The 107,833-nt window shown below is 70.9% G+C and carries 100 protein-coding genes, 1 tRNA gene and 2 pseudogenes; 57 read left to right on the top strand and 46 right to left on the bottom strand.

The features are described 5' to 3' along the window. Positions 1 to 64 precede the first annotated feature (64 nt). A complete protein-coding gene (locus EST54_RS08675; protein WP_006603970.1) occupies positions 65 to 373 on the bottom strand; it encodes a hypothetical protein in 309 nt (102 codons plus the stop codon). Positions 374 to 672: 299 nt separating this feature from the next. After that, entirely contained in the window at positions 673 to 795 is a 123-nt protein-coding gene (locus EST54_RS35845) for a hypothetical protein (protein ID WP_275416122.1), read from the bottom strand. 226 nt (positions 796 to 1,021) lie between these two features. On the opposite strand from EST54_RS35845, the gene EST54_RS08670 reads away from it, so the two are divergent. Then, a complete protein-coding gene (locus tag EST54_RS08670; protein ID WP_129246690.1) occupies positions 1,022 to 2,026 on the top strand; it encodes a C40 family peptidase in 1,005 nt (334 codons plus the stop codon). Between the two features lie 205 nt (positions 2,027 to 2,231). Then, the gene (locus EST54_RS08665; protein WP_129246688.1) at positions 2,232 to 2,957 is read left to right on the top strand and encodes a phosphatase PAP2 family protein; all 726 of its coding nucleotides are present in this window, start codon (positions 2,232 to 2,234) and stop codon (positions 2,955 to 2,957) included. A 121-nt stretch (positions 2,958 to 3,078) separates the two neighbouring features. On the opposite strand, the gene EST54_RS08660 is transcribed toward EST54_RS08665, so the two are convergent. Both EST54_RS08660 and EST54_RS08655 read right to left on the bottom strand, forming a co-directional pair. Then, positions 3,079 to 4,683: an FAD-binding oxidoreductase gene (locus EST54_RS08660; protein WP_129246686.1), complete on the bottom strand. Its 1,605-nt coding sequence runs from the start codon at positions 4,681 to 4,683 to the stop codon at positions 3,079 to 3,081. 245 nt (positions 4,684 to 4,928) lie between these two features. After that, a complete protein-coding gene (locus EST54_RS08655; protein WP_129246684.1) occupies positions 4,929 to 5,108 on the bottom strand; it encodes a hypothetical protein in 180 nt (59 codons plus the stop codon). A 171-nt stretch (positions 5,109 to 5,279) separates the two neighbouring features. Here EST54_RS08655 and EST54_RS08650 point away from each other — a divergent pair, with 171 nt between their 5' ends. Both EST54_RS08650 and EST54_RS08645 read left to right on the top strand, forming a co-directional pair. Then, positions 5,280 to 6,146 carry a hypothetical protein gene (locus tag EST54_RS08650; RefSeq protein WP_129246682.1) on the top strand — a complete coding sequence of 289 codons (867 nt, stop codon included), beginning with the start codon at positions 5,280 to 5,282 and terminating at the stop codon, positions 6,144 to 6,146. Positions 6,147 to 6,286: 140 nt separating this feature from the next. Next, positions 6,287 to 6,484 carry a hypothetical protein gene (locus EST54_RS08645; protein WP_372448258.1) on the top strand — a complete coding sequence of 66 codons (198 nt, stop codon included), beginning with the start codon at positions 6,287 to 6,289 and terminating at the stop codon, positions 6,482 to 6,484. Between the two features lie 63 nt (positions 6,485 to 6,547). Here EST54_RS08645 and EST54_RS08640 read toward each other — a convergent pair whose 3' ends face one another. After that, positions 6,548 to 6,964, bottom strand: a complete 417-nt coding sequence (locus EST54_RS08640; protein WP_129246678.1) for a metal-sensitive transcriptional regulator — start codon at positions 6,962 to 6,964, stop codon at positions 6,548 to 6,550. A gap of 193 nt (positions 6,965 to 7,157) precedes the next feature. On the opposite strand from EST54_RS08640, the gene EST54_RS08635 reads away from it, so the two are divergent. Continuing rightward, positions 7,158 to 7,778 carry a DUF47 domain-containing protein gene (locus EST54_RS08635; protein ID WP_129246676.1) on the top strand — a complete coding sequence of 207 codons (621 nt, stop codon included), beginning with the start codon at positions 7,158 to 7,160 and terminating at the stop codon, positions 7,776 to 7,778. A 9-nt stretch (positions 7,779 to 7,787) separates the two neighbouring features. After that, positions 7,788 to 8,786, top strand: a complete 999-nt coding sequence (locus EST54_RS08630; protein ID WP_129246674.1) for an inorganic phosphate transporter — start codon at positions 7,788 to 7,790, stop codon at positions 8,784 to 8,786. A gap of 140 nt (positions 8,787 to 8,926) precedes the next feature. Here EST54_RS08630 and pstB read toward each other — a convergent pair whose 3' ends face one another. The 4 genes from pstB to pstS all read right to left on the bottom strand — a co-directional run bounded on the left by pstB (position 8,927) and on the right by pstS (position 13,054). Next, on the bottom strand, positions 8,927 to 9,703 hold the full coding sequence (gene pstB, locus EST54_RS08625; RefSeq protein WP_129246672.1) for a phosphate ABC transporter ATP-binding protein PstB: 777 nt from the start codon (positions 9,701 to 9,703) through the stop codon (positions 8,927 to 8,929). A 30-nt stretch (positions 9,704 to 9,733) separates the two neighbouring features. After that, positions 9,734 to 10,804, bottom strand: coding sequence for a phosphate ABC transporter permease PstA (pstA, locus tag EST54_RS08620; protein WP_372448257.1), 1,071 nt, complete (start codon positions 10,802 to 10,804; stop codon positions 9,734 to 9,736). 5 nt (positions 10,805 to 10,809) lie between these two features. Next, entirely contained in the window at positions 10,810 to 11,802 is a 993-nt protein-coding gene (pstC, locus tag EST54_RS08615) for a phosphate ABC transporter permease subunit PstC (RefSeq protein WP_129246668.1), read from the bottom strand. Positions 11,803 to 11,932: 130 nt separating this feature from the next. Further along, positions 11,933 to 13,054 carry a phosphate ABC transporter substrate-binding protein PstS gene (pstS, locus tag EST54_RS08610; protein ID WP_129246666.1) on the bottom strand — a complete coding sequence of 374 codons (1,122 nt, stop codon included), beginning with the start codon at positions 13,052 to 13,054 and terminating at the stop codon, positions 11,933 to 11,935. Between the two features lie 412 nt (positions 13,055 to 13,466). On the opposite strand from pstS, the gene EST54_RS08605 reads away from it, so the two are divergent. Together EST54_RS08605 and EST54_RS08600 are read left to right on the top strand one after the other, a co-directional pair. Beyond that, positions 13,467 to 14,561, top strand: coding sequence for a C40 family peptidase (locus EST54_RS08605; RefSeq protein ID WP_129246664.1), 1,095 nt, complete (start codon positions 13,467 to 13,469; stop codon positions 14,559 to 14,561). Between the two features lie 295 nt (positions 14,562 to 14,856). Next, a complete protein-coding gene (locus tag EST54_RS08600) occupies positions 14,857 to 16,287 on the top strand; it encodes a PP2C family protein-serine/threonine phosphatase (protein WP_129246662.1) in 1,431 nt (476 codons plus the stop codon). 138 nt (positions 16,288 to 16,425) lie between these two features. Here the strand turns inward: EST54_RS08600 and EST54_RS08595 are convergent, their stop codons facing one another. The 6 genes from EST54_RS08595 to EST54_RS08570 form a co-directional block, all read right to left on the bottom strand. Then, positions 16,426 to 16,770, bottom strand: a complete 345-nt coding sequence (locus tag EST54_RS08595; RefSeq protein WP_174857415.1) for a DUF2516 family protein — start codon at positions 16,768 to 16,770, stop codon at positions 16,426 to 16,428. 165 nt (positions 16,771 to 16,935) lie between these two features. After that, a complete protein-coding gene (locus tag EST54_RS08590) occupies positions 16,936 to 17,550 on the bottom strand; it encodes a hypothetical protein (protein WP_129246657.1) in 615 nt (204 codons plus the stop codon). A 33-nt stretch (positions 17,551 to 17,583) separates the two neighbouring features. After that, positions 17,584 to 18,030: a helix-turn-helix domain-containing protein gene (locus tag EST54_RS08585; RefSeq protein WP_129246655.1), complete on the bottom strand. Its 447-nt coding sequence runs from the start codon at positions 18,028 to 18,030 to the stop codon at positions 17,584 to 17,586. 93 nt (positions 18,031 to 18,123) lie between these two features. Next, complete coding sequence (locus tag EST54_RS08580; RefSeq protein WP_129246653.1) at positions 18,124 to 18,861, bottom strand: MerR family transcriptional regulator; 738 nt, start codon at positions 18,859 to 18,861, stop codon at positions 18,124 to 18,126. Between the two features lie 65 nt (positions 18,862 to 18,926). Next, positions 18,927 to 19,859, bottom strand: coding sequence for an alpha/beta fold hydrolase (locus EST54_RS08575; RefSeq protein WP_129246651.1), 933 nt, complete (start codon positions 19,857 to 19,859; stop codon positions 18,927 to 18,929). Positions 19,860 to 19,971: 112 nt separating this feature from the next. Then, the gene (locus EST54_RS08570; protein ID WP_129246649.1) at positions 19,972 to 20,901 is read right to left on the bottom strand and encodes a putative protein N(5)-glutamine methyltransferase; all 930 of its coding nucleotides are present in this window, start codon (positions 20,899 to 20,901) and stop codon (positions 19,972 to 19,974) included. A gap of 643 nt (positions 20,902 to 21,544) precedes the next feature. Here EST54_RS08570 and EST54_RS08565 point away from each other — a divergent pair. The 3 genes from EST54_RS08565 to EST54_RS08550 all read left to right on the top strand — a co-directional run bounded on the left by EST54_RS08565 (position 21,545) and on the right by EST54_RS08550 (position 23,695). Continuing rightward, positions 21,545 to 21,964, top strand: a complete 420-nt coding sequence (locus EST54_RS08565; protein ID WP_129246648.1) for a hypothetical protein — start codon at positions 21,545 to 21,547, stop codon at positions 21,962 to 21,964. Continuing rightward, the gene (locus tag EST54_RS08560) at positions 21,961 to 22,284 is read left to right on the top strand and encodes a winged helix-turn-helix domain-containing protein (protein WP_129246646.1); all 324 of its coding nucleotides are present in this window, start codon (positions 21,961 to 21,963) and stop codon (positions 22,282 to 22,284) included. The genes EST54_RS08565 and EST54_RS08560 overlap by 4 nt, the downstream gene beginning before the upstream one ends. Before the next feature lie 418 nt (positions 22,285 to 22,702). Further along, positions 22,703 to 23,695, top strand: a complete 993-nt coding sequence (locus EST54_RS08550; RefSeq protein ID WP_129246643.1) for an aldo/keto reductase — start codon at positions 22,703 to 22,705, stop codon at positions 23,693 to 23,695. A 242-nt stretch (positions 23,696 to 23,937) separates the two neighbouring features. Here EST54_RS08550 and EST54_RS08545 read toward each other — a convergent pair whose 3' ends face one another. Next, positions 23,938 to 24,528 (bottom strand): TetR/AcrR family transcriptional regulator, encoded by a 591-nt coding sequence (locus EST54_RS08545; protein ID WP_129246713.1) that lies wholly within the window; start codon positions 24,526 to 24,528, stop codon positions 23,938 to 23,940. A gap of 235 nt (positions 24,529 to 24,763) precedes the next feature. Between EST54_RS08545 and EST54_RS08540 the strand changes: the two genes are divergently transcribed. Beyond that, the gene (locus EST54_RS08540) at positions 24,764 to 25,174 is read left to right on the top strand and encodes a VOC family protein (protein WP_129246641.1); all 411 of its coding nucleotides are present in this window, start codon (positions 24,764 to 24,766) and stop codon (positions 25,172 to 25,174) included. 79 nt (positions 25,175 to 25,253) lie between these two features. Continuing rightward, entirely contained in the window at positions 25,254 to 26,138 is an 885-nt protein-coding gene (locus EST54_RS08535; protein WP_239013136.1) for a class I SAM-dependent methyltransferase, read from the top strand. A 431-nt stretch (positions 26,139 to 26,569) separates the two neighbouring features. Here EST54_RS08535 and EST54_RS08530 read toward each other — a convergent pair whose 3' ends face one another. The 4 genes from EST54_RS08530 to EST54_RS08515 all read right to left on the bottom strand — a co-directional run bounded on the left by EST54_RS08530 (position 26,570) and on the right by EST54_RS08515 (position 29,546). Then, the gene (locus EST54_RS08530) at positions 26,570 to 27,136 is read right to left on the bottom strand and encodes an NADPH-dependent FMN reductase (protein ID WP_129246639.1); all 567 of its coding nucleotides are present in this window, start codon (positions 27,134 to 27,136) and stop codon (positions 26,570 to 26,572) included. Between the two features lie 157 nt (positions 27,137 to 27,293). Beyond that, positions 27,294 to 27,725, bottom strand: coding sequence for an ankyrin repeat domain-containing protein (locus tag EST54_RS08525; RefSeq protein WP_129246637.1), 432 nt, complete (start codon positions 27,723 to 27,725; stop codon positions 27,294 to 27,296). A 207-nt stretch (positions 27,726 to 27,932) separates the two neighbouring features. Continuing rightward, on the bottom strand, positions 27,933 to 28,952 hold the full coding sequence (locus EST54_RS08520; RefSeq protein ID WP_129246635.1) for an asparaginase: 1,020 nt from the start codon (positions 28,950 to 28,952) through the stop codon (positions 27,933 to 27,935). 48 nt (positions 28,953 to 29,000) lie between these two features. Then, positions 29,001 to 29,546, bottom strand: coding sequence for an RsiG family protein (locus EST54_RS08515; RefSeq protein WP_129246633.1), 546 nt, complete (start codon positions 29,544 to 29,546; stop codon positions 29,001 to 29,003). Between the two features lie 376 nt (positions 29,547 to 29,922). Between EST54_RS08515 and dtd the strand changes: the two genes are divergently transcribed. Then, positions 29,923 to 30,348, top strand: a complete 426-nt coding sequence (gene dtd / locus EST54_RS08510) for a D-aminoacyl-tRNA deacylase (protein ID WP_129246631.1) — start codon at positions 29,923 to 29,925, stop codon at positions 30,346 to 30,348. A 78-nt stretch (positions 30,349 to 30,426) separates the two neighbouring features. Here dtd and ygfZ read toward each other — a convergent pair whose 3' ends face one another. From ygfZ to EST54_RS08495, 3 genes are all read right to left on the bottom strand, one after another. Then, positions 30,427 to 31,407 (bottom strand): CAF17-like 4Fe-4S cluster assembly/insertion protein YgfZ, encoded by a 981-nt coding sequence (gene ygfZ / locus EST54_RS08505; protein ID WP_129246629.1) that lies wholly within the window; start codon positions 31,405 to 31,407, stop codon positions 30,427 to 30,429. A 32-nt stretch (positions 31,408 to 31,439) separates the two neighbouring features. Next, positions 31,440 to 31,877, bottom strand: coding sequence for a Fur family transcriptional regulator (locus EST54_RS08500; protein WP_129246627.1), 438 nt, complete (start codon positions 31,875 to 31,877; stop codon positions 31,440 to 31,442). A 67-nt stretch (positions 31,878 to 31,944) separates the two neighbouring features. Next, positions 31,945 to 32,532, bottom strand: coding sequence for an FABP family protein (locus tag EST54_RS08495; RefSeq protein ID WP_129246625.1), 588 nt, complete (start codon positions 32,530 to 32,532; stop codon positions 31,945 to 31,947). A gap of 291 nt (positions 32,533 to 32,823) precedes the next feature. Here EST54_RS08495 and EST54_RS08490 point away from each other — a divergent pair, with 291 nt between their 5' ends. Then, positions 32,824 to 33,189 carry a DsrE family protein gene (locus EST54_RS08490; RefSeq protein WP_006603935.1) on the top strand — a complete coding sequence of 122 codons (366 nt, stop codon included), beginning with the start codon at positions 32,824 to 32,826 and terminating at the stop codon, positions 33,187 to 33,189. Positions 33,190 to 33,206: 17 nt separating this feature from the next. On the opposite strand, the gene EST54_RS08485 is transcribed toward EST54_RS08490, so the two are convergent. The 7 genes from EST54_RS08485 to EST54_RS35280 all read right to left on the bottom strand — a co-directional run bounded on the left by EST54_RS08485 (position 33,207) and on the right by EST54_RS35280 (position 38,002). Continuing rightward, positions 33,207 to 33,494 carry a DUF3099 domain-containing protein gene (locus EST54_RS08485; protein ID WP_078568648.1) on the bottom strand — a complete coding sequence of 96 codons (288 nt, stop codon included), beginning with the start codon at positions 33,492 to 33,494 and terminating at the stop codon, positions 33,207 to 33,209. Between the two features lie 178 nt (positions 33,495 to 33,672). Beyond that, positions 33,673 to 33,960: a DUF1416 domain-containing protein gene (locus EST54_RS08480; RefSeq protein WP_006603933.1), complete on the bottom strand. Its 288-nt coding sequence runs from the start codon at positions 33,958 to 33,960 to the stop codon at positions 33,673 to 33,675. A 40-nt stretch (positions 33,961 to 34,000) separates the two neighbouring features. Beyond that, positions 34,001 to 34,846 carry a sulfurtransferase gene (locus tag EST54_RS08475; protein WP_129246623.1) on the bottom strand — a complete coding sequence of 282 codons (846 nt, stop codon included), beginning with the start codon at positions 34,844 to 34,846 and terminating at the stop codon, positions 34,001 to 34,003. Positions 34,847 to 35,011: 165 nt separating this feature from the next. Then, positions 35,012 to 35,119 (bottom strand): putative leader peptide, encoded by a 108-nt coding sequence (locus EST54_RS36130; RefSeq protein WP_350252853.1) that lies wholly within the window; start codon positions 35,117 to 35,119, stop codon positions 35,012 to 35,014. A 315-nt stretch (positions 35,120 to 35,434) separates the two neighbouring features. Continuing rightward, on the bottom strand, positions 35,435 to 36,136 hold the full coding sequence (locus EST54_RS08465; RefSeq protein WP_167511504.1) for an LmeA family phospholipid-binding protein: 702 nt from the start codon (positions 36,134 to 36,136) through the stop codon (positions 35,435 to 35,437). A 248-nt stretch (positions 36,137 to 36,384) separates the two neighbouring features. Then, positions 36,385 to 37,746, bottom strand: coding sequence for a hypothetical protein (locus EST54_RS08460; RefSeq protein WP_129246621.1), 1,362 nt, complete (start codon positions 37,744 to 37,746; stop codon positions 36,385 to 36,387). Positions 37,747 to 37,756: 10 nt separating this feature from the next. Then, the gene (locus EST54_RS35280) at positions 37,757 to 38,002 is read right to left on the bottom strand and encodes a MoaD/ThiS family protein (protein WP_093484552.1); all 246 of its coding nucleotides are present in this window, start codon (positions 38,000 to 38,002) and stop codon (positions 37,757 to 37,759) included. A gap of 205 nt (positions 38,003 to 38,207) precedes the next feature. On the opposite strand from EST54_RS35280, the gene EST54_RS08450 reads away from it, so the two are divergent. Together EST54_RS08450 and EST54_RS08445 are read left to right on the top strand one after the other, a co-directional pair. Next, positions 38,208 to 39,941, top strand: a complete 1,734-nt coding sequence (locus EST54_RS08450; RefSeq protein ID WP_129246619.1) for an ABC transporter ATP-binding protein — start codon at positions 38,208 to 38,210, stop codon at positions 39,939 to 39,941. Positions 39,942 to 40,048: 107 nt separating this feature from the next. Then, positions 40,049 to 41,950 carry an ABC transporter ATP-binding protein gene (locus EST54_RS08445; protein WP_167511507.1) on the top strand — a complete coding sequence of 634 codons (1,902 nt, stop codon included), beginning with the start codon at positions 40,049 to 40,051 and terminating at the stop codon, positions 41,948 to 41,950. A 69-nt stretch (positions 41,951 to 42,019) separates the two neighbouring features. Here the strand turns inward: EST54_RS08445 and EST54_RS08440 are convergent, their stop codons facing one another. Further along, positions 42,020 to 42,883, bottom strand: a complete 864-nt coding sequence (locus tag EST54_RS08440; RefSeq protein ID WP_239013135.1) for an alpha/beta hydrolase family protein — start codon at positions 42,881 to 42,883, stop codon at positions 42,020 to 42,022. 247 nt (positions 42,884 to 43,130) lie between these two features. On the opposite strand from EST54_RS08440, the gene EST54_RS08435 reads away from it, so the two are divergent. From EST54_RS08435 to EST54_RS08415, 5 genes are all read left to right on the top strand, one after another. Then, positions 43,131 to 43,973, top strand: a complete 843-nt coding sequence (locus EST54_RS08435) for a response regulator transcription factor (RefSeq protein ID WP_129246613.1) — start codon at positions 43,131 to 43,133, stop codon at positions 43,971 to 43,973. Positions 43,974 to 43,997: 24 nt separating this feature from the next. Then, complete coding sequence (locus EST54_RS08430) at positions 43,998 to 45,023, top strand: LacI family DNA-binding transcriptional regulator (RefSeq protein ID WP_129246611.1); 1,026 nt, start codon at positions 43,998 to 44,000, stop codon at positions 45,021 to 45,023. A 112-nt stretch (positions 45,024 to 45,135) separates the two neighbouring features. Next, positions 45,136 to 46,206, top strand: a complete 1,071-nt coding sequence (locus EST54_RS08425; protein ID WP_129246610.1) for a S1C family serine protease — start codon at positions 45,136 to 45,138, stop codon at positions 46,204 to 46,206. A 139-nt stretch (positions 46,207 to 46,345) separates the two neighbouring features. Continuing rightward, entirely contained in the window at positions 46,346 to 47,080 is a 735-nt protein-coding gene (locus EST54_RS08420; RefSeq protein WP_129246608.1) for a response regulator transcription factor, read from the top strand. Beyond that, positions 47,077 to 48,576, top strand: a complete 1,500-nt coding sequence (locus tag EST54_RS08415) for a HAMP domain-containing sensor histidine kinase (RefSeq protein WP_129246606.1) — start codon at positions 47,077 to 47,079, stop codon at positions 48,574 to 48,576. Before EST54_RS08420 ends, EST54_RS08415 begins: the two co-directional genes overlap by 4 nt. A gap of 154 nt (positions 48,577 to 48,730) precedes the next feature. On the opposite strand, the gene EST54_RS08410 is transcribed toward EST54_RS08415, so the two are convergent. Continuing rightward, complete coding sequence (locus tag EST54_RS08410) at positions 48,731 to 49,507, bottom strand: alpha/beta fold hydrolase (protein WP_129246604.1); 777 nt, start codon at positions 49,505 to 49,507, stop codon at positions 48,731 to 48,733. A 111-nt stretch (positions 49,508 to 49,618) separates the two neighbouring features. Here EST54_RS08410 and EST54_RS08405 point away from each other — a divergent pair, with 111 nt between their 5' ends. Beyond that, entirely contained in the window at positions 49,619 to 50,446 is an 828-nt protein-coding gene (locus EST54_RS08405) for a helix-turn-helix domain-containing protein (protein WP_161989266.1), read from the top strand. A 119-nt stretch (positions 50,447 to 50,565) separates the two neighbouring features. Here EST54_RS08405 and EST54_RS08400 read toward each other — a convergent pair whose 3' ends face one another. Beyond that, positions 50,566 to 51,960, bottom strand: coding sequence for an LmeA family phospholipid-binding protein (locus EST54_RS08400; protein ID WP_129246600.1), 1,395 nt, complete (start codon positions 51,958 to 51,960; stop codon positions 50,566 to 50,568). 406 nt (positions 51,961 to 52,366) lie between these two features. Here EST54_RS08400 and EST54_RS08395 point away from each other — a divergent pair, with 406 nt between their 5' ends. From EST54_RS08395 to EST54_RS08385, 3 genes and pseudogenes are all read left to right on the top strand, one after another. Next, positions 52,367 to 53,260, top strand: a complete 894-nt coding sequence (locus tag EST54_RS08395) for an SDR family oxidoreductase (RefSeq protein ID WP_239013133.1) — start codon at positions 52,367 to 52,369, stop codon at positions 53,258 to 53,260. Between the two features lie 164 nt (positions 53,261 to 53,424). Beyond that, a pseudogene (locus EST54_RS08390) lies at positions 53,425 to 53,895 on the top strand (hypothetical protein); the annotation flags it as partial. Between the two features lie 235 nt (positions 53,896 to 54,130). Further along, positions 54,131 to 54,949: pseudogene (locus EST54_RS08385) on the top strand (class I SAM-dependent methyltransferase). A gap of 125 nt (positions 54,950 to 55,074) precedes the next feature. Here EST54_RS08385 and EST54_RS08380 read toward each other — a convergent pair. Beyond that, complete coding sequence (locus EST54_RS08380) at positions 55,075 to 56,886, bottom strand: bifunctional metallophosphatase/5'-nucleotidase (RefSeq protein ID WP_129246598.1); 1,812 nt, start codon at positions 56,884 to 56,886, stop codon at positions 55,075 to 55,077. Between the two features lie 174 nt (positions 56,887 to 57,060). On the opposite strand from EST54_RS08380, the gene mshD reads away from it, so the two are divergent. Continuing rightward, complete coding sequence (gene mshD, locus EST54_RS08375; protein ID WP_129246704.1) at positions 57,061 to 57,978, top strand: mycothiol synthase; 918 nt, start codon at positions 57,061 to 57,063, stop codon at positions 57,976 to 57,978. A gap of 115 nt (positions 57,979 to 58,093) precedes the next feature. Here the strand turns inward: mshD and EST54_RS08370 are convergent, their stop codons facing one another. Continuing rightward, on the bottom strand, positions 58,094 to 58,705 hold the full coding sequence (locus tag EST54_RS08370; protein WP_129246596.1) for a GNAT family N-acetyltransferase: 612 nt from the start codon (positions 58,703 to 58,705) through the stop codon (positions 58,094 to 58,096). 95 nt (positions 58,706 to 58,800) lie between these two features. Between EST54_RS08370 and EST54_RS08365 the strand changes: the two genes are divergently transcribed. The 5 genes from EST54_RS08365 (at position 58,801) to EST54_RS08345 (ending at position 65,877) form a co-directional block, all read left to right on the top strand. Beyond that, positions 58,801 to 59,901: an ATP-binding cassette domain-containing protein gene (locus EST54_RS08365; protein WP_129246594.1), complete on the top strand. Its 1,101-nt coding sequence runs from the start codon at positions 58,801 to 58,803 to the stop codon at positions 59,899 to 59,901. Next, entirely contained in the window at positions 59,898 to 60,944 is a 1,047-nt protein-coding gene (locus tag EST54_RS08360; protein ID WP_129246592.1) for an ABC transporter permease, read from the top strand. The genes EST54_RS08365 and EST54_RS08360 overlap by 4 nt, the downstream gene beginning before the upstream one ends. An 875-nt stretch (positions 60,945 to 61,819) precedes the next feature. Further along, on the top strand, positions 61,820 to 64,102 hold the full coding sequence (locus EST54_RS08355; protein WP_129246590.1) for an RNA degradosome polyphosphate kinase: 2,283 nt from the start codon (positions 61,820 to 61,822) through the stop codon (positions 64,100 to 64,102). Further along, positions 64,065 to 65,426, top strand: a complete 1,362-nt coding sequence (locus EST54_RS08350) for a CHAD domain-containing protein (protein WP_129246588.1) — start codon at positions 64,065 to 64,067, stop codon at positions 65,424 to 65,426. Before EST54_RS08355 ends, EST54_RS08350 begins: the two co-directional genes overlap by 38 nt. Before the next feature lie 22 nt (positions 65,427 to 65,448). Next, positions 65,449 to 65,877 carry an NUDIX hydrolase gene (locus EST54_RS08345; protein WP_129246587.1) on the top strand — a complete coding sequence of 143 codons (429 nt, stop codon included), beginning with the start codon at positions 65,449 to 65,451 and terminating at the stop codon, positions 65,875 to 65,877. Positions 65,878 to 65,922: 45 nt separating this feature from the next. Here EST54_RS08345 and EST54_RS08340 read toward each other — a convergent pair whose 3' ends face one another. Then, a complete protein-coding gene (locus EST54_RS08340) occupies positions 65,923 to 66,540 on the bottom strand; it encodes a TetR/AcrR family transcriptional regulator (RefSeq protein ID WP_129246585.1) in 618 nt (205 codons plus the stop codon). A 111-nt stretch (positions 66,541 to 66,651) separates the two neighbouring features. On the opposite strand from EST54_RS08340, the gene EST54_RS08335 reads away from it, so the two are divergent. After that, positions 66,652 to 67,941, top strand: a complete 1,290-nt coding sequence (locus EST54_RS08335; protein ID WP_129246583.1) for an alpha/beta fold hydrolase — start codon at positions 66,652 to 66,654, stop codon at positions 67,939 to 67,941. Positions 67,942 to 68,026: 85 nt separating this feature from the next. On the opposite strand, the gene EST54_RS08330 is transcribed toward EST54_RS08335, so the two are convergent. Together EST54_RS08330 and EST54_RS08325 are read right to left on the bottom strand one after the other, a co-directional pair. After that, positions 68,027 to 68,224: a DUF397 domain-containing protein gene (locus EST54_RS08330; RefSeq protein ID WP_129246581.1), complete on the bottom strand. Its 198-nt coding sequence runs from the start codon at positions 68,222 to 68,224 to the stop codon at positions 68,027 to 68,029. Then, entirely contained in the window at positions 68,221 to 69,057 is an 837-nt protein-coding gene (locus tag EST54_RS08325; protein ID WP_129246579.1) for a helix-turn-helix domain-containing protein, read from the bottom strand. The genes EST54_RS08330 and EST54_RS08325 overlap by 4 nt, the downstream gene beginning before the upstream one ends. Positions 69,058 to 69,586: 529 nt before the next feature. Between EST54_RS08325 and tgmA the strand changes: the two genes are divergently transcribed. The 9 genes from tgmA to EST54_RS08275 all read left to right on the top strand — a co-directional run bounded on the left by tgmA (position 69,587) and on the right by EST54_RS08275 (position 84,040). Continuing rightward, positions 69,587 to 69,850 carry a putative ATP-grasp-modified RiPP gene (gene tgmA / locus EST54_RS08320; protein WP_174857413.1) on the top strand — a complete coding sequence of 88 codons (264 nt, stop codon included), beginning with the start codon at positions 69,587 to 69,589 and terminating at the stop codon, positions 69,848 to 69,850. After that, positions 69,850 to 70,830 (top strand): ATP-grasp ribosomal peptide maturase, encoded by a 981-nt coding sequence (tgmB, locus tag EST54_RS08315; RefSeq protein WP_174857412.1) that lies wholly within the window; start codon positions 69,850 to 69,852, stop codon positions 70,828 to 70,830. The genes tgmA and tgmB overlap by 1 nt, the downstream gene beginning before the upstream one ends. Continuing rightward, positions 70,823 to 71,992 (top strand): ATP-grasp peptide maturase system methyltransferase, encoded by a 1,170-nt coding sequence (gene tgmC / locus EST54_RS08310; RefSeq protein WP_129246577.1) that lies wholly within the window; start codon positions 70,823 to 70,825, stop codon positions 71,990 to 71,992. Before tgmB ends, tgmC begins: the two co-directional genes overlap by 8 nt. Positions 71,993 to 72,092: 100 nt before the next feature. Then, entirely contained in the window at positions 72,093 to 72,419 is a 327-nt protein-coding gene (locus tag EST54_RS08305) for a histone-like nucleoid-structuring protein Lsr2 (protein WP_129246575.1), read from the top strand. 542 nt (positions 72,420 to 72,961) lie between these two features. Continuing rightward, positions 72,962 to 75,526 carry a DUF6603 domain-containing protein gene (locus EST54_RS35275; protein WP_129246573.1) on the top strand — a complete coding sequence of 855 codons (2,565 nt, stop codon included), beginning with the start codon at positions 72,962 to 72,964 and terminating at the stop codon, positions 75,524 to 75,526. Positions 75,527 to 75,711: 185 nt separating this feature from the next. Next, a complete protein-coding gene (locus EST54_RS08295; RefSeq protein ID WP_174857411.1) occupies positions 75,712 to 77,931 on the top strand; it encodes a hypothetical protein in 2,220 nt (739 codons plus the stop codon). Positions 77,932 to 77,972: 41 nt separating this feature from the next. Next, entirely contained in the window at positions 77,973 to 81,413 is a 3,441-nt protein-coding gene (locus tag EST54_RS35270; RefSeq protein WP_239013131.1) for a hypothetical protein, read from the top strand. Between the two features lie 80 nt (positions 81,414 to 81,493). After that, positions 81,494 to 83,122, top strand: a complete 1,629-nt coding sequence (locus tag EST54_RS08280; RefSeq protein WP_129246569.1) for a hypothetical protein — start codon at positions 81,494 to 81,496, stop codon at positions 83,120 to 83,122. A 27-nt stretch (positions 83,123 to 83,149) separates the two neighbouring features. Then, on the top strand, positions 83,150 to 84,040 hold the full coding sequence (locus EST54_RS08275) for a helix-turn-helix domain-containing protein (protein WP_129246567.1): 891 nt from the start codon (positions 83,150 to 83,152) through the stop codon (positions 84,038 to 84,040). Between the two features lie 31 nt (positions 84,041 to 84,071). Here EST54_RS08275 and EST54_RS08270 read toward each other — a convergent pair whose 3' ends face one another. Further along, positions 84,072 to 84,905: a class I SAM-dependent methyltransferase gene (locus tag EST54_RS08270; protein ID WP_129246565.1), complete on the bottom strand. Its 834-nt coding sequence runs from the start codon at positions 84,903 to 84,905 to the stop codon at positions 84,072 to 84,074. Between the two features lie 252 nt (positions 84,906 to 85,157). Between EST54_RS08270 and mshA the strand changes: the two genes are divergently transcribed. The 3 genes from mshA to EST54_RS34410 all read left to right on the top strand — a co-directional run bounded on the left by mshA (position 85,158) and on the right by EST54_RS34410 (position 88,270). Continuing rightward, positions 85,158 to 86,528: a D-inositol-3-phosphate glycosyltransferase gene (mshA, locus tag EST54_RS08265; protein ID WP_129246563.1), complete on the top strand. Its 1,371-nt coding sequence runs from the start codon at positions 85,158 to 85,160 to the stop codon at positions 86,526 to 86,528. Next, positions 86,521 to 87,024 carry a type III secretion system chaperone family protein gene (locus EST54_RS08260; RefSeq protein ID WP_129246561.1) on the top strand — a complete coding sequence of 168 codons (504 nt, stop codon included), beginning with the start codon at positions 86,521 to 86,523 and terminating at the stop codon, positions 87,022 to 87,024. Before mshA ends, EST54_RS08260 begins: the two co-directional genes overlap by 8 nt. Positions 87,025 to 87,973: 949 nt before the next feature. Further along, the gene (locus tag EST54_RS34410) at positions 87,974 to 88,270 is read left to right on the top strand and encodes a hypothetical protein (RefSeq protein ID WP_129246559.1); all 297 of its coding nucleotides are present in this window, start codon (positions 87,974 to 87,976) and stop codon (positions 88,268 to 88,270) included. Positions 88,271 to 88,359: 89 nt separating this feature from the next. On the opposite strand, the gene EST54_RS08250 is transcribed toward EST54_RS34410, so the two are convergent. Beyond that, positions 88,360 to 89,688: an MDR family MFS transporter gene (locus EST54_RS08250; RefSeq protein WP_129246557.1), complete on the bottom strand. Its 1,329-nt coding sequence runs from the start codon at positions 89,686 to 89,688 to the stop codon at positions 88,360 to 88,362. Between the two features lie 232 nt (positions 89,689 to 89,920). On the opposite strand from EST54_RS08250, the gene EST54_RS08245 reads away from it, so the two are divergent. Together EST54_RS08245 and EST54_RS08240 are read left to right on the top strand one after the other, a co-directional pair. Further along, a complete protein-coding gene (locus EST54_RS08245) occupies positions 89,921 to 90,682 on the top strand; it encodes a phosphoglyceromutase (protein WP_129246555.1) in 762 nt (253 codons plus the stop codon). A gap of 163 nt (positions 90,683 to 90,845) precedes the next feature. Beyond that, the gene (locus EST54_RS08240) at positions 90,846 to 91,094 is read left to right on the top strand and encodes an SCO4226 family nickel-binding protein (RefSeq protein ID WP_129246553.1); all 249 of its coding nucleotides are present in this window, start codon (positions 90,846 to 90,848) and stop codon (positions 91,092 to 91,094) included. A gap of 426 nt (positions 91,095 to 91,520) precedes the next feature. Here EST54_RS08240 and phoU read toward each other — a convergent pair whose 3' ends face one another. Next, positions 91,521 to 92,198: a phosphate signaling complex protein PhoU gene (gene phoU, locus EST54_RS08235; protein ID WP_129246551.1), complete on the bottom strand. Its 678-nt coding sequence runs from the start codon at positions 92,196 to 92,198 to the stop codon at positions 91,521 to 91,523. 529 nt (positions 92,199 to 92,727) lie between these two features. Between phoU and EST54_RS08230 the strand changes: the two genes are divergently transcribed. Both EST54_RS08230 and EST54_RS08225 read left to right on the top strand, forming a co-directional pair. Further along, complete coding sequence (locus EST54_RS08230) at positions 92,728 to 94,050, top strand: sensor histidine kinase (RefSeq protein WP_129246549.1); 1,323 nt, start codon at positions 92,728 to 92,730, stop codon at positions 94,048 to 94,050. Continuing rightward, on the top strand, positions 94,047 to 94,727 hold the full coding sequence (locus EST54_RS08225; protein WP_006603892.1) for a response regulator transcription factor: 681 nt from the start codon (positions 94,047 to 94,049) through the stop codon (positions 94,725 to 94,727). The genes EST54_RS08230 and EST54_RS08225 overlap by 4 nt, the downstream gene beginning before the upstream one ends. A 132-nt stretch (positions 94,728 to 94,859) precedes the next feature. Here EST54_RS08225 and EST54_RS08220 read toward each other — a convergent pair whose 3' ends face one another. After that, complete coding sequence (locus EST54_RS08220) at positions 94,860 to 95,480, bottom strand: copper chaperone PCu(A)C (RefSeq protein WP_129246546.1); 621 nt, start codon at positions 95,478 to 95,480, stop codon at positions 94,860 to 94,862. 804 nt (positions 95,481 to 96,284) lie between these two features. On the opposite strand from EST54_RS08220, the gene EST54_RS08210 reads away from it, so the two are divergent. From EST54_RS08210 to EST54_RS08180, 7 genes are all read left to right on the top strand, one after another. Then, the gene (locus tag EST54_RS08210; RefSeq protein WP_003953493.1) at positions 96,285 to 96,767 is read left to right on the top strand and encodes a CarD family transcriptional regulator; all 483 of its coding nucleotides are present in this window, start codon (positions 96,285 to 96,287) and stop codon (positions 96,765 to 96,767) included. A 419-nt stretch (positions 96,768 to 97,186) separates the two neighbouring features. Continuing rightward, positions 97,187 to 97,933, top strand: a complete 747-nt coding sequence (gene ispD, locus EST54_RS08205; protein ID WP_129246544.1) for a 2-C-methyl-D-erythritol 4-phosphate cytidylyltransferase — start codon at positions 97,187 to 97,189, stop codon at positions 97,931 to 97,933. Next, positions 97,926 to 98,453 carry a 2-C-methyl-D-erythritol 2,4-cyclodiphosphate synthase gene (ispF, locus tag EST54_RS08200; protein WP_129246694.1) on the top strand — a complete coding sequence of 176 codons (528 nt, stop codon included), beginning with the start codon at positions 97,926 to 97,928 and terminating at the stop codon, positions 98,451 to 98,453. Before ispD ends, ispF begins: the two co-directional genes overlap by 8 nt. Positions 98,454 to 98,617: 164 nt before the next feature. Further along, positions 98,618 to 99,022, top strand: a complete 405-nt coding sequence (locus EST54_RS08195) for a PPOX class F420-dependent oxidoreductase (RefSeq protein ID WP_129246542.1) — start codon at positions 98,618 to 98,620, stop codon at positions 99,020 to 99,022. A 122-nt stretch (positions 99,023 to 99,144) separates the two neighbouring features. Then, positions 99,145 to 100,536: a cysteine--tRNA ligase gene (gene cysS, locus EST54_RS08190; protein ID WP_129246540.1), complete on the top strand. Its 1,392-nt coding sequence runs from the start codon at positions 99,145 to 99,147 to the stop codon at positions 100,534 to 100,536. Positions 100,537 to 100,664: 128 nt separating this feature from the next. Then, positions 100,665 to 101,621 (top strand): 23S rRNA (guanosine(2251)-2'-O)-methyltransferase RlmB, encoded by a 957-nt coding sequence (gene rlmB / locus EST54_RS08185; RefSeq protein ID WP_129246538.1) that lies wholly within the window; start codon positions 100,665 to 100,667, stop codon positions 101,619 to 101,621. A 157-nt stretch (positions 101,622 to 101,778) separates the two neighbouring features. Continuing rightward, on the top strand, positions 101,779 to 103,422 hold the full coding sequence (locus EST54_RS08180) for a DoxX family protein (RefSeq protein WP_239013129.1): 1,644 nt from the start codon (positions 101,779 to 101,781) through the stop codon (positions 103,420 to 103,422). Positions 103,423 to 103,743: 321 nt separating this feature from the next. Here the strand turns inward: EST54_RS08180 and EST54_RS08175 are convergent, their stop codons facing one another. From EST54_RS08175 to EST54_RS08165, 3 genes are all read right to left on the bottom strand, one after another. Then, complete coding sequence (locus EST54_RS08175) at positions 103,744 to 104,472, bottom strand: nucleotidyltransferase family protein (RefSeq protein WP_129246536.1); 729 nt, start codon at positions 104,470 to 104,472, stop codon at positions 103,744 to 103,746. A 30-nt stretch (positions 104,473 to 104,502) separates the two neighbouring features. Next, positions 104,503 to 104,919 (bottom strand): hypothetical protein, encoded by a 417-nt coding sequence (locus tag EST54_RS08170; RefSeq protein ID WP_129246534.1) that lies wholly within the window; start codon positions 104,917 to 104,919, stop codon positions 104,503 to 104,505. 218 nt (positions 104,920 to 105,137) lie between these two features. Next, a complete protein-coding gene (locus EST54_RS08165) occupies positions 105,138 to 106,274 on the bottom strand; it encodes an ABC transporter ATP-binding protein (RefSeq protein ID WP_129246532.1) in 1,137 nt (378 codons plus the stop codon). Between the two features lie 177 nt (positions 106,275 to 106,451). Between EST54_RS08165 and EST54_RS08160 the strand changes: the two genes are divergently transcribed. Then, positions 106,452 to 106,525: transfer RNA gene (locus tag EST54_RS08160), tRNA-Thr, on the top strand. 195 nt (positions 106,526 to 106,720) lie between these two features. On the opposite strand, the gene EST54_RS08155 is transcribed toward EST54_RS08160, so the two are convergent. Beyond that, positions 106,721 to 107,548: a nuclease-related domain-containing protein gene (locus tag EST54_RS08155; protein WP_161989264.1), complete on the bottom strand. Its 828-nt coding sequence runs from the start codon at positions 107,546 to 107,548 to the stop codon at positions 106,721 to 106,723. Positions 107,549 to 107,833 lie beyond the last annotated feature (285 nt).

Raw genomic sequence — 107,833 nt, 5'->3', positions numbered from 1 at the left:
GGGGCGCATGGGGGGCGGCGCGGGGACGGGCGCGTGCCAGGGTGCGCCAGAGGGTGCTGCCCGGCTAGACCGCCATGCCGTAGACGATGGTGAACAGCGTCCCCAGGGAGCCGATGATGAAGACGCCGGTCAAGCCGGCCACGATCAGGCCCTTGCCCTGTTCGGCGCTGAAGGTGTCGCGCAGCGCGGTGGCGCCGATGCGCTGCTTGGCGGCACCCCAGATCGCGATGCCGAGGCACAGCAGGATCGCTACCGCCATGACCACTTCGATCATCACGCGGGCCTCGTTGCCCAGGCTTCCGAACGGCCCCCAGTCCGGGGCGATTCCGCCGATGATGGTGGTGATGTCGCCTTTTTCGGCCGCAATGAACATGTATGAACTCACCGCCCCTTGATGGGTAGTTGTGCGCCTGGCCGGCGCGGTACAGGTCAGCCTCCATCTTCGCTGACAAATGGGCCGTCAGCTGTCGACTTGGCGCCTTTCTTTGACGGATCCCGTGGGAGTGGCGTGTATGTGTGGGCGCACGCCGTCCATTGAACCGACTAGTCTCACTGTGTGTATCACGGGCGATAACCCTGAGCAATGATCATCGGAAGCGGCGGTGGCCGGTCCGGCGCGCCGCGGGGGCCCTGGTCCGTTCGGGTGGCGGACGCGGGCCCCGGATGCCGCGGCTACTTGGGTGCGTGCGACATGGCGAAGATCATGACGAACGCCACGAGGTGGATCGCGAACAGGAAATAGGCGACGCGCCACCACAGGTGACGGTTCAGCTGCTTCTGGTTGTTCGGGTCCACGGCTCTTGTCCTGTCTCGGGGCGCTCTGGTGCAGTGTCCCTCATCCGGCGGCGTTCCGGGCGCGTCCGTGAGCGGAATCGTGTCGCGGGTGACGTGCCCCCTGCCTCCCCTCGTGCCGCCCCCTGCGCCGTGTCGTGCACCGCCGTGCGGCAACTCACGCGGGCGGGCGCGCGGGTGCGGCCGGAAAAAGGCAGTGAACCGCGGCTGGATGAGGGAGGGTTGGGGGGTGCGGAAATTCTGGGTGGCCGGTGGGCTCGGGGCAGGGCTGATGCTCTGTCTGCTCGGGCTGCTTGTGATCGCTACGTACACGGTCGCGGCCGGGCTCGGCGGGGCCGGCGGGCGGGCCCTCGGGCTGGCGAAGGGCGCGGTGCCGGCCGCCTACCAGTCGCAGGTGCAGAAGTGGGGGACGCTCTGTTCGGCGATAAGTCCCGCGCTGCTGGCGGCGCAGCTCTACCAGGAGAGCGGATGGAACCCGAAGGCGCAGAGCGCGGCCGCCGCGCAGGGGCTGGCGCAGTTCATCCCGGGGACGTGGCAGACGCACGGCGTCGACGGCAACGGCGACGGCCGCAAGGACGTGTGGGACCCGCAGGACGCGATCGCGTCGGCGGCCTCGTACGACTGCGAGCTGGCGCGCTATGTGAAGGGCGCCCCGGGCGACGCCACGCGCAACATGCTCGCGGCGTACAACGCGGGTGCCTATCGGGTGATCCAGTACAACGGGGTGCCGCCGTACCGCGAGACCCAGAACTACGTGAAGACGATCACGACCCTGGCCAAGAGCTTCGAGGCGCAGACCGGCCCGGTGGCGCCGTCGCGGCAGGCCGCGGGGGCCATCTACTTCGCCCAGGAGAAGCTCGGTACGCGCTATCTGTGGGGCGGCACGGGAACGGCGGCCCAGGGGGGGCGGTTCGACTGCTCCGGGCTGACCCAGGCCGCGTACCACTCGGTGGGCATCGAGCTGCCACGGGTGGCGAACGACCAGTGGAACGCCGGACCGCATCCGAAGCGCGACGAGCTGCTCCCGGGCGACCTGGTGTTCTTCGCCAACAACCTGAACGACCCGCGGTCGATCCACCACGTGGGGATCTATGTGGGAGGCGGCTACATGATCAACGCGCCGTACACCGGGGCCGTGATCCGGTTCGACAAGATCGATTCGCCGGACTACATCGGTGCGACCCGCGTCACCTCGGATGGCGCAAAAGCGCTCCCCGGTACGAACGCTGCGTGAACATAGCGCCCTGAACTGCAGTGATGAATCAAGCTTCGATAACGTCCTGGTGATCATCCGGTAGAGAATGGAACGCCAGGGGCGGGCATCGCGTTTCCTTGGCGTGGGGACGTAGCAGAGCTCGCAGCAGCACCCGCTCGACGACCACGGGGGCAGGCAGCACACGAAGGCGCTCGCGCGCGCGAAAGATAAGGGGCCGCGGCAGATGGCTGGACTCGCACTCGAAGGGCCGAACCCCGACGTCGACGTGCTCGACGGCATCAACGGCCTGGCGAAGGATGCCCCCCACTGGGTCAACAAGGCGATGGAGTACATCGGTGAGTACGGCCTCATCGCCGCCCTCGCGGTGCTGTGCCTGGTCGCCTGGTGGTCCGCGCGCCGCAAGCCCGGTGCGCCGTCCGCCGTCGCGGGGCTGGTCTGGGCGCCGCTGGCCGCGGGCCTCGCGCTGCTGGCCAACATCCCGATCCGGGCGTTCGTCGAGCGGCCGCGGCCGTTCAAGGACCATGCCGGCCTGGAAGTGCTGATCCCCGGTAAGAGCGACTTCTCGTTCGTCAGCGATCACGCGACGCTCACCATGGCGGTCGGTGTCGGCCTGTTCGTCGCCCATCGCAAATACGGCCTGATCGGGATCGCGCTGGCGCTCGCCGAGGGCTTCTGCCGCGTCTACATGGGCGTGCACTACCCGACCGATGTGATCGGCGGTTTCGCCCTGGGCACCGCCGTCGCGCTGCTGCTCGCGCCGCTCGCGCAGGCGCTCCTGGTGCCGCTGATGACGGCGATCGGCAGGTCGAAGCTGGCGTGGCTGGTGCGGGCGCCGGGCGTCGAGGCCGCGGACGGGGACGGCGGTCCCGGCGAGGGCAGCCGGGTGGTGGCCGCCGGCTCGGGGATGGCGCCCGGCCACAAGGAGCGGGACAAGGATCTGGCGGCCTGACGACGGCCGCGGCCGGCGGAGCCTGCGGCCTGACGGCCCGTCGGCAGGGATGAGACCTGGCGGATGCGGACGGCCCGGACCCCTCGCGGGGGCCGGGCCGTCCGTGTGTCCGCCGGCGGTCTCAGAGCGCCTGCGGGAAGGTGCTGAACAGCCGCTGCGGGTCGTAGGTCCGCTTGACCTGCGTGAGCCGGGTGGTGGCGGCGCCGTAGTAGGCGGACTTCCAGTCGGTGAGGCCCGGGTCGGTGTAGTTCTGGTAGGCGGCGCCCGAGGAGTAGCGGCGCATCGCGTCGTGGAACGAATTCAGCCAGGCTGTCTGTTTGGTGGAGGAGCCATTGGCTCCCCACGACGTCAAGTACTGGGCGAGGAAGCGCGAGCCGCGGTGGACGAATGCGGTGTCGGTGCGGCCGACGCGGTTGATGGCGCCGCCCAGCGCCGTCATGGCCACGTTCCCGCCGACGCCGTTGCGGCCGCCGCGCTCGATCTGGTCCATCAGGGTGCGGATGCCGGCCGTCGACAGCGAGCGGTCGAAGAAGTGCGAGCGGGCGGCGTAGGTCTCCCGGCCCAGCTTGCCGGCGGCGGTGTGGCCGGGCAGCGAACCCGGCATGTGGCACTGTGCGGTGGACTTGGAGGAGCAGCCCGCGTACGACTCCATCGCGTCCAGGTAGCCGATCGGCGTGAGGTGGATGCTCGCGGCGGGGCCGGGACCGCCGGCCTGGTCGGCGAGCTTGTCGAGGGCGTTCTTCAGGTCGCCGTAGCTGCCCAGCGAGAAGGCCGCGACGGAGACGCCCGGGGTGCCGCCGGGGCGGGCGTCGAGATGGCAGGCGGACCATATCTCGTCGGCCTGCGTGGGGCCCCACTTCTGCCAGGACGCCACGACCTTCGCCGCCTTGGACCACGGCCAGGTCATGTAGGCCATCACCGAGCGGGGCGCCGGATGCGTACGGAAGCGGAGCTCGGTGACCACGCCGAAGTTGCCGTTGCCGGCGCCGCGCAGCGCCCAGAAGAGGTCGGCGTGTTGGTTCTTGTCGCAGTCGATGGTCTTGCCGTCGGCCGTGACGAGGGTGGCGCCGACGAGGCTGTCGCAGGTCAGGCCGTAGGCGCGGGAGGCCACGCCATGGCCGCCGCCGAGCGTGAGCCCGGATATGCCGACGGTGGGGCACGAGCCCCCGGGTATCGTCACGCCGTGCGCGCCCAGGCCCTCGTAGACGTCGATGAGCTTGGCGCCGGCGCCGATGCGGGTGATGCCGCCGGACGGTGCGCCGACCTTGGAGAGGGCGGAGACGTCGATGATGAGCTTGTTGGTGCCGCTGGACCAGCCCGCGTAGGAGTGGCCGCCGCTGCGGATGACGACCGGGGTCTCGTGCCGCCGGGCGAAGGAGAGGCACTCGGCGACGTCCGCCGGGTGCTTGACGTAGGCGATGGCCGACGGCTTCAGCGTGTCGTAGCGGGTGTTGTAGAGACGGCGGGCGGTCGCGTAGGCAGCGTCCGACGCCCGTATCAGCTTGCCGTCCAGGCTCTTGCCGAGCGCGGTCCAGGCGGCGTTGGAGGCCCGGCCGCCGGTGACGGCCGCATTGGCGTTTGCCGCACCCGTGCCGTTCGCGGCCCCCGTGACGGAAGCGGAGGAGGCCGCGCCCGCCGTGCCGGTCTTGGTGTCGCAGCCGGTGGCCAAGGCGACCGACGTGGCCGCCAGTCCGCCGCCGGCCTGCAGGAGTGTGCGCCGCTTCACTGGGATGGATCCCCCTCGATGTCGTACGGTCCTGCCCCGCCCGCCGAGGACCGGCAGAGATGCGGGGACTGTGCGGGGGAGACGGATCCGGGCGGTGCGGCGGCGCGCTGCCCCGCGTACCGCTGTGCCCGCTCCTGTCCTGCGCTGTCCGGTACAGGCCTGAAGTCCGTTACCGGCGCGGGGTTGTTGCCTCCCCTACTAGGCAGATGCCGTACGGGCGCGGGGGGTTCCCGGAACGGAGTTGCTCATTCCAGCGGGCCGTGCGGTGCGGTGCCCGCCTCGGCGTCGGCCACATGGCGCTCGGCGTCCGTACGCGCCTGTGAGCGGGCGCGACGGGCCGGCCCCCGCCAGCCACAGTCACAGCGGGCGCTGCAGAAGGACCCGCGTTCGGTGGTGGAGGTCGCATGGGGCGTTCGGTCGGGCACGCCGCCACGCTACGCCCCGTCCGCCGGTGCGTGACGAGCCCCCTTGACAGTCGTTGAACGGATCGGTCGGCGGAACGCCAGGTGCGGCGGTGGCGGAACGTCCGGCCCTCCCGAGCGGACCGGCCGGCCCAGGCCGTTCCCGAAGACAGCGGCCGAGGGGGCTCGTACGCGATGGTGGTGCAGGACAGGCGGGGCGGCGGCGCGGCCGTCGTGGCCCTGGCGTGCGGGACGGGGCTGGCGGTCGGGCTGCTGACGACGGGATGTTCCCCGGACGGTGCCGCGGCCGACGACCAGGAGCCGCCCGCCCGGGGCGCCGCCGCTGCCGCCGTGCAGGTCAGGGAGAGCGCCGACGCGCTGGTGCGGGCCCGCTCCGCCCAGGTCCGTACGTCCATGGAGACCGTCAGCGGCGGCACCCGCGTCGCCATCCGCGGCACCGGCGGCTACGACTTCGCCACCAGCACCGGCCGGCTGCGCGTCGTCCTGCCCGATCCGGCGGGCCGGGCCGACGGTGGCCATGAGCCGATCACCGAGATCCTCGCGCCCGGTGCGCTGTTCATGAAGAACCGCGGGGCCGGGGTGCCGGCCGACAAATGGGTACGGGTCGCCACCGCCTCGCTCGCCGACGGGAATCTGGTCACCGGCGGTGCGACCGATCCGCTGGCCGCCGCCGAACTCCTGCGTGGCGCACGGAATGTGACATATCAGGGCGAAGAGCGGCTGGACGGCGTCATGGTGCGGCACTATCGGGGAGTGACGGACATCCAGGCGGCCGCCCAGGTGGCGTCGCCGCGCAGTCGCTCCGCGCTGGTCGCCGCGGAGGAAGGATTCACCACCGACGAGGTGCCGTTCGACGTGTATCTGGACGGGGCCGGACGGCTGCGCAAGGTGCGCCAGTGGTTCCGCTTCGCCAACGGCGCGCCCCAGGGCGCGGCGGTGGTCTCCACCACGGAGCTGTCCGGCTTCGGCACCACGACCACGGTGCAGTTGCCGGACGAGCGCGACATCTATGCGGGGAAGATCGCTTCGGCCACGCCGTAGTGCGGTTGCGGCGACGGGCCATATGACGGGGGCGCATGCGGAATGGCGGAAATGGTCCATCCGTGCCATGCGCGGAGCGTGTGCCGCTCTTTACGCTGACGGTAACCACCGGAGGCGTGGGAAGGCGCTCGAAGGAGGAGGTGTTGTACGTGGCCGGACAGCGCCCTACGACGGTCCAGGACCACATCGCCCTCGTCGAGATCGACCTGACCGGTGAGTTGATGATCGCGGCCGCGGCCGCGAGCGAGGATCGGCTCAGCCCGGACCGTATCGACGAGGTGCTGGAAGTCGACGGGGAGAGCGGCGGGCGCGGGCGTCCGGTGCCCCCGGCGCCTTAGACCCTGCCCCATCAGACCCTGCCCCATCGGACAGGCCCCGGCCGCGCCCCAGAGCCGGCCGGCTCAGGTGCGCAGCATCCGCTCGATCGCCTTGGTCGCTTCCTGGACCTTGGCGTCGATGGCCTCGGGACCCTTGACGGCCGCGTCGGCGACGCAGTGCCGCAGATGTTCCTCCAGGAGCTGGAGGCCGAAGGACTGCAGGCCCTTGGTGCTCGCCGAGACCTGGGTGAGTATGTCGATGCAGTACACATCCTCTTCGAGCATCCGCTGCAGTCCGCGGATCTGCCCCTCGATCCTGCGCAGTCGCTTGATGTGTGCGTCCTTCTGCTGTGCGTAGCCGTGAGGTCCGCCTGCGGGAGAAGTCTCTGCGTTATCGGTCACGGTTTGAGCGTCGCCTCGGTGGTCGGAGTCCGGCTGCGGGGTGGCGCGGGCGGCGGTGGGTGCGGTGCCGCCGTTGGTGTCGGCGTCCATGGTCGTCATGGCCGTCTCCCCTGATATCTAGGCGTCCGTATACCCCTGGTGGGTATATGGTACCGAACTTTGCGGGCACGTGTGGTACCCCGTGCAGAGCATGCTGTTCGATGGGCGACACTGAAGGAATGCCGGTTAGCAGTGGCTGGATGATGCGCCTAGCATCAACCCGACCGAATCCGATGCACCCCGAGGATTTCACGTGCGCTTTCGTCTGACCCCCAGGGAGACGAGCTTCTATGACATGTTCGCCGCCTCCGCGGACAACATCGTCACGGGCTCCAAGCTCCTGATGGAACTGCTCGGGGCGGACGCCTCGGCCCGGGCAGAGATCGCCGAGCGGATGCGGGCGGCGGAGCATGCGGGAGATGACGCCACCCACGCGATCTTCCACCAGCTGAACTCCTCGTTCATCACGCCGTTCGACCGCGAGGACATCTACAACCTCGCCTCGTCGCTCGACGACATCATGGACTTCATGGAAGAGGCGGTCGACCTGGTCGTCCTCTACAAGGTCGAGGAGCTCCCCAAGGGCATCGACCAGCAGATCGAGGTGCTGGCGCGGGCGGCCGAGCTGACCGCCGAGGCGATGCCGAATCTGCGCACCATGTCGAACCTCACCGAGTACTGGATCGAGGTCAACCGCCTGGAGAACCAGGCCGACCAGATCCACCGCAAGCTGCTGGCACACCTCTTCAACGGCAAGTACGACGCCATCGAGGTGCTCAAGCTCAAGCAGATCGTGGACATCCTGGAAGAGGCGGCGGACGCGTTCGAGCACGTCGCCAACACGGTCGAGACCATCGCGGTCAAGGAGTCCTGAGCGCTTCCCATGGACACCTTCGCGCTCGTCGTGACCATTGCGGTCGCGCTCGGTTTCACGTACACCAACGGCTTCCATGACTCCGCCAACGCCATTGCGACCTCGGTCTCGACGCGGGCGCTGACCCCGCGGGCGGCGCTGGCGATGGCCGCCGTGATGAACCTCGCCGGCGCCTTCCTGGGCAGCGGGGTCGCCAAGACGGTCAGCGAGGGGCTGATCGCCACTCCCCACGGCAGCAAGGGGATGGGCATCCTCTTCGCCGCGCTGCTCGGTGCGGTGGTCTGGAACCTCGTCACCTGGTACTTCGGCCTGCCGTCGTCGTCCTCGCACGCCCTCTTCGGCGGCATGGTCGGTGCCGCGCTGGCCGGTGGCACCACCGTGATCTGGTCCGGGGTGGTCGAGAAGGTCGTCCTGCCGATGTTCATCTCGCCGGTCGTCGGCCTGGTGCTCGGCTATCTGGTGATGGTCCTGATCCTGTGGGTCTTCCGGAAGGCGAACCCGCACAAGGCCAAGCGCGGCTTCCGCATAGCCCAGACGGTGTCCGCGGCAGGCATGGCGCTCGGCCACGGTCTGCAGGACGCCCAGAAGACCATGGGTGTGGTCGTGATGGCCCTGGTCATCGCCGACGCGGAGGAGCCCAACGCGGCGATTCCGATATGGGTCAAGCTGGCCTGTGCGCTCACCCTCTCACTCGGTACGTACGCGGGCGGCTGGCGCATCATGCGCACCCTGGGCCGGCGGATCATCGAGCTGGACCCGCCGCAGGGCTTCGCCGCGGAGACCACGGCCGCCTCGGTCATGTACACCGCGTCGTTCATGTTCCAGGCCCCGATCTCCACGACCCATGTGATCACCTCCGCGATCATGGGTGTGGGCTCGACCAAGCGCCCGCGCGCGGTGCGCTGGGGCGTCGCCAAGAACATCGTGATGGGCTGGTTCATCACGATGCCGGCCGCGGCCCTGGTCGGGGCGTTCGCGTACTGGCTCGTGGCGCTGGCCTTCGGCTGACGGACCTGCTCGGACACAGCAATGGGCCCGCCCCCTGGAAGAGGGGCGGGCCCTTCGTCTTGCGGTGGCACCGCCATGCAGCACCGCAGGACGCTGGTGGGGGCGGCCCCGGCCGGTTGCGGCCGGGGCGCGCTCGCGGCTCAGCCGAAGCGGCCGGAGATGTAGTCCTCCGTGGCCTGGACCGACGGGTTGGAGAAGATCCGCTCGGTCTCGTCGATCTCGATCAGCTTGCCGGGCTGGCCGACCGCGGCGAGGTTGAAGAACGCGGTGCGGTCCGAGACGCGCGCGGCCTGCTGCATGTTGTGCGTCACGATGACGATCGTGAAGCGCTCCTTCAGCTCGCCGATCAGGTCCTCGATGGCGAGGGTGGAGATCGGGTCGAGCGCCGAGCACGGCTCGTCCATCAGCAGGACCTGGGGCTCGACCGCGATGGCGCGGGCGATGCACAGCCGCTGCTGCTGGCCGCCGGACAGCCCCGAACCGGGCTTGTTCAGCCGGTCCTTGACCTCGTTCCAGAGGTTGGCGCCCTTGAGGGACCGCTCGACGATGTCCTTGAGCTCGCTCTTCTTGTACGAGCCGTTCAGCCGCAGACCGGCCGCCACATTGTCGAAGATCGACATCGTGGGGAACGGGTTGGGGCGCTGGAAGACCATGCCGATGGTGCGGCGGACGGCGACCGGGTCGACCCCGGAGCCGTAGAGGTTCTCGTCGTCCAGCATCACCTTGCCCTCGACCCGGCCGCTGGGGGTGACCTCGTGCATCCGGTTCAGGGTGCGCAGGAAGGTCGACTTGCCGCAGCCGGACGGGCCGATGAAGGCCGTCACGGAGCGCGGCTCGACGGTCATCGAGATGTCGTCGATGGCCTTGTGGCTGCCGTAGTACGCGGAGAGGCCGCTGACGTCTATTCGCTTGGCCATGGAAATCACTGCTTCTTTCTGTGGACGCGGTCAGCGGCCGGTTTTGGGGGCCTTCCAGCGGGCGATGCCGCGGGCCACCAGGTTGAGAATCATGACGAACGCGATGAGGACCAGGGCTGCGGCCCAGGCGCGGTCGTAGGACGCGTCGGAACCCTGCTGCCACTGCTGGAACACGTAGAGCGGCAGCGACTGCTGGGCATCCTGGAAGGGGTTGTTGTTGATCGTCTTCGCCCCCCAGACCAGGAGCAGCACGGGCGCCGTCTCACCGGTGATACGGGCGATGGCGAGCATCACGCCGGTGGTGATACCGCCGATCGACGTCGGCAGCACGACCTTGAGGATGGTGCGCCACTTCGGCACGCCCAGGGCCAGGGACGCCTCGCGCAGCTCGTTCGGGACGAGCTTGAGCATCTCCTCGGTGGAGCGGACGACGACCGGCATCATCAGGATCGCCAGCGCCATCGCGCCGGCGAAGCCGGACGGGCCGAAGCCGAGGATCAGGATCCACACGGAGAGGATGAACAGGCCGGCCACGATCGAGGGGATGCCGGTCATCACGTCCACGAAGAAGGTGACCACCCGGGCGAGCTTGCCGCGGCCGTATTCGACGAGGTAGATCGCGGTGAGCAGACCGAGCGGCGCGGCGATCAGGGTGGCCAGGCCGACCTGCTCCAGGGTGCCGATGATCGCGTGGTAGATGCCGCCGCCGGGGAGTGCGTCCGGGGTGGTGCCCATCGAGTGGGACAGGAAGTAGCCGTCCAGCACCTTGGTGCCGCGGGCGACGGTCTCCCACAGCAGGGAGGCCAGCGGGACGACGGCGATCAGGAAGGCGAGCCAGACCAGGCTGGTGGCCAGCCGGTCCTTGGCCTGCCGGGCGCCCTCGACGCCCGCGGCCAGCGCGAACGTGCCCAGGACGAAGACCGCACCGGCGATCAGGGCGCACTGGACCGTGCTGTCCAGGCCGGCGGCCTGTCCGATGCCGTAGCCCGCGCCGGCCGCCACCAGGGCGAACACCGGCGGGGTCCAGCGCGGCAGCCGGGGCTGCTTGAGGGAGACGGGGAGCGGGCTGCCGCCGTCGGAGACCGCGCGGCGGTCGGTCATGAGACTCATGCTGCGGCTCCCGAGTACTCCTTGCGGCGGGCGATGATCAGGCGGGCCGCGCCGTTGACGAGCAGCGTGATCACGAAGAGGACGAGCCCGGAGGCGATCAACGCGTCCTGGCCGAACTGGTCGGCCTCGCTGAACTTGCTGGCGATGTTCTGGGCGAACGTGCCGCCGCCCGGGTCCAGCAGGCTGGTGTTGATGAGGAAGCTGGGCGAGAGGACCGTGGCGACGGCCATCGTCTCGCCGAGCGCGCGGCCCAGGCCGAGCATGGAGGCGCTGATGATTCCGGAGCGGCCGAAGGGGAGCACCGACATCCGGATGACTTCCCAGCGGGTGGCGCCGAGCGCCAGCGCGGCCTCCTCGTGCATCTTCGGGACCTGCAGGAAGACCTCACGGCTCACGCTGGTGACGATCGGCAGGATCATGATCGCGAGCAGGATGCCCACGGTGAACAGCGAACGGGCCGCCCCGCCGCTGTAGCTGAAGATGCCGGTCCAGCCGAGGTAGTCGTCGAGCCAGCTGTAGAGGCCGCTCAGATGCGGGACGAGGAACAGCGCGCCCCACAGGCCGTAGATGATGCTGGGCACCGCGGCGAGCAGGTCGATGACGTAGCCGAGCGGCGAGGACAGCTTGCGCGGCGCGTAGTGCGAGATGAACAGCGCGATGCCGACCGCGACCGGCACCGCGATCAGCATCGCGATCAGCGAGCTGACGAGGGTGCCGAAGGCGAGGACGGCGATGCCGAACTTCGGATCCGTCCCGGTGGCGTTCCAGTCCAGCGTGGTGAAGAAGTTGGCCTTGTCGCCGGAGATGGCGAGCACTGAGCGGTAGGTCAGGAAGACCGCGATGGCGGCCATGATCGCCAGCAGGGCGATACCGGAGCCCCGGGAGAGCCCGAGGAAGATCCGGTCGCCGGGGCGGACCGCTTTGCCGGAGACCGCGGAGCGGTCGTGTGGTGGCAAGGGCGGTATATCGGTCGTGGAGGAGGTATTCATGGATTCTCCGGTCTGCTGAGCCGGTGAGGGCTCTTGGCGCGGCGGTGCACCGGACGGGCGGCGGCCCAAAGGGGCCCTGGTGAGGGGCCCCTTGGGTGGTACGGCGGTCAACGGGCCGCCGCCCGGTGGGTCAGGAGAGCTTGGCGACGGTCGCGCGGACCTTGTCGGCGATCTCGGTGGGCAGCGGGGCGTAGCCGAGCGCCTTGAGCGAGGCCTGGCCGTCCTTGCTGGAGACGTAGGTCAGGAAGGACTTGGTGGCGGGCAGGGTCTCGGCCTTGTTGCCCTTGTCGCAGGCGATCTCGTACGTCACCAGGGTGATCGGGTAGGCGCCCTCGGCCTTGGTGGTGTAGTTGAGCTTCAGGGCCAGGTCGTCGCCCTTACCGACCTGCGTGGCCTCGGAGATGGCCTTCGAGGCGTTGTCGACGGTGGCGTCGACCGGCTCCTTGGCGCCGGTGTTCAGCTTGGCCGTGGGGATCTTGCCGGCCGTCGCGTACGACAGCTCGAAGTAGGAGATCGCGCCGCTGGTCTGCTTGACCTGCGAGGAGACGCCGGCCGAGCCCGAGGCCGCCTGGCCGCCGGTGCCTTCCCACTTCTTCGCCGGCTCGTGCTTCCAGTCACCCGGGGCGGCGCCCTTGAGGTACTTGGTGAAGTTGTCGGTGGTGCCCGAGTCGTCGGAGCGGTGGAACGCCTGGACCTTGAGGTCCGGGAGCTTGGCGCTCGGGTTCAGCTTCTTGATCGCCGGGTCGTTCCACTTGGTGATCTTCGAGTCGAAGATCTTCGCCAGGGTCGGGGCGTCCAGCACGAGGTTGTCGACGCCGGGGACGTTGTAGCCGACCGCGATCGGGCCGCCGACCATCGGCAGGTCGATGGCCTGGCCGCCCTTGCAGACCTTCTTGGACTTGGCGACCTCTTCGGGCTTGAGGGCCGAGTCGGAGCCCGCGAAGGCGGTCTGGCCCTGCAGGAAGGTGGTGACGCCGGCGCCGGAGCCGGTCGGCTGGTAGTTGATTTCGGTGCCCTTGCAGGCACCCGAGTACGCCTGCACCCAGACGTCCATGGCGTTCTTCTGCGCGGACGAGCCGGACGCCAGAAGCTTGCCCTTGCCGTCACACTTGATGTTCGACGTCTTGGCGGCGCCGGCGCTACCGCCGCCGGAGGTGTCGTCCGAGCCGCACGCGGTCAGGGCCAGAGCACCGGAGACGGCGAGAGCGCCAACGGCGAGGGCGCGAACCCGGTTCTTGCGCTGAAGCTTCACTGTCGAGAGTTCCTTCCTGGGGCGCGCCGCTTCGTCGGCGAGCGTTTTGGGTGGTGTGTGATGACTGCCGCGTTCACGGCGGAAGCCGGCCGCGCTGCGCTTGTGCCGTGGGGGACGCGCACTCGGTAAGGCTGAAATTAGGTAGATCAGGTAAAGCGGCCGATGGAGGAGAGTGAACGCACGGTGAACCTCGGCCATCGGCTGGGTGCGGGCCGATAAGTGCCGTTCGAGGGGTACGAAACGGCACGTCACCCTGTTGAATTACCGGCCGGTATGGCAGCATCCGCGCCTGAGACGGCGCGAATTGGTGCGGTACGACCGGAGGTGGCTGGTGGGGAGTCAGGGGGCGCGGCGGGACGTTCAGGGCGTGCAGGATATTCGGGGCAGATGGGGCATACGGGGTGGCCGGGTGATGGCATGCACCGCCGTCGTCCTGTGCGCGACGGGGCTGCTCGGCGGTACGGCCACGGCCGCCGGCGCCGATGACCCGAAGAACCCGTCCGCGGACCCGGCGCAGACCGCGGACGCCGATGCCCGCCACCTCGACGACGTACGCAAGAAGATCGACGCGCTCTACCGCAAGGCCGAGCAGGCCACCGACGCCTATAACGCCGCCAAGGAGCAGGTCGACGTCCAGCAGAAGCAAATCGTCCAGCTGGCGCGCACCATCGACACCACCCAGCACAAGCTGGCCGCCCTCAAGCGGCAGGCGGGCGCGCTGGCCAGTGCCCAGTACCGCGGCGGCGGGCTGCCCGCCGAGGCGAAACTGGTGCTCAATGCCGACCCGGAACGCTTTCTCGACAACGCCACCCTGGCCCGTAAGGGACAGCTCGCCGCAAAACGAGTGATCAGCCAACTGGCGCATCTCAAAGGCGACTTGCAGCGGTATTCAGCCTCCGCCACGGACCGCTGGGAGAAGCTGGAGGCGAACCGCAAGAAGAAGGAAAGCGCCCAGCGGGACATCAAGAAACAGATCGACGCGGCAAAGGAACTGGAATCCCGGCTGGCCGCCAAGGAAAAGGACCGGCTGAAGAAGCTGGAGGACGAGCAGGCCTTCAAGCAGCAGCAGAAGTGGCTCGACTCGGGCGTTCTCAAGGAGATCAGCAACAAAGCGTCGGCCGAGGGCAAGAAGGCGATTTCGTACGCCACCGCGCAGATCGGCAAGGACTACGTGTGGGGCGCGGAGGGACCGGACACCTTCGACTGCTCCGGGCTGACCCTGCGGTCCTGGCAGGCCGCCGGCCGGACGATTCCGCGGACCTCACAGGAGCAGTGGCGGCAGCTGCCCCGGGTCGCCCTGAAGGACATGCGGCCGGGCGATCTGATTATTTATTTCTCCGATGCCAGCCATGTCGGGATGTATCTCGGTGACGGCGCGGTTGTGCATGCGCCGCGTCCCGGCCGGCAGGTCACGATCACCGGCGCCGGTTCGATGCCGATCCTCGGCGTCGTCCGCCCCGATGGTGACGCCGGCCACGATGGCGCGGCTCACACCGGCGATAACTGACCTGATTGTTTTGCTCTCCGAGGGTTGCCGCCGCGTCGCTGAATGCACTCAAGCGGGGTGATGTTCGTCATTCCGCATTCAGCCCTCTCCAGGTCAAATGGCTGATCGATCGCGGCATATGACGATGGCCGATTGCTGTCGGGCATTCCATCCCACTCCGTACTGACGCTATGGTCGCCTGTCAGTGCCCGTCAGCGTCCCGCTCAATTGACCGACGAGTGGTGGGAGCCGGGCACGGTGGAGCGCCGGTCGGCGTCCCACTGCACCCCTCGGGGGGAGGGAAGGAAGCAGACCGATGCCCGTACCCGTACCGCACCAGCGGACGGTCGTGCTGCCGCACCAGGCAGGACCGGTGGATGACGCCTGCGCGGATACCGCGCGGGTCGCCGACGCACCGGGCGCGGGGGACGCGACGGCCCAGCGCGTGAGCGCCCCCGCCGCGGGCCAGGAGGCGGCCCACTCGGCCGTACAGGGCTTCCTTGAGCCCACTCAGCCGCTGCCGGCCGAACAGCGACTTTCGGCCGACCATGGACCCGCCCCCCAGGGCCTGACCCTGCTCCTCATCGGCGAGGACCCCAACAGCCATGTCCCCGACATGTGGGACTGGGCGGGCCGCAAGGTGCGCCTGCGTACCGCCCGAAACCTCACCGAGGCCGAGCGGCTGCTCACCGACGATGTGCACTGCATCCTGCTCGACCTGCCCCCGCGGGCGCCCGAGGGCCGCGCGGCACGTGACGCCGGTCACGGCGCCCGGGATGACGAACTGGGCGTCCTGCGCGACGTCCTGCGCCTGGCGCCGTCGCACGCCGTCCTGGTGCTCACCTACGAGACGGACGCCGAGCGCGCCGCCGACGCCGTACGCGTCGGCGCCCAGGACTACCTTTTCCGGGACGAACTGGACGGCGCGGTGCTCAGCCGTGCGGTCCGCTACGCCGTCGAACGCAAACGCGCCGACCTCGCCCAGCGCCAGCTCACCGAGTCGCGGATGCTCGCGCAGGAGAACGCCCGGCTGGAGCGGGGCCTGCTGCCCACGCCCCTGCTCGACGGCTCCGATCTGCGCTTCGCCGCCTGCTACCGCCCCGGCCGCAGCCGCGCCCTGCTCGGCGGCGACTTCTACGACACCGTGCGCACCCCGGACGGCGCCGTCCACGCGATGATCGGCGATGTCTGCGGCCACGGGCCCGACGAGGCCGCGCTCGGCGTCGAGCTGCGGATCGCCTGGCGCGCGCTGACCTTCGCCGGCCTGTCCGGTGACGAACTGCTCGCCACCCTCCAGAAGGTGCTGGAGCACGAGCGCGCCGACGACGAGATCTTCGCGACGCTGTGCACCGTCGACATCTCCGCCGACGGCCGCCGCGCCGGGCTGTGCCTGGCCGGCCACCCCGCACCGCTGCTCGCCAAGGCCGGCGAGAGCCCGCAGCTGCTGCCCTACGAATTCGGCGGCCCGGCGCTCGGCCTGCTGCCGAACGCCCGCTGGCCGCGCCGGCAGGTCGAACTGGGCGGCTCCTGGAGCCTGATGATGTACACCGACGGGCTGATCGAGGGCCGGATCGGCGTCGGCAATCAGCGTCTCGGCCAGGAAGGCATGACCGAACTGGTCAGCCGCCAGATGGCGGCCGGCCTCAGCGGCGAGGAACTGCTGGACGCCTCGGTCAGGGAAGTACGCGATCTCAACGGCGGCGAGCTGACGGACGATGTGGCCGTGCTGCTGCTGGACCGGCGCTGACACGGCCGCGGGTGAAGCGGCCGGGGGCGCAGGCCGAGGGGCCGGGGGCTGCCGCGCGTGAAGCGGCACTGAAGGGGTCGAGGGCGAACGGGCCGCGAGTGAAGCGGCTCAGGCCCTCCGGGGCCTCGCGGGCCGGGCTCAGCGCCCGCCGTTGAAGGGCCCGTACGGCCCGTCCGAGCTGGAGCCCCCGCGGCGCGGGCCGCTGCCGCCACCGGAGACCTCCCGGAGCGCGGGCCGGACGTCGACCGTGTAGACGATCACCGCGATCACGCCGATGATCGGCAGGAACGACATGATCGGGAGAATGAACAGCAGCGCCGTGGCAAGGGCGAGGAAGATCAGCCACATGCCCTTGGTCTGCTTGCTCGCGGCGCGGTAGGCGTCCTCGCGGCGCACGGCGGCATCGATCAGCATCACGGCGGCGTAGACGCCCAGGGCGAGTTGCACCCAGCTCAGAAGGCTCTGGAACCCGTAAATCAGCACGCCATCCACCGCCCGTTCGCCGTTCGTCTTCGTCGGTCCGTTCTCGGCCGTCTGCGGCCCGTGCCGCCCCACGGTACCCGCACAACGGGCCGGGCACCTGAAGGGTGCCCGGCCCGACCCCGGAAACGGGGCCCTCACGGAAGCGTGAGGGACGTCACATCGCGCTCACTTCGCGGACGGCGGGGTGCTCTTCTTCGTCTGCGCCGGCGCCGGCTTGCGCTGCGCGACGGGCTTCTTCGGCGACGCGGGCTTGGGCTGGGCCGCGGGGGTGGCCTTGGTCTGCGCCTTGGCCCCGTTCGCGGTCTGGGGCTTCGGGGCGCTCTTGGTCGCCGGCTTCGGCTCCGGCTCGATCGCCACCGCGAGGTCCTCGACCTGGTCGGCGGCCTCGCCGCGCCAGGTCGCCACCGCGCCACGGCCGCGCTCGGCCAGCTCCTCGTAGCCCTCGCGGGCCCGCACGACGGCCTCGGCCGCCCGGCCCACGCCCTGCAGCGCCAGCTCCTGCGCCTGGTCGCGGACCTTCTTGATGTCGCCGTCCAGCGAGCCCAGCAGCTCGGAGAGCTTCTCCTGGGCGTCCTTGGCCTGCTTGCTGACCAGGGCCTGGACGTCCTTGGGGTCGGTGCTGCGCACGGAGTCGAAGCGCTTGGGGGCCTCGGACCGGAGCTTCTCGACGAGCTGCGGCACCTCGCCGAGCTTCTCGGCGGCCAGGTCGACGGTGCCGGCCAGGGCGTACAGCGGGGTGGCGTCGGTCAGGGTCTTGCGGAGGTCATCGGAGATGGCCATGACGTTCTTCCTCCTGGAAACGGAATCGGTTGCTCAGGTGGCGTGCGGGCCGCCGTCGGCCTCTGTGTCGAGGGTGTCCGTGCCGCGCCCGTTCTCGTGCCCGCTCGCAGTGCCGTCCTTGCCGCCGCTCCCGAGGCCGTTCTCCTTGCGGAAGGACTCGTAGATCTGCAGCAGGACCTGCTTCTGTCTCTCGTTCAGCGCCGGGTCGGTGAGTATCGCGGTCTGCACCTCGACCCCGTCCAGACCGTGCCGCTCGTCCAGAATCCCGGCCTGGACGTACAGCGTCTCCGCGGATATCCGCAGCGCCTTGGCCAGCTGCTGCAGAATCTCCGCGCTCGGCTTGCGCAAGCCGCGCTCGATCTGGCTGAGGTACGGGTTGGACACCCCGGCGGCATCCGCGAGCTGCCGCAGACTCAGCTGCGCCGTGCGCCGCTGCTCCCGCAGGAACTCGCCGAGGTTGCCGACGTTGAGTGATGCCATACCCCGATGGTGCCTCCCAGTGCTAACTTTTGCAAGCAAGCGCTAGCAAAAGTGGTCTGGTGGGGTGAGGGGGCGTGGACAGGGGGGTCGGCTTCAGCCGTCGTGACCTGCGGTTCGGCGCTGCTCGGCGCGCTGGGCGAGCGCGTCGAGGATGCGTTGCCAGGCCGGGGATGCCTCGGAGATCCGGGAAGAGATCAGCCGCAGGGACCCTGTCCGCTTGCTGTCCCGTTCGTGTGCGATCTCCCATGCGTCCAGGTCGTCGATGAGCCGGTCCAGGCGTGGATCGTGCGGATCCCAGTCGACCGATTGATCACAGGCGAGGTACAGGCGCGTCGTCTCGGGGTCGTCGAAGGCCGCGTGCTTGTCCCGTATCCGCTGCGGCATGGCGTGCGGGTCCAGCGCCTGCATCAGGATCCACGCGTCGCGTTCGAGTCGTACCCGCAGTTCGCTGATCCCGAGACTGCGCATCCGGTCCAGGATGGCGACCACATCGGGGGGCAGGACAAGCCGTTCGCCGCCGGCCAGTTCGGCGATCCTGCGGCGGTATGCGGTGAGCTGGTCGATCTTACGCTGCAATGCGGCGTCGATATCGGTGACAGCCGCGGCGAATTCGGCCGGTTGTGCATGCAGCAGCGCGTCGATACGGGCCAGCGGCACCCCGGCATCGGCGAGGGTTCTGATCCGGATGAGATCCACCGCAGCTTGCGCGCTGTAGCGGCGGTAGCCGGAGGCGTCGCGGTCGGGCTCGGGCAACAGGCCGATGTGGTGGTAATGGCGAACGGTGCGCACGGTCACGCCGGCGGTTGCCGCGAGCTGGCCGATCGTGAGCACCGTCCCCCTCGGGTCTTCGTGCAACGTGGTCGCGCCGAGTCTAATGAGGGGCGGGATCGGCCGACTCAGGGGTGAGCTCGGTCGACTTGGGGGCGAGCTCGGTCGATGACGTCGCGGATCGCCTGGACCACGGCATCGGGGCGGTCGAAGCAGAGCCGGTGGTGGACGGTGTCGGAGAGGATGCGTTGTTCCCCGTGCGAGACCGCGCTCACCAGGGCCGCGTCCATTCTCGTGTGGCCGGCATGCATCTCTTGCAGCGTCCGCTCCGACGTCAGCGCCTGCTGGGCCGGGTCGGTGCCGACCACGGTGAGGGCAACCACCGGGACGTCGGGAATGTTCGGGCCGGCCCGCAGTTCGGTGGCGAGGGCGGCCAACTTGGTGCGCTCGGCGATGCCGACATGGGTCCATGCGTCGCTCGCCTTGGCATCGATCAGCGCCTGCCGTATGTGCTCCGGGTAGTCCGCGAGCAACTCGGCGCTCATCTCACGCAGGGCCGGGCGCATCCGTTCCAGCTGCTCCCGATCAGGTGCCATCCGCTCGACCGCGGCCAGGCCCGCCGCGGGCGGCATGAAGTCGTCCCAGTCGCGGTGGAAGGCATCCAGCCAGACCAGCCCGGCCACGTCCTGCGGGTACAGCTGCGCGAACCGATGCGCGGAGAAGCCGCCGAGGGAGTGCGCCACCAGCAGGTAGGGGGCGGCGATGTGCTGGGCGCGCAGCAGCTCGCGCAGTTCCGTGGCGACCGCGGCGGCGGTGCGCGGCAGCGGGAGGGGATCGCTGTAGCCGGTGCCGCCGCGGTCGTACACCACGGCGGTGGTGAACTGCGAAACCCCCTGCTGCACACCGAAATAGTCCAGGCCGACCGCGCCGGCGCCCGGCAGGAACACCACGGCCGGTCCGCCGCTGCCCGACCGATGTACGAAAACGCGGCGGCCGTCGATCTCCTGGAACCCTCCGATCGGCGGCGCGAGCCGAGGGAAGGAAGTGCTGTTGTTCGTCATGCGACCAGGCTCCAACCCTGACGCAGGGTCAGGGTCAAGGGTCAGGGGCACCCCCTTCCTGTCGCCGTACCCGAAACAGACGCATGAGAGGGGGAGTGGGGCATGAACGAGGTCATGGCGTGGGGTGAGGGGCGGGCGGTTGCCTCGTCCTGTGCGGGGGCGGGGCGGTCCCGATGATGACCGTGGCGTAGAGCTCGTCGGAGGCGGTCACGCGAGGGAGGAGCCCGTTGCGGGTGAAGGCTTCGACGGCCTGTGGCGCCTGTCGTTCGCTCGTCTCGACCAGTAGGTGCCCTCCTGGCGCCAGCCACTGCGGCGCGGCCGCGGTCACCCGGCGCAGGACGTCCAGCCCGTCCGCCCCGCCGTCCAGCGCGACCCGCGGCTCGTGCTCGCGGGCTTCGGGCGGCAGCAGCCCGACCTCTTGGGTCGGTACGTAGGGGACGTTGGCCACCAGGACATCGATACGGCCCCGGAGGCCGGCGGGCAGTGCCTCGAAGAGATCGCCCTCGTAGACCTCGCCCCCGGCGGTCGTGACGTTGCGGCGGGCACAGCGCACGGCGGCGGGCTCGATGTCCGCGGCGTACAGCTCGACCCGGTCCAGTGCGGCGGCCAGCGCGGCGCCCACCGCACCGGATCCGCAGCACAGGTCGACGACGACCGTGGGCCGTCCGGTGCGGGCGGCGGTCCGGCGGCCGAGGCCGATGGCCTGGCCCACGAGGAATTCGGTGCGGCGCCGCGGCACGAAGACGCCGGGGTCGACGGTGACCCGCAGGCCGTGGAACTCCGCCCAGCCGACGACGTGTTCCAGGGGAAGGCCGCGGACGCGGCGTTCCACCATGGCGGCGAGTGCGTCCGCCGTATGTGCGGTGGAGATCAGCAACTCCGCCTCGTCCTCGGCGAATACGCAGCCGGCGGCGCGCAGTGTGGCGATGACGGTGGCGCGGGAGAGCGGCGGGGAGGGGCGCGGGGAGAGTCGCGGATGGAGGGGTGACGTGCCGTCCGGGCGGTGCGGCGGCGGTTCGGACAGCACGTGGGGGGACGGCATATGGGGTGGGGACGGCATACGAGGTGACGACATGTGGGCCTTTCGGGGCGCCGAGGGCGCATCCCGGGTCACGTGTGTCGGGTGGTCACCTGCATCGGGTGGACCTGAGGGGCGTGAGCCGGGAGCGCCTGCCTGGTCTGGCGGGGAATCGGTCTCACCTCCTCGTTCGGTCCACTACTGAGGGGGCAACATTACCTGACCTGGGGTGCGGGGCACAGGTGGGTGGCGTGTGGCGGGCGGTTCCGGGCGTCGGGTTCGGCCCGTCGCTTCTCGGGCGTCCTCGATGCCGGTCACGGGGGGCAGCGAGTCGTTCGGCCGAGTTGGTCTTCACGCGGTCCGACCTCAGTGCGCGGGCGAGAGGGCGGAGAGCCGGCTCGGCGGCGGCTCCGACGGCACCCGTCGACCGGACGCGAAGTCATCGACCCGAAAGTACTTGCCATATTGGAAAGTACTTGTCACTCTGGAGTCGGAAGTCGAGTTCACAGGCGGCCGGTTGGGGCTCGTCGCGGCTCTTCGCGGGAACGACGTGTGCGAAGCGTTGAAGAAGCGTGGAAACGGGGCGCGGGATTCCGGGGGTGACCCAGCGAAGCCCGGAGAAACCGGCGGCAATGGACGCAGTGAAAGCAGCAAGCAGGGGGATGACATGGCGGAGTACGCCTCGAAGGACGCGATGGCCGCGCTGGCCCGTGCGCAGGAGCTGCGCTCGACCGTGCGGGACGGCACGAAGTGGTACGCCTGGTACCAGGTGATCTTCGGCGGCGCGGCGGCGGTCATGGTGCTCAGCATCGGGCTGATCAGCAGGCCCTATGGAGTGGCCATCGGCTGCGGCATGTGGGTCGCCGTCATCAGCGGGCTGTCCGTCTACGCCGCCCGGCAGCGCGTTGCCCGGTTGGGTTTCCAGCGGCGGCATGCGAGTTTGATCATCGTGGGAGGGCTGCTCTACGGAGGGGTGCTGAGCGCCGGCCTCATCTGGTTCCCCGGCGTCGTGGCGTGGTGGGTGCCCGGGGCGCTGCTGGTCGCCCTTCCCGGGTTGATAGGCGGCTACTTGGAGACCCGGCAGTGAACACCTCGCAGTCCGGCATACATCCGCGTCACGGACTCGACGAGGTGATCCACGCACCCGTCCGGTTCTCCATCGTGGCGACCCTGGCGGCCGCCGACAAAGCCGAGTTCGGTTTCGTCCGTGACACCGTCGAGGTGAGCGACTCGGTCCTTTCGCGGCAGGTCGCCACCTTGGAGAAGGCCGGTTATGTCGCCGTCACCAAGGGGTACGTCGGCAAGCGCCCACGCACCTGGCTCGCCCTCACGCCCGACGGCCGTGCTGTCTTCGCCGCCCATTGCCAGGCCCTGCGGGCGATAGCGGATACGGCGGCCGACCGCTGACGCGTGGACGGGCGTCCGGCGACGGGCGGGCTTCAGCCGAGGGGCGGACGTCTCGGTGACGAGCCGTCGTCGGGCTGTCGTGATGCTTGGTTGACTTGGAGCGCCCTCCAACTCATAGCGTTCGAGACGGGATTCCGGCACCGGGTCTACGGCAGACGGCCGCCGGTGGGGAGTCGCTGCCGTCAGCTGGTAGGTGGCTGCCGACAGCCGACAGCCGACAGCCGACAGCCGACAGCCGACAGCCGACAGCCGACAGCCGACAGCCGACAGCCGACAGCCTGCAGATGGCTCGGGCTCGGGCTCGGGCGGGGCGGGTGGCTCCGTTGTCGCAGTCCGGGCCAGGGCTCAGTGTTCAGGGGCTGCCGGTCCGGGATCCAGATCCGTCCGTCGTACGCCACGTCCAGGAGGCAACAGCATCATGACCACGACGAGCATTCCGACCCGTCACCTCGGTGAGCTCGCGGTTTCCGCGCAGGGGCTCGGGTGCATGGGGATGAGCCACGGGTACGGCGCGTCGGACGACGCGCAGTCGATCGCGACCATCAACCGGGCCCTGGACCTCGGCGTCACCCTGCTGGACACCTCCGACTTCTACGGGGCGGGCCACAACGAGGAGTTGATCGGCCGGGCCGTGGCCGGCCGGCGGGACGAGGCGGTGCTGGCGACGAAGTTCGGGTTCGCCAACCGGCTCGGCGAGCCGACGGCGATCCGGGGCGACGCCGCCTATGTGCGGGAGGCCTGTGACGCGTCCCTGCGCCGGCTCGGGGTCGACCACATCGACCTCTACTACCAGCACCGCGTCGACCCGAACGTGCCGATCGAGGAGACCGTCGGTGCGATGGCCGAGCTCGTCGCGGCCGGCAAGGTGCGGCACCTCGGGCTGTCCGAGGCGAGTGCCGCGACCATCCGACGGGCGCATGCGGTGCACCCGATCGCCGCGCTGCAGAGCGAATGGTCGCTGTGGACCCGCGATCTGGAGCACGAGATCGCGCCGGTGTGCCATGAACTCGGCATCGGCCTGGTGCCGTTCTCGCCGCTCGGCCGCGGCTTTCTGACCGGGCGCTACACCTCGGTGAAGGGGCTGCCGGAGTCCGATATGCGCCGCAGCCAGCCGCGCTTCGCCGACGGCAACCTGGAGCAGAACCTGGCCATCGTGGAGAAGCTCGACGAGATCGCCGCCGAGAAGGGCGTCAGCGCCGGGCAGCTCGCCCTGGCCTGGGTGCAGCACCGCGGAAGCGATGTGGTGCCGATCCCCGGCACCCGTCGGCAGAAGTATCTGGAGGAGAACCTCGGCGCGCTCGCCATCGAGCTGACCGCCGAGGAACTCGCCGCAATCGACGCCGCGGCCCCCGCCGGCCGGATAGCCGGGACGCGGTACGACGAGGCCAGCATGGCGTTCGTCGAGGGATGAGGCACCGGTCGGCGGCTCGGTGGTGCGGGGGTGCGGAGGCCTCCGGGCCCCGGGCCCCGGAGGCTAGGCGTCCCGGGGCTCCGGCGGCCCGGGGCCTGGTTGTCCGGTGGCCCCGTGGCCCGGCTACTCCGGTGACATGACCTCCTACTCCGGTGACATGACCTCGTAGAGGTTGCCGGAGTCATCGAGGAAGGAAGAACAGGCCGCGGGCACACCGCGGATGGTCGGTGGGGGCATGGCCATCACGCGCTCCCGGGGCTCGCGTCGAGGGTGCCGTGCAGAAGGACGGAGATCAGTTCTTCGGGGGTGAGCGGGGCGTCGTCGCCCTCCGCGGCCGGAGACTGCAGCCTGGTGAAGAGCAGGCCGAGGAACGCGGAGGCGACCTTCTCGGGGCTCAGGCGGAACGCGGTGCGGTCGGGTGCGAGCAGCTCGATGATGCCGTGGCGCAGGGCGGCGACGGACCGTGCCCGGGCGTCCGGCGGCGGGCCGTCACCGGCGTCCCGCGCCGCTGGGCCGGCCGCGCGGCCGCGGAGGTGGCCGGAGGCGTGCAGGGCGCCGATGACGGTCCCCATCCGCTCCATGTGGGCGCGCAGCGCCTCGGCGGCTTCGGTCAGCCGGGTGGCGAGCGGCTCGTCCAGGGAGATCGAGGCGAGCTCGCGCAGCACATGGTCCGGGCCCACGGCCTCGGCGACACAGGCGTCCAGCACCTCCTCCTTGTCCTTGAACGCGCGGAAGATCGTGGCCTCGCCGATACCGGCGGCGCGGGCGATCTGGCTGGTGGTGACGGTCGCGCCGTACTCCGCCACGAGCGGCAGCGCGGCGGCCACGATCATGGCTCGGCGCTGCTCGACGCTCATGCCGGGGGCGCGTCGGCGTGAGGGTGATGAGTTTGGGGTCATGCGGTCCACAGTACGGAGTGAGTACTCACTCCGTCAATGGTGCGCGCGCATCCGCCTCCGCTGCCGGTGCGCGCCTCCGCCCCTGCTGCCTAGACTTTTTTCAGCGCGGAGAGCCGGTGCCGAGGGCAGCCGTTCCTGGGCCGTCGGCCGAACGGAAGGACGGCGCGCCATGGACTGGAAGCTCGAACTGGTGCCGATTCCGGTCGCCGACGTGGAACGGTCGAAGCGCTTCTACAGCGAGCAGATGGGCTTTGTCGTCGATCACGACATGTGCGTCGGCGGCGACGTCCGCATCGTGCAGCTGACGCCGCCGGGGTCGGGCTGCTCGATCGTCATCGGCGAGGGCGCCGATGACCCGGAGGTGAAGCCCGGTGCGGTGCACGGGCTGCAGCTGGTGGTGCCCGATATCGCCGCGGCCCGTGCGGAGTTGGCCGAGCGGGGGGTGGCGGTCGGCCCCGTACAGCATGTCGAGAACGGGGCGATGGTCGACGGTCCCGGCGGCGCGTGGAACTCGTTCGTCTACTTCAGCGACCCGGACGGCAACGGCTGGGCGCTCCAGGAGCGCCCCTCTGTGGGGTGAGAACTCGCCAAGAGGGGTGGGGAGTTGGGTTCCCGGCGGAAGGGGCGGAGGTGAGGGCGGGGGTCCCTAGGATCGGCGGATGGCGACGAATCAGGAAGAGACGGCGACGGACCGGGAAGAGACGGCGGCAGACCGGAAAGAGACGGCGACGGACCCGGAAGGGTTTCTGCGGGCCTTTCATGACGCGCACCCCGCGGTGACCGTGCAGGCCATGGCGCACGGGCGGGCCGAGGACGGCCGGTCCAGTTACGAGATCCTGCGGGACCGGGTGTCGGCATGCGACCGGGTGCTGGATCTCGGCTGCGGTGACGGGCTGCTGCTCGAACTCCTCGCCGAGCGGGACGGGGGTGCCCGGCGGGAGCTCGCCGGGCTCGATCTGTCCGCCGAGGAGCTGGCGCTGGCGAGCCGCCGGCCGGGCGTCGACCGGGCCGACCTCCGTAGGGGACGGGCGCAACAACTGCCTTTCCAGGACGGTCGGTTCGATGGCTGTGTGTCCCATATGGCGCTGATGCTGATGGGCGAGGCGGACCGGGTGGCGGCGGAGCTGGCGCGGGTGCTGGAGCCCGGCGGCACGCTGGCCGTCGTCCTGGGCGGCGGGGCGGCCGGCGGTGAGGCGTGCGAGCTGTTTCTGCGGCTGGCGAAGCCGGTGTTCCTGGCGGCGCCCGCGGAACAGCGGATTCCGCGGCTCGGGGACCCGCGGCTGCGGACCCGCGAGGGCTTCGACGCGGTGTTCCGCCCGGCCGGATTCGGCCCGGTGGAGTGGGAGACCGTACGTGTCGATCTGACCGGCCCGCCCGACCGGATCTGGGGCACCGTGAGCACGTTCTACGACCTCGGGCCGCTCGATGCCTCGGTCACGGCGGATCTGCGGGCCCGCTTCGAGGCGGAGTCGGCGGCGATGGCGCTGCCGGACGGGCGCATTCCGTGCGCGATGCGCATGCATGTCGCGACGGCGGTGCGCTGAAGAATTCGGCCGTGCGCGATGCGTATGGATGTCGGGAGGGCGGTGCGCCGACTTCGGGCACGTTCGACCGGCAGCTTCCTGCCGAAGACGGCCGGCCGGGCGTTGCGGTGGGAGACGAGACGAAGACCTCCGGGGTGGTGGAGTCCTGGTCGGCTCCGCCACGCCGGAGGTCTTCGTCATGGATCACACCGAGCGGGGTGTGGACAGCGGGGTGTGGACAACGCTCGTGAGCGATACGGCCTAGGGGGTGTCTCTTCGATCTCCGTGGGCCTGCGACGCCTGGCACCGCACTCCCCCAGCTAACGCTGGGGGTACCCCCACGCCGCGTTGTCGCATCACCCACGGACACCCAGTCCGCGGGAGACGCTCCGCCTTGCGATGCACGGCACCAGACGACGCAGGCTGATCCACGGAGATCGAAGAGACACCCCCTAGGCCCCGTAGGGGCGGGTGGCGCGGGCCTCGCGGAGGGTCACCGCCCACCAGGTCAGCTGGCGGAGCAGGGCATCGGCGGCCTGGGTGGCGGCGGCCGGTTCGTGGAGGTCTCCGGCGTCGTCGAAGAGGTTGCCGGCGAGCGGGAAGCTCACCGTTTCGCGCACCGTGGTGGCGTGCAACTCGGCGAAGACCAGCCGCAGTTGTTCGACGGCGCGGAGGCCGCCGGAGATCCCGCCGTACGAGACGAAGCCGACCGGCTTGGCCTGCCACTGGGCGCGCAGCAGGTCGATGGCGTGTTTGAGCGGGGCGGGGAAGGAGTGGTTGTACTCCGGGGTGATCACGACGAACGCGTCCGCCTCGTCCACGCGCTTGGCGAAGGACTCGTACTCCTCGCTGCCGTAACGGAGTTCGTACGGGCGGACCGCGTCCAGATCGATGACGTCCACGTCGGTGTGCGGGTGGCGTTCGGCGTGCCGGGTGAACCAGTTCGCGATGACGGGTGCGAACCGGCCCTCCCGGGTGCTGCCGATGATCACTGCGAGGCGGTACGGGTGCTCGGACATGCGGGCCCTTCATGGTGTGGCGTGACGACGCGTGAGTCGGTGACGGCTGGGGCGCCGTCGGGACCCGACGCTAGGACCTCAAGCGAACTTGAGGTCAAGGGCGGGCGGGGGCCACCCCGGTAGCGTTCCCAGCCGCCGTGCCGTCCGCCGGGTCAGGTCATTCCGTCCCGAACAGCTTCAGCAGCTCCGCCTTCTCGAACATCCGGGCCGTGTCGATCGCCGAGGGGGTGCCCGCCGACGGGTCCGCGCCGTGTGCCATCAGGACCTTGACGACCTCGTCCTCTGCCTTGAAGACCGCGCCGGCGAGCGGGGTCTGGCCGCGGTCGTTGGCGCGGTCGGCGTCGGCGCCGCGCTGCAACAGGGCCTCCACGGTGGCCGGGTGGCCGTAGTAGGCCGCCAGCATCACGAGCGAGTCGCCCTTGTCGTTGGTCAGGTTGGCGGGAACGCCCGCGTCCACGTATGCGGCGACGGTGTCGGTGTCACCGTTCCGCGCCAGGTCGAACACCTTGGCCGCGAGTTGCAGGACCTCGGGGTCGTGCGCGTGCTCGATCGCCTCGGGCCCCTGCGGCTCGGAATTCGCGTCGCTCATGGTCGCCGGCCTCCTGCTGTGGTGGGTGGTGCGTGCGCTGTCATCGCCACCTTATGCAGGCCCACGCCGTTGCGGCAGCGGGCACGGGCACGGGCACGGGCGGGGCGGGCGTGCGGTGGCTCCGTAGTCGCGCCCTCGCCACCACAGCCCCGGAGCCGTCGCCCCGGCCCCGCAGCCGTCGCCCAGGACGGCCCCCGCCCCCGTCGCTCAGAAGCTGGCGCGGATTTCGCCGACCCGGGCGCCGCCGCCGAGGAGCGGGGCGTCTTCGAGGCGGGAGAGTACGGGGTGGTCGAGGCCCATGAGGCGCAGGGTGCGGGCGAGGACCGGGCCGAGGGTGCGGGTGGCGCCGTCGTCGATCTTGAAGGCCAGGGCGCGGCCGTCGGGGAGGGCCAGGGCCTGGACGGCCTCGGCGCCCATCTTGGCGAGGGTCCCGGGGAGGGCCTGCATCAGCCAGGTGTCGGGGCGGCGGGTGCCGGCGACGAACTCCGGGTGGGCGCGCATCGCGTCCGCGACCCGCCGCTCGGGGGTGCCGGGCGCGGCCAGTACGAAGTGCCGGAAGGCGCGGGCCAGGCCCGTCAGGGAGAGGGAGAGCAGGGGCGCGCCGCAGCCGTCCGTGCCGATGTGGGCGACGTCCTCGCCGCCGGCGTTGCGGACCCCTTCGGCCACCAGCTGCTGCAGTGGATGGTCCTGGTCGAGGTACGAGGCGAGCGGCCAGCCGTTGAGGGCGCAGGCGGCCAGCATGGCGGCGTGCTTGCCCGAGCAGTTCATGGTGAGACGGTCACGGGCCCGGCCCGAGGCGAGGTAGGCCTCTGCCTCCTCCGGGTCCAGCGGCAGGTCCGCCGGCGTCTGGAGGTGGTCGGCGGTCAGCCCGTGCTCGGCCAGCATGGTCCGTACGAGCGCGAGGTGGAACGCCTCGCCGGAGTGGCTCGCGGCGGCCAGTGCCAGCCGCTCACCGGAGAGGTCCAGGCCCGCCCGCAGCACCGCCGCGGCCTGCATCGGCTTGTTCGTGGAGCGGGGGAAGACCGGCGTGGTGACCTCACCCAGCGCCCAGTCCACGCTGCCGTCGGCCGCGAGGACCACCAGCGAGCCGCGGTGCCGGCCCTCGACGAAGCCGGAGCGGACGACCTCGGCGAGGACGGGGTGCGCCGCCAGGGGCACCACCGCCCCGGAAACCGGGGTCGCGGCGGAGCCCGGGATCGGCTCGGGTATCGGAGTGGGCGAGGTCATCGGTGGCCTTCCGGGGAGTGGCCTGCGCCCCCGAAGGCTTGTGGCCGGTCAGGACAGCAGGTCGTCTACTTGCGCTTCGCCTTCACGGTACCTGCGGGCGATTTCGGCACTGCAATCGTCGGTGGTGCGCTGCAGAGACTGGCGGCGCCGCGACACCTGCTGCTCGTAGCGGATCAGGCGGCCCATCGCGTCGTGCAGCTCCTGGTCCGTGCGCGCGGTGAGGTCGGACAGCTCCACCTCGCCGAGCATCTCCTCGGCCAGCCTGCGGTACTCCTCGCTGTGCGGGGTCCCCAGCGTCACGTGCCGCGCCGAGGAGCGGTGCCGCGACGGCAGGTCCGTCAGGATCTCCGGGAGCCGGTCGAGGAGGGGGGAGTGCTGGGTGGTCCGGCGGGCGATCTCGGCCCGCAGAATGTCGATCCGGCCCTGCAACAGCCGCCGCACGTAACTGAGATCGGCCTCTTCCTGCTGCGAGTCACGCCGTACCACCCGCAGCTCGGGCAGCCCCAGACCGGACAGGTCGGGAGTGGTCGCCGGACGGCAGTGGTCGCGCTGCTGCGGGGGGCGGGGGTGCTGCGCCTTGCCTGCCGGGAGCATGGGACCGTCCTCCGTGCCGGGGGGCTCGACGCGAGCCGTTGCCGCGGTCGTGGTCGTCGTCAGGGCGGTGGGCGGCGGTGGGGTGCCGGGTGCCGGACGGGCAGGGTCTGTCGTGGGGGCGGTGGATGTCGTCCGTCCGGTCGGTGTCGTACGGGCGGTTGGTACGGGACCGGGTGTCTGTCCGGCGCCGAGAGTGTTCATGAATCGTTCCGTCCCCTCGTCCGGTGCCGCGTCCTGGGCATGTTGTCCATGAAACGCACCACGTGCACGCATCGTGCCACTCTGGGCGGTCCTTCTGCAGGGCCATGGCACCCGAACGGCCCCCGTGGGGGCACTGCTGTCCGAAGGGCGCGGCCCGCCCGGCATCATGGCGGGTATGCGAGCTGTGGTGCAGAGGATTGACGGCGCACGCGTCGAGGTGGCGGGCGAGACGGTCGGGGAGATCGTCGGTGAGGGGCTGTGCGTGCTGGTGGGGGTCACGCACGACGACACACCGCTCAAGGCGGCGCAGCTCGCCCGCAAGCTGTGGTCGGTGCGGCTGTTGCAGGGCGAGAAGTCCTGCTCGGACACCTCGGCGCCGCTCCTGGTGATCAGCCAGTTCACTCTCTACGGTGACGCCCGCAAGGGGCGCCGGCCCACCTGGAACGCCGCGGCCCCGGGGCCGGTCGCCGAGCCGCTGGTCGACGAGGTCGTCGCACAGCTGCGGGCGCTGGGCGCCGCTGTCGAGACCGGCCGCTTCGGGGCCGACATGAAGGTGTCGCTGACCAACGACGGGCCGTTCACGGTGTTGGTCGAGGTGTAGCCGGGACCGTGCCGGTCCGGTCCCGCAGGTGGCAGCCGGGGCGGGAGCCCGCCCCGGCTACGGCTCAGCCCGTCGCGGCTACGGCTCGACGACGACCTCCTGGGCCGCGGCGGTGCCGCCCGCCATCAGCGGGGCGTCCACCGGAACGTTCCGCTTGACCAGGGCGAGCGCGATCGGGCCGAGCTCATGATGGCGGGCCGAGGTGGTGACGAAGCCGAGCTGGCGGCCCTCCTCGCCGTCCGCGGCGAGGCGGATGGGGGTGCCGTGCGGCGGCAGATGGACCTCACTGCCGTCCAGGTGCAGGAAGACCAGCCGGCGCGGCGGCTTGCCGAGATTGTGGACCCGGGCGACGGTCTCCTGGCCGCGGTAGCAGCCCTTCTGGAGGTGGACGGCGCTGCCGATCCAGCCCACCTCGTGCGGGATGGTGCGGTGGTCGGTCTCCAGGCCCAGCCGCGGGCGGTGCGCCTCGACCCGCAGCGCCTCCAGCGCCAGTACGCCGATGGCCGGGCCGTTGGCGTCGGCGAAGGCCTCCAGGCCGGTGCGCGGCAGGAACAGATCGCGGCCGTGCGGGGTCTCGCGGACGACGGTGTGCTCGGGCGCCTCGGCGATGGAGCCGGCCGGCAGATGCACGACGGCGATCCCGCCGGTGCGGTCGGCGACCTCGACCCGGTAGAAGAACTTCATGCTCTCCAGGTAGGCGATCAGCGCCTCCTGCATGCCCGGTTCGGTGTGCATCCAGGTCGTCTCGCCGTCGTCGACGAGGGAGACGGCATGCTCGATGTGGCCGTGCGCGGACAGGATCAGCGCCTCGGTGGCCTGGCCGGGCGGGAGGTCGCTGACGTGCTGGGTGAGCAGCAGATGCAGCCAGCTCAGCCGCTCGGGGCCGGTGACGGTGACCACGCCGCGGTGCGAGAGGTCGACGAAGCCGGAGCCGTCGGCGAGCGCGCGCTGCTCCCGGAAGAGGTCGCCGTAGTGCGCGGCAACGCCTTCGTCGGGAGCCTCGGCGGGGACGGCGCCGGGCAGCGACAGCAAGGGGCTGGCGGGTGATTGTCGCAGCATGCGCCCAGCCTACGACTCGCCGTCAAACTGCCTCAGCCGTCGCCCGGGGCGGCCTTGCCCCGGCAGGCCGCACAGCGCCCGAAGATCGCGAAGTGCTTCATGTCCGTCTCGAAGCCGAACTGTTCGCGCAGCTGCGCCGTGAACGGTTCGGCCACCGACAGATCCGCCTCGATGACGTCCGTGCAGTCCCGGCACACCAGGTGGATGTGGTGGTGGCGGTCGGCGAGGTGGTACGTGGGGGCGCCGTGGCCGAGGTGGGCATGGCTGACCAGGTCCAGCTCCTCCAGGAGCTCCAGGGTCCGGTAGACGGTGGAGATGTTGACCCCGCCCGCCGTCTTGCGCACCTCGGTGAGGATGTCGTCCGGGGTGGCGTGCTCCAGCCTGTCCACAGCCTCCAGCACGAGCTGACGCTGCGGGGTCAGGCGGTATCCGCGCCTGCGGAGGTCGCTCTGCCAGTCTTTGGTCACCACACCGCCAGTATGAAGTGCTCTCCCCGGGACGGCGAAGATTCCTGGGGAGAGCGGATCCTCCGGCGCCTTACGGGTTGTAGGGCGTGCCGTCCGGCCGGAAGAAGGAGACGCCGTCCGGCATGTCGTCGGGGAGGCTCTCCGCCCATTCCTTGAGATCGGCGACCTTCTTCAGATGCGCCGACATGTAGGGCCGCAGCGGCACGTCCGGGGTGGACTTCTCGCCGACCCACATCAGATCGCTGTTGACGTAGCCGTAGAGCCGCTTGCCGCCGCTGTACGGGCCGGACGCGGCGGTGCGCGCGATGGCGTCGGTGGCCAGGTCGATCTGCGGCTTCTGGTCGGCCAGCTCGCCGTACCAGACCTCCACCACGCCCTGGTCGCGGCACATCACGATCTCGACCTTGCGGTCCGCGTCGATGCGCCAGAAGCCGGTTTCGGTCTCCAGGGGGCGGACCTTCTTGCCCTCGCCGTCGAGCACCCAGCTGTGCGAGGTGTATTCGAGGAAGTCACGGCCGTCGTGGGTGAAGGTGACCGCCTGCCCGAAGTTGCACTTCTCGGTGCCCGGGAAGTCGGCGACGCCGGCGCCCTCCCAGGTGCCGAGGAGGAAGGCGAGCGGCACCAGGGCCGGGTTCAGGTCGGACGGGATCTCGATCATGAGAGCTCAGACGATCTATAGAAGGGGGCGGACGGTGTGCGCGAGGCGCGTGGCCGGCGCGGACCGGCGGTCGGTCAGCGCTGGCCCTGGTAGAGCTTCTGCCAGGTCAGAGCGGCGAACCCGAGCACGCCGACGGCGACCAGAACCAGCAGGGTGGTGAAGAATGCCTCAAGCACGAGCGCGCTCCTTGGACGGAGTGAGGGTGTAACGGACCGCCTGCGAGTCTAGTCGGCGGCGCTGACGGCGGCGCTGTGAGGTCTCCCGCCCCCTCTCCCGCCCTAGTCTTGCCCCATGGCGAAGAAGCTCGTGATCAAGGTGACGGCGGGTGCGGATGCGCCCGAGCGGTGCTCGCAGGCGTTCACGGTGGCGGCGGTGGCGGTCGCCAGCGGCGTCGAGGTGTCGCTGTGGCTGACCGGGGAGTCGGTGTGGTTCGCGCTGCCGGGACGGGCGGCGGAGTTCGAGCTGCCGCACGCGGCGCCGCTGCCGGAGCTGATCGACGGCATCCGGGCCGGCGGCGGGGCGCTCACGGTCTGCACCCAGTGCGCGGCGCGGCGTGACATCGAGCAGAAGGACCTGATCGAGGGGGCCGGGATCGCCGGCGCCCAGGTGTTCGTCAGCGAGATCATGCCGGACGACGTCCAGGCGCTGGTCTACTGACGCGGGCGCGGGCGGGCCTACTGGGGGTGCTTGTCGTCCCCCCGGTCGTCCAGCTCGCGCCACCAGCGGTCGGACTCCGGATCGCCGGACTCGTCCCACCAGCGCTCGCCGGGCTCGCGGCGGTTGCCGATGATCGCCGCGACCGGCGGGATCACCATGGCGACGACGCACATGCCCACCGCGGCCGGCACCGACCACAGCCGCACCACACCCCAGGCCAGGACGAACAGCACCAGGCACACGCCCATCAGGACGAAGTACCTGCGATGGCGGCGCTCTACGGGCGACCGGCGGTGCGCGTCCATGTCTCCACCGTAAGTCCGCACGGGGCCGGACAGAAGTCGGGCGGAAGTCGGGGGAACGGCCGGGCGGAAGCCGGGTGGAGTCCGGGCCGGGCCGCGCGGCGCCGGGCACGCCGAAGGGCCGCACCCCCGATCAAGGCGTCCAAACCTCTGGGGTGCGGCCCTTCGGACATCATTGCCGTCAGACGGCGATGGCAACCTCCGCCAGGCCGCCCTTCTGGGCGACGACGGTGCGGTCCGCGGTGCCGCCCGGGACGAGCGCACGCAGCGTCCAGGTGCCCTCGGCCGCGTAGAAGCGGAACTGTCCGGTCGCGGAGGTGGGGACCTCGGCGGTGAACTCGCCGGTGCTGTCCAGGAGTCGGACGTAACCGGTGACGGGCTCGCCGTCGCGGGTCACGCTGCCCTGGATCGTGGTCTCACCGGGCTTGATGGTCGAGGCGTCCGGGCCGCCTGCCTGTGCTCCACACATAGGGGTACTTCCTTGAGGGGTAAGGGAGAAGCGGGGGTGGTTACTTGTTGGCGCCGAGCTCGATCGGCACGCCGACCAGCGAGCCGTACTCGGTCCAGGAGCCGTCGTAGTTCTTGACGTTGGTCTGGCCGAGGAGCTCGTGCAGCACGAACCAGGTCAGCGCGGAGCGCTCACCGATACGGCAGTAGGCGATGGTGTCCTTCGCCAGGTCGACCGACTCCTGCTCGTAGAGGGCCTTGAGCTCCTCGTCCGACTTGAAGGTGCCGTCGTCGTTGGCGTTCTTCGACCACGGGATGTTGCGGGCGCTGGGCACGTGGCCGGGGCGCTGCGACTGCTCCTGCGGGAGGTGCGCCGGGGCGAGCAGCTTGCCGCTGAACTCGTCGGGGGAGCGCACGTCGACGAGGTTGAGGTTGTCGATCGCGGCGACGACGTCGTCACGGAAGGCGCGGATGGCCGTGTTCTGGGCCTTGGCCTGGTACTCGGTCGCCGGGCGCTGCGGGACCTCGGAGCCGTCGACCAGGTCGCGCGAGTCCAGCTCCCACTTCTTGCGGCCGCCGTCGAGCAGCTTGACGCTGTCGTGGCCGTAGAGCTTGAAGTACCAGTAGGCGTAGGAGGCGAACCAGTTGTTGTTGCCGCCGTAGAGGACGACCGTGTCGTCGTTGGCGATGCCCTTCGCGGAGAGCAGCTTCTCGAAGCCCGCCTGGTCGACGAAGTCGCGGCGCACCGGGTCCTGGAGGTCCTGCTTCCAGTCGATGCGGACGGCGTTCTTGATGTGGTTCTTGTCGTAGGCCGAGGTGTCCTCGTCGACCTCTACGAGGACGACCTTCGGGTCCTCAAGGTGGGCTTCGACCCAGTCGGCGTCTACGAGGACGTCGCTACGGCTCATGGTGTTCTCCTCCGGGGCAGTTGCGGGGGCGGTTGCAGAGTGGCAAGCGGGTCCGCCGGGTGCGCGCGGATGATCTCCGGGCGGGGGGTCCGGGCGGGCGCTGTGCGGGAACGAGCGGGCGGCGGCCCGAGGGGCCGGCCGGTGAGGACGGGCAGGGAAGACCCGTCAGACAGGGCGACAGAGCATGGCGGCGACGCGGCACAGGTCTACTGCCCGCCGCTTCGTCAGTACCGCACGTCCCCGTGGACGGAGACCGCTCAATGAGCTCTGCATGGCTCCGATCGTAGGGAGACAGAGTGGGGCGTGTCACCGGCGTGTCGAATAATGAGACGTGATTGTCCGTGATGTGGGACGAGAGGTGCTGTCGTGCCGGCCTCCGCAGGTCCGCGGGGGCCGTACGCCGGTGGGGGGTCTGGCTTACGGACCAGGGCGTCTCAGGAAATGGACGTGGGGCGGATTCGGGCTACGGCGCGGGCCGGTCGGGCGGCGCGACCGGCCGGCGGCGGGCCGGGCGGCGGGAGGCGGCGGACCGGTGGGGCGGCCCGCCGTGGTGTCCGGTCGTGCCGGCCGGTCGGTCGTCGCGGCCGGTCAGCCGGGAAGCTTGACGTCCTTGCCGGAGGCGGAGATCGAGATGCCGTCGGGCATCGTCACGACCTTGTCCAGCTTCAGGTTGCCGGGCAGCTGCTCCAGCTTCCAGTCGTGGTCGGTCTGGGCGCGGACCTTGGCCTCGCAGCCCGGGAGGATCTTGCACATCCGGGGGAGCCCGTCGGCCCGCAGCCGGACGGTGTCGCCGTGCACGATGCTGATGGAGCCGGTCACGTCCAGCTGGCTGAGCAGCGGGACGTTCGGCGATATCTTCACCTGGCTGCGGCCGTCCTTCTGCCCGCCGTAGGTGACCTTGACGTCGGCGCCCGCCGCCTTGGTCAGGTCGGCGTAGTTGATCCGGGCGTTGCCGGTCGCCCAGGCGGCGCTCTCGATGGACGTGTAGTCGCTGTTCAGCGTGACCTCGTGGAACTGCGCGGACAGCTGGTCGATGCGCAGCGTGCGTCCCTCGGCACGGGCCTGGATGCCCCCGAGGTCGGCGTCCACCTCCTGGAGGTTGCGCCCGGCGACCTGGGTCAGGAACGGGAATCCCTTGATCGCGACGTTCGGGGCCTTGTCGAGCCCCTGGCTGCTGCGGATCTTGTCCGCGGCCTTGTCCTCGGCGAGATTCACCGCGACCCGGTCGGCCGCCACGAACAGCCCGCCGAGTATGACCACGACGAAAAACAGCACGCGAAGTGCACGCATCGAACCACTTCCCCCACACCTGGGCCGGATATCCGGCCGACTCGTCCGGGCAGGCCGCCTGCCTGCGTTCCGGGGGAGCCTAAACGACGTGGTCCGGGAAGCGGGAGGCGGCGGTCGCCGGGCAGCACGGGCTGCTTTTCCGGCGGCCGCCGCTCCGTTTCGCCGCTGATTCCCGGGGTTCCCGAGGTTCCCGGGGGCCCTGCGGCTTCTGCGCTTACGTGCTCGCTTCGGTGGTCATCCCTCGGTGGTCATCCCAGCGTCCGCCCCAGGACGTAGACCGCGGGCGCGGCCAGGGCCAGCGGCAGGGCCACCCCGGCCGTCAGATGGACGAAGCGGGACGGGTAGTCGTAACTGGCCACCCGCAGCCCGATCAGGGCGCAGCCGCCGGCCGCCAGGCCCAGCAGCGCACCGGAGGCGCCGAGGCCGGTGAGCTGGCCGGCCGCGATACCGGCGCCCGCGGCGGCCACCAGGGCGACGCCGATCGAGGCGGGGCCGGGCAGCGGCAGCGCACGGGCGAGGGTGGCCACCGCGGCCCCGGCGGCGCCGACCACCACCGCATACGGGCTCGCCGCGAGCTGGCCGGCGGCGAGCACCGCGAGCGCGGTCGAGGTCAGGCCTGCGGTCAGCGCGTACATCCGCTCGTCGGCGCTGCTGCGGTTGCGCAGCTGGAGGACGAGGACGAGCAGACACCACACGCCGAGCGTGCCGATGCCCACCAGCGGCGCGCTCTCACGGTCGGTGGCCAGCAGCGCGACATCGGTGGTCAGCCCGGCCAGGAAGGCGAGCGCGATGCCCTGCCGGGCCGGCCACATGCCGTTGAGCCGGAACCAGCCGGCGGCGGTGACCGCTTGCAGCAGCGCCACCGGGACGGCGAGCACCGGGCGGCCCAGCGGCGCGGTCAGCGCCAGCAGCAGGGCGAGCCCGGCGGTCAGCGCGGCCGGCTGGATGCCGGGCGGGATGATCGGCGAGCGGCCCTCGGCGCGGGCGCGCTGGTTGGCCGCGAGCGGCGCGCTGGAGACCGGAGGGGTGGGCAGCGGCGGCTTGGCCGCGGGCGCGGCGGGCGCCGGCCTGGCCTGCTGGGGGTGGGCGCGGCCGTAGGGGTCCTCGGCCGGCCGCGCGCTCTGGTGCTGGGTGGGCAGCTGCGAGGGCTCCGCGGACGGGACGCGGTGGCCTTCGTGACCGTAGGGCGGCTGCTGTGCGGGCTGTTGGGGTTGCTGGGGCTGCTGCTGTGCGGGCTGGTGGGGCTGCTGCGGATGCTGCTGCCGGGCGTGCTGCGGCCGCTGCCCGTGTTGCTGCTGCCCGTACGCCTCCCGCCCGTACTGCTGCTGGCCGTGCTGCTGCCCGTACTGGCGGCCGTACGGGTCGTGCCCCTGCTGCTGCCCGTACTGCTGCTGCCCGTAAGGGTCGTGACCCGGCTGCTGCGGGGACGCGGCGTGGGCCGGCCGGCCGTACGGCGGCTGCGCGGACTGCTGCGGCCGGGGGGCGTACGGATCCTGCGGCGCGTACGGATCCTGCGGGGCGTATTGATCGGGCCGGCCGTAGGGGTCCTGCCGCGCGGCGGGATCGTGCGGCGGGTACGGGTTGTGGTGCTGCGGCTGGTTGTCGCTCATGATCGTGTGCTCACCCTCCCGCGAACGGCGGCAGTACCTCGACGGTCCCGCCCTCGGCCAGCGGCACCGCCCCGTGGTCGCGGGTGCCGACCGGATCGCCGTCCACCAGGAAGGAGCAGCGCAGCAGTACGCGCGCGAACTCGGGGTTCGCGGCGTGCGCCGCGCGCGCCGCGTCGAGCGCCTCGGCGAGCGTCGCCGCCGCGTACGGCTCCTCTGCCGTGCCGGCGGCGGCCTTGGCCGCGGCCCAGTAGCGCACGGTGCCAGTTGTTGTCACGGCGGCCTCTTCGTCGTGTCGGTCGGGGGGCTGCCCGTGGTGGCGGGCACCCCGTCGTTGCCGCCTCCATGATGGCGTACGTGGCGGGCGGCCCGGTCCCGGCGATTTCCGGCTCAGCCGACTGTCCGTGCGGTTCCGGCCGCGGTATATCGGTTGCCGTGGGCACATGTTCGCCTAGGCTCACTGTGTGTTGGTCCGACTTGCATGGGGGCATTTGCGGCCCCACCGACGAGCGATCTCCCTGATCGTGCTGCTCCAGTTGACCCAGACCCTGGCCACCCTCTATCTGCCCACCCTCAACGCCGACATCATCGACAACGGTGTGGTGAAGGGCGACACGGGCTACATTCTCGGCACCGGCGCTTTCATGATCGCCGTCACTCTCCTGCAGATCGTCTGCGCGATCGGCGCGGTCTATTTCGGTGCCCGTACGGCCATGGCGCTCGGCCGGGACGTCCGCGCCGCGGTCTTCGACCGGGTGCAGTCCTTCTCCGCCCGGGAAATGGGCGCCTTCGGGGCACCGTCGCTGATCACCCGCACGACCAATGACGTCCAGCAGGTCCAGATGCTGGTGCTGATGACGTTCACGATGATGGTCTCGGCGCCGATCATGTGCATCGGCGGCGTGCTGATGGCGCTGAACCAGGACGTGCCGCTGTCCGGTCTGCTGCTGGTCATCGTGCCGGTGCTGGCGATCCTGATCTCCCTGGTCGTGCGCCGGCTGCGTCCGCTCTTCCGCGGGGTGCAGGAGCGCATCGACACCGTCAACCGCGTCCTGCGCGAGCAGATCGCCGGTATCCGCGTCATCCGCGCCTTCGTCCGCGACGGCTACGAGCGCGAGCGCTTCGCCGGGGCCAACACCGAGCTGTTCGAGGTGTCGCTGCGCTCCGGCCGGCTGATGTCGATGATGTTCCCGATGGTCATGCTGATCGTGAACCTCTCCAGCGTGGCCGTGGTCTGGTTCGGCGGGCTGCGGATCGACGCGGACGAGATGCAGATCGGCGCGCTGACGGCGTTCCTCAGCTACCTCATGTACATCCTGATGTCGATCATGATGGCGACGTTCATGGTGATGATGCTGCCGCGCGCCGAGGTCTGCGCCGAGCGCATCCAGGAGGTGCTGTCGACCGACTCCAGCGTCACCCCGCCCGAGAACCCGGTCACCGAGCTGCGCCGGCACGGTGAACTGGAGCTGCGCAACGTCGAGTTCCGCTTCCCCGGTGCCGAGCAGCCGGTCCTCAAGGACATCTCGCTGCGCGCCCGCCCCGGTGAGACCACCGCCGTCATCGGCTCCACCGGCTCGGGCAAGTCGACCCTGCTGGGGCTGGTCCCGCGGCTGTTCGACGCGACCGGCGGCACGGTCCTGGTGGACGGCGAGGACGTCCGCACCCTCGACCAGGAGACGCTGGCCCGGACCATCGGCCTGGTCCCGCAGAAGCCGTACCTCTTCTCCGGGACCGTCGCCACCAATCTGCGCTACGGCAATCCGGACGCCACCGACGACGAGCTGTGGCAGGCCCTGGAGACCGCCCAGGCGCGGGAGTTCGTCGAGCGGATGGAGGGCGGTCTCCACGCTCCCGTCGCGCAGGGCGGCGGCAATGTCTCCGGCGGCCAGCGGCAGCGGCTGGCCATCGCGCGGGCGCTGGTGCGCCGGCCCGAGATCTACCTCTTCGACGACTCCTTCTCCGCGCTGGACTACGCGACGGACGCGGCGCTGCGGGCCGCGCTGTCCCGGGAGACCGACCGCGCGACGGTGGTGATCGTCGCCCAGCGGGTCGCCACGATCCGCGGTGCCGACCGGATCGTGGTCCTCGACGAGGGCAGGGTGGTCGGCACCGGCACCCACACCGAGCTGATGGCCGGCAACGAGACCTACCGGGAGATCGTGCTCTCCCAGCTCACCGAGCAGGAGGCGGCGTGACCACCGCGGACAAGGCGCCGGCCGCCGGGACCCCGTCCGCCGGCGGGCAGAGTGCGCAGGCGGCGCCCGGACGAGGCCCGGCCCCGGCGATCGGGCCCGCCCGGATGATGGGCGGCCAGCCCACCGAGAAGTCGATGGACTTCAAGGGATCCGGCAAGCGGCTGCTGGCCCAGATGCGGCCCGAGCGCGGCGTCATCGGCTTCGCGCTGGTCCTGGGCGCCCTGAGCGTGACGCTGACGGTGGTGGGCCCCAAGGTCCTCGGCCGGGCCACCGACCTGATCATGTCCGGCATCGTCGGCCGCCGGCTGCCCGAGGGGATCACCAAGGCCCAGGCGGTGGCCCAGCTGCGCGCCCACGGCCAGGGCGGGCTCGCCGACATGCTCGGCGCGATGCCGGTCGTCCCCGGCCAGGGGATCGACTTCGGCGCCGTCGGCGGGGTCCTGCTCTGGGCCACCCTGATCTACGCGGGCGCCTCGGTCTTCGGCTTCGTGCAGGCCCGGATCGCCACCAGGGTCGTCCAGCGGACCGTGTTCCGGCTGCGCGAGCAGGTCGAGGAGAAGCTGGCGCGGCTGCCGCTGAGCTACTTCGACCGGCAGCAGCGCGGCGAGGTGCTCTCCCGGGCGACCAACGACATCGACAACATCCAGCAGACGCTGCAGCAGACCCTCAGCCAGATCGTGGCCTCGCTGCTGACCATCGCCGGGGTGCTGACGATGATGTTCTGGATCTCGTGGCTGCTGGCGCTGGTCGCCCTGGTCACGGTCCCGGTCTCGGTGCTCGTCGCCACCCGGATCGGCAAGCGCGCCCAGCCGCAGTTCGTCCAGCAGTGGAAGACCACCGGCAGGCTCAATGCGCACATCGAGGAGATGTACACCGGCCACAGCCTGGTGAAGGTCTTCGGCCGCGAGCGGGAGTCCGCCGAGCTGTTCCGGCAGCAGAACGAGGCGCTGTACGCCGCCGGATTCCGGGCTCAGTTCATCTCCGGGATCATCCAGCCCGCGATGATGTTCATCGGCAACCTGAACTACGTCATGGTGGCGGTCGTCGGCGGTCTGCGGGTCGCCTCCGGGGCGCTGTCCATCGGTGACGTCCAGGCTTTCGTCCAGTACTCCCGGCAGTTCAGCCAGCCGCTCACCCAGGTCGCCTCGATGGCCAACCTCGTCCAGTCCGGCGTCGCCTCCGCCGAGCGGGTCTTCGAACTCCTCGACGCCACCGAGCAGGAGCCCGACGCCGCCCGGCCGGCCCGGCCCGAACGGGTCGAGGGACGCGTCGGGTTCGAGGACGTCACCTTCCACTACGCGGCCGACAAACCGCTCATCGAGGGGCTGTCGCTGGCCGTCCACCCCGGGCAGACGGTGGCGATCGTCGGCCCGACGGGCGCCGGCAAGACCACGCTCGTCAATCTGCTGATGCGCTTCTACGAGGTGCGCGGCGGCCGGATCACCCTCGACGGCACCGATATCGCCGCCATGTCGCGCGAGGAGCTGCGGTCCCACATCGGCATGGTGCTCCAGGACACCTGGCTCTTCGGCGGCACGGTCGCGGAGAACATCGCCTACGGAGCGCCCGCGGGCATCTCGATGGACAAGATCGTGGCGGCGGCCCGGGCCACCCACGTCGACCGCTTCGTGCGCACCCTGCCGGACGGCTACGACACCGTGCTCGACGACGAGGGCGGCAATGTCTCGGCCGGTGAGAAGCAGCTGATCACCATCGCCCGGGCCTTCCTCGCCGAACCGGCCATCCTGGTCCTGGACGAGGCCACCAGCTCGGTCGACACCCGCACCGAGGTGCTCATCCAGCAGGCGATGGCCCAGCTCCGCAGCGGCCGCACCAGCTTCGTCATCGCCCACCGGCTCTCCACCATCCGCGACGCCGACGTCATCCTGGTGATGGAGAACGGCGCGATCGTCGAGCAGGGCCCCCATGACGCCCTGTTGGCGACGGGCGGCGCCTATACCCGCCTGTATGCGGCGCAGTTCGCGGAGGCGGTGGCCGAGCCGGAGTGAGCGCGGCCCAGGGCCTGATCCACACGACAGGCCCTGGCGGGCGGCCCGGGGTGATCCGACAGACACGTCCTACGACGGGGTGCGGGCCGTGATCCACTCCCCGATCCGCCCCAGCAGCTCCGGCGCGGCCGCGTTCTCGGCGTGCCCGAAGCCCCGCTCGATCCACAGCTCCGCCGTCGCCGGGTCGGCGGCCGACATCAGCATCCGTGGATGGTCGAGGGGGAAGTACGGGTCGCGGTCGCCGTGGACCACCAGCAGCGGGGTGGGCGCGAGCCGCCCGGCGGCCTCGGTGGGGGAGAGCGGGACGGGGTCCCAGTCCTCGGAGTGGATACGGGTGCCCAGCCCGAACCGGGAGACGAGCCGTCCGGTGGGGCGGGTGATGACCCAGTGGAGGCGGCGCATGGGCGCGGTGCCGCGGTAGTACCAGCGGGCGGGGGCGCTGACCGCGACGACCGTGTCGGGCCGCGCATCCGTGCGCTCCCCGTGCTCCCCCGGGCCGTGCAGCGCCGCCTGCCGCAGGACGACCGAGCCGCCCATGGAGAAGCCGACGGTGGCGACCCGGCGGTGGCCCAGGGCGCGGGCCCAGCGGACCGCGGCGGCCAGATCCTCGACCTCGCGGTCGCCGACCGTGGAACGCCCGCCGGATCCGCCATGTCCACGGAAAGAAAACGTGATCACGTCCGCATGCTGGGAAAATGCGGCAGCCGCCCGACGAAGTGCGGGGCGTTCCAGCGCCCCGGTGAAGCCGTGCGCCAGGACGATCGCCGGGGTGCCGGCGCAGGTGGCCGGATCCGCTTCAGAACGGGCCCGACGGGGGGTGTGGGCGGCCTCGATCCGGACCCCGTCGGAGGTCAACAGGCACACCCGATGACCACTCGAAGTGATCGAGGGAACACGAGAGGCTGCACATTCGGCCTCGGGTCCGGGAGTCATGTGAGCTATTCTGCTGGGCAAGAAGGATCCGGGCAGCGTTGCCCCCGGGTCCTTTTGTGCTTTCAGCCGCGTTCACGCGCGACTGCGAGGACCCGTACGAAGCAGTGCCGCAGACACCCCGGCCGAGGCCGGGAGGTGCCCCCGTCGCAGGGACCGAGGAGGAACCAGACGTCATGGGCGAGCGAAGCAGGCAGAACCGCACACAGCAAGGGGCGGAACACCCCGGCAGCCGGGCAGGTGGTCGCGCGTGAGTTCCCTCCTGCTGCTGACCAATGCACTCCAGCCGTCGACGGAGGTGCTCCCGGCGCTCGGCCTGTTGCTGCACAGCGTGCGGGTGGCCCCTGCCGAGGGACCGGCACTCATCGACACCCCCGGGGCCGACGTCATACTGATCGACGGCCGCCGCGACCTGCCGCACGTACGGTCCCTGTGCCAGCTGCTGCGGTCCACCGGACCCGGCTGTCCGCTGGTGCTGGTGGTCACCGAGGGCGGGCTGGCGGCGGTCACCGCCGACTGGGGCGTGGACGACGTCCTGCTGGACACCGCGGGCCCGGCCGAGGTCGAGGCGCGGCTGCGGCTGGCCATGGGCCGCCAGCAGATCACCACCGACGACGGTCCGATGGAGATCCGCAGCGGTGATCTCTCGGTCGACGAGGCGACCTACAGCGCGAAGCTGAAGGGCCGGGTCCTGGACCTGACCTTCAAGGAGTTCGAGCTGCTGAAGTATCTGGCGCAGCACCCGGGCCGGGTCTTCACCCGCGCCCAGCTCCTCCAGGAGGTGTGGGGCTACGACTACTTCGGCGGCACGCGGACGGTCGACGTCCACGTCCGGCGGCTGCGCGCCAAGCTCGGCCCCGAGCACGAGTCGCTGATCGGCACGGTCCGCAACGTCGGCTACCGCTTCGTGGTGCCGGAGAAGCCGGAGCGGTCGGGAGAGAAGGGCAAGGGCGACGCCGCGAAGGCGGCCGAGTCCTCGGGGGCCCCGGGCACGGCGCAGCGGGACGGCCGTGGCGCACCGGACGGTGACGGCTCCGGGAGGGCGGTCGGCGCCGGCGCGGACTCCCCCGATGCGCAGCCTGCCCGCCGGTAGCACCACCCGCGTAGACTGCCGCGCGTGGCCAAGGTGACGCGGGATGATGTGGCAAGACTGGCGGGTACGTCCACCGCCGTTGTCAGTTACGTCATCAACAACGGACCACGGCCGGTCGCCCCGGCCACGCGCGAGCGGGTACTCGCCGCCATCAAGGAGCTCGGCTACCGGCCGGACCGGGTGGCGCAGGCGATGGCGTCCCGCCGTACCGACCTCATAGGGCTGATCGTGCCGGACACCCGGCAGCCGTTCTTCGCGGAGATGGCGCACGCCGTCGAACAGGCCGCCGCCGAGCGCGGAAAGATGGTCCTGGTCGGCAACGCCAACTACCTCGACGAGCGCGAGGTGCACTATCTGCGGGCCTTCCTCGGGATGCGGGTGTCCGGGCTGATCCTGATCAGCCAGGGCCCCAGCGAGCACGCGGCCGCCGAGATCGACGCCTGGGACGCCCGGGTGGTGCTGCTGCACCGCCGGCCGGACGCCATCGACGACGTCGCGGTGATGACGGACGACGTCTGGGGCGCGCAGCTGGCGACCCGGCATCTGCTGGAGCACGGCCATCCCTACGTCGCCTTTCTCGGCGGCACGGAGGAGACCCCGAAGTCCGGCGACCCGGTCACCGACCACGTCGAGGGCTGGCGGCGGGCCATGCAGGAGTCCGGCAAGTCCGCGGAGGGGCGCTACTTCCAGGCCCCCTACAACCGCTACGACGCCTACCAGGTCGCGCTGAAGCTGCTGGCCGGGCCGCAGCGGCCGCCGGCCATCATGTGCGCCACCGACGACCAGGCGATCGGCGTGCTGCGGGCCGCCCGCGAGCTGCGCATCGACGTGCCCGGTGAGCTGGCGGTCGCGGGCTTCGACGACGTGAAGGAGGCCGCGCTCACCGATCCGCCGCTGACCACGGTCGCCTCGGACCGCGAGGCGATGGCGCGGGCGGCGGTCGATCTGGTGCTGGACGACGGACTCCGGGTGGTCGGCTCCCGGCGGGAGCGGCTGCGGCAGTTCCCGTCGCGGCTGGTGGTACGGCGGTCCTGCGGCTGCGGCGGCTGAGGCCGCGGGGCGGCCCTGAACCCGACGTCTTTATATCGGGCATACCCACTTCTGTCGGGTCTCTCAGGACGCTCTCAGCCGGTTCTCATGGACCGGGCGGAGAGTTTTCCCCATGACCGAGAGCTACCGCCGAAGCGGCGATGACACGCCCCAGGACCGGCCGTCCGCGGACGGCAACCACTACGCCTCCGCGTACGGGTACGGATACGGCAGCGAGTACGCCCAGGGCGCCCAGGGCGGCGCCGGGCAGGCCGTGCCACCGCCACCCCCGCACGCCCCCTCGTCACGGCGCCGGACCCGCCGGCCGGTCGCGCTGATCGCGGCGGTGGCGCTCATCTCCGGCCTCATCGGCGGCGGCAGTGCGGCGCTGATCGCCGACGCCACCAACCGGGCGACGCAGAACAGCTCGTCCACCCCGCTGGTCAATGCGGGCAACAAGTCCAGCGGCAGCGGGGTCTCCGCGGTGGCCAAGGCGGTCAGCCCGGCGATCGTGGAGATCAAGGCCCGGACCGCGAACGGGGAGTCCACCGGCTCGGGCGTGGTCGTCACCAGCAACGGCGAGATCGTCACCAACAACCACGTGGTGGCCGGCGCGCACACGGTGACCGTCACCTTCAGCGACGGCAGCCGCAAGACCGCCAAGGTCGTCGGCACCGACCCCGACAAGGACCTGGCGATGGTCAAGATCAGCGGCGTCAAGAACCTGACCGCGGCCCAGCTCGGCGACTCCGACAAGATCGCGGTCGGCGACCAGGTGGTGGCGATCGGCTCGCCCGAGGGGCTGACCGGCTCGGTGACCAGCGGCATCGTCTCGGCGCTCAACCGCGATGTGACCGTGCCCAAGGAGGAGAGCCGGGGGCAGCAGGACAACGGGGGCGACGGCGGCTGGCCGTTCGAGTTCGGCGGCCGGCAGTTCAACGGCGACCCGGGCCAGTCGAAGACCTCGTACAAGGCGATACAGACCGACGCCTCGCTCAACCCGGGCAACTCCGGCGGCGCCCTGATCAATATGCAGGGTCAGATCATCGGCATCAACTCCGCGATGTACGCCCCGAGTTCGGGGGCGTCGAGCAGCTCGGCGGGCAGCATCGGCCTGGGCTTCGCCATCCCGATCAACACCGTCAAGGCCGACCTCGACTCGCTGCGCGGCGGCGGGAGCGGAGGCAGCAACAGCGGCGTCTGACCTCCCACCCTCCGCCGGCCGGTGGCCCCGGCCCGCCACCACCCGGCACAAGACCCTCCGCGTCACCCCCGCCATAATCCCGTCGTCGTGCAAGGCTGAAGAGCAGCCGTTCCTGATCCCACCCGAGGTAGCCACACCCATGAGCCCCGCCGAGCACGGTGACCACCCCGCCCGCATCCTGATCGTTGACGACGAGCCCGCGGTCCGGGAGGCCCTGCAGCGCTCACTGGTCTTCGAGGGGTACGTGACCGAGCAGGCGGTCGACGGCCTGGACGCGGTCGAGAAGGTCGCGTCCGGCGACCCCGAACTGATCGTGCTGGACGTCCTGATGCCCCGGATGGACGGGCTGACCGCCGCCCGCCGGCTGCGGGCGAGCGGGGTCACCGTGCCGATCCTGATGCTGACCGCCCGTGACACGGTCGGCGACCGGGTCACCGGGCTGGACGCCGGTGCCGACGACTACCTCGTCAAGCCCTTCGAGCTGGACGAGCTGCTGGCCCGGATCCGCGCCCTGCTGCGCCGCAGCGGGTACGCGGCCGGCGGGGGCGCCCCCGAGGAGGGCGAGACGCTGAGCTTCGCCGATCTGCGGATGGACCTGGCGACCCGCGAGGTGACCCGGGGCGGCCGGCCGGTCGAGCTGACCCGTACCGAATTCACCCTGCTGGAGATGTTCCTCGCCCATCCGCGGCAGGTGCTGACCCGGGAGCAGATCCTCAAGGCCGTATGGGGCTTCGACTTCGAACCCACCTCCAACTCCCTCGACGTGTACGTGATGTATCTGCGCCGCAAGACGGAAGCGGGCGGCGAGCCGCGGCTGGTGCACACCGTGCGGGGGGTCGGCTACGTCCTGCGGGCGGACGGCGGCGCGGAATGAGCGGCACCGGGGCACACACTCCGGGCGGCGCGGGCTCGGCGCACAGCAGTCTCGGCGCACGCTTCGCACGGCTGCCGCTGCGCTCGCGGCTGACCCTGCTCACTGCGGCCGCGGTGGCGGTGGCGGTGGCGGTCTCCGCGCTGGCCTGCTGGCTGCTCACCCGCGCCCAGCTGCGCGACGAGGTGGACAACTCGCTGCAGAACGTCAGCGTCCCCGCGGACTATCTCCAGCTGACCTACGCGCCCTGCCAGCCCACCGACCCGACCGAGAGCAAGAACGCCCCGCCCTCGTACTACAACGTCCAGATCGTGCAGGTCGACGGCTCGCGGTGCATCGGGCCCAACTCCCAGCCGGTGCGGGTGCAGCGCGCGGACGTCGCGGTGGCGCAGGGCGTGGAGCGCGACTCCCTGCACGACGCCGTCACCACCGGCGGCGTGGACGTCCGGGTGCTGACCAAGCACATCGGTGTCCAGGGCGTGCAGTTCGCGGTGTCCATCTCGCGCCCGCTGACCGAGGTCAACAGCGCGCTGAACCGCCTGGCGCTGCTGCTGGCGGCCGTCGCGGGGCTGGGCGTCGTCGGCGCGGGCACGGCCGGACTGGGCGTCGCCCGCTCCGGCCTCAAGCCCGTGGACCAGCTCACCGATGCCGTCGAGCACGTCGCCCGCACCGAGGACCTGGCCATCCGGATCCCGGCCGACGGCGACGACGAGATCGCCCGGCTCTCGCGCTCCTTCAACTCCATGACCGCCGCGCTCGCCGCGTCCCGTGATCTGCAACAGCAGCTGATCGCGGACGCGGGCCACGAGTTGCGCACGCCGCTGACCTCCCTGCGGACCAATATCGATCTGCTGGTGCGCAGCGAGCAGTCCGGCCGGCCGATCCCGGCCGCCGACAAGGAGGCCCTGCTGGCCTCGGTGAAGGCGCAGATGGGGGAGCTGGCGGCGCTGATCGGCGATCTCCAGGAGCTGTCCCGGCCCCCCGAGCCGGGGCACAGTGCCATCGCGGTCGTCGCGCTGCACGACGTCGTCGGCGCGGCGCTGGAGCGGGCCCGGCTGCGCGGCCCGACGCTGACCTTCGCGGCGGACCTGCACCCCTGGTACGTACGCGCCGAGCCGGCCGGGCTGGAGCGGGCGGTGGTCAATCTGCTCGACAACGCGGTGAAGTTCAGCCCGCTCGGCGGCACCGTCGAGGTCCGGCTGTCCGGCGGGGAGCTGACCGTACGCGATCACGGCCCCGGCATCCCACAGGACGAACTGCCGCACGTCTTCGAGCGGTTCTGGCGCTCCCCGTCCGCCCGCAGCCTGCCGGGCAGCGGCCTGGGGCTGTCGATCGTGGCCCGGACGGCACAGCAGGCGGGCGGCGCCGTACGGCTGCGGTCCGCGGACCTCGGCGGCACCGAGGCGGTGCTGACACTGCCGGGCGCCGCGACCCCACCACCGGACGTGCCGGGCCCGGGCCCCCAGGAGACCGGGGAGCCGCCTCCCGCAGCGCGCTAGCGGCCCGCCGGGCCTGCCCGTTGGCTACTCGCTCGGGCCGGCCCGGCGGTTGCTCCCTCGGGCCGGCCCGCCGCGACTTACTTCTTCCAGGGCCTGTCCCGGCCCCGTGGGCGGGTGATCAGGGGCACAGCCCGTCGTCGGGCCGCGGGGACGGTCAGGCTGCCGGCGCGAATGCGGTGATGGCGTCGACGAGGTCGGCCGGGGCTTCCAGCGGGATCAGGTGACCGGTGTGGGGGACCACCACGAAGTCGGCTTGGGAGAGGTAGGGCACCAGGTTGTCGCGGAGCACGCCGACGGGCTCCACCTGGTCGTGTTCTCCGGCGACGACGAGAGCGGGCACGCTGACCATGCGCGTGTGCTCGGTGATGTCCTGCGCGATGCCGCGCTGCGGCCACTCGGTGCGGGCGGCGTCGGTGACGGTCCGCGAATCGGTCACGATCTGCGCCTTGACCGGAGCGGGCAGCTCGGTCGCGGTGAGGACGTGATCCCGTGCCCCGGCCACGGACTCGGCGGAGTCGTAGGCGTGCGACAGGGCTTCCTGGTACTCGGGAGTGACCTGTGCGGCGGGCTTCGCCGGGCCGGAGCCGACGAGAACGATGCCGCGCAAGCCGGCGGGCCGGGTGGCCGCGACCAGCTGTGCGACCTTACCCCCCATCGAATGCCCCACCAGGACGTAGTCGGTGACCCCCGCATCCGCGAGCACGGCGAGTGTGTCGTCGGCGAGCTGACCGAGCGTATAGGGACCGGGCAGAGCGCTCGACCGGCTCCACCCGCGGAAGTCGACCGTGAGCACGTCACGGCCCGCCAGGCGGTCGACGACGAGGTCCCAGGTGCGGGCAGAACCACCCCAGTAGTGCAGGAACACCAGAGTCGGCCCGGTCCCCGGCCGATGGTCGTAAGCGGGCAGAAGCGTCTGCTGCGTCGTGTTCATGATGGCTCTTCCGGTCGATGCTCCAGGCGATTGCCCTGTGTATTCATGGAAACGTCTGCACCCGGACGGGGCATCGGCGTGACTGGTCGCCCGATGGTGAAAGCTGGACACGTGAGCGTGATCCGGCAGATGACCTACCAGCCCGCAGGAAGCCGCGCCGCCTCGGTCGAGACGATGACGTTCGGCCGCCTTCGCGAGCTGAACGACGGCGGCACGCAGCGCGCCGACTTCCACGTCCTTGCCGTCATCGACGCCGGACCCGGCTCAGTCACGGTCGATTTCCACCTCCACCCGCTCCAAGATCGGTCCGCGGTGTGGATTCCCCCCGGCGCGGTGCACCGGTGGGACGACATCGCCGAAGTGGCAGGGCACCTCGTGCTGTTCGTGCCGACCGCGCCGGTCACCCACACCACCCGAGAACTCGTCGCCTCCCCGGACCTGGCCGCGCACTGGAGCATCCCCGACGCCGACCGGCCCTTCGTCGACGCGGCGCGCAGCCATCTCCTCCTCGAAGCATCCGCCCCACCCAGTGACTCCTCGACGGAGCTGCCCGAAATCCTGCTCTCCGCGCTCATCACCCGGCTGCACCCACCGCACGCCGAAGCACGGCTCACACATCCGGTGTTCCGGTTGTTCCGCTCCAGCGTCGAAGCGCACTTCCGGCAACACCACGACGCCGGCTACTACGCCCGTGCGCTGGGATACGCGCCCCGCACCCTCTCACGAGCGGCGCAGCAGGCCACCGGCCGCACCGCGAAGGCGTACATCGTCGAACGGATCACCCTGGAAGCCAAACGGCTCCTCGCACACGACCGCCTCACCGCCGCCCGCTGTGCCGACATACTCGGCTTCTCCGACGCATCCAACTTCTCGGTGTTCTTCCATAAGGCCACAGGCAAACGCCCGGGCGCGTGGCAGACGGCGGTGGCCGCCGAGTGAGGAGGTGCCCACAAGAACACTCACATCTGTGATCACGTGGCGTCACAACCCCGTGATCACCGGAACTCCGCGCTCACCTCTCTGTATCGGTGCGCCACCGTGCCTACCCCCGCGACCTCTTACTTCTTCTTCGCCGCGTCCCCGAACGGCAGATTCGATCCGAACATGTCGGCGCGAATGCCGTCCCGCTCGACGGAGATGTGCTGAAGCCGCACGTCCCCGGGCATCTTGGGGAGCTGGAAGGACAGCGACAGCCGGTCGGCGAGCTGCGGCTTGGTCAGGCCGGTCAGCGTGCCGAGGATCTTCGGGTCGATGCCGACCTTCTGGAGCAGCCAGGGGTGGTCCGCGACCACGTCGACCAGATTGACCTTCATCAGCTTCTGGATGAAGCGCGGTGAGCCGGTCAGCTCGTGCAGCTTCTCCTCGCTGCGCAGCGCGTCCTGGATGTAGATCTTGGGGATGCCGATCCGGTCGGCGATGGCCGGGATGCTCAGCATCTGCTTGACTTTGGCGGCCTGCCGGCTGAGCTCGGCGGCGGTCTTGCGGGTCAGCCGCAGGCCCTCCTCCTTGCCGGTGCCGGGGCGGTAGACGGCGATGTCGCCGATGTCCAGCCGCATCTGGCTGATGTCGGTGGAGATGCCGCGGTCGCCGGCCCGGCGGATGTGCGCCTGGGCGTGGACGCGCAAGTCATGGCCGGCGACCGGCAGTTGGCCGACCGCGCGGACCGCGTCGGGTCCCATCTCGCTGAACTTGACCTGCGAGGCGCCCAGTTCGCGGTTCATGTCATCGAAGGCGAGCAGCACGCTGCCGTGCATGGTGCCGATCGTGGCGCCCTTGATGGAGCTGGGCAGATCGCCGTCGAGCTGTACGTCGTCCGCGGTGGTCTCGACCTTGGCCAGCGACACCCGGTCGGCGGCCAGGTCGGGAATGGTCACCTTGACCCGGTCGACGCGCTTGTCCGCGACCTGGGTCAGGAACGGGAAGCCCTGGATGTCGACTTCCGGGGTGGCGTTCAGATGCAGCGCGTCCTTCAGCTTCTGCGCGGCCGCATTCTGCGCGTACAGCACCGCGAACCGGTCCCCGAGCGCCAGGAACGAGGTGCCGACCAGGACGGCGACCAGCAGCTTCACGGTGATCGACATGGCCGCGAAGCGGCTGATGCCACGCTTCCTGCCACGCTTCCGGCGGCGGTGGTTCGGCGGCTTCCACCCGTCGTCCACCTCGTCGTCCGAGCGCAGTCCCAGGCCCAGCGGGTCGTCGCTGTCGTCGCGCTCGTTGAGGTAGGTGCGACGCCGGGGCACCCCGTCGGCATCGAACGAGCCGTATTCCGGCTCGGGTTCGGGCTCCGGCTCCGGGTCGGCGAGCGCTGCCAGGTCCGCATACGGGTTGACCGGGTGGACCGGGGTGAGCTTTCTGGTCTCGCCGGCGGGGTCGTCCTGGGTGCCCGTCGCAAAGGACTCGGCGCGGTGCGGCGCGGCGGGCGAGGGCGAGGGTATGCGTGTGGGGGTGCGCATCCGTACATCCCACCATGAGCGGGCCCCTCGAACGCAAGTTGCCCCGGAAGTAAGTCGGTTATGCGCGGGTTGTCGCCTCGGCCTTGATGAAAAATTGCCTTGCGTGTGGGCGGAGCTGAACTACCGTCATGCCTCTTGGTGACCTGAGCGATTGGCGGACACGGTGCCGAGGCTGTTGACCGATACCGGTCTCGCCTCGCCCAGCCGGCCCGATAACGAGCCCTGTCACGGGACTCTCCGTCACACCCTGCATGTCCCTCCCGCAGTTACGCAGTGCATTGCCCCGCTGGCTCAACCATTGCCCCCCAGCAACCCATGTGCTCCACCAACCGACAGCCCTCCAACGACCCGCCCATCGACCCGACAACGGAAAGACGGACGCCCTCCCATGAACTCTCCCCACCCCATGAACTCTTCTGAACGTGCCCCTGAACCCACCCCCCTGATCGTGGTGACCGGGGCAACCGGCAATATCGGCCGCTGTCTTGTCGGCCGGCTCCTCGCGGACGGCGCCGCCGTACGCGCCCTGACCCGCGATCCGGCGCGCGCCGCCCTGCCGGACGGTGCCGAGGTCCTCCGCGCCGACCTCACCGGCTCGGCGGACCTCGCGCCGCTGCTGGCCGGCGCCGACGCGCTGTTCCTCAACCTGGCGGCCGGCGGCGGCCAGGCCGTGACCGCGCTGGTCGACGCCGCCATCGCGGCCGGAGTCCGCCGGATCGTCCTCAACTCCTCGATGGCGGTGACCGATACCGCGGCCGACGACTCGAACCACATCGCCCGCATGCACGCCGACGTGGAGCGTACGGTGCGCGACTCCGGCCTGGAGTGGACCTTCGTCCGCGGCAGCAACTACTCCACCAACACCCTCGCCTGGGCCCCGTCGATCCGTGCGACCGGCGTGGTGCGCGAGGCACACCCCGGCGCCCAGGGCACGCCCGTGCACGAGGCCGACCTCGCCGATGTCGCCGCCGTCGCCCTGCTGGACCGCAGCGGCGCACATCTGCGCCAGGCGTATCGCGTCACCGGCCCGGAGGTGCTGACCACGGCGCAGCAGGTCGCCGAGATCGGCCGGGCGATCGGCCGGCAGACGCAGGTCGAGCAGATCTCCGAGGAGGCGGCGGCCGAGGCGATGGCCGGGCCGCATCTGCCGCTGGAGGCCGCGAGGGAACTGGTCCGGCTGTTCGGCACGATGGTCGATGCGCCGGCCTTCCCCATCTCGGACGCCGTCGAACGGGTCACGGGCCGCCCGGGGCGGACGTACGCCGAGTGGGCCCGGGATCACGTGGCGGACTTTTCCTGAGGGGGTTCCCTCCTTCTGAGGGGCGCCCTTTTCCTGAGGGTGCGGGGGCGCCGGCGTTCGAGCCCGCGGGCGGCCGGCGCCTCAGGGCCGTACCAACGGGACTATGGTTTCAGAATCTGACACCGCGCCAACTTGCCCGTGACCATCGCGAAAGGGGCGCTGCTGTGAGGGTCGGAATCACGGGGCATCGTGGGCTGACGGCTGCTGTGGAAAAGCTCGTGCGGATGTGTCTCGACGCAGAGGTGAAGACGTACGAGCCGACAGAGCTCTGTGGGGTTTCGTGCCTCGCAGACGGCCCCGATGCCTGGTTCGCCGAGTCCGTGCTCGCGGCCGGTGGGCGAATCGAGGTGGTGATTCCGGCCGCTCAGTACCGGAACGGGTTGCCTGCCGCACACCACGCCACCTATGACGCGCTGCTCCACCAGGCTGTCGACGTGCACTACACGGGCAGGAGCGAATCGTCCTCACAGGCCCATATGGCGGGGAGCGAAATTCTCGTCGGCCTGGTGGACCGTCTGATCGCTGTATGGGACGGGAAGCCCGCCCGTGGATTCGGGGGGACGGCGGATGTGGTCGCCTACGCGCGGCGTACGGGAGTACCGGTGGACATTCTGTGGCCCGATGGCGCGACACGCGACCGACCGGCGGCCTTGCCAGAGGCTGTGGAGAGCAAGTCAGGGACGGAGGCCGCGAATGCGGCCGGTGGTGAGCCGCGTACAGGAAAGGCGGTGACCAGATCCGCCGAAGCGAACTGACAGGGGCTCAGGGGGAGTGTTGCGGGCAGAATTGCCGGTGGGCTGCTGCCGGTTACTTCACGACAGCGATCCTCTCCCCGCCACCGCCCGCCCCCGACTCATCGGAGCCGCTGGCGTGACCAAGCCTTCCGCTGACCACCACGCCGCAGTGACCGATCGCGCAATCCTCACGGGCAGTGCCTACAACACCGGGCGGGACCTTTCCGCTCGGCAGTCGATCTAGCAGTGGCAAACGCCGCGCTATGACCTACCGGGCATCGTCGTCGAGCAGCTGGCGGGGACGCGAGGCACGGTCGTCGATGTGGGATGCGGCAATGGGGTGTTCATCGAGCGCCTGCGGCGGGACCGGCCCGGAATGCGGCCGCTCGGCCTTGATGTTTCGCTCGGCATCCTCGCCGGAGTGCCGCGTCCGGTGGCTGTCGCAGACGCCGCGCAGCTCCCCTTGGCATCGGCAAGCGTGGACGGTGCGCTGGCCCTTCACATGCTTTACCACGTCGAGGACATTCCGGCGGCGATCAAGGAACTTGCCCGGGTCGTCAAGCCGGGCGGAGTCGTGATCGCGTCCACCAACAGCGCCCGCGACAAAGCAGAACTCGACCATCTGTGGGAGCGCTCCGCGGGCGACGTGCTCGGGGTGGACAAGGGGCCGGCCAGGATTTCCCTCAGTGCCCGCTTCTCCTTGGAGCAGGCACCAGAGCTGCTCGCTGCGGAGTTCGGCAAGGTCGAGACGATCGAGCTGCCGGGGACCATCGCGGTGCGCAGTCCCGAGCCGGTCATCGCCCACATGGCGTCGTACCGCGCGTGGGCCGGTCAGCATGCAGTCCCGTTCGAGGAAACGGTGGAGCGGGCTCGGGAGATCGTGTCCGAGCACATCGAGCGGAAGGGCGCGTTCGAGATCGGCTGTCTTGGCGGCCTGCTCGTGTGCACGGGGTGAGGCTCACCGAGGCCCATCGACGACGGCGTCCCCGCCCGGCACGTGGCCGGAGCGGGGACGCGGGTGTGCGAAGGAGCCGACTCGGCGTCCGAGGTCGTCGAGAGGTTCCGATCGGCTGCTCCGTGCTACTTCACGACCGTGATCCGGTCCGCCTTGGGCGGAGTGAGCGGGTCGGACGCCGACGAGTGCGCCGTCAGATAGGCGGTGAAGGCGTCCAGGTCGGAGGGGCCGACGTACTTGTTCTTGGCGTCCTTGAGGACGGGGAAGCCGTCGCCGCCGCCGGCCAGGAACTCGTTCATCGCGACGCGGTAGGTCTTGGCGGGGTCGAGGGCGGTGCCGTTCAGTTTCACCGAGTCCTTGACGACGCGGTCCGCGCCCGACTTCTTCATGTCCAGGGTGTAGGTCAGGCCCTTGGAGACCTGGAGGATCTTCGGGGAGGCCGCGTTGGGGCCGCTGACCTGCTGCTGGAGTGCGGTCAGGAGCTGGGCGCCGGTGAGGTCGACGACGTTCATCATGTTGGTGAAGGGCTGGACGGTGAACGCCTCGCCGTAGGTGACCACCCCGTCGCCCTCCGAGCCGGACGCCTTGAAGGCGAGGTCGGAGCGGATGCCGCCGGGGTTCATCAGGGCGAGCTGGGCGCCGCCCTTGTCGGCCGCCTTGGTGGCCTCCAGCTGGGCGTCGGAGATGACGTCGCCGAGCGGTGACTCGGGGGCCTCGGCGCCGCGGCCCGCGATGTCGGCGGAGATGTGGCCGACGGGACGGTTCGCGACCGGCGCGGCCAGCTTGTTCCAGCGGGCGATCAGTGACGTCATGTCCGCGGCCTTGGGCTGGGTGCGGTTGACGACGTGGTTGACCGCGTCGGGCGCCTTGACGCGCGTGCGGACGATGTCCTGGGTGCGGCGGTCGTACGTCAGCGTGGTGTCGGTGTAGAGCTTGCCGTAGGACGCGGCGGAGGTGACGGTGCGCGGCCGCCCGGAGGGGTCCGGGATGGTGCAGGCGTAGGCCTGGTGGGTGTGGCCGGTGACCAGCGCGTCGACCTTCGGCGTGACGTGCTTGGCGATGTCGGTGATCGGTCCTGAGATGCCGTCGCCGGGCCCGGGGCTGTCGCAGTTGTAGTTGTACGAGGTGGAGGCGGGCAGGCCGCCCTCGTGGATGAGGGCGACGATCGCCTTCACGCCCTGCCGGTCGAGGACCTTGGCGTACTTGTTGATCGTCTCGACCTCGTCATGGAACTTCAGGCCCTTGACGCCGTTGGCACTGACGACGTCCGGGGTGCCCTCCAGGGTCAGGCCGATGAAGCCGATCTTGACGCCCTTGTGCTTCCAGACGGTGTACGGCTTGAGCAGCGGCTTTCCGCTCTTCTCGTCCGTGACGTTGGCGGTCAGGTACGGGAAGTCGGCGCCCCGGAACTTCCTGCCCTTCACGTAGCAGCCGTCCTTCGGGTGGCAGCCGCCCTTCTGCAGGCGCGTCAGTTCCGCCCGGCCCTCGTCGAATTCGTGGTTGCCGACGGAGGTGACGTCGAGGCCCAGCTTGTTCATCGCCTCGATGGTCGGCTCGTCGTGGAACAGCCCCGACAGCAGCGGGCTGGCCCCGACCAGGTCGCCGGCCGCCGCGGTGACCGAGTAGGGGTGCCCCTTACGGGCCGTGCGCAGCGACTGGGCGAGGTACTCGACACCGCCCGCCGCGACGCTCTTCTTGCTGCCGTCCGGCTGGAGCTCCTCGACGGTGCCGGAGGAGCCCTGCGGCGGTTCGAGGTTGCCGTGGAAGTCGTTGAAGGAGAGCAGCTGCACATCGACGGTGCGGCCGGCGCGGGCGCCGTGGCCGGTGTCGGCGCCGGCCGGCAGCGCGGTGGCGGTGACCGTGGCGGCCGCGGCCAGTACGGCGGCGCCGATCGTCAATCTGCTGATGGTGCGGCGCCGTTGTGGTCTCGCTGGCATGTGTTCCCCTCCTGGATGGTCCTGAGCGGACGGCAGCATATTGTCAACGCGCGTAGCGCAACAGAGGGAAACGGTGACGTCCTGGTTGCCGGTCAGGGTCGGGAGCGCGGGTGGTACCCCGCACCGCACCCGGCCGGGTCGTACCCTTCACGCATGACTGACGCTGCACAGGAGATGGGCCGGGTCGGCCGCAGGATCCAGGTGGTCGACGAGATCACGCCGGAGACGGCCGCGGCCGTGGTCGATCTGATCGAGCGGGCCGCGCGGACGGACGGGCAGCCAGCCGTGTCCGAGCAGGGGCGTCTGCAGCTGCGCGGGGGCCGGCGCCCCGGCGTGCGCCATGTGCTGGTGTACGCGCACGGGGCCGAGGCCGAGGAGCTGGTCGCGTACGGGCAGCTGGAGGACACCGATCCGGTGGAGGCGCCGGCCGCCGAGCTGGTGGTGCACCCGGGGCACCGCGGCCGCGGGCACGGCCGGGCGCTGGGCGGCGAGCTGCTGGAGCAGTCCGGGCGGCGGCTGCGGGTCTGGGCCCACGGCGGGCACCCGGCCGCCCGGCACCTCGCCCAGACCCTGGGGCTGACGATGTTCCGCGAGCTGCGGCAGATGCGGCGCCCGCTGAGGGATCTGGAGCTGCCGGAGCCGGTGCTCCCCGAGGGGGTGTCCGTACGGGCCTTCCAGCCGGGTACCGATGACGCGGCCTGGCTGGAGGTGAACGCGGAGGCCTTTGCGCACCACCCCGAGCAGGGCGCGCTGACCCAGCGCGATCTGGACGACCGCAAGGCCGAGGCGTGGTTCGACCCCAAGGGGTTCTTCCTGGCGGAGAAGGAAGGCCGGCTGGTCGGCTTCCACTGGACCAAGGTGCACGCCGACGAGGGGCTCGGCGAGGTCTATGTGCTCGGGGTGCGGCCGGGCGCCCAGGGCGGTGGCCTGGGCAAGGCGCTGACCTCGATCGGACTGCGTCATCTGGCCGCCGAGGGGCTGCCGACGGCGATGCTCTACGTGGACGCGGACAACGCCGCGGCGGTGAGCGTGTACGAGCGGATGGGGTTCGCCACCCATGAGACGGATCTGATGTACCGATCGGAGACGTGAGCCCTGAGACCTGAGACCTGAGATCTGAGCGTCGGGCCCGCGGGGGTGGGCGGCGGATGAGCGGTCGGCGGATGAGCGGACGGCGGGGCGGGCCCAGGGCGGTCCGCCCCGTTGCTCATTGCCGGGGTGCGGAGTGCTGCGCGCGCCACTCGCGCGCCAGCATCGCGTAGATGACCTCGTCGGACCACTCCCCGTCGAGGAACTCGTTCTCCCGCAGATGGCCCTCCCGGCGCATCCCCAGCCGTTCGAGGAGCCGGGCGGAGGCGGTGTTGCGGCCGTCCAGTTCCGCCTGGATGCGGTGGAGTTGCAGCTCCTCGAAGCCGAGCTTCAGCAGCGCCCGGCTGGCCTCGGTGGCGTAGCCGTGCCCCGCGTGGTCGGGGTGGAAGACGTAGCCGATGCCGCCCTGGCGGTGCTCGCGGCTGTTCCAGACGAAGGTGACGTCGCCGACCAGGACGCCGGTGGCCCGGACGACGACGGCGAGCTGGAGGATGTCGCCGGACTCGCGCAGCGTCGTGCGGGTGGTCTTGGCGGTGACCGAGGCCCGGGACCCGGCCTCGTCGAGGGGGCCCCAGTAGAGGTAGCGGCAGACCTCGGGGCGGCGCTGATAGGCGTGGATCGCGGCCAAGTCGTCGAGGGTGACGGGGCGCAGGTCCAGCCGTTCGGTGCGTATCGGGTAGTCGGGGGTGTACGGCAGCGGCGGCGTCTGGGGCACGGAAGGCAGGGGCACGCGGGCAGCGTACGCAGTGGAGGTTGACAGGTGCAGCCCACTTCCCTCACCCTTTCACTACTTAATTAGTGGAATGCATCAGAGGGGGGACGGCGATGCGGCCGACGGTCAGGGGTGAGGTGGACGGCCGGGCCTCGGGGCGCACCGCCATCGAGGCGATCGGCCTCGGCAAGCGCTACCGCCGTCGTTGGGCGCTGCGCGACTGCACCTTCCGGCTGCCGGCCGGCCGTATCTGCGCCCTGGTCGGACCGAACGGCGCCGGCAAGAGCACCCTGCTCTCGCTGGCGTCCGGGCTGGCCCGCCCCAGCGAGGGGTCGGTACGGGTGTGCGGCACGGCCCCCGCCACCGCCGCGGGCCGCCCCGTCATCGCCCATCTCGCCCAGGACAGGCCGCTCTACCCCGCCCTGACGGTCGCCGAGACGCTGCGGCTGGGCCGCGCGCTCAACCCCGGCCGCTGGAGCGGGCGGTGCGCCGAGCGGATCGTCCGCGACGGCCGGATCCCCCTCGACGCCCGGGTCGCCGCCCTCTCCGGCGGCCAGCGCACCCGTCTCGCGCTCGCCCTCGCCTTCGCCAAGCGCCCCGAACTCCTGCTGCTCGACGAGCCGTTGGCCGATCTCGACCCGCTCGCACGGCACCGGATCGCGGCACTGCTGCTGGCTGAGGCGGCCGCGCACGGCACCACCGTCGTGCTGTCCTCGGATCTGCTCGCCGAGCTGGACGGGGTCTGTGACTACCTGCTGGTGCTGGGCGGCGGCCGGGTACGGCTCGCGGGCGAGGTCGATGACGTCATCGGGGCGCACGCCCTGGTGATGGGGCCGCACCGGGGCGCGGGGCTGCCGCCGCAGGTCGCCGCGCACCCGGTCGTCGAGGCACAGCTGTCCGGGGGCCGCTTCACCGCGGTCGTACAGCGCAACGGCACGGTGGCCGCGGGGCTCTGGGAGACCGCGGAACCGTCTCTGGAGGAACTTCTGCTGGCCTATCTCCGCGCGCCCGACGCACCCGAGCTGATCGCACCGAGCGCGGAGCCGGTCTCGGCACCGCTGCGCCGTCGGCCCGGCAACAAGCCCGGCATCCCCGGTATGCCGCGCAACGGACCGCCCCGCCCGGCGGCACTGCCGGGCGGCCGGGCGGAGGTGCCGCGCGGCGCGGCACGCACACGGCACGACCACCACAGCGGCAAGGGAGCGGCGGCATGACCAGCACGGCACACCTCGGGGCGAGCGGGCGCGGGCGGACCGCGGACGCGCCGGAGCGCTCCCGCACGGCGGGCGGCCGCGGACCGCTGGGCGGCCTCGTCTGGCTGGTGTGGCGCCAGCACCGGCTGGTCCTGGGGGTACTGCTCACCGCGGCGGTCGGCGGCACGGTCTGGTGCGCGGTGCTGCGCGGCCGGATGGCCGGGTTCATCGACGCCCACCACATCGCCGGCTGTTCGCAGATCTCCCTCGTGGCGCGCTGCTCGGGCACCCAGGGCGCGGTCAACGCGTTCCGCGACGCCTACAGCTCGTCCATGACCCTCGTCGAAATGGGCCTGGTGCTGCTGCCCGTCCTGATCGGCCTGTTCCTCGGTGCCCCGCTGATCGCCCGTGAGCTGGAGGCCGGCACCCACCAGCTCGTACTGACCCAGTCGGTCGGGCCGGTGCGCTGGCTGGTGGCGAAGGTCGCGCTGCCCGCGGCGATCGTGTTCGCCGCCACCACGCTGCTGTCGGCGGCCTTCACCTGGCTCTGGCAGGTCGGCGGAGACGAGGTGTCCGGCTCCTACTGGTACTCGACCGGCGGCTTCCACTCGCTCGGCCCGGTGCCCGTCGCCTACTCGCTGCTCGGCCTGGCGATCGGCCTGCTGACCGGGCTGCTGCTGCGCCGCACGGTGGTGTCGATGGGCGTCACGCTGGCCGCCACGGCCCTGGTCCAGTACGCGTTCATGCAGCTCAGGCCGTATCTGATGCCTATCGTCACGACCAAGTTCGGGCCTGGTCAGCCCACTCAGCTGCCGGACAACGCCTGGCAGGTGGGCCAGGGGTACTACACCTCCTCCGGCGCCCATGTGCCCGACGTGCCGTGCCTGCCCGACCAGGACTTCGCCGGCTGCCTGCGCCGGGAGCACGTGGTCGGCCAGTACATGGACCAGCACCCGGTGACGCACCACTGGCCGCTGGCATGGATCGAGTCCGGGATCGTGCTGGCGCTGGCGGCGGCGCTGGTCGTGATCACCTTCCGCGTGGTGCGGCGCCGGTACGGCTGAGGGGGCGGCGGCGCGGCAGGGGGACGGCAGGGCGGCCCGGTACCGGACCGGCCCGGGGCGCGGGGGAGATCTCCCGCCCTTTCCCCGCCCCTTGGAGATTTCCCCACTCACCCCGCACGCATTTCCCTCTCCGGCACATTCCGCCCCACTTCCCTTCCTCCTGGGAGAAATTCCAGACGGGGAGAGTGAAGAGGCGGCCCGGCGGTCAAATGCCGGAAGGCGGTGACCTGTTCGGTGTGCCTCGTGCCGGACGGGGCGGCGGGGGAGCGGCCGCCCGTAAGGCACCGAGCGCCGCCCCGCGCGCTCCGCGGGCCGGATTTCCGGCGCCCGCCACGCCTTCTCGTCCGCGGCCGGAGAATGCGCGCAGGCAAGAAAGCAGGAAACTGCCTACGTAATGGACGGGGAAATCGAGAGGCTCGCACCTCATTCCCGTGCGCCGCCGCTTGATCAAAAAGGGTGGGCTATTTCCCGTCTATAATCGGGCGTGTGAAAACGGCTGCGTCGGGGCAGACACCCAGGGCGCGCGGCACCGCAGAGCCCGGCGCCGGGGTCCGGATTCCGGGCGCCGCCGGCCCGTACGCACCGCCCAGGCCCCGGCCGACGGCACCGGAACGGGCGTACACACACAGAGTCACGGGCGCACACGGACACCCCCGGCGGCCTGTGCCCGGCACACCCGGCGCACCCGGAATACCCCGGGGAGTAGCACCCCGCTTGCCTGGCCGCCATATCCGCGTTACCGGCGATTCAATGTTGCTTGCGAGCATCACTGAATGCAGCCCGCTGTGCCGAACGCCCCGACTCCCAGGCTCCATGTCGCGCCGCCACTCCTTCCTGACGCGCCTGGAACCCCGGGGACGCGGAAGAATAAGGTCATGAACCAGCAGCCCGGCGCTCAGGCACAGGTCCAGCCCGAGACGTCCACCCCGAAGCCCCCCAAGGCCGCGGCCCCCGCGGCCCAGCCGTCCGTGGGCTCCATCGCCGCGCACCGCCCGCAGGCGGTCCGCGGGACGGTGCCCGGGCTGGAGCCCGACCTCGACGCCGATCCCGATGCGTACGAGGACCGCGGTGTGGTGGGCGTGGACGGCGAGGAACTGCCCGGCGACCGGTTCCTGGACCGCGAGCGCAGCTGGCTGGGCTTCAACGAGCGGGTGCTGGAGCTGGCCGAGGACCCGGCCACCCCTCTCCTCGAACGGGCCAACTTCCTTGCGATTTTCGCCAGCAACCTGGACGAGTTCTTCATGGTCCGGGTCGCCGGACTCAAGCGACGGATAGCCACCGGCGTCGCCACCCGCTCCGCGTCCGGACTCCAGCCCCGTGAGGTGCTGGATCTGATCTGGACCCGCTCGCGCGAGCTCATGGCCCGGCATGCCGCCTGCTTCCAGCAGGACATCGCCCCCGAGCTCGCCGACCAGGGCATCCATCTGATCCGCTGGCCCGAGCTGACCGAGAAGGAGCAGGCCCGCCTGTTCACCCTCTTCCGTCAGCAGATCTTCCCGGTGCTCACCCCGCTGGCCGTGGACCCCGCGCACCCCTTCCCGTACATCTCCGGCCTCTCGCTGAATCTGGCCGTCGTCGTACGCAACCCGGTCAGCGGCCACGACCACTTCGCGCGGGTCAAGGTGCCGCCGCTGCTCTCCCGTTTCCTGGAGGCCTCCCCGCAGCGCTACGTCCCCATCGAGGACGTCATCGCCGCCCACCTGGAGGAGCTGTTCCCGGGGATGGAGGTGCGCGCCCACCACATGTTCCGGGTCACCCGCAACGAAGACCTGGAGGTCGAGGAGGACGACGCGGAGAACCTCCTCCAGGCCCTGGAGAAGGAGCTGATGCGGCGGCGCTTCGGCCCGCCGGTCCGTCTGGAGGTCGAGGAGTCCATCGACCCGGGCGTGCTCGATCTGCTCGTCCAGGAGCTGAAGATCTCCGACGCCGAGGTCTACCCGTTGCCCGGCCCGCTGGACCTCACCGGGCTCTTCGGGATCGGCGCGCTGGACCGGCCCGAGCTGAAGTACCCCAAGTTCGTGGCCGGCACCCACCGCGACCTCGCCGAGGTGGAGTCGGCCTCCGCCCCGGACATCTTCGCCGCGCTGCGCGCCCGCGACGTCCTGCTGCACCACCCCTACGACTCCTTCTCCACCTCCGTGCAGGCGTTCCTGGAGCAGGCCGCGGCCGACCCGGACGTCCTCGCGATCAAGCAGACGCTCTACCGCACCTCCGGCGACTCCCCGATCGTCGACGCCCTGATAGACGCCGCGGAATCCGGCAAGCAGGTCCTCGTCCTGGTCGAGATCAAGGCCCGCTTCGACGAACAGGCCAACATCAAGTGGGCGCGGAAGCTGGAGGAGTCCGGCTGCCACGTCGTCTACGGCCTGGTCGGCCTCAAGACGCACTGCAAGCTCTCGCTCGTCGTCCGCCAGGAAGGCGAGATGCTGCGCCGCTATTCCCATGTGGGGACCGGCAATTACCACCCCAAGACGGCCCGGCTCTACGAGGATCTGGGGCTGCTGACCGCCGACCCGCAGGTGGGCGCCGACCTCTCGGATCTGTTCAACCGGCTCTCCGGCTACTCCCGCCGGGAGACCTACCGCCGCCTCCTGGTCGCGCCCAAGTCCCTGCGGGACGGCCTGATACAGCGCATCACCAAGGAGATCGCCCAGCAGCGCGCGGGCCGGCCGGCCTACGTCCGCATCAAGGTCAACTCGATGGTCGACGAGGCCGTCATCGACGCGCTCTACCGCGCCTCGCAAGCCGGCGTGCCGGTCGACATCCTGGTACGCGGCATCTGCGCGCTGCGCCCGGGAGTCCCCGGCCTGAGCGAGAACATCCGCGTCCGCAGCATCCTCGGCCGCTTCCTGGAACACTCCCGGATCTTCGCGTTCGGCAACGGCGGGGAGCCCGAAGTGTGGCTGGGCAGCGCCGACATGATGCACCGCAATCTCGACCGGCGGATCGAAGCACTGGTACGGGTCGCCGACCCGGCACACCGCGCCGCACTCAACCGGCTGCTGGAGACCGGGACGTCGGACTCCACGTCCTCCTGGCACCTGGGCCCGGACGGCGACTGGACCCGGCACGCGGCGGACGCGGACGGCGCGCCGCTGCGCAACATACAAGAAATGCTCATTGACGCCCGGAGGCGCCGGCGTGGCCCAGCGACATGACCAGCAGACCGGAGGGCCGGCGGGTCTTATCGGCACCGGATACGAGCGCGGCGGGGCGCCCGGAGCCCGCTCCGCAGTGATGGACGGACCCTATGCGGAAGACGGCAGCCCCCATGGCACCTCCCAGGGACCGCTGATGACCTACGGCCTCGGGGACGACGGCACCCGCGCCGGGCCCGACCTCGGCACCGGGCTCACCGCCCGCACGGCCGAGGAGGTCCTCGCCGGCTATCTGCACCAGCAGGCCGCGGACTTCCTGCGCAGCCTGCGGCTGCACCGCGAGAGCGGTTCGGACGCCGAGGGCGCCGGCGACGCGGCCCGCCTGCTGCGCCGCGCCGCCCGCCGGATCAGCGCCACCCTGCACACCTACCGGCCGCTGACCGACGAGGCCTGGGCCGACCAGCTCCGCTCCGAACTCGGCTGGCTGTCCGGCGCCCTGGCCCGCGAACAGGCCTGCGAGGCCCGCCGCGACCGGCTGATGGCGGCACTGCAGCGGCTGACGGGCCGGGGGGAACGGCCCGAGCGGCCCGACCGCGGCGGCCCGGACGACCGGGGGGACCAGGCGACCCGCGAGAAGCGGGACCCCCGGGGAAGCCGGCGGGACCGTCCGGCACCGAGCCGCTCCACCGCGGCGGCCGCCTCCCCGTCCGCCGCTGCCGCCACCGAGACCGACCCCGACGGCGCACTGGCGGCCGGTGCGGCGCGGGCCGGCGCGCTGCTCGACCGCCAGCTCACCCTCGCCCGCACCCGCGCCCACTCCGCCGCGCTCCAGGCCCTGGGCTCCTCCCGTTTCCACGCCGTCGCCGACTCCGTGGCGGTGCTCGCCTCCGAGGCCCCACTGGCCGGCAAGAACGCCGAACAGCCCGCCGCCGAGGCGCTGCCGCCGCTCGCCGACCAGGCGTACCGGCGGCTGGTGGAGGCGGTGGCCGCGCTGCCGCTGTCCCGCGCCGGCTACCCGTACAACGCCGCCGCGCTCGCCGCCGACCAGCGCCAGGACGCGCCCTGGCACCAGGTCCGGATGCTCGTGCGGATGAGCCGCTACGCCCAGGAGGTGCTCGCGCCGGAGTACGCCGATCACCGGCTGGCGGAAGCGGGCCGGGCGCTGGAGTGGCACCGCGACGCGGCGGAGGCCGCCGCCGCGGCCGCCGCCGCGGCTCGTACCCCCCGCATCGCCCCGGCCACCGCGTACGCCCTCGGCGTGCTGCACGCCGACCAGCGGCACGAGGTGGAGGCGGCCCGCTTCGCCTTCGGCCGGGTGTGGCTGCCGCGCGCGGGGGAGCGGCCGGGCGCGGGGACGGGCGACGTCTCCGGAGGGATGCCGTGACCGGGCGGAAGGGGATGAGGACGTGACCGTCGCGCAGCCGCCGGTACAGGCGGCGGGCTGTGTGCTGTGGCGTCGCTCTGCCTCCGCGGACGGCATCGAACTGGCCGTGGTCTTCCGGCCCAAGTGGTCGGACTGGTCATGGCCCAAAGGCAAGCTGAAGAGTGGGGAGACCTTCCGGAGCGCCGCGGTACGTGAGGTCAAGGAAGAGACGGGCATGACGTGCCGGCTGGGGGCCGAACTCCCCTCGGCGTACTACACCGACGCGCAGGGCCGCCCGAAGGTCGTGCAGTACTGGGCAGCGGATGCCATCAGCGGCACGTTCGAGCCGAACGACGAGGTCAGCGCGGTCGACTGGCTGTCCCCCGAGGCGGCTCGGGAACGACTCACCTGGGACAGGGACCGGGAACTGATCCCCGCCCTTCTCGCCACGCTCGGGCGGCGGGACGGCTGAGCGGCAGACCCTCGACTGCCTGAACGGAAGGCGGCCGCACCGCTGTTACGGCGCGGGGTCGGCGCGGCGGAGGCTGCGGAACACCGCGGGGGTCGTCCAGCCGCGCAGCGTCGCGTGAATCGTCGACCGGAAGGTGGCCTCGGCCGTGGCGGCGTCGAGGGCTCCGGCCAGTTCGAGCGTCACCACACCGTGCAGGGTCACCCAGAGCGACAGCGCGATGGACGTCGCCTCGCCGGCGAGGACGGACTCCGTCACGCCGCGATCGATCGCCGAGAGCAGCGGCCCGATGGGGTCGCCGGCACCGACCGCGCCCGACGGGTCGAAGGATTGCACCCCACCGAACAACACGGTGTAGAGGTGCTGGTGTTCGCGTCCCCATCGACGGTACGCGGCGGCCAGTGCGTAGAGGTCGGCGAGGGGCTCCGCGGAGGCCGGCACTGCCGACAGGTCCTGGAACAGGCCGGCGACGGCTCGGTTGCGTACCTCGCGGATCAGCTCGTCCTTGCCACCGAACAGCGAGTACACCGCGGTCGTTGACGTCCCGGCGCCGGCAGCCAGGGACCGGACCGTGACCGACTCCCGCGGACGGGTGGCGAGCATCTCGGTCGCGCACGTCACCAGCCGCTCTTTGACGGTCTCGTCGTTCGTTCTCGGCCTACCCACGCGCACAGCCTACCTTCTTTGATAACGTCGTTTTGAAACAGTGTTCTGAAACTACTGGGGGTACTCGTGCCGAGGTCCGTCATACGTGCCGTCCGCTGGGCTCGTCGCCTGATGGTGGTCCTTGCCGCCCTCGCGGGGCCGGTCGTCCTCTTCCTGGCACTCCTCGTCCTCACGGACGGGGCGGGCTCGGGGCTCCCCGCAGGGCTGACCACCCTGGGAATCGCGACAGTTGCCGCACTGTGGCGGGGGCGGCGCCGTACCTGGCCGGGGCGGCTCGTGCCGTTCCTGCCGGTGGTCGTCGCGGCGGCAGTGACCGCGTCGGTCTGCCTCCCGACCGTGCCCACGACACGGCGGTACCCGCCCGCCCTGCCCTTCGTCGCCACGCAGCACTGGCGGCTGGCCACCGGCAGCCGAGTCGCGGTCTACCACTACCCGCCCGCGCACGCCGGCACCCGGCACCCCATTCCGCTGGTGTACCTCAACGGCGGGCCGGTCCGCGCCATTTCGGTGCTCGACCACCGGTTCCTTCAGCTCCTGGCACGACAGGGCTACGACGTCTACACCTACGAACAGGCCGGCGGCGGACGAAGCGACCTGCTCCCCATGGGCCAGTACACGATCTCCAGGTCGGTCCGCGACCTCGCCGCCTTCGTCGACCGCCTGGGCAAGGGCAGGCCCGACATCCTCGGATTCTCCTCGGGCGGGGCCGTACTCACCCGAGCTCTGGCCGACCCGCGCGTCGCCGCGCGCCTGCACCGGGCGATCATCGCCGAGCCCGGCCCGATGGACGGCCCCACCGCGCACCTCGCCGGGCACAAGGGCCGAGAATCCGCGCGCGGCCTCGCGCCGACCATGACCGGACCGCGCTCGACAAGCACCCCCCGGTACGCCGCCGCCTTCGGCCTCATGCGCCTCGGGCTCCTCACCCCCGACAACGGGCTGATCGGACAGGCCGAGGGCGACAACGCGTTCACCGCCGCCGACCTCGGCAGCGACACCGCATCCGCCTACTGCGCACGCGACGCGCACCGCATTCCCGTCGAGGACACCGCACAGAACTTCTCCTTCAGCCCCGCCGCCAGCCTCCGCGTCCAGCAGACGGTCACGGACTCGCCCTCCCTCGCCCCGCGGCTGCGGCACTCCCGGACCCCCGCGATGCTGATGATCGCCGAGTGCTCCTCCCAGGTCCGTCAATGGGAGACCGCCGTCCTCGCCGGTGACCCCGCCATCCGGCGCACGCAGTACATGCCCGGCGTCGGACACCACATGTGGAACGGCCTCGACGACAACAGCGAGCGAGCCGTCGCCGTCGTCACCGCATTCCTCCAGGACAAGCCCGCACCCCTGCCGAACTACCCGACCCGCGACGAGATCCCCGCCTTCCTCCGCGCCCACAAGTGACGCGGCACTGCGACCTCGCCCCTGAGGCGTCACGAGGGCCCTCCCCGGGATACGTGGGGAGAGCCCTCGGCTGTGCGTGTCGGGGTCAGACGGACTGCTTCCTGGCGTACTCCACGAAGTGGCTCCACTGCGGGGCAGGGAAGAGGAGAGCAGGCCCCTGAGGGTTCTTGCTGTCCCTCACGGGAACGGCACCATGGGTGTTCGCGTGCTCCGGTGCCCACTCGATGCACTGTCCGCCGTTGTCGCTGTACGAGGATTTGATCCATCGGAGGGATTCGGTCACGGGGTGCCCTTTCGTAGCTGATTGATCATGGCCACTGATGCCGCTTGCGAGGGGGCGTCGGCCTGTAGCTGATGGTAGGCCGTCAGTATCGGGAGCACCGAGGTACTTTCCCGCTCAAGATGGCCCCGTTGCGACGACTCCGCGTACGACATGAGTGAACGGTCGGGCAGCGTCAGCACGGTGATCGGCAGGCGGAACGATGGGCGCTCCCCCATGTCGAACGGGGCGACATGAAGCACGGTGTTCGGCAGCTCGGCGAACTCGACCAACCGCGCCAACTGGGCTTCCATGACGGCCGGTCCGCCGATGGGCCGACGGAGGCAGCTCTCATCCAGCACCACGAACACCAGCGGTGGGGGCGTACGGACAAGCCTCGCTTGCCGCTCCGCGACGAGCGACACGCGCTCGTCCGCCTGCTCGGGCGTGATCGCTCCGCGCTTGACGGCGCTTCCGGCGAGTACGGACGCATACTCCGGGGTCTGCAACAGGCCCGGAATGACGCCCACTTCGTACAGCCGGATCTCCGCTGCCCGGCCCTCGTGGCCGACGTACTCCGGGAAACCCTCCAACAGGCTGCCGTGCCGGATCTCGCGCCACTGACGCTCGAAGGTGTCCACGGTGCCTTCGGTGCCGAACGCGCGGTCGGCACTGCGCGAAAAGCGCAAAGTCGGGGGCTTCCGACCAGTTTCGACCGCTGACACGTGCGTACTGGAGTACCCCAGCCGCTCGGCAAGCTCATCTTGCGTCCAGCCGCGTGCTTCCCGGGAGCTGCGTAAACGGGCTCCGAACGCTTCGCGAGGGCTATGGTCCGGCGTCAACTCCTTGCGATTCAACGGGCTTTCACCAACGCTTCCTCCTCCTCTGACAGGTTGAACAGCTTTTGACTCTAGGTCACGCTGAACCGCGCCGGTAGTGGAATGACTACAGAGAGGAGCGGACGTTGTCCGGGAAGCGCACTCCCCCCGAAGGCCGTACTGCTCGGCACCGCACCGACGCGGGCGATCCGGCAGGCGCAACAGCCGGAGCCGGCGACCCCCCGGAGCACGAGCGGACCGCCGACAACGACAGCGAGGCGTTGACGCACCTTCGCGCACGGATGCATCAGGACTACGCGCGGTGGCAGCAGTACGGGCCACTGGGGCGGTCGCTGTGAGCTGTGCCAAGTGCCGGGCGCTGCGGGCCGAATTGGCGGATGCCGAACGGAGCGGTGACAAGACGAAGGCCGTTGACTGCCGCGTGTTGCTGCGGCGGCATCCCCAGCACGACGGAGTGCCGGTGGAGAGGGGAGCAGTGCATTCCCCGGAGACAGGCCGTCCCCGAGCCCAACCGGGCCGGGACCCACAAGAGAAGGGAGATCGCGCAATGATCGCGCTCACCGACAGGACCGAGACCATCACTCGCCCATGGGGTGCCGGTCGGCTCGCGCCGTACCCGACCACCGTTCGCCGCCCGCACGCCACGGTCGCCATCGACCCCGCCACGCAGCTCGGCGTCTTCCGCGACCGTGCCGGCAACGTGGTCGAGATGGGCAAGCACGGCACCAGCTCCGGTACCGAGACCTCCACGACCACGAATTCGGACTCGCAGCACGACCAAGGCCACGACCAGGACAGCACGCAGGACTGATGACCGTGACCGAGGAGAGGCCGGTTCTCGTGGTCACCGAGGCGGACGATGTCACTGCCGACATGGTGATCACCGAACTCAACCGGCGAAATGTGCCGGTGGTCAGGGTCAACCCCTCCGACATCGGTGCGGGCCTGACGGTCTCGGCCCGGTTCGGTACCCGCCCGGCCCCCGTGGCCGGGCGGGTGCGCACCCCGTCGAGAACCGCTGACCTGACTCACGTACGGGCGGTGTACTGGCGCCGCCCCCATTGGCCCACGTTCCCCGACCTGAGTGATGACGATGCGCGGTTCGCGGCTGCGCAGGTTCGCTACGGGCTCGGAGGCACGCTCTACGCTCTCGACTGCGCTCTCGACGGCCCGTTGTGGGTCAATCACCCGCTCCACAATGCCGCTGCCGACTACAAGCCCGCACAACTTGCCGTCGCCCAGCGGCTCGGCTTCACCGTGCCGCCCACGCTCGTGGCCAACGATCCGAGCGAAGCAAGGGAGTTCATTGCCGCCCACGGCCAGGTGATCTACAAGACGCTGCGGTGGACCCCGTACGAGCGGGACGGAGTCCCGGTGACGGGATGGGCGGACCCGGTCACGGCTGCCGAGATCGATGACAGCGTGCGCGTGGCACCGCACCTGTTCCAGGCCCGCGTGAACAAGGTCGCCGACGTGCGGGTGCTGGTGGTCGGCCGCCAGGTGTTCGCCGTACGCATCGATTCCGGCCTTCTGGACTGGCGCAAGGACTACTCCGCGCTCTCCTACGCCCCGATGGACCTGCCCGCCCGCATGAACACGGCACTTCTGGCCCACCTGGATCACTTCGGGTTGGTATCCGGGAGCTTTGACCTCGCCATGGACCAGGAGGGGGACTACTGGTGGCTGGAGCTGAATCCGAACGGCCAATGGGGGTGGCTGGAGGGACGGACCGGACTCGACATGTCCGCCGCATTCGCTGACCTGCTGACGCAAGGGAAAACCCATGACTGATACCGCGCTGGAGCGGCGTGCCCTCGCCGATCGACTGGAGAAGTCCGGAGTCCTCACCACTCCTGAATGGCGAGCCGCGGTGGAGGCCGTACCACGTGAGCTGTTCCTTCACCCTGGAGTGTTCCTGCCCGTGGAGGGTGGGCGGTGGCGGCCGGTTACCGCAGTCGGGTCCGATCCGGCCGAGTGGGCAAAGATCGTCTACAGCGACCGGTCCCTGACCACACAGCTCGACGGACACCTGACCGCCGACCAGGTCGGTGATCTCGTAACGGGCTCGCCCACGTCGTCATCCACCACCCCGTTCACCGTGGTGGACATGGTCGAGCGCTTGGAGGTCGAAGCCGCACACCGTGTGCTGGAGATCGGCACCGGTACCGGTTACTCCTCGGCCCTGATGTGTCACCGACTCGGCGAAGACAATGTGACGACGGTGGAAGTCGACCCCGCCGTGTCGGCCCGCGCGGACGCCGCGTTGGAGACGGCCGGGTTCGAGACGTGGACCGTGACCGGTGACGGACTCCTCGGCCACCCCCGCCGCGCCCCGTACGACCGTGTCATCGCCACCTGTGCTGTCCGCCGTATCCCCTACACCTGGATCAGGCAGACCAAGCCGGGTGGCATCGTCCTGGCCACTGTCGGCGGCGCCTGGGGCCACGGCACGGGTCTGGCCCGCGTCGTCGTGGGCGAGGACGGCACTGCCGAGGGAAGGATCACCGGCCGTTCCTCCTTCATGCAGGCACGATCTCAGGCCGCACCACCGGTCTCCGGGGATCTGTCCGCCCGCACGGCCTACGCCGACACCGAGCGACAGGCAGAGTTCCCGCCCACCCTGCTGGAAGAGTGGATGCCTGCCTTCCTCGCCCAGCTCGCTGCGCCGGGTGCACGGTTCGTCCGCGCTGCGACGCGCGAAGGCGCCCAGCTCCTGTACCTCTATGATCCCGAACGCGAGTCCTTTGCCGAGTTCACCGCTGCCGGCGATGCCTGGACGGTCCGCCAGGGCGGCCCCGTGGCTCTGTGGGACGTCATCGAACGGGATCTGACCGCGTGGCGGGACGCGGGAAGCCCCGACATTTCCGCCGTACGGCTCCACATCACGGACCGGTCCCACACGTACTGGATCGAGGACAACCCGTTGCTCATCTGGCAACACCATGTCGCCTGAGCGATGCCACCCAACTGCCTAATATCCTCCGCGCGGATCCGTATCTGGCCTACCGGAACCGTGATGCGGTGATTTCGTGCGGGGGACGTAAAATCGCCCCATGGCACAGAAAGTAATCACCATCTACGCGGATGACCTGACGGGTGAAGAGGCCGCCGAGGTCACCACCCACACCTTGTCTCTTGACGGCGTCACTTACGAGATCGACCTGGGTCCGGACAGCTACGACAAGCTGCTGGAGGCCGTCGCGCCGTTCACGCGGGTGGGCCGCCGGACACGTAAGTCCCGCAAGCCGCGGCAGGCGGCGCCGAGCACGGAGGACACCGCCGCCATCAGGGCCTGGGCGAAGTCGAAGGGGTACGAGGTCAGCGATCGCGGCCGGGTGCCCGCCTCCATTCGTGAGGCCTACGGGAAGGCCAAGAAATAGCCGGGAAAGGCGGAAAAACCGCCGGGGCCGCCGCTGTCGGGGCCTCGGCGGGCACCCCCACATGATTGAGTCGGCCGCTCCTCGAAAAAAGGGGTCGGTCCCCCTCGTCCCAAGGCGGGTCCGGCCGGTCCGCGGTTCACCGGATTCGGCCGCAATCGAGCCCCATATCGCGGGATCCTGTCTCCGCGGTGACCGGAGAATTAAATGGGACAATCAAGAAGCCATCTTTCTCCGGGGTCCGGGAAAGGCTGGTGACCGGCTGCCCCTCCCCTCCCGGGGAGGGGGAGTGGTGCGGTCCCGGGCGCCATCGTGGCGAGTGCAGGGCCACCCTTCCCCACCGAAACGTTCCGTCACCATTCGCTCACGTTCGGTGATTTCACGCCGCCTGAGGGGGCTTCCGGCCAACTCGGGCGGGCATGGTTGTGCCACGCCCCGCACGCCGGACACAGTGGGCGAGGATCCGCGCCGGGTATGCGACTTTCCTGCCGCTGAGCCGTGTCTGGTGTGTCTATCCCTTCTGCGTGGTTCGGGGGCTGGAAGCTGTGACGGTACGTGTGGGCGACATCCGGGAAATCTTTGAGCAGGCGGCGCCGGGTACGGCCGTCGACATCCCGGCATCCTTTCTGGGCGACGGCGCCGTGAGCCTGGTGTTCGACGGCAGTGTGCTGTGCGTCGACGGCGCGATGTGTGACGCCAAGGAGCTATGGATCACCGGACGGACCGTCACCACCGCGTCCCCGGTCCCGGTGCCCGTACGCATGGAGTTCACCGGCGAGGGCGAGCTGGTGACCGGAGTACTGGCCGCCGCCGACCTGGGCGGAGGCCGTGCGCTGATGCTCGTCGAGGGCGCCCCGGCCGGCGCCGAACTGCTCCCCGGTGCCTGGGTGGTGAGCGACGGCCGCTTCCTTCCGCTGACCGGCCGGCGCCCGACACCGCAGGCCGACCCCGAACGGCTGGACGGCCTGGGCCGGCCGCTGCCCCCGGTCCGCCTGCGGACCACTGCCGAGCGCGAACGGGACCGCGTCCCACGGGCGTTGCTCACCGAACACGGCATCCTGACCCCGCGCCCTCCGGTGCGCCGCCGCCAGGGCGTGCGCCTTCTCGACTCCCCGACGGTACGCGGCTGGTCGCCGATCGGTACGCCCGGCGGTGCGAACGGCCTGAGCGTCGACTATGTGAACCCGCCGCTGCGGATCGCCGGCGCGCTGACCGCGCTGCCGACCTCCCCTCCGTACAAGACCGTGGTCGGCGGGGTGCTGCTGGTGGACACCGGGGCCTTCAACGGCTCCGCCATGGGGGCGTACGTGGTGCCCGACGGCAGCGGGGCCCGGCCGTCCCTGTTCGCGTACGGATCGCTGGGCAGCGAGACCGGGTTCGGCCCGCCGCTGTTCCAGGTGCGCGGCATCTCCGCCGGGTTCGGCTGGAACAGCCGGGTGCGGGTGCCGTCGGCCGACGCGCTGGGGAGCTTCCCGTTCCTGATCGCCCTCGACAACCCGGGCGAGATCGGCGCCGATGACGAGGAGGTCGATCCGCTCAAGGTGCTGAGCGAACTGATCGGCGGCTCCACTCCGTGGGTGCGGCCGCAGGAGGGCGATCTGTGGTTCGCCGCCGGTCTGGCCTTCGACTGCTTCGAGACCCTGCGCGGCCACGCGATGGCGCTGGTGCAGACCGGTTCGGACCTGACGATCAGTCTGCTCGGGGTGGCCGGCGCCCAGCTGCCCACCAAGAGCGACAAGAAGATCGCCCGGGTGGAGATCGGCATCGAGGCCACGCTGCGGCCCACCGCGGGGGAGCTGAGCATCAGCGCGGGCTTCACCGAGAAGACCTTCCTCATCGACCCGAACTGCAAGCTGCGCGGCGGCGTGGGGATGAAGTTCTGGTTCGGGGAGCACGAGCACGCCGGTGACTTCGCGCTGATGCTCGGTGCGCTGCCGCGCGGACTGGAGCTGCCCGCCCGCTACCCGAAACAGCAGCCCGCCGGCATCACCTGGGGCGTCGGCTCCACGGTCAACATCACCGGCAGCGCGTACGCCGCGTTCACCCCGAAGTCGCTGATGGCCGGCGGCGGACTGGACGTGACCTTCCAGTCGGGGATGTTGCGCGCCTGGCTCAGCGCCCGGTTCGACGCCCTGCTGGAGTGGAACCCCTTCTACTTCGATGTGGGCCTCGGGATCAGGGTCGGGGTCTCCGCCACCATCAAGGTGTGGTTCGTCAAGATCAGGATCTCCATCGAGGTCGGGGTCAGCCTGCGGGTATGGGGACCCGCGGTCGGCGGCGAGGCCACCGTCCACCTGTGGTTCATCTCCTTCACCATCGGCTTCGGGGCCGGCCGCCGCAGCGGGGAACCCGCCCTGGGCTGGGGCGGCTTCCAGGGCATGCTGCCCCCGCCCGAGAACATGGTCCGCACCACCCCGGTCACCGGCTACACCGGTGAGGGCGCCCCGGCCACCCGCGGCGCGACCAAGCCGTGGCTCGTCGACAGCGGCGGTTTCACCTTCACCGCCGACACCTCGGCGCCGGTCAGCAGGCTGTTCCTGGACCGCGACAGCACCACACCGGTCGAGAGCGACGACAAGCTGGACATCCTCCCGATGCAGCTCAGGGACCGGGAGAGCGAGCTGCGCGTCTGGCTCACCTACTACGGCGGTGAGCACAGCCCGAGCCTGACGGACTGGGACCGTACGGTCCTTCGCGGCAATGTGCCCAACGGCCTGTGGGGCGAAGAGCCGGACGCACCCGGCGAGGGGCTGATCCCCGAGCGGATTCTCGGAGTCCGGCTGGTGTCGCCACCGGTGGACCATGGCACCTCCACCGGATTCATCGATGAGAAGGGGATTTCCTTCGACCCCATCACCCCCGACGGCAACCAGCCGTTGTCCGCGGGCGAGGGCCCGGCGGGTCGCGCGCCGCGACGCCCCGGCGGGGTCATCGGCAAGATCAAGGACGGTATCGACACGGCCGGCACGCGGAGCAACCGCGACGCCCTGGCCGACGCGCTCACCTCCCTCGGTGCCGGTCCCGGCTCCCTCGACAACGACCTGAGCGGGTACGCCCAGGCCGCGGGCACCGCCTTCATCGCCGAACCGATGCTGGTACCGGCCGGCTGATCCGCCGGTCCGAGCGGCCGGTCACCGCCCCGCCGGCCCGCGCGCACCCCGCGGGCCGGCCCGGGGGCCGCATCTCTCCGTCCACGCCCGCCACTTCGGCTCTCTGCCGGCGCCCGCCACCCCGGCTCTCTGCCCGCGCCTGCCACGGCGCCTTCCACCACTGCGTCCTGTCGAAAGGCACGCCCGTGACCACCACCCCCGATTCCGGCCCCCGGCCCCGCACCAGCACACCCACCGCCCAGCACCGCACCCGGTTCTTCGACCACCGCATCCCCTCCCTCTACGCCGGCCGGTACCAGCTCGACAACCGGCAGATCCTCCGGGCCGTCGACGGCGCCGACCGCGTCATCGACGCCACGCCGCAGCCGTTCGACGTCGTCCAGCCCCGCTTCAGCATCAGCCCGGCCGGCATCAACGCCCGCTTCCCCGTGCCCGACGCCGTCGGCACCTACAGCCAGACCCTTCCGCACCTCAACCTCGACGCGCCCGCCCTGCCGTGGAACCGCCCGCTGGGCTCCGGCCACCCGGACGAAGTCCCCTGGCTGGCGCTGCTCCTGTTCCGGGAGGACGAACTCCCCGAGGACCGCGACGCCGTCGGCATCGTCACCGCCGGGACCGTACGGGAGTACCTCGACGGCCAACTGGGCCCCGGCAAGACCCCCGTCCTGCCACCGGAGAGCATGCGGCCCGACGAGTACGACGAGCACTGCGCGACGGTCCTGGTCCCCGCGGCGCTCTTCGACGCGGTGGCACCGCTGCCGGTGGAGATGGGCTACCTCGCCCACGTCCGGGAGGGCGGCCCGCCCGACGCCACGCGCGCGGGGGACGACCCGGAACCGGACGAGAAGGAACTCAACGCGATCGTCGTCGCGAACCGGTTCCCCGCCGCCACCGGTGGTCGGCACGTCCTGCACCTGGTCTCCCTCGAAGGCTTCGCCCCGTACCTGACCGGCCCGGCTCCGGCCGAAGGCGTTCGTCTGACCTCCCTCACCAGCTGGACCTTCACCAGCGAGCCGGACTCCGGTACCGGCTTCGGTGACGTGTGCCAGCACCTGGCCACCACCGACGGCGACACCCCGCGCCCCGAGGCCGAGCTGCGGCTGCGCGTGCCGGCCGCCGCACCCCAGAGGCCGACGGCTCCGCAGCGCGAGGCCCTCGACCGGATGGCCCAGGGTGCCGTCGCCCTGCCGCAGCGCCTGGAGACCGGGGAGCGCACCGTCGCCTTCCACCGCGGCCCGCTCACCGCCCAGCCCACCCACGAGTTGCCCGACCCGGAAGAGATCCGGCTCACATCCCCCGGCGAAGCACTGATCTACCTGGAGGAGTACGGCGTCTTCGACACCGCCTACGCCGCCGCCTTCACCGCCGGACGGCTGCTCGCGCTGGCCGATGACGGGTTCCGTAGCGCGCTGATGGAGTTCCGGTCCGCCGCCCGCACTGCCGTGCGCCGCCTGGCGTCACACCCCCAGCTGGCCGGCAGGACCGTATCGGCCCGTGAGCTCACCGCGCCGCTGGCGTTCGAAGCCTTCGACCGGATGCTGCTGGACGACGACGGCGCCCGCTTCACCCGGGCGGTGGACGGAGCCGGGCCGGATCTGCGGGCCGGCCGGCGCCGGTCCGTCGCCACCGGCGCCCGCCGCACCTCCGCGGATCCGCGGGCGCTGCTCGCCGAGCCGGGCGTTGCCGAGGCCCTGACCCGCGCCGCCGCGGACGAGTTCCGGACCGTGACCGCCTGGCTCGACCGGCTCCGACGGCTGGAGATGCTCGGCCTGGAGCACCTGGTCCCCGACGGCCGGGCCCTCCCGCCGGAGAGCATCCGTTTCGCCTACGCCGACCCCTGCTGGATCCGGGCCGCCGTGGACGGGGCCCTCAGCATCGGCGTCGGCCACGCGCTGGACGCCGACCTCAACAAACTGGCCACCACCGGCGGACCGGTCCCGGCCTGCGCGGTGCTGCTGCACTCCGAACTGGTCCCCAACTGGCCCCGGACCATCGTCACCGCCTACTCCGGCAGCACGGCCGTCGAACCGCTGCGCAGCGCCGTCTACGGCACCGACACCCAACTGCTGCTCTACCCGCGGCTGATCGACCGCTTCGAGCTGGCCGAACCGCCGCGCGGCATCTGCTTCGGCATCGGTGACGTCGGCACCATCGAACTCCGTGAGATCAGCGGAGACTGCATCGGCTACCCCAAGGGTGAGTTCCCGCCACCGCCGCCGGCGGATGACAGCCGCTTCCGCCGCTTTCTGCGCCCCGGCGGCCGCGATGTCCTCAACGTCCACGGCAGCGGCGACGCCCTGGTGCCCGCCCTGTCCGCGGCGCACGGGGTGGCGCGGATTTCGTCCGCGCAGTTCGCCCTGCAGTTGATCAACGCCCCGCAGGTGCAGACCTTCTCCCGGCCGTGACCGCCACCCGCTGAGCGACGAACGAAAGGACCCACCGGACCATGTCCGTGGACACCACCCTGGTCGTACCGGTCGAGGTCGCCGCCCTGGCCGTCAACCGGCAGACCCGCGACACCGGCAACGAGCACGTGATCAACCGCTGGATCACCAACTACAAGGACATCGGCGACGGCGTTCCGCCCGAGCCGGAGCCCTTCTCCAGTCCCGAGGAATGGACCGGCCGCGAGGACCGGCTCGGCGTCTACCTCCAGTGGGAGCTTCCCGCCGCGCTCACCCGCGGCCGGCACGACGAGGAGGAAGGCGTCGGCGACTTCCCGCTCGTCCCCAACCGGTGGCTCGTGGTCCGCCACACCGACACCACCCGCGCCCTGACGGCATGGGTCGTCGAGAGCGACTACCTCGACCCGATGGACGGCACCGTCTCCTTTCAGGACCCGGACAGTGCCGAACCGGCCGCCACGCTGATCGGCAAGTGCCACGAACTCACCGGCCCCTGGCGCGAACCGGCCACCCCGCACGCGCCCTTCCTCACCGCGATCGGCCCCGGTCTGCTCACCTTCTCCGTCTTCCAGCCGTACAACACGAACGTGTTCTCCCTGCACGACACGCTGGAGGGGGTAGCGGACACGGAGCGGCTGAGCTACTTCGTCGCCGGCTGGTACGCCGATCCGGACAGCGACATCCTCGCCGGCACCGACGACCTCACGGCCCTCCTGGACCGCTTGCAGTGGACCAAACCCCCCGGTTCCGGCAGCGGCATCCGCACCTCCGTCTACACCGGAACCGTGCTCGGCCTGGACTGGGACCTCACCGGCCCGGTCCCGGAATCCGACTGCCCCCACCGGGAGGACGTCACCCCCATCGTCGCCAACAGCATCGCCGAGGCAGCCGCCGAACTGGGCACCCAGGCCGACGGTGAAGGAGCCTTCTCCGCCGAGGAGGCGGAGCTGTTCCGCGCCTTCCTCCTCGGCGGCATCGACGCCCTCGACGAACGCGACCGTCCCGAGGCCGACATCCTCACCGACCGCCGCGCCCACGACACCGGCTTCGGCCCGGTCCCGGGCGGCTATCGCTGGTTCATCGGGGAACGCGGTGACGACCCCGGCCGCGCTCCCACCCCAGCGGCCGCCCGCGCGGAAGAGGCGGCCACCGTCGCCGAACTCAACCGCAAACAGGCCGAGCACGATGCCACCGAAGCCGCTCTCGACGCCGCCCGGGAACGCCTCTACCACCTGTGGTGGCTCAGCCAACTGCCGCGGCAGTCCGACGAGTTCCGCGACCGGATCGACGACGAACTCGATCTTGAGTACGCCGAGGGCGCCGCCGGCCAGGTCACCGCCCTCGCCCGCCGGCTCGCCGAACAGCGCCGCACGTTGCCCTGGGGCAAGACCGAAGCGGACCTGGCCGCGAGCACGGCCGCGCTCTACCCCGACCACGGGCCGCGCGCCGCCCGTCGGCTGATCCGCGTCCCCGCCCAGGACTACGACTACTCCGCCGACCCGGTCCTCGCCCTCGACGGCGCCCACCTCCACGCCCCACTCACCCGCGGCGCACCCCTGCCGTGCCGCACCCCCGAGCGACTGGTCACCCGCGCCTCGGGCATCACCACCGCCGACGTCGCCGCCGTCGCCCGCCAGATCGACCTCACCCACCAGCCCGCCTGCTTCCCGGCCCTGCTCAGCGAGTTCCTCATCCTCGACCGGGCTCTGAAGACCGGCGCGATCAGCAATGTCACCGGCACCCTGCCCGAATACGGCACCACCGCCTGGCGCATGCCGTGGCAGCCGCTGTACCTGCTGTGGAAGGCCGAGTACTTCCCGCTGCCGTTCCGCGAAGGCGACACCGACCACTGGGCGTTCATCGAACGCTCCCGCTACCAATGGCAGGGCACCGGCGAACCCGGAACCCCCCTGGTCGTCTCCGGACGGCAACTGCTCGCTCCCACCGCCGGGCACGCCCTCGACGGCGACCTTGACGGCTACGCCCGACTCCGCACCGGCCTCCCCGCCGACACGATGCGCCGGCTGCGCGCCGGCGCACGAGAACGCGACCTGCTCTCCCAGACCCTCGACGGATTCGGCGCCGCCCTCGCCCAACGCCAACCCCTCGCCGGCCTCCAGCCCGCCGGGGACACCGCCGCGCTCATCGGCAACGGCGACTACCCGCCACCGGACCCCGGCGGTCTGCCCGCCAGCGACTGGGACGAGTGGCCTCCCTCGACGTTCCAGGAACTGCGCGCCGGCCAGCTGGCCTTCCTCGACCTGGCCGTCGTCGACCGGTTCGGCCGCGCGGTCAACCTGATCGGCGACCCGAGCCACTTCCGGCCCGAGATGTCCCGCACCATGCGACCGGCCCACCCGGTCAGCGGCTACGACAGCGACCGCCTCGTCGAACTCGGCCCGCGACTGCTCCAGCCCGCCCGGCTGCGCTTCGACTTCCTGTCCGCCACCGCGGACGACGAGGCCGACCTGAACCCGGGCGCCAACCCGGTCTGCGCGTGGCTGCTGCACAACCGCCTCGACGAGTCCCTGGTCGTGTACGCGCCCGACGGCGCCGCACTCGGCGAACTGCGCGTCACGCTGAATGACTCCGGACAGCACGAGGTCTCCTGGTCACCTCTGCCCGGCTCGGACGTGGCCGACTTCGACCAGCTGCGGGCCCGCTCACGGCACACGTATGACCTGCTGAACGCGGTCCGGAGCCGCGGCCCGCAGACCTTCGACGCGTTCCGCGACACGGTCGACCGCACCCTGGAGACCATCGACCCGGACGGCCCCGCCGACCCGGGCCTGGGCTTCTTCCTGGGCCGTCCGCTCGCCCTGGTCCGCACCCGTCTGACCATGGACCTGCGCGGCCCGCTGCGCACCGATGTCAGCTGGCAGGCCCTGTTCGACCCGCCGGAGCCGGAACTGCCGGACTACCCCTGGGCGATCCGCCTCGGCGAGGCCGCGCAGGCCGACGACGGCCTGGTCGGATACGTCCTCGACGACGACTACGACCACTTCGAGACGGTGATCGACCCGGCCGGTGGCAGCGGCGGATACCTGCGGCCGATCGGCGACAACCCCAGCCTGCACCTGAACTTCGGCGACCACCGCACCGCCGTCGCCACCGTCCTCCTGGATCCGCGCGCCGCCGTGCACGCCACCACCGACATCCTCGCCACCAAGCGCGTCTTCGTCCCCCAGGAGTTCACCGACCAAGCCATCGCGCGGATGTCGGTGAACTTCCGTACCGGACCGCTGCTGGCCGCCACCACCGGACTGCGGGGGGCTGAGGACGAGGTCGTGGAAACCGTGCTCATGCCCACCCCGGCAGGAGTCGTCGGCAACTGGACCTGGACCGAGAAGCGCGGCGACGCCTGGGAGAAACTCCCGATCCTCAGCCAGGACCAGTACGACCTCCCGCTCGCCGAACCCGAACTCCGCTCCGGCTTCCTCACCCTCGACGACGCCGCCGCGCACAGCCGCACCGACCGCTGAGACCGCATCACCACTCAGGCCGCGCCGCTCCTCTCCTCGGCAGCGGACGGCGCGGTCCCTGACGGTTGAAGGAGCACCCGATGAGCCTGGTTTCCCCGACCCGCACCGTAGACACCACCGCCAACGAACCCCTGCTGGCGTACACCGTCACCACCAGCCCGGACCCGTTGAAGGCCTCGCCGGAGAATCCCCAGGCGCCGGAGGAGACGGGAGAGCTCCAGATCGTCGGGTCACGACACAGCGGTACGCCGGCGGATGTGCAATGGATCAAGGTCAAGGTCCCGGCCGGCCCGATGTCGCCGGACCTCGCCACGGACCTGGCCAAGGTCACCGCGCGGATCAGCCTGTCCGGCTGGACGGCCCGGCTGGACTCCGCCGCGAAGGAATTCGTCTTCTCCCCGTCGGCCGGCCATACGCCGATCGGGCCGGAGACCGGATTCACCATCCAGCTCTCCGAGATCCCGGTCAACCGGAAGGTCGGCACGTCGCCGATCACCGTCACCGAGAGTTCCCGCACCGGATCGAGCGCTTTCCAGTCCCGGGCCACCACATTCCACGTGGGCAAATTCCCCGCGGACTTCTACCTGCGCAACCTCATCTGCACGCCCCTCATCATCAACAACGGCGGCGAGGTCACTCTGACCTGGGAGCGCTCCGCCAACGCCACCTATGAACTGCTCTACGGCGACACCAACCTGGATGTCACCAAGGACAGCAGCAAGAAGATCACCAACGTGAAGTCGGACACCACGTTCTATCTGCGGGGTACCACCGGCGATGCCTCGAACCCCGTGGTGCGGATCCTGTCCGCCCAGGTATCCGTCATCAAGCCGGACCTGGAGATCGGCAACCTCACCGTCCACGGCACCACCCAACTCAACGGCGCCACCACGACCAAGAACCTCACCGTCGGCGGCACCACCAGCCTCAACGGCGCCACCACCACCAAGGACCTCACGGTCAATACCGCAAACACCCTGCACGTCCGGACCATCGAAGGCAGCGGTTCCTACGGGTCGCTCGCGATCGGGGGCCGGCTGACGCTCTCCACCGAGGGCCGCGAGGTCAATGTCCTGAGCAAATTCACCGTCGCCGGCACCACCCAGCTCAACGGCGCCACCACCACCAAGAACCTCACCGTCGATCCCGGGGCCGACGGATATCTCTGGCTCAAGACGGGCCGCCTCGACACCGCCGCGGGAACAAACCTCAACGCCTACGGAACCGTCGGCATCTTCAAGAACAGCTCACAGAGGCTCCATGCCAACTACATCTCGTCCGGTTTTCGAGAAACCACGTACCGGGCGGATGGTGCCGGATTCCTCACCGTCGTCCTGGTGTGTCTGTCCTTCACGTCCAACACCGGCTGGCGAGAGCTCAACGCCTACTTCGCCGCGCAGGCGACCACCGCCGGCGTGACACATACCATCTCCGTACCGCAAGTGACGTTCAGCGGTTCGCCGTCGGCGACGAGCCAGATGTCCGTTCCCGTCGCAAAGGGCGGCACCGTCAAGGTGTCCCTCAACAACACCAAGCTCCCCAATGGCACTGGGAACGGCTACTTCTCCGTGTACTGGACCCCGCTCGGCGGCGGTCCCAACCTGACGCAGGTGGCGGCTGCCGATTTGCCGGAGCAGGACGAAACGGCCGAGGAAGAGGCCTTCGAGACCTTCACCGCGGACGCCGGCGGGGAGCCGTCGGAAGGGTGACGGGGCCGCGCGACGCATACTGGAGCGATGCTGTACGCGGAAATCGAGATCGGCTCGTTCCTCAAGGCGCGCCGCGCGGCGCTCGACCCGGCCGAGCTCGGCCTGCCCGGCGGGGTGGGCCGGCGCCGGGTGCGCGGGCTGCGGCGCGAGGAGGTCGCCCAGCTCGCCGGCATCAGCGTCGACTACTACACCCGGATCGAACAGGGCCGGGCGCACGCCATCTCCGACTCCGTCCTGGACGCCATCGCCCGGGCGCTGCGGCTGTCCGGCGGCGAGGTGACGTATCTGCGCAACGTCGCCGTGCCCCGGCGCCCGGGCCCGGACGACTGTCGTCCCGCCTCCGGCCCCACGCAGACCGTGCGCCCGGAGATCCGGCAGCTGCTGGACGCGATGGAGACCACGGTCCCGGCCATGGTCATCGGCCGCGGTCTGGACATCCTGGCCTGGAACACGCTCGGCGGCCGCTTCGCCTTCGACCTGGAGGCGCTCGCCCCGGACCGGCGGAACACCGCGCTGCTGGTCTTCCTCGACCCGGTGGCGCGGGCCCTGCACCCGGACTGGGAGGCGAAGGCCGTGGAGGTGGTCGGCAATCTGCGTGCCGACAGCGGCCGGCACCCCGACGACCCGCGGATCTGTGCGGTGGTCAATGAACTCCTCGACCACAGCGCGGACTTCCGGCGGCTCTGGGAGACCCAGACGGTGTACGAGTGCCTGCGCGGCACCAAGCGCCTCCTGCATCCGCACGTCGGCGAGCTCGTGATCACCTTCGAGAGCTTCCGGCTGAGCACCGATCCCGACCAGGCACTGGTGACGTACACGGCCCCGCGCGGGTCGGAGACGGAGCGCCGGCTGCGGGAGCTCGGGGCGCGGGTGGCGGAGGAGCAGCGGGCCATGGCGGCCGCGGGGGCGGACGGGTAGCTGCGGCGGACGGCTGGCTGCCGCGGGGCGCTCAGCGCCTGGGGGCCAGAGCCTCCCACCGCACCGTGACCTCGCCCTGGCGGCGGCGCCGGGGGTCGCCGGCCAGCGGCCAGTCCGTGGCCAGGGCCTGGACGGCCGCGCGCCACCGCTGGCGGGCGCCCAGCGCGCCCAGCGGGGCGGCCGTGGCCCAGGCGCGGTCGAAGTCCCGGAGGAAGGCATGCACCGCTTCGCCCGGGACATTGCGGTGTATCAGCGCCTTCGGGAGGCGTTCGGCCAGGTCAGAGGGTGTCCGCAGGGAGCCGAGCCGGGTGGCGAAGGTGACCGTGCGCGGCCCCTCGGGGCCCAGCGCCACCCAGACGTGCCGCCGTCCGATCTCGTCGCAGGTGCCCTCGACCAGCAGCCCGCCGGGGGCCAGCCGCGCGCACAGCCGCCGCCACACGGCGGCCACCTCGTCCTCGTCGTACTGCCGCAGCACATTCGCCGCCCGTATGAGGACCGGTGCCCCGGCGCGCGGGCCCGGCAGCGGCACCTCGAAGCCGCCGTGGACGAAGTCCAGCCCCGGCCGCTCGTAGGACCGGGCGGCCTCGACCCGCGCCGGATCTATCTCGATGCCGACGACCCGGGCGTCCGGCCGGACCGTACGCAGCCGCCCGAGCAGCTCGACCGCGGTCCAGGGCGCCGCGCCGTAGCCCAGGTCGACCGCCACGGGGTCGGCGGCGCGGCGCAGCGCGGCACCGTGTTCGGCCGCTATCCAGCGGTCCATGCGGCGCAGACGGTTGGGGTTGGTGGTCCCGCGGGTGGCGTTTCCGACGGGTCGGGACGGTGCGGAGGCCGGGGCGGCGAGGACGGAGGGGCGGCGGGCCATGCCGTCGAGAGTATGGGGTGGCCGGGAGCAGACCGCCGCCGCGGTACCGCCGGCCACTGCGGCAGGCCGCCCACCGAGGTGCCGGGCCGGCCGGGCCCTTCCGACGAACCGCCCCGCGGTACCTCCGGCTCACCCTTGGTCACGCTTTGGCAAAGTGTGGGTGGAGGGCGTCGGACGGAAATGGATGACCGGGGTCTGTTGTTGGACGGGGTCGGAGGCGTGCCGCCCGCCCCGCCTAGGAGGTAGCTCGACGTGAGCCCATACGTGTCCCGGCTCCGCAGCCGTCCCCATGGCCAGTTCCCGGGCCAGGCCCGGCTGCGCCTGCCCGGCGCCCCCCGCCGCCCGCGCCGGGTGGCCATGCTCAGCGTCCACACCTCCCCGCTGCACCAGCCCGGTACCGGCGACGCCGGCGGCATGAACGTCTACATCGTCGAGCTGGCCAGGAAGCTCGCCTCGATCAACATCGAGGTGGAGATCTTCACCCGCGCCACCACCGGCACCCTCCCGCCCGCCGTCGAACTCGCCCCCGGCGTCCTCGTACGGCATGTGGACGCCGGTCCGTACGAGGGCCTGGCCAAGGAGGAGCTGCCCGCGCAGCTGTGTGCCTTCACCCATGGCGTGATGCAGGCCTGGGCCGGCCAGCGCCCCGGCCATTACGACCTGGTCCACTCCCACTACTGGCTGTCCGGCCATGTCGGCTGGCTGGCCGCCGAACGCTGGGGCGCCCCGCTGGTGCACGCCATGCACACCATGGCCAAGGTCAAGAACGCCGCCCTCGCCGCCGGTGACACCCCCGAGCCCGCCGCCCGGGTCATCGGCGAGACGCAGATCGTGCGCGCCGCGGACCGGCTGATAGCCAACACCGCCGAGGAGTCGGACGAGCTCGTACGGCATTACGAGGCCGAGCCCGACAAGGTCGCGGTGGTCCACCCCGGTGTCAACCTCGACCGCTTCCGGCCCACCGGCGGTGCGGTCGCCGAGAGCAGGGCCGCGGCCCGGGCCCGTCTCGGCCTGCCGCAGGACGCGGTCATCCCGCTCTTCGCCGGCCGCATACAGCCGCTGAAGGCCCCCGACATCCTGCTGCGGGCGGTCGCCGCCCTGGTGAACGAGGACCCCTCGCTGCGCTCCCGCCTGGTGGTGCCCGTCGTGGGCGGCCCCAGCGGCAGCGGGCTGGCCAGGCCCGAGGGCCTGCAGAAGCTGGCCGCCCGGCTCGGCATCGCCGATCTGGTGCAGTTCCGCCCGCCGGTCGGCCAGGAGCAGCTCGCCGACTGGTATCGCGCCGCATCCGTGCTGGTCATGCCCTCGTACAGCGAGTCCTTCGGGCTGGTCGCCATCGAGGCCCAGGCATGTGGCACCCCGGTCGTCGCGGCCGCGGTCGGCGGTCTGCCGGTGGCCGTGCGCGACGGCGTCAGCGGCTTCCTCGTCGCCGGCCACGACCCAGCCGACTACGCCCGCGCACTGGGCCGTTTCGTCGCGGACCCGGCCCTGCCCGCCCGGATGGGCACCGACGCCGCCCACCACGCCCAGTCGTTCGGCTGGGACACGGCCGCCGCGGCGACCGCCGAGGTGTACACCGCCGCGATGCAGGAGCGGCGCCGTCACCTACGATCACCCCATGGCTGACGACGCGCGACAGGTGATCGAGGCGACTCTGGACGACGCCGGCCTGGAATGGGAGAGCCCCACCGACGGCACCTATGTCGTCAAACTCCCCGGCACCCGCAAGCTCTCCACGACCTGCTCGCTCATCGTCGGCAAGCACTCCCTCTCCATCAACGCCTTCGTCGTCCGCCACCCCGACGAGAACCACGACGCCGTGCACCGCTGGCTGCTGGAGCGCAACACCCGCCTGTACGGCGTCGGTTACGCCATCGACAAGCTCGGCGACATCTACCTCGTCGGCAAACTCCCGCTCGCCGCCGTCACCCCCGACGAGCTCGACCGCATCCTCGGCACCGTCCTGGAAAACGCCGACGGCAGCTTCAACACCCTGCTCGAAATGGGCTTCGCCACCGCCATCCGCAAGGAGTACAAGTGGCGGGTCTCCCGCGGCGAATCCACCCGCAACCTGGACGCCTTCGCGCATCTGACCCAGGGGCGCGGACGGCCGGCGGGCTGAAAGGCGCGGACGGTCGGCAGGGTGAAAGGCGCGGACGGTCGGCGGACTGAAAACGAGAAGTATCCGGAGGCCGGAAAACGAGAAGTATGGGGCGGGATATTCCACGCCCCATACTCCCGCTACCGAGAAACCCTCACGGCTCCCGGTCCAAGGCCCTAGCCCAGGAAGTGCGTCACCAGGTTGGAAATGATCGGGCCGATGGCGGAGACGAGGGAGCTAACCCAGTCCATGTCCGTGTCCTTTCTGTGCAGGGACCGAACCGTGTGCTCAATCCCCAAAAACCCCTGTTCTCCATTCAGGCACCGCAATACGCACCGGGGCGCCACCGGGGTACGCAGAATCTGAACGGCCGATGTGCACCTCGGCCAGGAGTTGCCAGAACCGTAGCACCCGAATGTCGCCCTTTTGAAGCGCGTTCCGTCGATTTCCTCCGGGCGTTTCTTTCGGTAACACCACGAATGCGACGCGTTATTTTTCCGCTTTCTCCCCAGTAAATCCAGGCCCCTCGCTGCCCCCTTTCTGAAGGATTCCTGAATTCCTGAAGGGGTCCTGAATTCCTGAAGGAATTCTGAAGGGGGGGGCAGGGAAGCGAAAAAGGACCTGACGCCGGATCGACTGGCGGCCAGGCGGCCAGGCGGCCAGGCAGGCGAGGCGGCGGCTGCCTGTGCGCTGGCGGATGCAACGGCCGCCGGGCCGCGACTCATGACACGTCAGACACCAGGAGCTCTCAGCGAACGGCACCCGGACCAAACCCCACCCCGGCGTGCCGTTCGGCCTGACGGGTCAATTACGCATGCAGTCCACCCGGAAAGCTCAGCTCTTCGCTCGTGGGTGACGTGCTTGCGTGAGAAAACGTGACATAAAGGCTGACTGTGGGTCATATCACTACTGTGAGTCAGATGGCCGACGCTGTGTCTCCCTTCGCAGTAGGCAGAAAGGAACATCTCCTATGCGCACTGCCCGTACCCTGTTCGCCTCAGCCGTCATCACCGCGGTGTTCGCGGTGACTCCGACCGCGTTCGCCTCGTCCGCGGTCGAGGGCCCCGCCACGGACAGTGGATCCTCGGTGGCGAGCACCCGCCACGACGATCGCTGGAGAGGTGACGACGACCACCGCTGGGGTCGCCACCACGACAAGTGCCGGCACCACCACCACCGGCGTCACCACCGTCACCACCACCGCCACTACCGGCCGATCGGCGGCATCCACACCGGCGGCGGAGCGATGGCGCACTCCTTCCGCTGAGCCGACTCCCTCCCGCTCGTGACCGATGGAGACGGGAGAACGCCGTGCAGGACGCCGCCGGGGCCCTCGAAAGGGCCCCGGCGGCGTCGTCATGAGCGGGCGCGGCGGCCGGCCCCGCCCTCGGCGGCTACGGGATGTCGTGCCGCACTGACGTGCCGGGCGGTGTGCGGGTCCGGCCCGGGCAGCCTCCGCAGCAGCAGCCCGTAGCCCACCGCGGCCACCGTGCCGACGGCCGCGCACCCGGCCCACAGTGCGTCGGCTCCGTAGTGGTCGATGACCGTGCCGCCGAGCAGAGGGGCCGTCAGGGAGGCGATGGACCAGGACAGTGCGTACATCCCCTGGTAGCGGCCGCGGCCGTGCACCGGCGAGAGGCGGATCACCAGGCTCATCTGGGTGGGGGAGTTGATGATCTCACCGAGGGTCCAGACGGCGACGGCGACCGCGTACATGGCGACGGAGCCCGCCAGCGCGGTGAGCCCGAAGCCGTAACCGGCCAACAGGGCCGAGCCGACCAGGAGCATCGCCGGGCTGCGGTGCTCGATGAACCGGGTCACGGGGATCTGCAGCAGGACGATCAGGATGCCGTTGACCGCGATGACCATGCCGAAGTCGGCGCTGGAGAAGCCGTCCTGACCCATCGACACCGGCATCGAGACATACGCCTGCTGGAAGAGCAGGGCGAGCAGCAGATTGAGGCCGACGACGGTCATGAAGCGGCCGTCGCGCAGAACGGTGCGCAGCGAGACGGCCCCGGGCGCCGGACCGCCGGCGGCGCCGGCCGGGGCGTCCGTGCCGGGGCGGGTCTCCGGCAGCTTCCGGAAGACGACCAGGGCGCAGGCCAGGACGAGCGTGGACTCGCCGAGGAAGAGGGCCAGATAACCGTGCTGGGCGATGAGTCCGGCGGCGGTGGAGGAGATCGCGAAGCCGAGGTTGATGGCCCAGTAGTTGAGGGAGAAGGCGCGGACGCGGTCCTCGGGAGCGACGATGTCCGCCATCATCGCCTGCACGGCGGGGCGGGAGGCATTGGACGCCATCCCGACCACGCACGCCACCGCCGCGATGGCCACCGGGTCCGTCAGGAAGCCGAGCAGCGCCACCGAGGCCGCCGTCGACAGCTGCGCGATCAGCATCGTCGGCCGGCGGCCGAGCCGGTCGGTGAGCACGCCGGCGCCCACGGACGACAGCACCCCGCCGAGTCCGTAGAGCGCTCCGACCAGGCCCGCGTACGAGGCGGAGTAGCCGCGCTCGACCGTCAGATAGAGGGCGAGGAAGGTGGCGACGAAGGCGCCCAGCCGGTTGATCAGGGTGCTGGTCCACAGCCACCAGAACTGCCGGGGGAGTCCGGAGACGCTCTCCACGGCGGCGCGTCGCAGACGGGCCGGCAGGGTCGGCCCCGGCGGCGGTATGGATGTGGGCATGACAGTTCCCCCGAGGAATGGTGCGGCGTGGTGTGGTCGTGGGCCGTGAAGGAGCGGGTGGCGCGCCCGCGCGGCGACCGGGCGGACGTAAGTGGCGCAAGCGACGACCGCAACCTACTTTCGGGGCGGTGCGCCTCGCCACTCAATTGACCGGAAGCGTCAACCGTCATCCGGAAGCCCAGGTTCTGGACCGCCGCGGGGCCCTCCCCAGGGTTCGATTACGCTCGACGCCATGGCCGACGCACCGTACAAGCTGATCCTCCTCCGCCACGGCGAGAGCGAATGGAACGCGAAGAACCTGTTCACCGGCTGGGTGGACGTCAATCTCAACGAGAAGGGCGAGAAGGAGGCAGTCCGCGGCGGAGAGCTGCTCAAGGACGCCGGCCTGCTCCCCGATGTCGTGCACACCTCCCTCCAGAAGCGCGCCATCCGCACCGCGCAGCTGGCCCTGGAGTCCGCCGACCGCCACTGGATCCCGGTCCGCCGCAGCTGGCGGCTGAACGAGCGCCACTACGGTGCGCTGCAGGGGAAGGACAAGGCGCAGACGCTGGCCGAGTTCGGCGAGGAGCAGTTCATGCTCTGGCGCCGCTCGTACGACACCCCGCCGCCCGCGCTGGAGGACGGCACCGAGTTCTCCCAGAGCGACGACCCGCGCTACGCCGACATCCCCAGCGAGCTGCGCCCGCGCACGGAGTGCCTCAAGGACGTCGTCACGCGCATGCTGCCGTACTGGTACGACGGCATCGTCCCGGACCTCGTGGTCGGCCGCACGGTCCTGGTCGCCGCGCACGGCAACAGCCTGCGTGCCCTGGTCAAGCACCTCGACGGCATCTCCGACGAGGACATCGCCGGCCTGAACATCCCCACCGGCATCCCGCTCGCCTATGAGCTGGACGCCGACTTCCGCCCGGTCAACCCCGGCGGCACCTACCTCGACCCGGAGGCCGCCAAGGCCGCCATCGAGGCAGTGAAGAACCAGGGGAAGAAGAAGTAGGACCCGCCGTCGAGCCCCCCGCCCGCGGAATTCTCCGCCGGTGGGGGGCTCGGTGCTGTGCGGGGGCGGGCGGCCGCCCTGGTGCGGCTCGACCCGGCGTACCGCGGCGCGCGGGGGCAGCATGGAAGAGGGGTACATGTCCGCAATCTGGAGGATGAGACAGATGCCCAAGTTCATGGACATCCACCGCGGTATGGAGGGCCTCACGGCCGACCAGCTGAAGGCGGCGCACCAGGCCGACCTCGCCATCGAGGCCGAGGAAGGCGTGCACTTCGAGCACGCCTGGGCCGACCCCGACTCCGGCGACGTCTTCTGCCTGTCGGACGCGCCCTCGGCGGGCGCCGTGCAGCGGATCCACGAGCGCGCCGGCCACAAGGCGGACGAAATCCATCCGGTGCCGCTCAGCCTGTGACGCGGACGTACGGCCGCGGCCCGCGGGCCGCAGCCACCCCGGGACGACGGGACTGAGACGTCGGCAACGGCAGCGGCCCCGACCGGAAGATCAACCGGTCGGGGCCGCCGTCGCGCTGTGCCGTCGAGGTCGCTAGCAGCCGCCGCCGCACTGGCACGGCCCGCCCGACTGGCAGCCGCAGCTGCAACCGGGACCGCAGCCGCAGGCGCCGAGCAGCGGGAGCCGTGGGAGCTCGACGGTCGTCGGGTCGGCGTGGGGCGCAGGGTTGGGGGAGTCCGCCATGGGTGCCATGCATTGCCTCCTAGGGGTCACCTGGTGCCCATTGCATGCCCGGGCGACCAGGCGCGTCAACGGCGCGCGGAGGCATGAGTCAACCGCGCGCGGTGGCACCGGAAACGGACTCCCGCCCTTCGCCCGCCGCCGCGGTCAGGCGCCCTCCACCGCCGTCGACGAGGCGATCTCGTCGGCGTGCTCGCCGGTGACGAGGTAGACGACCCGCTTGGCGACGGAGACCGCGTGGTCCGCGAAGCGCTCGTAGTAGCGGCCCAGCAGGGTCACGTCCACGGCCGTCTCGATGCCGTGCTGCCAGCGGTCGTCCATCAGGTGCTGGAAGAGGGTGCGGTGCAGCATGTCCATGGCGTCGTCGTCCTGCTCCAGCTGGAGCGCGAGGTCGACGTCCTTGGTGATGATGACCTCGGCGGCCTTGGCCATCAGGCGCTGCGCCAGCTGCCCCATCTCCAGGATGGTGGCGTGCAGATCCTGCGGTACGGCCGTCTCCGGGAAGCGCAGCCGGGACAGCTTGGCCACGTGCTGGGCCAGGTCGCCGGAGCGCTCCAGGTCGGCGCTCATCCGCAGCGAGGTGACGACGATCCGCAGGTCGGTGGCGACCGGCTGCTGCCGCGCCAGCAGGGCGATCGCCCGGGCCTCCAGGTCGCGCTGGAGGTCGTCGACCTTCTCGTCGGCGGCGATGACGGCCTCGGCCAGCTTGAGGTCCGCGTCGAGAATCGCCGTGGTGGCGCGCCCGATCGCGGAGCCGACGAGCCGGGCCATCTCGACCAGGCCCTCGCCGATCGAATCAAGCTCCTCGTGGTACGCGTCCCGCATCTGTGACCTTCTCTCGCATCGAGTGGTGGTGTGGGAGGTGGCACGGGGTACAGGTGACCTGTGCCCACGCTCTCACGGTCAGTGCCCGCACGAGCCGGATCCCAAGAGGGCGATGGCCCACGGAGCAACCACTCCGCGTGCCGGTGTGCCGGCGGGGCCGACGCCCCGCGGTCACTCCGGGTGTCCGGTCGCGCGACGGTGCGGAATTGCTCCGGCACCCGCACCGTCACCCTGCGCGCGCCGCGCGACCTGCGGTGCCACCGGGGGTGAACCGGCACCGACACGAAGGTGAATTCTGGGCGACGCATCGCCTGCCGCGGGGTCGGCCGCGCGGTTCACCTGGCCACCCTCCGGCCGGGCGCGGATCGCGCGGCGTATCCCCAAGGGACACCCGGCCGGCAGCCGCCCGCCCGCGTCCGGCCTCCGGAGTGAACCAGCGCGGACGCCACGGTGAACTCTGGGCGACGGGTGCTCGGGCAGCGCCTCGCAACCCTGGGGAAGTGTCCGACCCGGCGCATAACCTGGAGTCATGAACGTGGATGCGGCCGTCGCCGCAGTGGCTGCGATCGCCGGGCTCTGCACCGGCGTCTTCGCCATGCTGGCGTTCCGCTGGAGCGAACGCGACCAGGCCAAACCCACCCGTACCTCCCTGCACACGGACGCCGTGCTGCCGCCCGGGGTCGACACCGTGCTGTCGGTGCTCCGCTCCTCCGCTGTGGTGCTGGACGAGGCCGACGCCGTCGTCAAGGCCAGCTCCGCCGCGTACGCCCTCGGGCTGGTCCGCGGCGGCAAGCTCGCCGTCGAGCCGATGATGCAGATGGCCCGGGACACCCGGCGGGACGGCGAGATACGCCAGGTCGAGCTGGATCTGCCGCGCCGCGGCACCGGCCGCGGCGAGGCGCTCGCGGTCTCCGCCAGAGTCGCCCCGCTCGGCTCCCGGCTCGTCCTGCTGCTGGTCGAGGACCTCACGGAGGCCCGGCGCATAGAGGCGGTCCGCCGCGACTTCGTGGCCAACGTCAGCCATGAGCTCAAGACGCCCGTCGGCGCGCTCTCGCTGCTCTCCGAGGCCGTGATGGACGCCAGCGACGACCCCGAGGCCGTCGAGCGCTTCGCCGGCCGGATGCAGAACGAGGCCACCCGCCTGACCAACCTCGTCCAGGAGCTCATCGACCTCTCCCGGGTACAGAACGACGACCCGCTGGAGGACGCCGAGCCGGTCCGGGTCGACGAGCTGGTCGCCGAGGCGATCGACCGCTGCCGCCAGCAGGCCGGCGCGAAGCAGATCACCATGGCCACGTCGATCGGAGGGCCCGACGGGTCCGCCGCCCGGATCGGCGGCGGGCGACGCGAGGGCGGCACCGCCGACCTGAGCATCTGGGGAAACCGCGGCCAGCTCGCGGCGGCCCTGGGCAACCTCGTCGAGAACGCCGTCAACTACTCCCCGTCGCGCACCCGCGTCGGGATCGCCGGGCGGCGGGTCTCCGCCCCCGGCGGCGACCTGATCGAGATCGCGGTGACCGACCAGGGCATCGGGATATCCGAAAAGGACCGGGACCGCATCTTCGAGCGGTTCTACCGCGTGGACCCGGCGCGCTCGCGCGCCACCGGCGGGACCGGCCTCGGTCTCGCCATCGTCAAGCATGTGGCCGCCTCGCACGGCGGGGAGGTCACGGTGTGGAGCGCTGAGGGACAAGGCTCCACCTTCACCCTGCGTCTCCCGGAAGCCGGGGCCGTACGCGACCGCGAACGGCCCGCCGACCTCTCCGCGGAGGGCCTCGACGACGAGGACCGCCCGTACGAGACCTTCAACGATCCACTCCCTGCACACCCAGCCCCGGAGGTCCTTCCGTGACCCGAGTGCTCGTCGTCGAGGACGAGGAATCGTTCAGCGACGCACTGTCTTACATGCTCCGCAAGGAGGGCTTCGAGGTCGCCATCGCGGCTACGGGCCCTGACGGCCTGGACGAATTCGAGCGCAACGGCGCCGACCTCGTCCTGCTCGACCTGATGCTGCCGGGCCTGCCCGGCACCGAGGTCTGCCGCCAGTTGCGCGGCCGCTCCAACGTCCCGGTCATCATGGTGACCGCCAAGGACAGCGAGATCGACAAGGTCGTCGGCCTGGAGATAGGAGCCGACGACTACGTCACCAAGCCCTTCTCCTCCCGCGAACTCGTCGCCCGCATCCGCGCCGTGCTGCGCCGCCGCGGCGAGCCGGAGGAGGTCACCCCGCAGGCCCTGGAGGCCGGCCCGGTCCGGATGGACGTGGACCGCCATGTCGTCACGGTCTCCGGCGGCAAGGTCGATCTGCCCCTGAAGGAGTTCGACCTCCTGGAGATGCTGCTGCGCAACGCCGGCCGGGTGCTGACCCGCATGCAGCTCATCGACCGGGTCTGGGGTGCCGACTACGTGGGCGACACCAAGACCCTGGACGTGCACGTCAAGCGGCTGCGCGCCAAGATCGAGCCCGACCCGGGCGCGCCGCGCTACCTCGTCACGGTCCGCGGCCTGGGGTACAAGTTCGAGCCGTAAACGCCGCCTGAGCAGCTCAGCGGCCGCCGCCCGGGCCAAGCCGCAGTACGCGTCAGGGGCGCCCCTCCGAGCCGGAGAGGCGCCCCTGACGCGTTGCTGCGACGGGCCGGCGTCAGTGACCGCCGGGCGTCATCAGGGCTTCGCGGAACGGGAGGGGCTGGCCGAACCGGACGGCTTGCCCGACGCCGAGGGCTTGCCGGAGCCCGACGGGGACGCCGAACCGGACGGCTGCGGCAGCTGGGAGGGCCCGTAGCCCGCGAAGTAGCTCGTCGCCGGGACGACATAGGCGTTGATCCCGACCTTGCCGGCCGCGCTGAAGGCGAACGTCAGCGGCTGGGCGTTCCCGTCCTTGACGGCCTCCCGGCCGCTGGCCAGGACGGCCGAGGCGTCGCCCTTGCCGCCGATCACGATGGAGCCGCCGGCGGGCACGGTGACCGCGCCCGAGCGGGAACCGGCCGGCGAGAGCTTGGCCGACTGGCCGGTGCCGTCGACGGAGATCGCGGTCAGCTTCTGGTCCTTGGTGCCGCTGTTGAACACCGTCGCGGAGATCACGGCCGGGCCCTTGGCGTTCACATCGGGCTGGGTGATGACGGACGCGTTCTGGATCTTGATGTCGCCGACGGAGGTCGCGGCGTTGTCCGGCTTGACCTGCAGCGTCTGGGCGTCGTTCCCGGCCCCGCACGCGGACAGCGTGGCGATCGAGAGCGAAAGGACGGTGGCGGCGAGGACGCCGCGTCGAAGGCTGCGGCTCACGGCGGCGGCATCTCCTTGACGAGCTACGGCGGCCGAACTTCGTGCCCGGTCGCGGATGGACGGCTGGGGCGGCACTGCGTACGCGTCATGACGACGGGTGCGTAAGGCCGCCCTAAGGGTGTGTCAGCGCCGCTAGGTTACCGAGCCGTCCTCACGCCGCCGCACCCGACCCGCCCCCAGCGCACTCAGGGCCCGTCACCGCTGCTCGCGCCCGGTTTGAACGGCACGGGGAACGCGCCCGGGAACGGACCGGAGAGCGGCCCACGGAACGGGCCACGGATCGCTCCCCGAGGGAGCTCAGTTCGCCGCACAGTTCGGCGCACAGATCCGGCCGCACAGTTCCGGACGCACCACGAGAACGCGCACCGAGAACGTGGCGGAAATTCGACGAGCGGCCGTTCGGGTGAGGGCAGCCAGGTCCCCCGGTGAAAAGCAGTATTCGCAGAGAATGTGAAGGCCTCGCGGAATTGATCACACTCATCGACCGTCGGCTGTTGATCAATTCGGGAATCGCTCGGGAGAGGTCCGTGAGCGGCCGAACGGAGTAGCGGAACTCGCTCATGCGGATCTGCGCAAATCGGGACGTTCGACCTCTCGAACCCCGCCTTCTCGGTACGTGACGGGCATGTTTCCACTCACCCGTGCAGCCCCTCCGACCTGCGAATACCCGTCTTCCGTGACCCCTCGCAGCACGTTCCGGTTGCTGTTGTCAAGCCCCGAGATATGCCCTGACCTGCGAAAACGCCATTCAGAACGGCCCGTTCCCGTGTTAGCATGGATAGCCACGGAAGGGGTACCTGTCACATGACGTTCAAGGTTGGCGACACCGTGGTCTATCCCCATCACGGGGCCGCGCTGATCGAGGCCATCGAAACTCGCCAGATCAAAGGCGTGGACAAGACCTACTTGGTGCTGAAGGTCGCCCAGGGCGACTTGACTGTTCGTGTGCCAGCGGACAATGCGGAGTTCGTCGGCGTACGCGACGTGGTTGGTCAGGACGGGCTGGACCGGGTCTTCGAGGTGCTTCGCGCACCGTATGCCGAAGAGCCGACGAACTGGTCCCGTCGCTACAAGGCAAATCTTGAGAAGCTCGCTTCCGGCGATGTGATCAAGGTTGCCGAAGTGGTGCGCGACCTGTGGCGGCGTGAGCGTGAGCGTGGGCTTTCCGCCGGTGAGAAGAGGATGCTCGCGAAGGCGCGCCAGATTCTGGTGAGCGAGCTCGCCCTCGCGGAGAACACCAACGAGGACAAGGCCGAGGCCCTGCTCGACGAGGTACTCGCGTCCTGACGACGCTGTGTGTGGGTCAAGCGTGTGGTGGTCAAGCGTGTGTGGATCATGCATGCGCGAGTCACGCTTCCGCCGGCGCAGCGACGACAGCGCCGACATAGCAATGCCGACGTAGTAATGCCGCGGTGCCCGAGTGACGACCGCTTCCCAAGTGGAGTGGTCCGTTGCCGGGCGCTGCGGCATATCTGCTGGCGGATCGGCGATTCGCTGAGATCACCGACGGATCGCCGATTCACTGTGGCGTGCCGGGCCCGGGCGGCTGTCTCGACCGTGTCACGGAAGGGTCCGGTCGAGGCGTCGTGCCCGGCACTACCCCATGCTCTACGAGCGGGGGGCACTCCCAGGCCATACCCACCCCGCCCGAGGAAACAAACCTGTCTGCGTCAATTCCGGGCTCGCCCCGGACTCCGGAGCCATCGATGTCAGATCCCTCCCGCCCGGCCCGCACCGCCGCGGTGATTCCCGCCGCCGGCCGCGGTGTCCGGCTCGGTCCCGGCACTCCCAAGGCGCTGCGCACGCTGGGCGGCACCCCGATGCTGGTGCACGCCGTCCGTGCGATGGCCGCCTCCCGTGCCGTCTCACTCATCGTGGTGGTCGCCCCACCCGACGGCGCCGCCGAGGTCAGCCGCCTCCTGCACGAGCATCCGCTCGCCGAGCGCACCGACCTCGTGGTCGTCGCCGGCGGACAGACCCGCCAGGAGTCCGTACAGCGCGGTCTGGCGGCGCTCCCGGACACCATCGAGGTCGTGCTGGTGCATGACGCCGCGCGGCCGCTGGTGCCGGCCGACACGGTCGACGCGGTGATCGCCGCCGTGCGGGCCGGTGCGCCCGCAGTCGTCCCCGCGCTGCCGCTGGCGGACACCGTCAAGCAGGTCGAGCCGCAGCCGCCGGGCACCCCCGAGCCGGTGGTCGGCACCCCGGAGCGGGCCCTGCTGCGTGCCGTGCAGACCCCGCAGGGCTTCGATCTGGCGACCCTGCGCAAGGCGCACGACACCGTCGTCGAGGGCGAGGGCGCCACGGACGACGCCGGGCTGGTCGAACGGCTCGGATCGCCGGTCGTGGTTGTCCCCGGCCACGAAGAGGCATTCAAGGTGACCCGGCCGCTGGACCTGGTCCTGGCCGAGGCCGTACTCGCCCGCAGGAGGGCCACCGATGGCTATGTCTGAGCAGCGTGCGACCGGCCCCGCCGCCGGGCTTCCCGGGCTGCCGCTCGTGGGCATCGGCACGGACGTGCACGCCTTCGAGCAGGGCCGGGAACTCTGGTGCGCCGGGCTGCTCTGGGACGCCGCGGAGAGCGACGGATACGGCCTGGCCGGCCACAGCGACGGCGATGTGGCCGCACACGCGGCCTGTGACGCGCTGTTCTCGGCGGCCGGCGTCGGTGACCTGGGCGCACACTTCGGCACCGGCCGCCCCGAGTGGTCCGGCGCCTACGGTGTGACGCTGCTGGCCGAGGCCGCGCGGATCGTCCGGTCCGAGGGCTTCACCATCGGCAATGTCGCGGTGCAGGTCATCGGCGTACGCCCCAAGGTCGGCAAGCGGCGGGACGAGGCGCAGAAGGCGCTGTCGGCGGCCGTCGGCGCGCCGGTCTCGGTCTCCGGGACGACCTCGGACGGACTGGGGCTGACCGGCCGCGCCGAGGGCCTGGCCGCGGTCGCCACGGCGATCGTCTTCCGTACGGCCTGACACCAGGGCCGGACACCACGGCCTGAGGCCACGTTCCGGCACGAGGTGCGCCGCGGCGCCCGGCATTCCCCCGTATGGCGCGGGAATTCCGGGCGCCGCACGGGTGTTGGGGGGAGGATCGGAGTGTTCGTGTCCACCGGAACGGCCCGCAGGAAGGACCCCTCGTGACTGCCACCCTGTCCGACGACCTCAAGAAGCTCCTGGACTCCCCGGTCTTCGTGACCGTGGCCACGATCCAGCCCGACGGCAGCCCGCAGCTCTCCCCGGTCTGGGTGAAGCGGGACGGCGACGATCTGCTGTTCTCGACGACCGTCGGCCGCCGCAAGGAGGCCAACATCCGGCGCGACCCCCGCGTCTCGGTCCTCATCCAGCCCTTCGACGCGCCGTACACCTACGCCGAGGTGCGCGGCTCCGCCTCGCTCACCACCGAGGGCGGGCAGCAGCTGATCGACGAGCTGTCGCAGAAGTACACGGGCAAGCCGTACGCCGACTTCAATCCCGCCGCGGCCGACGACGACCCGCGGGTCGTGGTCCGGATCACCCCGCGCAAGGTGGTCGGCAGCATCTGACCGGGCGCCGGACCCGCCATCGGTGCCGGTCATTTACGGCGAATCGGACGGTTGTCGCGGATCCCTTCCCCCGTGGCCCAATGGGTCGCGGGGCACTGCCTCGTTCCGACTACCCTGGTTCCGTGACGATTCGCCTGTACGACACCAGCGCCCGGCAGATTCGCGATTTCACCCCGCTCGTGCCGGGCTGTGTCTCGATCTACCTGTGTGGCGCGACCGTGCAGGCCGCCCCGCACATCGGGCACATCAGGTCGGGACTGAACTTCGACATCATGCGCCGCTGGTTCGCCCACCGCGGCTACGACGTGACGTTCGTGCGCAATGTCACGGACATCGACGACAAGATCATCAAGAAGTCGGCCGAGCAGGGCCGCCCGTGGTGGGCGGTCGGCTACGAGAACGAGGTCGCCTTCAATACGGCCTACGACGCCCTCGGCTGCCTGCGTCCGACCTACGAGCCGCGCGCCACCGGCCACATCCCCGAGATGATCGAGATGATGCGCGGCCTGATCGAGCGCGGCCACGCCTACGCCGCGGACGGCAACGTCTACTTCGACGTGAAGTCGTTCCCGGGGTATCTCCAGCTGTCCAACCAGGAGTTGGACAACCTCCTCCAGCCCTCCGGCGAGGGGGAGACCGGCAAGCGGGACCCGCGCGACTTCGCGATGTGGAAGGCCGCCAAGGAGGGCGAGCCCAGCTGGGAGACCCCCTGGGGCCGCGGCCGCCCCGGCTGGCACCTGGAGTGCTCGGCGATGGCCCACAAGTACCTGGGCGAGGCCTTCGACATCCACGGCGGCGGCATCGACCTGATCTTCCCCCACCACGAGAACGAGATCGCGCAGGCCAAGGCCTTCGGCGACGACTTCGCCGCGTACTGGGCGCACAACGCCTGGGTGACCATGAGCGGCGAGAAGATGTCCAAGTCGCTGGGCAACTCCCTGCTGGTCTCCGAGATGGTCAAGCGCTGGCGCCCGATCGTGCTGCGCTACTACCTGGGCACCCCGCACTACCGCTCGATGATCGAGTACAGCGAGGACGCGCTGCGCGAGGCCGAGTCCGCGTTCGCGCGGATCGAGGGCTTCGTGCAGCGGGTCGTGGAGAAGGCCGGGCCGGTCGAGCCGGCCGCCGAGGTGCCGCCGGCCTTCGCCGAGGCGATGGACGACGACCTGGGCGTCCCGCAGGCGCTGGCGATCGTGCACACCACCGTCCGGCAGGGCAATGCCGCGCTGACCGCCGACGACAAGGAAGCGGCGGTGGCCCGGCTGGCCGAGCTGCGGGCGATGCTCGGCGTGCTCGGCCTGGACCCGCTCGACGAGGCCTGGTCGAGCGACACGGACCGCGGTACGGACCTCCACGGCGTCGTCGACTCCCTGGTCCGCCTCGTCCTCGAACAGCGCCAGGCCGCCCGCTCCCGCAAGGACTACGCCACCGCCGACGCCATCCGCGACCAGCTCCAGCAGGCCGGACTCGCCATCGAGGACACCCCCTCGGGCCCCCGGTGGTCGCTGTCCTGACCCCCGTCCCGCCCGCTGCCGGCCACCCGGATTCGACCGCCCCGGTGGCCGCGGGCGACACTCAATCCATACGTACGTACCCACTCCACGTCGCGAGACGTCGAGAGCAGTGAAGAAACAGGTGACCCATGGCCGGCAACAGCCAGCGCAGGAACCGCCGCACGTCCAACAAGAAGGGCGCGCAGGTCGGCAGCGGCGGCAAGCGGCGCCGGGGCCTGGAGGGCAAGGGCCCGACCCCGCCCGCGTCCGCTCGCAAGGGACACGTCAAGAACCGCGTCGCCAACGCCAAGGCGAAGCAGGCCGCGGCGCGCCGCCCGGCGCCGCGCCGCGGTGGTGCCAAGGGCACCGCCGAGCTGGTCGTCGGCCGTAACCCGGTCTTCGAGGCGCTGCGCGACGGGGTGCCCGCGACCAACCTCTACGTCCAGCAGTTCATCGACACCGACGAGCGGGTGCGCGCCGCACTCCAGCTCGCCTCGGAGCGCGGCGACGTCAACCTCATGGAGGCGCCGCGCCCCGAGCTGGACCGGATGACCAACGGTCTCAACCACCAGGGCCTGGTCCTCCAGGTCCCGCCGTACGACTACGCCCACCCCGAGGACCTGGCCGCGGCCGCCTTCGACGACGGCGACGACCCGCTGATCGTCGCGCTCGACGGCGTCACCGACCCGCGCAACCTCGGTGCGGTCGTCCGCTCCGTGTGCGCCTTCGGCGGCCACGGCGTGGTCGTGCCGGAGCGCCGCGCGGCCGGCATGACGGCCGGCGCGTGGAAGACCTCGGCCGGCACCGCGGCCCGGACGCCGGTCGCCCGCGCCACCAACCTGACCCGGACCCTGGAGTCGTACCAGAAGGCCGGTCTGACAGTCGTCGGTCTGGCCGCCGACGGCGAGCTGGAGCTCCAGGACGTCGAGGCGCTGGACGGCCCGGTCGTCATCGTGGTCGGCAGCGAGGGCAAGGGCCTGTCGCGGCTGGTCGGCGAGACGTGTGACGTACGGGTGCGGATCCCGATGCCGGGCGGCGCCGAGTCGCTGAACGCCGGTGTCGCGGCCGGTGTCGTCCTGTGGGAGGCGGCGCGCCGCCGCGGCTGAGTCCAGGTGCCCCGGGGTGGACGGTGCCGACCCGCGCCACACCCTGGGGCAAGACCTGACCCACCGTAGGTCTTTGCGGAATCCCGTGATCTTTTGACGGGTCTCGGACAGATCGACCCGGTCAAGGCAGTGTCTTAAGCGCGGGTCACTCGGTTAGATGAGCGTGGACACCAGAACACCCCGCACGCCTACGGGGGGACGCTCGCCGGGCTTCGATGACGAGCCGGGCCTGAGCTCGGTCAAGGTGCCGTGCGATCCCGCGCAGGTCATCGTCAACCACGCCAGCTTCCGCGTACAGCTCGCCGCGCCCGCGGCGCGCCACGCCGTGGCCGACTCCGCGCACATCCCCGCCCTCCGCAGCCCGGCCGCCGGTGCCAGACGCCGGGCACCCGTGGTGTGGAGCGGCCGGACCGCACCGGGCGGCACGGCCGGCGCCACCACCCAACTCCTGCACGCGGTGCGCGACTCGGGCATCGGCCTGGACGGCGGCCAGGGCGAGGACATCGGCACGACCCAGGTCCTGCCCCGGATCCGCCTCGGCGACGGCGCCCCCGCCCAGACCGTGATCGGCCAGCGCGGCCCCGCCGAGCCCGACTCCCTGCTGCGCGGCGTACGCCCCGTGGGCGGCGCATACGACAGCGACCACCCTTACCGGAACCCTCCCTACCGCGACCACGGCCGGCTCGACGACGGCTACGACGACGGCTACGACGACGACCGGTTCGAGGCACCGGACGGCTACGACCCCGGCGCCAAGCGGCGCGGCGCCGAGTCCGTACGGCATGCGTACTACCCCGGCCGCCGGATGAACCTCGGCGTCGTCCTCCTCCCGCTGCGGATCTTCCTCGGCCTGATCTCCGTCTACGCCGGCATGGGCAAGCTCTGTGACCCCGTCTACTTCGACGGCGGCGAGCGGGGCTCGATGGTCAAGTGGTTGCAGTCGCTCGACCCCTGGGCGCTGGCCGTGCCGCTGCGGGACTTCGCGGTCTCGCACCCGGTCGGCGCCGGCCTGACCGTCGCCTTCCTCCAGGTCGTCGTCGGCGTCCTGACCATCTGCGGGCTGTGGCAGCGTGTCGCCGCATCGATCGGCACCCTGCTGTCCGCGGCGCTGCTGATGACCGTCAGCTGGCGGACCGTCCCCGCCTACGACGCCCCCGACATCATCTACCTCGCCGCCTGGAGCCCGCTGATCATCGCGGGCGCCCCGGTCTACTCCATGGACAGCCGGCTGGCCGGCGAGGCCTGGCGGCGGCTCGGCCCCCGCGTCGAGGTCGCCGACCTGCGGCGCCGGGTGCTGCGCCGCGGCGCCATGATGACCGCGATGGTGGCCGGACTGACCCTGCTCATCGGCTCGCTGCTCGGCGGGGCCGTGCGGTCCGCGACGGTGGCGACCGTCCCGCGGCCCGGAGAGCCCGCGATCAACAACCTGCCCGGCTCCCCGCTGCCCCGCCCCGACAAGCACACCGCCCGGCCCGGCAAGCGGCACCCCGGCAGCGCCGCGCCGCGCCCCGGCACGCCCTCCGCGGACGCCTCGCGCAAGGCCCACAAGCCCGGCACCCCGTCGGCGTCGGCACCCGGCACCGGCCGGTCCTCCGGCAGCACCAGCGGCCTCTCCCAGCAGCCCGGGGCGACCACCAGCGCACCCCAGCAGAACCCGCCGACCCGCCACGCCCCGGTACCGAGCCGGGTGCCCACCAGCGCGGGCGGCACCGGCGGCGGCACCACCGGCACCGGAAGCTCCGGAAACGGCGGCTCCGGAGGCGACTCCGGCCGCGACGCCCTGGGCGGCCTCCTGGGCTGACCGGTTCCCCCGCCCCTGTCCCCGATCGCCCCGCTCGCTCCGTACGGCCCGTATCCATCGGCCACTACGGGGGGAGGGCGGAGCGGTCGGGGACAGGCATGTCCAAGGCACGTACAAGGCGCACGCACAAGGCACGTACGAGGCACGTGCATGTACGGGGCGCCGGAAGACGGCTGAGGAGGGGGGCGGTCAGAACGTAGCGACGCAGAACGTGGCGAGCACGGGGAGTACGGGAGCGCGGCGACGGACGGGCCCATGCCGGTACGGGACGCAAGGAACGCCCCATGGGAGAACGTCGCCCTCAACGCCCCTGCGCCGCCCTCAACGCCCCTGCGCGCTCAGCTCCTTGGCGGCCTCGATGAGGTCCTTGGCGGTGTCGATGGCACGCCAGTAGGCCCCCTGGGGGAGCGGGAAGCCGGCCAGCCGGCGTTCGCGGGCGAGGCGCGGGAACGTGGTGCGCTCGTGGTCGCCGCGGGTGGGGAGCAGGTCCGTGAAGGCGGCGGAGAAGACGTACACGCCGGCGTTGATCAGATACGGCGAGGGCGGCGACTCGATGAAGTCCAGGATGTGCCCGAACGCGTCGGTCTCCACGGCGCCCCAGGGGATGTGCGGGCGCGCCAGCGCGAGGGTGGCCTCGGCATCGCGTTCGTAGTGGAAGGCGGCCATCTCACGGAGCGGGAAGCGGGTCCAGATGTCGCCGTTGGTGGCGTACCAGGGCTCGTCCGGGCGGGGCAGCGAGCCGGCCGCGTACTTGAGCCCGCCGCCGCGGCCCAGGGGCTCGGTCTCGACAACGGTCGTGACGCGCAGGGGGAGTTGGGCGTCGGCCAGCCAGTCCTGGAGGACGCCGGCGAGGTGCCCGCAGGAGACGACCACGTCCGTGACGCCTTCCTCGGCCAGCCAGTTCAGCTGATGGCCGATGATCGGGGTTCCGGTACCGGGAATCTCGACCATCGGCTTGGGGCGGTCGTCGGTGTACGGGCGGAGACGTGAGCCCTGGCCGCCGGCCAGGACCACGGCCTGCGTGGGGTGAGGATGCTGGGCACCTGTCATGGTGCGCACCCTATGCGGTGCGAGCGGGGGTCACTGGGCGGCGGCGACGCCGGTGGCGAAGGAGGTGTCGCAGACCGGGCGGGAGAAGGCCTGGGCGCGGTGTGCGGCGCCGTACTTGGCGACCGCGGCACGGCCGAGGTCACGGGCGATCGAAGCGCAGTGCTTGGCCAGCGAGGGGCGCTTGGTGGTCGCCTCCTGGAGGTGGGTCAGGGCGGTACCCGGATCCTTCTCCTGGAGCTCGACCAGGAGGCGCTTGCGCAGGGCCTCCTCGGGGGTGCTGTGCGCGGCCTTGGTGGCGGCGCTTCCGGTGGAGGCGGTCAGCACCTGTGAGTCGGTGGCCGTCGATGCCCAGGGGACGCGGGTGACCGCGAGGGTCCCGGACAGCACGAGGACGACGGGAAGGACCAGGGCGAGAGTTCTGCCGATGCGGCGGGCTGCGGAGTTCACGGTCGCGATGGTAGCGAGGAGTGATGATTTGGCGACATTTGGTCACCGTATCGAGGGATGCAATGGCCCGTCGGTGCAGTACTGATGTTGACGCGCTGGTAGGAAAAGCCCGGTTATGTCCCTGTAGTGGCAATGCCGCGCAGCCGGGCAGCACAGCGGCGGCGGTACCGAGTACTACCCCGGACCGCCGCCGCTCTCACTCCATGCCTGTCCCGATGTCAGTCGGTGAGGCGCTCCCCGGACGACGTCGAGAAGACGTGCGTCTCGCCCGGCCGCGGCACGACGTGCAGCCGGGTGCCCTTGTCCGGGACCTGCCGGCCGTGGACCCGTACGACCAGGTCCTTGACCTCGCCGCCGACCTCCGCGGTGCCGTACACATAGCCGTCGGCGCCGAGCTCCTCGACGACATTGACGGTGATGGCCAGACCGGCCGGTGCGTCCGCGCTCTCCTTGGACAGCGACTGCGCGGCGGCGCCGTTCTGCTCGACGATGTCGAAGTGCTCGGGGCGCACGCCCACCGTCACCGTCCGGTCACCCTTGTCGGCGGCCGCGGCCAGCGCCTCGCGGTTGACCGGCACCACGCTGTTGCCGAACTTCACGCCGCCGTCGGTGATCGGCACCTCCACCAGGTTCATGGCGGGCGACCCGATGAACCCCGCCACGAACAGGTTCGCCGGCCGGTCGTACATGTTCCGCGGCGAATCGATCTGCTGCAGCAGACCGTCCTTGAGCACAGCGACCCGGTCGCCCATCGTCATGGCCTCGACCTGGTCGTGCGTGACGTACACCGTGGTGATGCCGAGCCGGCGCTGGAGCCCCGCGATCTGCGTACGCGTCTGCACCCGCAGCTTGGCGTCCAGGTTGGACAGCGGCTCGTCCATCAGGAAGACCTGCGGCTCACGGACGATCGCCCGGCCCATCGCGACGCGCTGCCGCTGACCGCCGGACAGCGCCTTGGGCTTGCGCCCCAGGTACTCGGTCAGGTCCAGGATCTTGGCCGCGTCCTCGACCTTCTGCCGGATCTCGGCCTTCGGCACACCGGCGATCTTGAGCGCAAAGCCCATGTTGTCCGCGACCGTCATATGCGGGTAGAGCGCATAGTTCTGGAACACCATGGCGATGTCCCGGTCCTTGGGCGGAAGGTGGGTGACATCGCGGTCCCCGATGCGGATGGCGCCTCCGTCGACGTCCTCCAGCCCCGCGAGCATGCGCAGGGAGGTGGACTTGCCGCATCCGGAGGGGCCGACCAGGACCAGAAATTCGCCGTCCTCGATGGCGATGTCCAGTTTGTCGACGGCGGGCTTGTCGGAACCCGGGTAGATGCGGGTTGCCTGGTCATACGTGACCGTAGCCATGGTGAAAAGTCCCTTCACCGGCAGGAACGTGCCGGACGATCCGAGTAAAAGGAGTGGTGTAGTCCACTTATATGGACTCTCCGTGACGTTACCCGGGCCCGGCCCCGGTGTCAGTAGCCCGGCAGTCACGAATTGGGGACGGGCATCCGGCGAGCCTGGGTACACTGCTTCACGCACGCCTCCTTAGCTCAGCTGGCCAGAGCACCGCTCTTGTAAAGCGAAGGTCGTCGGTTCGAATCCGACAGGGGGCTCTGAGCGCGAACAGGGAGGAAGCCCCGGGCCGGTGGTGGCCTGGGGCTTCTGGCGTTCATGGGGGAGTGGTCACTCGCGGCCCGTGCCTGTCCCGGTCAGCTGGGATCAGTCGCGGTCGAGCTGGCGGTATCGCGTCCGGTCCAGGTGGTTGGGTGCTTTGCGGTGGGTGTCCGTGGCCGGGCTTCGCCGGGCCCTTACGTGTGGTCGGGTCTTTTCGATGCGGCCAGCCATGTGTCTCCCTCGCGCGCGGCGGCATAGATGCACTCGATGTCGGGCGGGGTGAGGACGGGGGAGAGCCCGGACAGTTCGCGGGCCGCGTGGGTGCCGTCGATCAGGCGTACCGAGGGCGCCGCGGCCCGGACGGTCACCGTAGCGGCGCCGACCACGGCCAGTACGGGGTGGACTGCCACCGGGAAGCCGCAGGTGTGGGTCAGTAGCCGTGCTGCTCTCCGCGCCTCGAAGAGGCTGTTCCGGACGTATGGGGTCGACTGGCCGTTGACCATGGCGGCGTGATCGCCGAGCCAGATCCTGCTGCCTCTGTGGTGCTTGGTGTTGATGGTGAAGACACCGGGTGGGCCGATGGCCACGTGGTCGATGTCGGCGCCGCTTGGTAGCTCCACCGAGTGCAGGATGTACCAGCCGTCCCGCCGTAGTCGGTTCAGACTCTTGCCCGCGATGCGCTCGCCCTGGAGACCGGTCTGCCACGGGCGTAATTCGGCGTCCAGCCTGAACCACCGCCTGAGCGTGCGCAGGAGAGGGCTCGGTTCGACCTCTTCGATCCGGCGCCGTAGCGAGGCTCCCGGCTCGTTCGTGGCCAGGTCTTGGCTCGATGACGGAGGGGCGGCCGCGGGCGGAGCGGGGAGGCTTTGCGGGTCCGCCACGGGTGTGGCTTCCGGCTCGGATGTCAGGAACGGTGCCAGGGCTGACAAGGCTTCGTCGCGATAGCTCTCGTCCAGGATGTTGATCTTCCCTGTTCTGCAGTCGTACCAGGCCACTGCAGCCGAATCCGCTACGCGGTTCACGTACACGCGATCGTGTCCGTAGCGGCGCCACCGTTCCGTGCGTAAGTCCCCCATACGGCCCCCAACTGATGGTTCAACTCACCTTCAGGGGAGCACAGTTGGTTGCGACCAGCAAGGTGGTGTTGTGAGGGGGAGCCTTCTCTGCGGTTCATGTTCAGGGCTTGCTGGGCTCGCCAGCCGGCGAAGGCGGGCAGGAGGGCAGGTGGCAGGGGCAGGTCGGGAGCACGTCACGTGTAGCCGCCGGGGCGTGGGGGACGTCCGGTAGGGGGCTTGGCGGCTCGGGCG

Origin of the sequence: Streptomyces sioyaensis, from assembly GCF_004122735.1 — a bacterium.
In the GTDB taxonomy this organism is placed as follows: Bacteria; Actinomycetota; Actinomycetes; order Streptomycetales; family Streptomycetaceae; genus Streptomyces; species Streptomyces sioyaensis.
The sequence above is the reverse complement of the archived record's forward strand: the minus strand, read 5'-3'. Positions and strand labels throughout refer to the sequence as shown.

What these genes read in the sequence shown, in the direction of transcription:
- EST54_RS08675 (WP_006603970.1), bottom strand. Translation starts at nt 373, where the DNA reads ATGTTCATTGCGGCCGAAAAAGGCGACATCACCACCATCATCGGCGGA.
- EST54_RS08665 (WP_129246688.1), top strand. Translation starts at nt 2,232, where the DNA reads ATGGCTGGACTCGCACTCGAAGGGCCGAACCCCGACGTCGACGTGCTC.
- EST54_RS08650 (WP_129246682.1), top strand. Translation starts at nt 5,280, where the DNA reads ATGGTGGTGCAGGACAGGCGGGGCGGCGGCGCGGCCGTCGTGGCCCTG.
- EST54_RS08640 (WP_129246678.1), bottom strand. Translation starts at nt 6,964, where the DNA reads ATGACGACCATGGACGCCGACACCAACGGCGGCACCGCACCCACCGCC.
- EST54_RS08630 (WP_129246674.1), top strand. Translation starts at nt 7,788, where the DNA reads ATGGACACCTTCGCGCTCGTCGTGACCATTGCGGTCGCGCTCGGTTTC.
- pstB (WP_129246672.1), bottom strand. Translation starts at nt 9,703, where the DNA reads ATGGCCAAGCGAATAGACGTCAGCGGCCTCTCCGCGTACTACGGCAGC.
- pstA (WP_372448257.1), bottom strand. Translation starts at nt 10,804, where the DNA reads ATGACCGACCGCCGCGCGGTCTCCGACGGCGGCAGCCCGCTCCCCGTC.
- pstC (WP_129246668.1), bottom strand. Translation starts at nt 11,802, where the DNA reads ATGAATACCTCCTCCACGACCGATATACCGCCCTTGCCACCACACGAC.
- EST54_RS08605 (WP_129246664.1), top strand. Translation starts at nt 13,467, where the DNA reads ATGGCATGCACCGCCGTCGTCCTGTGCGCGACGGGGCTGCTCGGCGGT.
- EST54_RS08600 (WP_129246662.1), top strand. Translation starts at nt 14,857, where the DNA reads ATGCCCGTACCCGTACCGCACCAGCGGACGGTCGTGCTGCCGCACCAG.
- EST54_RS08590 (WP_129246657.1), bottom strand. Translation starts at nt 17,550, where the DNA reads ATGGCCATCTCCGATGACCTCCGCAAGACCCTGACCGACGCCACCCCG.
- EST54_RS08585 (WP_129246655.1), bottom strand. Translation starts at nt 18,030, where the DNA reads ATGGCATCACTCAACGTCGGCAACCTCGGCGAGTTCCTGCGGGAGCAG.
- EST54_RS08575 (WP_129246651.1), bottom strand. Translation starts at nt 19,859, where the DNA reads ATGACGAACAACAGCACTTCCTTCCCTCGGCTCGCGCCGCCGATCGGA.
- EST54_RS08570 (WP_129246649.1), bottom strand. Translation starts at nt 20,901, where the DNA reads ATGCCGTCCCCCCACGTGCTGTCCGAACCGCCGCCGCACCGCCCGGAC.
- EST54_RS08565 (WP_129246648.1), top strand. Translation starts at nt 21,545, where the DNA reads ATGGCGGAGTACGCCTCGAAGGACGCGATGGCCGCGCTGGCCCGTGCG.
- EST54_RS08550 (WP_129246643.1), top strand. Translation starts at nt 22,703, where the DNA reads ATGACCACGACGAGCATTCCGACCCGTCACCTCGGTGAGCTCGCGGTT.
- EST54_RS08545 (WP_129246713.1), bottom strand. Translation starts at nt 24,528, where the DNA reads ATGATCGTGGCCGCCGCGCTGCCGCTCGTGGCGGAGTACGGCGCGACC.
- EST54_RS08540 (WP_129246641.1), top strand. Translation starts at nt 24,764, where the DNA reads ATGGACTGGAAGCTCGAACTGGTGCCGATTCCGGTCGCCGACGTGGAA.
- EST54_RS08535 (WP_239013136.1), top strand. Translation starts at nt 25,254, where the DNA reads ATGGCGACGAATCAGGAAGAGACGGCGACGGACCGGGAAGAGACGGCG.
- EST54_RS08530 (WP_129246639.1), bottom strand. Translation starts at nt 27,136, where the DNA reads ATGTCCGAGCACCCGTACCGCCTCGCAGTGATCATCGGCAGCACCCGG.
- EST54_RS08525 (WP_129246637.1), bottom strand. Translation starts at nt 27,725, where the DNA reads ATGAGCGACGCGAATTCCGAGCCGCAGGGGCCCGAGGCGATCGAGCAC.
- EST54_RS08520 (WP_129246635.1), bottom strand. Translation starts at nt 28,952, where the DNA reads ATGACCTCGCCCACTCCGATACCCGAGCCGATCCCGGGCTCCGCCGCG.
- EST54_RS08515 (WP_129246633.1), bottom strand. Translation starts at nt 29,546, where the DNA reads ATGCTCCCGGCAGGCAAGGCGCAGCACCCCCGCCCCCCGCAGCAGCGC.
- dtd (WP_129246631.1), top strand. Translation starts at nt 29,923, where the DNA reads ATGCGAGCTGTGGTGCAGAGGATTGACGGCGCACGCGTCGAGGTGGCG.
- ygfZ (WP_129246629.1), bottom strand. Translation starts at nt 31,407, where the DNA reads ATGCTGCGACAATCACCCGCCAGCCCCTTGCTGTCGCTGCCCGGCGCC.
- EST54_RS08495 (WP_129246625.1), bottom strand. Translation starts at nt 32,532, where the DNA reads ATGATCGAGATCCCGTCCGACCTGAACCCGGCCCTGGTGCCGCTCGCC.
- EST54_RS08490 (WP_006603935.1), top strand. Translation starts at nt 32,824, where the DNA reads ATGGCGAAGAAGCTCGTGATCAAGGTGACGGCGGGTGCGGATGCGCCC.
- EST54_RS08485 (WP_078568648.1), bottom strand. Translation starts at nt 33,494, where the DNA reads ATGGACGCGCACCGCCGGTCGCCCGTAGAGCGCCGCCATCGCAGGTAC.
- EST54_RS08480 (WP_006603933.1), bottom strand. Translation starts at nt 33,960, where the DNA reads ATGTGTGGAGCACAGGCAGGCGGCCCGGACGCCTCGACCATCAAGCCC.
- EST54_RS08475 (WP_129246623.1), bottom strand. Translation starts at nt 34,846, where the DNA reads ATGAGCCGTAGCGACGTCCTCGTAGACGCCGACTGGGTCGAAGCCCAC.
- EST54_RS36130 (WP_350252853.1), bottom strand. Translation starts at nt 35,119, where the DNA reads ATGCAGAGCTCATTGAGCGGTCTCCGTCCACGGGGACGTGCGGTACTG.
- EST54_RS08465 (WP_167511504.1), bottom strand. Translation starts at nt 36,136, where the DNA reads ATGCGTGCACTTCGCGTGCTGTTTTTCGTCGTGGTCATACTCGGCGGG.
- EST54_RS08460 (WP_129246621.1), bottom strand. Translation starts at nt 37,746, where the DNA reads ATGAGCGACAACCAGCCGCAGCACCACAACCCGTACCCGCCGCACGAT.
- EST54_RS08445 (WP_167511507.1), top strand. Translation starts at nt 40,049, where the DNA reads ATGGGCGGCCAGCCCACCGAGAAGTCGATGGACTTCAAGGGATCCGGC.
- EST54_RS08440 (WP_239013135.1), bottom strand. Translation starts at nt 42,883, where the DNA reads ATGACTCCCGGACCCGAGGCCGAATGTGCAGCCTCTCGTGTTCCCTCG.
- EST54_RS08425 (WP_129246610.1), top strand. Translation starts at nt 45,136, where the DNA reads ATGACCGAGAGCTACCGCCGAAGCGGCGATGACACGCCCCAGGACCGG.
- EST54_RS08420 (WP_129246608.1), top strand. Translation starts at nt 46,346, where the DNA reads ATGAGCCCCGCCGAGCACGGTGACCACCCCGCCCGCATCCTGATCGTT.
- EST54_RS08415 (WP_129246606.1), top strand. Translation starts at nt 47,077, where the DNA reads ATGAGCGGCACCGGGGCACACACTCCGGGCGGCGCGGGCTCGGCGCAC.
- EST54_RS08410 (WP_129246604.1), bottom strand. Translation starts at nt 49,507, where the DNA reads ATGAACACGACGCAGCAGACGCTTCTGCCCGCTTACGACCATCGGCCG.
- EST54_RS08400 (WP_129246600.1), bottom strand. Translation starts at nt 51,960, where the DNA reads ATGCGCACCCCCACACGCATACCCTCGCCCTCGCCCGCCGCGCCGCAC.
- EST54_RS08395 (WP_239013133.1), top strand. Translation starts at nt 52,367, where the DNA reads ATGAACTCTTCTGAACGTGCCCCTGAACCCACCCCCCTGATCGTGGTG.
- EST54_RS08380 (WP_129246598.1), bottom strand. Translation starts at nt 56,886, where the DNA reads ATGCCAGCGAGACCACAACGGCGCCGCACCATCAGCAGATTGACGATC.
- mshD (WP_129246704.1), top strand. Translation starts at nt 57,061, where the DNA reads ATGGGCCGGGTCGGCCGCAGGATCCAGGTGGTCGACGAGATCACGCCG.
- EST54_RS08365 (WP_129246594.1), top strand. Translation starts at nt 58,801, where the DNA reads ATGCGGCCGACGGTCAGGGGTGAGGTGGACGGCCGGGCCTCGGGGCGC.
- EST54_RS08360 (WP_129246592.1), top strand. Translation starts at nt 59,898, where the DNA reads ATGACCAGCACGGCACACCTCGGGGCGAGCGGGCGCGGGCGGACCGCG.
- EST54_RS08355 (WP_129246590.1), top strand. Translation starts at nt 61,820, where the DNA reads ATGAACCAGCAGCCCGGCGCTCAGGCACAGGTCCAGCCCGAGACGTCC.
- EST54_RS08335 (WP_129246583.1), top strand. Translation starts at nt 66,652, where the DNA reads ATGGTGGTCCTTGCCGCCCTCGCGGGGCCGGTCGTCCTCTTCCTGGCA.
- tgmA (WP_174857413.1), top strand. Translation starts at nt 69,587, where the DNA reads ATGATCGCGCTCACCGACAGGACCGAGACCATCACTCGCCCATGGGGT.
- tgmB (WP_174857412.1), top strand. Translation starts at nt 69,850, where the DNA reads ATGACCGTGACCGAGGAGAGGCCGGTTCTCGTGGTCACCGAGGCGGAC.
- tgmC (WP_129246577.1), top strand. Translation starts at nt 70,823, where the DNA reads ATGACTGATACCGCGCTGGAGCGGCGTGCCCTCGCCGATCGACTGGAG.
- EST54_RS08305 (WP_129246575.1), top strand. Translation starts at nt 72,093, where the DNA reads ATGGCACAGAAAGTAATCACCATCTACGCGGATGACCTGACGGGTGAA.
- EST54_RS35270 (WP_239013131.1), top strand. Translation starts at nt 77,973, where the DNA reads ATGTCCGTGGACACCACCCTGGTCGTACCGGTCGAGGTCGCCGCCCTG.
- EST54_RS08280 (WP_129246569.1), top strand. Translation starts at nt 81,494, where the DNA reads ATGAGCCTGGTTTCCCCGACCCGCACCGTAGACACCACCGCCAACGAA.
- EST54_RS08275 (WP_129246567.1), top strand. Translation starts at nt 83,150, where the DNA reads ATGCTGTACGCGGAAATCGAGATCGGCTCGTTCCTCAAGGCGCGCCGC.
- EST54_RS08270 (WP_129246565.1), bottom strand. Translation starts at nt 84,905, where the DNA reads ATGGCCCGCCGCCCCTCCGTCCTCGCCGCCCCGGCCTCCGCACCGTCC.
- EST54_RS08260 (WP_129246561.1), top strand. Translation starts at nt 86,521, where the DNA reads ATGGCTGACGACGCGCGACAGGTGATCGAGGCGACTCTGGACGACGCC.
- EST54_RS34410 (WP_129246559.1), top strand. Translation starts at nt 87,974, where the DNA reads ATGCGCACTGCCCGTACCCTGTTCGCCTCAGCCGTCATCACCGCGGTG.
- EST54_RS08250 (WP_129246557.1), bottom strand. Translation starts at nt 89,688, where the DNA reads ATGCCCACATCCATACCGCCGCCGGGGCCGACCCTGCCGGCCCGTCTG.
- EST54_RS08245 (WP_129246555.1), top strand. Translation starts at nt 89,921, where the DNA reads ATGGCCGACGCACCGTACAAGCTGATCCTCCTCCGCCACGGCGAGAGC.
- EST54_RS08240 (WP_129246553.1), top strand. Translation starts at nt 90,846, where the DNA reads ATGCCCAAGTTCATGGACATCCACCGCGGTATGGAGGGCCTCACGGCC.
- phoU (WP_129246551.1), bottom strand. Translation starts at nt 92,198, where the DNA reads ATGCGGGACGCGTACCACGAGGAGCTTGATTCGATCGGCGAGGGCCTG.
- EST54_RS08230 (WP_129246549.1), top strand. Translation starts at nt 92,728, where the DNA reads ATGAACGTGGATGCGGCCGTCGCCGCAGTGGCTGCGATCGCCGGGCTC.
- EST54_RS08210 (WP_003953493.1), top strand. Translation starts at nt 96,285, where the DNA reads ATGACGTTCAAGGTTGGCGACACCGTGGTCTATCCCCATCACGGGGCC.
- ispD (WP_129246544.1), top strand. Translation starts at nt 97,187, where the DNA reads ATGTCAGATCCCTCCCGCCCGGCCCGCACCGCCGCGGTGATTCCCGCC.
- ispF (WP_129246694.1), top strand. Translation starts at nt 97,926, where the DNA reads ATGTCTGAGCAGCGTGCGACCGGCCCCGCCGCCGGGCTTCCCGGGCTG.
- rlmB (WP_129246538.1), top strand. Translation starts at nt 100,665, where the DNA reads ATGGCCGGCAACAGCCAGCGCAGGAACCGCCGCACGTCCAACAAGAAG.
- EST54_RS08180 (WP_239013129.1), top strand. Translation starts at nt 101,779, where the DNA reads ATGAGCGTGGACACCAGAACACCCCGCACGCCTACGGGGGGACGCTCG.
- EST54_RS08175 (WP_129246536.1), bottom strand. Translation starts at nt 104,472, where the DNA reads ATGACAGGTGCCCAGCATCCTCACCCCACGCAGGCCGTGGTCCTGGCC.
- EST54_RS08165 (WP_129246532.1), bottom strand. Translation starts at nt 106,274, where the DNA reads ATGGCTACGGTCACGTATGACCAGGCAACCCGCATCTACCCGGGTTCC.